Genomic DNA, 115,343 nt, shown 5'->3' on the forward strand with positions numbered 1-115,343 from the left:
TGACTGGTACAGCACCCCGTTTAGAAAATACGACCCGAGCCTGGGCAGATTCCATGGGGTGGATGCGCTGGCGGAGTTGAACATCACCGTAGGGCCGAGTTCCTTTGCACATAACAACCCAATTAGTTTCAACGACCCTACTGGACTCGACGACAACGACGGCGACGAAGAGAATGGCGGCGGTGGTGGCGGGGTGCCTCCTATTCCAATGCAAGGTCCATGGTATGGATATGATATGCGAGGGTATGATAATATTGCCAAAGCTACGCAAGGCCATGGTGGTAATAATGGTTGGGCTAGTTCAAGAAGTTCAGGATCACTTTATTATAATGCCTTTGGCTCGTATAGTCCTAATGCGATTCAGCATGCGAGCATTGTTGCTGCCAAAGATATGTGGAAAAAGGGGGTACAGGGATTTGCCAATGCAATACTATCAGGGATGGGTGATAATGGATGGTTGACATTAGTAGGTAGTGATTTTCAAACCGTTTATGATGCATGGGCAGCTGGAATGGATTTTGACCTTGAGTCTACCGGTGGTGACGGGGTAAATATGTCGATTTATAATTTAATAGTTGCCAGTAGCAGGTCATCAGGAATAGTAGAAATTAGACTAAGTAACAATAGTAATTCAGATCAAGATTGGATTTTTAAAGATGATCAGGGCAGGCAGCTATTCGATTATTGGAGAAATGGTAATGGAGCTGAATTAATTCTGAATACGAATGAATGGGGTGCATATATGGCTTCAAATTGGTTTTTGACGGATCAAATTGGTAGACATCTTGCAAATACCGATGCTGTTAATCGTACATCAAATGGAGCGATTAGCGGATCTTTTCACGCTGATTTAGATTTAGGAGATAGTTACACTACTGGCTATGGCCTGCTTGGTGGATCAAATTTTAATGTTGGAGATTTGATGTATTCTGGTACAGTGGAAGTTCTTGGTAATGGCTCTTTTCAATATAATATAAAACTTGTTTGGAACGATATTATGGATCCTAACAGACAATATTTAGGAGATAGAATTGGTGCTTGGCTTTATCCAGGCACGAATTATATTGTAAGAATTCATTGGTCAATATCAACAAAAATAACACTCCCAAAATGAGAATCGTAAGATATGTTTTATTTGCATTAGTAACTTTAGTCACTTCGAATTGTAAGAACACCATAGATGAATCAAATAATCGAGCTATAAGCGAACTAGGAATCTACACGTATAAAAATGAAAACTTGAAAATTATAGCTTATGAAGATAAGCACGCATTAAAATACATTATGCTGGATAGCACTTATAATGTTCTATTGCGAGATAATTTTAAAATATCATTATTTCATAACTGGGGATTGTATTTGGATGAAAATAAGAATTTGTGGGTTTTAAGTTCAGATATTGGCCATTCATGTTGGATATATAATGACTCTACAAATACTTATACAAATCAGGTTCTGTATGGTAAGATCGATGAATATTCTCTTCCAAAAGGATTATTGAATGCTTTTGGAAGACTGATAAGAATAGGAAACTAATCCCGCACTGGTCGTAGGTTAAGCGTAGCGGTCCTATGACCAAGTAAGAAGGAAGAAATTGGAATCCCTTTCCCTTGTGGCGAGGGATTTTTTATGATTACAGGGTTTTAAGTTTGCCGGCTTTGATCAGGTTGTCGAGTGTGTAGAAGATATTTTGTTTATCATCATCATGGAGCTTCTCGATATCCTCTAATCGTTGCATGTTTTTTTATCGAGGATTTTAAGCTCACCATCACCGACCAAATAATCGAGAGATACATCTAATGCATCAGCCAGCCTCTTGGCAGTAACTGATCGGGCGCGTTTAGCATTTTAGTTTAACGTGTTCGTGGAATTAAAGAAAGGTAGGAATCCCTGATGCCGCATTGTGTTGGGGATTTTTTTATTGAGAGGATGGCAGATGTGTAGTAATGATTGGACGACATCGCTGTGACCGAACCCGGCTCTTTGTATATTTACAGGGCTGAGTGTTAAGAAAATACTCGGTGGGTATTTTTAGCGAAGAGCCAGCAAGCGCATGAGACAAATTGATGTCACCAGCCCAGTCTACTTTGACGACCTACAAGTCAGTCACACGCACTCACCTGTGGTTCAGAAGGGGGCTGATTGTCTAGAAAATGTCCGGTGGGTATTTTTAACGAAGAGCCAGGTGGCAGGAGGATCCTTCGGCCTCTCTTTTAACTCCTACAGCCGGGTAGTGATCACTGATCAAAACTTCAAGTTTAACGCCGGCTCCGAGCTCGAAGCCATGACCGACTGGTACAGCACGCCATTCCGAAAATACGACCCGAGCCTGGGCAGATTCCATGGGGTGGATGCACTGGCGGAGTGGAACATGACCGTTGGGCCAGGATCGTTCGCTCATAATAATCCGATCATGTACAACGATCCTACAGGGTTAGATGACAATGATGGTGAGGCAGCTGAAGATGATGATGATCCAGGTCAAACTGCTGGAGGTGGGGGTAATCCGTTCGCATGGATGGTATCATCTGAATTTAGTATGCATGGTTACAATAATGTGGCATCAGCAAGCAGAGGACACGGCGGGCAAAATACAGGAGCCAGTGCAATTGCCGGTTCAGGAGATCATTGGAGTGATGGTACTGATTTTAGCGATTGGTCTTTTAGCGGTGGTAGCGATACCTTTAGACAGGGGTTGGCTATGGGTCTAACTTATTTTGGAGGCGATCTCTATCGAATAAATGATGATGGAAGCAGAGACGCGTATGCAGAAATTAATGGAGAATTAGGGTATTGGGTAGATAATGATGTCGCCGAATATGGCGGAGTGGGGCAGGAGAAAATTAATGGAATAATGTATAGTAATGTTTTTTCGAATGATGTTGTTAATGGAATAAAATTTGTTTCAAATAGCTCTCAGCTTGGTTGGTGGGGTCGGTTGATGGCAAGAGTTGATCAGGATATTATGATTATGACTGATGGTTCAGGTGGCCCTGATGCTGCTCTCCGAAAGAGCGATGGATCACAGGCGCGTTTGTTAAATATAAGTGAAGTTTTACCTGCAGGTACAACTAGAAAATCAAAACGCACAGTAGGAAATACTAAAATGAAAAATGTTTATTCCGGCATGAAAAGTTTGACGAATGCAACAGTTGCATGGTTTGGTATTCCACCAAGTGTTGAGCCAGATACAATACAACAGAGTCTTTTTCAGGTGTATATTATTAGTCAAGATTCTATTATAGATGAGTCAATGAAAATAAAATATAAGAAAGGTGATAATCCTTTTATGAAGCATAGAGATATAGATTAGAAATGTATAAAATATTAAATATTGGTATTGGGCTTGCTATTGCACTTTCCCTAAGTGCTTGTGAGAAAAATGTTGAAGTTATTTATCATAAGAATGGGCAAATTGCATCAAAATTTCAACTTAATGGAGGTGTGCGAAATGGAGAAGCCTTGAAATATTACCAAAATGGGAGAATCAAATGGAAGGCAATTTATCATAATGGATCACTAAATGGTAAAGCAATTAAATATGATTCAACGGGTAAAGTTCTTACTAAATTCGAGTATGTGGACAATATAATGCAAGGACCTTTTTTAGCTTATTTTCCTAATGGAAAAATTAAGGAAAAGGGGAACTTACGTCAAGGAAGGAGAGATGGGATGTGTTTTTCATTTTATGAAAATGGGTCAATCTTCAGAAAATCATATTGCGTTCAGGATACTGTTATTTATGGTAAAACATTTTCTGAAGAAGGAAAACTAATTGCGAGTAATTTGCCAATAGAGATAACTCCTTATGATGAAATAAATAGTGTTGAAATTGAATTGACTTACTCTGAATTTGAAGGTGCAAGTATTTTTCTTGGGTTTGGAAATATTGATTCTGAAGGAAATTTACTTGACACATTGGGGTATGCCGATGCAAAAAGCATGAAGTACCTGTATAAGTTGGACTCAAATCAGAGCCGACTATCAGGCGTTCTTTTTGAGGTTAAAAATCCTGAAGGAACGTTTGAAGCAAGATATCATTTTTCTTATGAGAAAGAGACTAAATAGCCTTCAAGCCGCCCTAATCGGGCGCGTTTAGTTTAATTAGCGTAACGCGTTCTTGGAATAAAAGAAAGTAGAAATCCCTGATGCTGTGTAGTGTTGGGGATTTTTTATTGAGAGGATAGCAAGTGTGTAGTAATGTTTAGACGGCATCGCTGTGACCGAACATTCCATTTATTCCATATTAATTTTAAATCATGAAAATTTCATATAAGAATCTTTCGAGAATTTTATTTTTCCTTGTTCTGTTTGTAACAATATATAAAGGTTGTATTATGTTTTCGAACAGAATAAACGCAAATACTCGAACTGATACTAATTTTAGGTATCCACTACTTTCTTCCGAAATGATACTTAATGATAAGGTGGTAGATTCAGTAAGTACTCATAGAGGTTTCACTCGAATTTTATTTAGAGATTTCGAAAAATATTCAATTCGACACTCCAGAAATTATAAATATCCAGAAGTTTATTTGGGAAATTTTTTGATGAAAGGTGATAGATTATCAAAAATGAAATACTCAGATACCTTAAGAATAGTTAGAGATGACAACGAATTTATTTTTGTCATTGGAGAATCTTTAAACAAAAATGACTAATTGAGTAAGCTTACATAATGGAAACAGTATTGGGCTAGAAAAATTGGGACAATATCCAAGCCCTCCTTTTTAAGTTTTAATAACTCACTAAAAAATATGATGAATAAGAAGTTGTTATATCTGATATTTTGTCTTTCATTGAGTGGAGTTTCTCATGCTCAAACGCAAGGCTCTGTGAAACCTTCCTATGAATATTTATACTATAAGATGCAAACACAGGCAATGAGGCTTGAAATTCTGAGTACAGAAGTGTATGAAAATGCAAATAACAACAAGTACCTCATAGAATTGTCAGGTGGAATGCTTCTTCATAGTGAAACAGCCATAAGTATAGCCGGTATAACCAAAAGAATAAATTCAATGATCAATGTTCCAGATAGTATGGTGTTGGTTGGGAATTTAGTTTGGTTAGTAAGTTTGGATGAAAATAGAAGTTTTGAAAAACTTGAGCTAGTTAAAAACAAGAACCTATCCAAGAATTTTGAAGATGAGGTTAGCCAAATATTGATTACATACTTTACAAAAGCTGAATTACCTTTTGCCAGTGAGATTGATGGTTTTTTTCTTCTGCCCTTGAAGATTGTAGGTCAGAAATTTTTACAACCAAGTAAGATCAAGAAATGAGAGGGTATACCCCTGATCGGGCGCATTTAGCTTATTAGCGTAGCGCGTTCGTGGAATTAAAGAAGGTAGAAATCCCTGATGCTGTGTAGTGTTGGGGTTTTTTTTATTGAGAGAATAGCAAAAGTGGAGATTTATTTTATTGAGTGGAAGCTAATCACAATAATAAAATTTAACTATAATTAGTTATGAATAAAAAGAACTATTGGGTATTTATTATGTTATTATTTGCCCTGAACCTTCTATTTCTTAAGAATTTATTAACAGACATGGCAAACACAAATGAAATGAAAAAGTCATATCAGATTTTTGAATATGATGTTAAATTATTGTTGGGGGAAGCTACTCTGCCAATAAATACACTTGAGAACTCTATTAATAAATGTGATTCTATTCAGTTAGAAATTGATAAATGTAAAAAGAAAAACAGTGAATAAAGTAATTGTTATTGGGTTAATTGTCGCCTTTATTGTTTCGGGCTTTTTTTTACTCGTAGGATCAAGGATTGCTGAACGAGAGTATCAAATGTATTTTTCTAAAATTAAATACCCAGATAGTATTGCAGGAACCATTGATCCTGAGAGAAAAGCGTGGCTGGATAGTTTGATTCACTTTGAGAATAGAATGGATTCATTGTCATTGGTGCTTGAAGATTGTATGTCAGAAATCGCCCCAATCGCTCGAGATTAGCCTCTTCGGCGTAAGGTGTGCGATACTTCTTTGAGAGCGAAATTTCTACCTAATCGAGCACGTTTAGCATTTTAGCGTAGCGCGTTCGTGGTATTAAAGAAATTAGGAATCCCTGATGCTATGTAGTTTTGGGGATTTTTTTATTGCGCTAATTTTTGAACTTGCTTTTTAGTGATGAAAGCATCGATAAGTTTTTTGACCATGTTGCGGGCGTCCTCTTCCATCTCTTCTATGGCCTTGAATTGATTAATCAGTTCGGGGTCAGTCAGTCTGTTTTTAGTCTTCTCATCGGAAGCACCAATACATCAGCAATCACTGCCAGCGTTTTGGCAGGTGACTGAGCATCCTTGGCCTCATACCGTCCAATCTGTGCATAGGAGATACCCAGCTTAAATGACCACAATCCGAATTTACTGTTTGCCATATTTCTTTCAATGGGTTGATCATTTTAGTAGTACAAATCACTGGTGAAGCATAAACTTGCTTATCCATGGTAATCCATCTGTAATGATACTCTGGTCGAACAAATATTAAGCAATGTCTCTTCGAAAGACCAAAGAATTATTTACACAATTGAAAAGGGTCGTTAATTTCAAAAACTGCCTCCAAACAAGTAATTGTCCATATAATGCCCATTAATGTCCGATTCATTTCTCTGCATCACATTAAGTTTGCTATACATTAAATCGAAAGAATTACATACGGGGGACAAGGTATGATAGTTCTTTTTAATGAATAGGGCTACAGCTGAATAGCCCTATTTTTTTGCCCTTTTTTGGAGAATATTCAAATCCCATGATGCAAGGGATCGGTCGGTATCTCTGGAGGATTGGAAAATTTATGCATAAATTTTTGCTAGTCTAAACAAGAAGAGCTCCACATTTGTAACACCTCTGAACTGAGATCTAAAAGCCTTGATTTTGACACTATGGGATTTTGCTGAAGCATTGGTACTTCTGTTGTCGAAGAAGGTGAGGACCGAAATGTAGTGGTTTTGAATTGTTCTGTCCACAGTATAAAATGATTTAAATCCAGCTTTCTCTACTTTGTCATACCGCCAGGCTAACCGTGTAAATGGCTCGCCTTTGATCTTGCTGGTTGGATAGATCTAGACAAGTGCTCTTGATAGTGTATAGGCTTGTTCTAAAGCTGGATAACGTATAAAAAGTATTTCACGCGATGTGCCCTGAAGGGCTTGCCACCTCACGGCTCAGTTTGATCTTTTTGTTTTCCTGCTCCTTCAGCTTTTTCGATTACAATGGTAGCTTTATTCTTTTTCAAAGACCTTGCCCCAAAGAGTGTTTCGCCTACTTCACCAGAACCAACTAAGTGGGTGTTGACCAGGACTTGCCATCGCTTATCTTACTTTATGCATAAACAGCCAAGCAATCTTTCTATTTATGTCATACTTTTTAGCCATAGCAAGCGCTGAATAGCTTTTGGCCGTCGCTGACATCTCAAAAATGATAAAGAAGGCTTTTACGCAAATCAAATTTCGCTTTGTGGAATAAGGTATTTGAGGTTACTCAGTCAATGAGGCAACAGCTCTTACATGCTCTATGAAATGAATCCTCTTTCTCTTTTCAGAAAGCATTATGGTTATTTTACTACATATAAAGCTATCTCGCCACTAGATATCAACTAGACAATAGTTGCACTTTTCCTCATTGGAAAACTTATTAAAGAAATCAAAGAGACTCTCACCTTTGAATTGTTTTATCATAATACTGATTTAGACTTCAAAATCAGTCCAACTATTAAAGCGGTTAGAAACATAAATAGTAATTCTAATAAGTTTAATGTTCATTTAGAAATTCAATTACTCGCTCAATTTTTTTGAGGTAATACCAAAAATCGAGCCCTCATCAAATCAAAAATTTTGTACATTTTATTTCTTACAGATTTGACATTTTCATACCCAATGATTAGTCTAATTTGCTCATAAGTTAAGTCCTCATAGAAATAAAAGTATATTATTTCTCTCTCCTTATCATTAAGGGCACTAACCGCTAATTTTACTTTGCTCTCTTTTTCATTTTTTATTTCTTCTTCTATGAGCAAGTGTTCTTTTGACAATTCAATTTCAAAAAATTGTTCTTGCGTTCTGCAAATTTTTTTAAGTTCACGATCTCTGGTTTTGATAATTTTTCTTCTAAAAGCGGTGTATAAATAGGGCATTATAGCAGTTGTATCAGATAATCTTTTTCTGCTATTTTCCAGGTCCACAAATAAATCCTGGATTACGTCTTCAATCAATGTTTGATTATTTGTAAACTGATATCCGTAATTACGCAATTTTTTGTACGTATTCCGATATATTTCATCAAATGCTTTCCGATCACCATTCAGAAATAAGCGCCAGAGAACGCTGTCCTTACTTTTTACTTTTTCAACAAATAGTTCTTCCATTACTATTTCAAAATAATTGTATCATGGATTTTCATGAAGTCTGACAAGTGGGTTAATCTTTTAAACACGTCTCGTTCTATTAATAATTAGATGATGGTTCTTAATACTCAGCGGATATATAATGCTGAGTTAAGAAATTTTGAATTTGCTCAAATTCTGGAAGAGAGGTATAATAATACCGTTTTGAATCGAAAAAGAAGGTTCTTGATACAAGAAGCATTAGCGTTAATTTAATGCGTGATTACATCCTGATTTTTATCTTAAATTCAAAATTATCTACCATAAGTAGTTGGGAAACTTGAGGTTCAATCAAGTTGAATTATTTCGAAGCAGCCTACACATATAGCATGCGTATTGATAGCTAGAATCAAATAAAATCTGATTACTCTGATTGGGATATATCCAATCCTAATTTAACAAGCACTGCATCGTTGATTACAGTTGACTCAAGACTATAGAGCAGTATAGGGTTTTGTTGGTTATTACTATTGATCACATGTGTGAATCCCATTTCCTTTGCTACATTGTTAATAGTCAGCTGAAGATTATTCCATATTGGTGTGAGCGATTCGGATTCCTTCTTGCTAAATTCGTCATTTGCGGCCTTTTGGAACTCTTGAATTGATTTCTGCATTTGTTGCAGTTCGGCCTGTTTATCTTTTAGTATCAAATCAGCCAGCTTATCCTTATTGGATGCTAGTTCTTCTTGCTTGAGACTATAGGCATCTAACTTGGATTGCAGTTGAGCTGCAAGCTGAGCTTTTAGTGTGTCGAGTGCCTGGCTTGCTTGATTCACCTCTGGTAGTTTGTTCAAAATAAGTGAAGTATCAACAACTGCCAACCTGGTTTGGGGAGCATTGTCGGTTAACTTCCATGCAGTAATATTCAGTAACACAATCATTCCTGCTATCCACCATAGATATTTTGGGTATTTTTCTCTGACTTGATTAATCAACATGCTAACTTTTGGTTATAAATAATTTACGATTAAATTTCTTACTCTACTTTATAAGTATGAAAGCGATGAACCAAATGTAGTTGTCAACATGTCATTAAATCGGACATATTAATAGCACAATAGAGACGCTTTTTTCCTTCAGTTATCCAGTCCGGCCTCTTATTAAAAAGAGTCATGGGTCAATCAGAGTGACATTAGATAGTTTCAATAGGATATTGATTATTTGATCCCTTCGGTGTGGTCTGATGGGGCATTGTCCGTGTTCATATGTTCCAGGAATTTCTTATGTACCATTCCTTGGCGCGAATGACCTATTTTTCTTACCCAAAATTTATTTTTGGAATGACGGCCAAGTATAACGGCTTCAACTTTATTCCCATTCTTCATTCTTACCCAAACGTGTTCATGGATGCGAAAATCAGATGTGCTTATATTTTTTGGGATGCTTAAATCTGGTAAAGGTGCACTTTTGGCAATTCCGCAAAACAACGTCGGATAAATTAGGGCAATTATTAGTATTTTTCTCATAACCAGTGTTCTAGATAAATAAAATGCTGAAGTAAAAGTACTTGCCGATTTGGGTATAATTCGGTCAACTTACTCATCTAAAGGGTCGGAGATAGGATTAGGGGTCTGTCTGGAAAGTTGTAGGAATAAAAAAAGCCCAGCAAAATGCTGAGCTTTTCGAAGTCGGGATAACAGGTGCACGGCTAGTGGATTCGAATGGCATCGGCCACCTGGCTGGGACCCCCTGGTCCCAAACCAGACGCACGGTCAGTGGTGAGCTACCGGACTGCGCTGCGCGACGTTCGCTACATCCCGAATATTAAAATTGTCACAGGTATATTTGACAATTTTTGTGATCCCTTCAGGATCAGAATATGACTTTATATCTAATTGATTGCCAGTAGTTTATGTGCTTTTAGATTTTTAGTACAAATATGGTATAATATGTTTAGGTCGTATTCGAAACTCACCTAATGTTTGAGTCTTGTCAGAATTCAAACATAAAATCATTTATCCTATTGATAGTCAGCTAATTGCAAGCGAAGATCGGTTCATGGGTATAACCAAGGTACAACGTGAATACAGTGATCTGTCTTAAGATGCTTTGAAGTGAATTGTTAATATTTTTAATTAAACCTGACTCTTTAAAATAGATGACAAAATAAGTAGAGAGTACCTTTAGGACTAATCCCGTAGTTTTTGTTGTTTAAGTTGACCTAAGTTGTTGAGACAGCATAAATGTTTGAGGATATTCGGTGCTCATAACTCTTTTAATGTTTTTACCGGATTTACGAAAGAGGCCATATAACTGATGCTACCAACTGTAGCCATGGTGATCAGTAATAATACAACCATTGGGAATAAAAACAGCTCAAAGCTAATATCTATACGATAAGCAAAGTCATCCAGCCACATATTGATAAAATAGAACGAAATAGGAGCGGAGATTGCAAAAGACAGAGCGATGAGCCAGAAATACTCTCCGATAAACAACCTAACAATGTTCATTTCACTTGATCCCAAAACTTTTCTTATTCCAATCTCATGTCTACGTTTGACGACGCTATAGCGAGCTAAGCCCAGCATGCCCACGCAAGCTAATACGATTGCGAGTGCGCTAAATATTGAGAATATCTTATTATAAGCCATTTCAGAGGTGTATAAATTTTGAAACTCTTCATCTAGAAAACTATACACAAGGGGATTGCCCGGAAAAGCACTTTCATAAGTCTTTTTTATGGGATCGATGATGTTTGGCAACTGCTTTGGGTCAATTTTCAGTAGAAAATAATCATTGGCTGATTGAGGGCGATACAAATGATCTACAATAAAAACCCGTGGATCTATTTCACGTTGAAAACCAAGACTATTAAAATTATCTACTACTGCTACTATAGTGGACCCAGAGCCATACCCTATGATTTTTCCTATGGCCTCTTCGGGAGATTTCCAACCCCAGCCTTCTAGGGCTTTCTGGTTTACGACGACCCTGGTCTCGTTATGAGGACTGTTTTGTAGTGGGATTATACCGGCTAAAACTTTGGTTTCAAAGATATCAAAATAGTCGTTAGTAATGTTAGACAAATAGACTGTTTGAAAGCGTAGTTCTGTCCCATCGACTATTGGAACATATCCCTGCCATCCTTGATTGACACCAGGAGAAGCCCCTCCCCAAGTGGCCAATTCAACTCCAGAGAGATTCAGCGCCTGCCGTTTTACATACTCTGCCCGCTGTCGATTAGTCTCCAAGCTCGTCATTGGCCCTTCGATCATTAGTACCTTGGCTGTATCAAACCCAGGATTTTGGCTGGTCATATGATTCACTTGCTTGTACACGGTCAGCGTGTAAGTGATCATGAAAAGTGAAACCACGAACTGTACTGTGACCAACCCTTTTTTGAATAGATTGCGGGAACCTAAATGCGAACGCTTGATGTGGGACCCGTTACCAACAGTAACGATGGCTGGATAAACTGATGAAACAACTAATCCTATTAATAGAACGGGAACGATAAAGGGGTGTGCTTGGATCGGAAATATGGAAGGGATCATTTTTACATGGGTCCAATCTGATAAGTAAGGACTCATCAGCCAGAGAAATAAAGTGGCCACAGCAAATGATAGTAGATTGAGCAAGCCAAACTCCAGAACGAACATTAAATGAAGATTTTTGGATTCCGCACCAAAGACTCTCCTCACACCTATCTCTTTCATCCGCTGAGGAGCCTTAATAGCCTGAAGGTTAATGAAATTGATCCATGCGATCATCAAAATGATGAAAGAAAGATATTCGAGCATCTGTATTTTTGACTCACTGCCTGACTGTTTTTGCTCTCGTGTAGTGTCAGATTTCAAATGAATATCACTTACTGAGATTAATTCAAAATCATAAACCTCGCCTTGTAAAGCTTCATCATTCAGCTCAAAACGTTCGTAATAGTGCTGATTCAACCTATTTGCAAGACCAACCTTATCAGTACCCTCAACCAATTGATAATAGGTGTGAAATGCATAACCACCCCAGTTTTGACCTTCCCTATAATAATCAGGTCTAAGTGTTTGTAAAAAGTCCATAGCACCTACCAGGTGAAATTCCACGCTTGAGCTGGCAGAAAGATCAGCAAACACTCCTTTAACTACAAAATCATGAACACCCAAATAGCTAATACTTTTGTTTAACGGACTCTCATTGCCAAACAAATGTTTTGCGAGAGAGGCCGAAATAACTACACTCTTAAGATCATGATTATTAATATTACTTCCCTGAAGTAGTTCAATCCCGAAAAAATCTAAAAGACTTTGATCAGCAAAACTGATTCCTCCTGTTTTCAAGCTGACCCGGTCATCATGAGACAATATTCCTTCACCTGCATCGTAAAATCTTGTAAAAGTTGTGATTTCTGGCTCCTTTGATACAAACAAGTCAGTAAAGGGATAGGGAGCCGTAGCAGAATGCACCATCTCAGTGCCTTCATTGACAATCTTGAAATTAAGCCTTACTTTGTTTTTGTAATCTGGAATCAGTCGATCAAAACTCCTCTCAAATGCTGTGAACTTAAAAATCACAAAGGCGAAGAGTATCCCAATAGCCAGACTTCCAAAAGAGATGAAAGAAGAGACTTTGTACTTGGCTAAGTTTCTAAAAGAAACAATAATGAAACTTTTGAGCATAAGTGTTCTGTTTTGTCCTTGTTCTAAGGTACTCAACAACTCTCTCGGTCGGTTTTTTTTCAGACAAACAACCAGTTTGGTTAGACCAAGCGCATGTTTTAGCAAAAATGGATTTGCTCAGCAGGGTGTTAATGAGATGATGTTGAATCTCGGATGTGGTAGGTAGATGCCAAGTGTTGCAAGTTTTAAATACCTAGGAGGTACTTCTGGAACAAAGCATTCAAATGAATAGTCTCGCAAAACGAAAGATAAGAAAGGCTGATCCCATTGTTTTGATTCGAGCCTGACTCCAGTAGAGAAGAACACACTTTTCCTTTGTTTGTGATTGTATGCGCTAGGTTGGACCAAAGTCTTTTCATCTTTAGAGAGTATTTTCTCTCGGTTGAAGGTCAAGCTATACCTAATCATAAAATCTTTTTTTTGATCTCTTCAAACCGGTCAATTGTTGCTATTAAACTGGTATAGTGAAATTTGCAGAGGTGACGTATAGGACGTAATAATTGCTTTGAAATAAAAAAAGCCCAGCAAAATGCTGAGCTTTTAGAAGTCGGGATACCAGGTGCACGGCTAGTGGATTCGAATGGCACCAGCCACCTGGCTGGGACCCCCTGGTCCCAAACCAGACGCACGGTCAGTGGTGCGCTACCGGACTGCGCCTCGCGACGTTCGCTACATCCCTAATATTAAAATTGTCACCGGTATATTTGACAACTTGAGTGATCCGCTCAAGGCTTGATAGCATCGGCTACTGATCGCAATGGCGAATCGTCGAATTGCTTCTATCTACTGATTGGAACGTGACTCTTATATTTTTATGGAATGGATTAAATAAAAAAAGCCCAGCAAAATGCTGAGCTTTTCGAAGTCGGGATACCAGGATTCGAACCTGGGACCCCCTGGTCCCAAACCAGGTGCGCTACCGGACTGCGCTACATCCCGATCAATAAATTGTCACCGGTATTATTGACAATTTTCGTGATCCGTTCAGGACTCGAATCGAATCGTCGAACCGCTGAAACCTACTGTTTAGAAGGCTTTGCAATTCAAGATATTCATCTCGTCAATCACGTCTCATTGTGATCCGTTCAGGACTCGAACCTGAAACCTACTGCTTAGAAGGCAGTTGCTCTATCCAGTTGAGCTAACGGACCAACAATTATTTATAAAAGACATCTTCTTTTATCATTCAAGCGGAGAGAGGGGGATTCGAACCCCCGGTACGATTTCTCGCACGCATGTTTAGCAAACATGTGGTTTCAGCCACTCACCCACCTCTCCAGTGGATACCAAACTAGTTGAAAATTGATTCAAATCTCATCTCAGCCGGACGTTTTACCCATCGTTTTTCAAGTACTCCTGAAAAACGAGATGCAAATATAGCATAACAATAATCAGAAGTCCAACGTGTGTTTGAAAAAAGGAGAATAATTTTACCAAATTCTTTCACAACTATTAATTGTTGTTAAAAGGTATTTCAGTTTTTATCTTATTAGTTCAATAATATTCTCAATTGGCCTGCCGATTACGGCTTTGTTATTCTTGATAACGATGGGTCGCTCTATTAGAATCGGGTTTGCAATCATAGCCTCAATCCATTCGGAGTCAGATAATTCTTTTCCTTTGTATTGCTCCTTGAAAATGGATTCGCCTTTTCGAACTAGCTCCAATGGCGCTATGCCTAACATCGCAACAATGTCAATTAAATCTTGTTTAGTTGGATGATCTTTGAGATATTCAATTATCTCAGGGTTTTCCTTATTGTCATTAAGGAGGGTCAGCGCCTGACGACTCTTGCTACATCTTGGGTTGTGATAGATTTTGGTCATGACTTCTTCATAGTCTGTTCAAATATATTTTTCTCGCTTCATCGAGTTCATCAAAAATAGAAATTTTCAAACTTTCAAGTTCTTTTCTAAGATCCTTTTTAGGAGTAATGATTCCATGAATTTTTAAAAATGCAATTCCCGCCTGAAAAAAATTCAGGTAGTGTAAAACAAAGTAACCGGAAACGGGAAGTGAGACTAAATAAATGGTAATGAGAATTGGGTCGGGAGCTACCTTTACTCCTAATAAAAGATATGATGCCAAGTAGTAAGCCGGAAAAACAATAATGCCAAGACTCATCATGATGGGCGCATAGTACTCGGTTTCTTTTGTGAATTTTTTAGCCAGCCAATAGGGCAGCCTAAAAGGAAGTAAGTTTTGCAGAAGTCCATATAGGTATAATGGAAATCCCAAGATAATATATAATGATCCTGAGACAAGAATACCATATTGCTTTAGCCTGTTTTTCATTGGCGTGATATACTTGGCAGAGGTTTGAAACTCGTCAAGTAGCAAGTTACATCTTTCGATTTTTGATTTGATGTATTCGTATCTGTTGGGCAGGGTCAGCTTGAAATATTGAATGGCATTAGCTATCTCTTGAGTGAGTTCGAATTCTTTTTGTTTTTTGCGATCTTGTTTGCTTATGAGATGCTCCTTATAGATGCGCTTAACTTTGAAAAATAAATTTTCCTGCTCCTTGTCAATGGTTGTGATGGTTAGTTTTTCCAAAGCTTTCTTAATTGACTTGGTCAACTCTTGCACGCCAGTGATTTCATCTTGCAGATACTTTTCCTGAAAATCTTTGACAGATATTAACTCACCAACATTAACATAAATCTTACTTCTGAATTTCGAAGGATTACTGTAATAGAGGCCAATTGGTATAATTCTAAGTCCGAGATTGAAATCATTTCTTTTTTCAACACTGAGCGCAATACGCGCTCCTCCGGTCTTGATCTTTCGCAACTTCAACTCGTGATAACTTGTGCCTTCAGGAAACAGCATCAGCGTGTTTTTATCTTCCAAAAACTTATAACATGCGCGGAAAGATTTTTCGTTGTCAATTCTAGCCCCAGGCTCCACATCTTTATCTCTATAGACAGGAATCACACTAAAATAAGAGAAGATGGCATTTACTGCTGAGTTTATAAAAATGGATGCATTCCCTAAAAAGCCAACTCTTTGTTTGAATAGTGTAGCTAGAATTAGCGGATCCATGAAGGTATTCGGGTGGTTGCCGACTATTATTAGTGGTCCATGCGACGGCAAGGGTTCCGATTTATGAATAACGACCTTTCGAAAAAATATTCGAAGGGCAATCTTCACTACTATTTTTAGAAAACCATAAATCAAGCTTCTTTCTTATTTAAGTTAGACCTTGACAAGATGATGATTCCAACTACAAAGAATATGCCCATGAATAGCATTGAATTTCTCATGCTACCGGTAAGCTGAAGAATATACCCAAATCCCATAGTGCCTAGTACTATACCAAATTTCTCGGTTACATCATAGAAACTGAAGTAAGAGGCAGTGTCCTTAGTGTTTTCCGGAATAAGCTTCGAATAAGTCGATCTTGAAATAGATTGGATACCTCCCATTACAAGTCCCAACAGACCGGCTAATCCAAAGAAAATAGTTTTATCACCAATGAAGTAGGCCAGTACGCAGATCGAAAACCAAATTACAATCGCAATAGATATTGCCATCTTATTGCCATTCTTCTTTGAAATAAAGGCAAACAGATAAGCTCCACCAACTGCAACGAGCTGGATAATCAAAATTACAATGATCATCTCATTAGATTCCATGCCAATTTCTTCGGCAGCAAATAGTGGTGCCAACAGCATAACGGTTTGTACACCCATGCTGTAGAAGAAAAATGAATACAAAAACCTGATAGAATTGATATTTTCTTTTAGACTGAAGAAGACCTTTTTCAATTCGTTGAATCCTGATCTGAGCACTTCGTTGGTGATCTTTCCCTTGGTATTATCATCTTTTAGAGCGGCGAAGGCTATATGAGCAAATCCAAACCACCAAATGCCAACCAATAGAAATACAAATCGGGTGGCACTTCCTGCATCTTCAAAACCGAAAGTTTCCGGGATTGATACCAGGATTAGGCTGAAGATTAGGAGTAGGACACTTCCGATATATCCCATCGAAAAACCTTTTGCACTTACGTTGTCCATTTGATCTTCAGTTGCGATTTCAGGCAAGAATGCATTGTAGAATACCACTGAAGAGGCATAGCCTAAACTAGCTGTAATTGCCAATATGATTCCATATTCAATATTACTTCCTACAAAAAAGTACAACCCGATACACGCCAAGGATCCTAAATAAGTGAAAAATCTCATGAATGCCTTTTTAGTACCGCGGTAGTCTGCAATTCCAGATAGGATCGGGTAAAGCAATACCGCGATCAGAAATGAAAACGAAATTGCGTAAGAATAGAGTACTGAGCTATTGATATTTATTCCAAAAAATGTCACCAAATCGTCATTGAAAGCACTTTCGGTCACGCTATTATAGTAGATCGGAAATATGGCGGTAGTTACGATTAGGTTATAAACTGAATTGGCCCAATCATAGGAGCACCATGCATTGATGGTTTTTTTATCGTTTAGAATCATGGCTTGAATATAAAAAGATTCAGGCGTTCTTGGCCATCATTTCTTCAATACTCCTGTTAAATCTTTTGTGAAACTGCTTTTTGAAGTTGGTCACGTTTTTCATTCCAATGGCCTTAGCTGCTTCAGTTGGATTTTTCAGACTTCTGCTCTTGATCAAATTTTCCAGATAGTGCCATCGGATTTCTTTGATGTACTCATGTGGTGTCAAGTTGGTCAGTTTTTTTATCATCCTATAGACCTTTCGTTCACTTGCAGCCATTTCATCGGCCAATACTAATACAGTAAGGTCCGGATTGTCTATTTGTTCGGTTATCAACTTTTTCACCTTCTCAAGTAGCTCTTTTTCAATCTCACTTATGAGCGGTTTGTCATTGACGAGAATCGTATTACTGCTATCATTAGTCCATTTTTCTTTTTGAGCGAGTAGGTTTCGAATTCGAAGTAAAATTTCTTCTTTGCTAAATGGTTTTTGGAGAATATTATTGATGCCTCTAGTCAAAACTTGCAACTGATCGTCTGACGAGTTTCGGGCTGATACTACCAGTACAGGTATGGATTTCCATTCTTCATTTTCCTGCATCTTTTCTAGCAGTTCGAACCCATCCATCCACGGCATCATCAAATCCGTAATGACCAAATCAATTTTTTTATTCTTCAAAACTTTAAGTGCCATAAGGCCATTTTCGGCTTCGGTTACATAGTATTCTTGACCAATCAATTTGGCCACAAACTCTCTCACCTCAGGATGGTCATCTACAAGCAATATGTGAGACTTTCCAGTGTCCGAACCTTCTGTCAAATTCGTGAGCGGGTCACTTTTGTATGTTTTTTCCCAGAGTTCGCTCCATAACTTGTTTTTAGAGATAATATAATCGGACTGCTGAGGAATATCCTTCACATCTGATTCTAATATCATATATGGCATCCTCAACGTGAATATTGTACCCTCATCGATCTTTGAGTCTACAGAGATGTCGCCGCTATGTGCCTCCACAAGCTCTTTTACGAGAGAAAGTCCAATGCCCAACCCTTCATACACATGATATTTGTTCTTCGGCGACTGATAGTATCTGTCAAACAAATAAGGCAGACTACTTTCAGGGATACCTTCGCCGGTATCCCTGATAGATATCAAAAGTTCCGTGTCTTCTAATCTACATGTAATGATGATGGAGTCTCCCTGGTGCGTGTGCTTCAGTGCGTTAGTGATCAGGTTGAAAATAATCTTTTCAAACTGATGAGGGTCTATAGATATAGCAGCATGGTTGTCTAATTCTGAGCTAAATGACAAATCGATTGACTTAAACTCGGCTGCCGAGGCAAACATCGAAACCAATGAATTGACATAAGCGTTCACCGGAACATCTTGCAATTTGAGGCTTATCTTGCCTTCTTCTAATTTTGTCAGCTCGTTGATTTCGTCTGTGAGAAACAGCAAACGTTGAGCATTTTTATTAGCAACATCTAAATTGTCTTGTGCCTCTTGCGTCAGATAGGACTCATCATCTTGTTTTATTTGTTCATAGTTACCCAAGATTAAACTTAGCGGGCTTCTGAGGTCGTGCGAAATATTTGCAAAGAAGCGGGATTTGGCAAAATCCAACTCCTTTAGTTTTTGAGCTTGAGCTGAAATCTGAAGATTGAGCCTTCGCCTTTCGGTGGCTCGGGTATATATGATCAAGGCTATAATCAGAAGCATAACTGAGACGGCTGCCGCCAAAATAATAATGATTTGTTGGCGCTCGACTATTTCCTTTAGAAAAAGCGTCTCCACTTCTTTCTTTTCAGCTTCATACTGAGACTTTAAGCTCTCAATAGTCCTGGTTGTCCTCTCATTGAAAATGGAATCTTCGTTTTGTTGTGTTAGTTTGAAATAATACAAGGCCTCTTCATAGTTATTGCGCTTTTCGGCGATGATTGAAAGATTCTCATGGATTTTTCTAATGTCATTCTTAAGCCCATTGTCCTTGGCTATTTTCAGGCTCTCGGCCGCATAGTACTCAGCAGAGTCGAGATTATTCTTTTCTCTATGAATGACGGATATATTGTGCAAACTAAAAGCGAGGGCGCCTTTATTTTTTATCTTATTGACTTGCTCTATAGATTCATGAAAATAGGCCAGTGACCGGTCTAGCTCTCCCTGGCGCATTGTTAATTCTGCAAGATCTACGGCAATGGTCACCAGACCATCAGTATCGTCAATGTTACGCCTTATATCTCTGGTTTTCAGGTAATTGCGTTCAGCTTCCTCGAAGGAGTCCATTCGAGAATACATACGACCAAGGTTTAAGTAGACATAGGCAAGCATGCTTTGGTCATTGAGCTCCTGGGCTGAAATCAACGCTTTTTCAAAATACTCTCTTGCCCCTTCATAGTTAGTTTGATAGATATATACATTGCCAATATTGATATTGGAATAACCAATCTGTTCGATGTTTTGAACTTCTTCAGCTGCTTTTAGTGCTTGCACAAAATAGTTAAAGGCATTGGAATAGTCACTTTTGTTTCTATAGGCTATTCCCTGGAAGTTGAGACTCTTTATTATACCACTTTCATAGTTAATTTCTTTTGAAAGCTTGTAAGCTTTCTCGCCGAAGTATAGGGAGGAATCAGAATTGATATTTCGATACTGCCAGCTAAGTTGAGAGAGGATTTCTGCGCGCTCTATACCCGAGGCGATACCAAGTGAGTCCTTTAGACTGTCTATGGTCCGGACAAACTGAACGTGTCCCGTTTGCAGTGCATTTGTAAAACTGCACAACACTAAAATCCAGAATGATAAAACCAGAGATCTTTTCATAGCAACCTAAAACTCTCCTCAAATGCAACCTCGAATTTAATATATTTTGATCAAACCAATTATGGGTGTGATGAGACTTGTGAATTAAGGATTTTATTATTCTCAAAAAGTCGTTAACATTGACTTTCAATTTCAAAATTTCAATCAGGATGAGTTCAAGTACTAAATCAACATTAAAGTTAATCGCCATCGTCATCGTGCTGCTCATGGTGGCTATGCAACTCAATTTTATCATCATTCCATTTCTTGCTGGTTATAAGTTTTGGCTGATGGTTTTGGCAGCTATACTGTTACTCCTTGCAGGATAATTAGAATCTATTCAATATTGATAAGAGATATATCAATTCGGAATCCAGTGCGGATAACCATTTAAGAAATCAAACATTTATCTAATCACTAAATCAAACAAAAATGCCGGAAAACGAACAAGTAATAGATCAACCGATGGGTGGAGGGTCTGATGGTAAAGATTATGTAATCAGAAATAAAGCCTCTTCCGGGAAGCGATTTGCAAACTTAATTATTGACACCATCATTTTTTATATTTTGGTTTTTATGGTTGGAGTTTTTTCTGAACTATTACTTCCTGGATCTTTTTCAGAAGGTGAATCTGATCCGTTCAATATACTGTTTCCATACCTAATTATGATATTGTACTACTGGTTTATGGAGGCTTCCACAGGCAAAACGGTGGGAAAATATATCACTCGAACTAAAGTGGTAAAAGAAGATGGAAGTGAACCTACAACTATTAACATACTAGGTCGGACCATGTGTAGATTCATACCTTTCGACGTATTTACTTACTTGGGCAGCAGTGTGCGAGGATGGCACGATTCGATTCCCAATCTCTATGTAATAGAGGAATAAAATTTACCTTGTCAGAGCTATATAATCTCTTACAGTAGTTCTTAAAAACTCCTTTTTGTCACCAACGTCGAGTTGGAAGTCAAGATGGAGTTTTTGCTTGACCTTGCCTACCAATTCATCCAAAATTTCTTCGTGGGATTGATTGTTATATTTTTTGTTTCTTCTAAGTACTTCTTGAATCAAGAGAATTTCTTTGTCTGAGAGGTTTTTTGCCCACTGATAAGTGACCTCAATCTGTGCTTTTTCCTGATTGCGTAGAATGTCATTGTAGGTAATGTGGCCTCCGGGCTTGATTCTAATCAAAGTAGTATCTGAAATCAAATCACCGAGTCGTTGTCCATTCTTGCTAGTAGCAATGAATATGATTGCAATCGAGCCGAGAGATAAGTATATATCGATCATCCGAAACACCCATCGCAGGAAGTAATCACTGTTTTTAGGTTCTTTGCCATTTGTCTTGACCACTTTTAGACTCATGGACCGTTTTCCAATAGTACGGCCATTGAGGATTATTTCTGACGCCAGATTGTAGAAAATAAAAATCGGCATAGCCACAAGGAAAAAGAGCATATCTCCGCCAACTGATGAGAAAATGGCCGCTAATATTGAAGTCAATATGAAAGCCGCAAGTATGATCAGAAAGTCGATAATGAAGGCCAGAATTCTGTCTCCTAGCTGTGCTACTTCATAGTTAATTCGAACGTTTTGGGTTGTATTTATTTCAATACTTTGCATCTAATAAAATTATAATACTAATTTGGCACGTAAATGCGAGAAGGCCAATTTATAAATCAAAATAAGGATAAGTGGATAAAGTTTGAACAACTTTTAAAACTTGACATCAAAGATGCGGATAATTTGAGTGAAAGCTTCATTCAAATTACAGATGATCTTTCCTACTCGAAAACATTCTTTAATAACCGGTACATTCGAGTATATCTAAACAATCTCTGTCAGCAGCTTTTTTTTAGCATTTACAAGATTCGGAAAAAAAGTAGAAAAAAGAGCCTTTTTCATTTTTGGAAAGAAGAGCTACCTATAATCTCCTATCAGTGCCGACGGGAGCTTCTGATCGCTTTTAGTGTTTTCATTTTATCGATGCTAATAGGGGTGATCTCTTCCATTAATGATGCTGAATTCAACGAATTGATCCTTGGGCCTGACTATATCGCTATGTCTTTAGAAAACATCGAGAAAGGTGATCCTATGGGCGTGTACAAGAGTTCGGGTGAAATGGATATGTTTTTAGGCATTACTTTCAACAATGTCATGGTTGCGTTTCGCACTTTTCTGATGGGAATATTCTTTGCTCTGGGTGCACTTGGTATTTTGATCTATAATGGTATCATGGTAGGTACGTTTCAATATTTTTTTATTGAGCGTGACTTATTTTTTGAATCCTTTTTCGCCATTTGGCTACATGGTACACTTGAGATCTCTTCAATTATTATAGCTGGAGCATCCGGAATTGTACTAGGCAAAGGATTGATTTCTCCTGGTACCCACAGTCGATTGCAGTCCTTTCAGCTATCGGCCAAGAGAGGTGTGAAATTGCTTATGGGCATAATTCCGATTTTAGTGTTTGCTGCACTCATCGAATCCTTTCTCACCAGATATACTGAGGTGCCAGATTGGTGTAGAGGATTGCTAATCCTGACTTCTCTCATCTTTATGGTGTTCTATTTTGTATGGTATCCAAGACACAAAGCAAGGAATCAGACCATAAAATCCAACGAACGCGATGAGCTTCAAGAGTCGAGACAATTCAGCATTCAATATAAAGGACTAGTCAAGAGTGCCAATGATCTAATGAAAGACACTTTTGTGTTTTACCGAATGTATGGTAATCGTATTATGAGACTTAATTTCCTGGGGAGTTTATGTTACCTGCCGATAGTGATTTTTATCCTATTTCCCTTCTTGTCCATAGGAGAGTTTAGCTACGCTGATTGGTACCTCGAAAAACTATCCAATTTCGTCAATTACAAGGACAGTCCTGTACTGTACATTTTCAATACCTTGTTTTTTACCACTTATTTCACCCTGCTTTTGAGGCCTATCAGAAAGGAGGCCGAGAAAGGTGATTTGACCGACAAAGGACTGATTTATGACATGTTCAATGTATTTATTGTTGTGTTGATTTGGCAAGGTTTATTGCTACTTCCTGCCGGCTGGTCAGCGCTTAGTTTTATTCTGCTTACACCCCTTATCATCATATGGATATTTGCGATCTTGATCAAGGAAGATAATTTTTTGGCAGCAGCCCAGCGGACTAGCGCACTTATACGAAACAATCTTGGCTATATCTATGCCGTTTATGGTATTATTTTTCTGGTGGGCACGATAGGACTAGTCTTTCTCAATTCGCCTTTTCCGGTATTTTATGTCGACTTTGTGACTTGGAATATCCCAGTAGAAGAAAATGCACTGAATAATACCCTGATATTGGCTAACTCCTTTATTTCCATATTTAGTATTCTGATTATCTGCCCCATTTTTATGATTGGCTTATCCCTGTGTTATTTTTCACTTGAAGAAATCTTAGAAGCTAAGGGTCTCAAAGAAAAACTTGTAATCTTCGGCTAAGGTATGCTCAGAAAAACACTTCTCATATTGATGTTGGTTTTAGGGCATTATTCATGGTCTCAGACCAGCGAAGAAGATATTTCAGACCTACCCTGGACAACTGCTGACGACGACAAAAATTCTGTGCTTGATGAAGACCGCTGGCGCGAATTGAAGGCCAGTGAAGATCTCTTGTATACTAAGGAAATAAAGGGCCGCAAGAAATCAGAAAAAGAAAGTAGCGGTGACGCCAATGCAAAAAAAGAAAAACAGCAACAGCAGGAGGCTGGAGAACCCATCATAATAAATATTGGTCGAGTAGGCCAGATTATAGTAGTGGTCTTGTTTGTGGTCTTGCTTGGAGCTTTACTTTATTTGCTTGTCGGGAATGAACTCTTTGGACGAAAAAATAAGAAGCTAACTGCTGATGAAATCAATGCCTTGGACATTGAAACTGAGATGGACCCGGAGTCCGACCTTCAACGAATGTTGAAAGAGGCCATCAGGCAAAACAACCTTAGACTAGTCATAAGAATTTATTTCATTATGATTATCAAGCACATGGATGAGGTAAGGCTCATCCGATGGAAAAAGGAAAAGACCAACAGAGATTATATGTATGAGTTGGATGGAAGCCCCTATCATGATGGATTTGTAAGATTGAGCCGATGGTATGATCTGATATGGTACGGAGAAAAATTGTTTTCCGAAGAGGACCTGAAGACCTTGTCTGAAGACTTTAGTTCATTTCAGAACGAATTAAAGCGAAATAACTGATGCAAAAAGGGCAACTGATCAAAGGGACACTAGGGGCATTGGTATTGCTACTGTTGATATATGCCTATTTCAATACCGAACGCTACAATCAGTATGATTGGAATGAAAAGTATGAAAAGGAGTCCAAATCTCCTTATGGCAACTATATGATTTATGAGCTGCTAAAATCCTATAGCGGAAAAGAAAATTTCACTGTCCTTGATGAGCCTTTGGGAGCCACCTTGTTAGATTCAAGTTTGGTCGGAACCAACTATGTATTCAAAGGGCTGAATAGCTACTACAACTACGGTGACTTGAAAGTGCTGAGTGAATATGTGAATCGTGGAAACAATGTCTTTATTTTGTCTAATGATGATAACTTCGGGTTGATTTATCATATGACAGAATCTATAGACGGCAGCTTGTTCAGTTTTGAAGATTCTGTGGCTTATCTGGGGATACTCGATCCCGATACCGTTCTTATGGATGTGACAAAGGTCAATTTTATAGTAAATTGGCGACCGACGCTTTATGACTGGAACTACATAGAATTTTGGTCTGAATACGAAGATGTTGGCACTGAGGAATTGACCGTTCTGGGTAAGTATACCAACGGGGATATCAATTTTATAAAGGTATCTCATGGAGAAGGTCATTTTTACTATCACACGACTCCTATTGCCTTCTCAAACTACTATCTCAAGGAAGAAGAAGGCTTTGAATACGCAAAAAATGTGTTCAATTTCATGGAAGGGCAAAAGATTTTTTGGGACGATTTCAATCACACGCCCAACCAGCAAGAATCAGGGCCTAAATCAAATCCTCTGCAATATATTATGAGTCAGCCGCCCTTGCGATGGGCGTGGTATCTGCTCCTGGCCATAGGATTGATTTATCTGTTGTTTTATACCCGCCGAAAGGAGCGAGTCATCCCCGTATTGGCTACTAATCATAATACATCCATAGAATTTATAGAGACCATCTCGTCATTATATATGCAGCCGAATGGCAACTTTAAAATTGTAAGACACAAGAAGAATTTATTTCTGGACTACATTAGAAATCACTACTTCGTTTCGACCAAAGAGATAGATGAAGACTTCTTTAAAACGGTGAGTTTGAAATCAGGAATAGGCAAAGACAAAATTGAAAGAATAATTAAAGAAGGTGACCGGTTGGAATTCATTTCTGAAGTGTCAGATGAAAATCTGATTTCTTATCATAGACTGACCGAATACTTTTATCAAAACTGTAAATAAATAAACATGGAAGAAATCGAAGATAACGCAGCTCAGGAAAACACTCCTTTGGATAACTCGACTCCGGAAGGCACTGCGTCTGAAAACACTTCGCCAAATCCTGCAGCCGCAGAATCAGCCAATGAAGAATCATCAGCTGAGCCAGTTCCAGTTCAGGAAACTGTGTCTCCGGTAAGTAAGGAACTTCAGAAGTTTAATGACAAAATCAATCAGGTCAGACAGGAATGTAGTAAGGTAATCGTAGGGCAGAAGAAAGCCATAGATATGATTCTGATTGGCCTGTTTACCAATGGTCATGTGCTTCTGGAAGGAGTCCCGGGTATTGCTAAAACCATGATTGCCAAAATATTGTCACGTACCCTTTCTGCAGATTTTTCGAGGATTCAATTTACTCCGGATTTAATGCCCACAGATGTAATAGGCACCAATGTCTTCAACCTGAAATCCTCAGAGTTTACATTTAAGCAAGGCCCCATATTTTCAAATATTGTACTGATAGATGAAATCAATAGAGCTCCGGCAAAGACGCAAGCGGCACTTTTTGAAGTGATGGAGGAGCAGCAAGTGACGGTCGACGGTATCACCAACAAAATGGGAGCCCCATTTATGGTACTGGCTACCCAAAACCCAATAGAGCAAGAAGGAACCTATAAGCTTCCCGAAGCACAGCTTGACCGCTTCTTGTTTAAGATTAAAATGGAGTATCCTTCGCAAGATCATGAAGAGGAAATCCTGAGGAGATTCCAACTGGACTTTGGTGCCGCAGTGGCTGACGATGTCAAGGCTGTACTCAAACCAAAGGACATTGAAGACTTTAAGAATGTCGTAGAAAAAATACACATCAAAGACGAACTTGTTCGATATATAGCTGCCATTGTGATCAATACCCGAAACAATGGAGATTTGTTCCTAGGGGCTTCGCCAAGGGCATCCCTAGCACTTATGAAAGCGGCCAAGGCGCAGGCAGCACTTAGTGCCAGAGACTTTGTGATACCAGAAGACATTCAGGTCGTGCTCACCCCGATTCTCAATCACAGAATGATATTGAGTGCAGAACGTGAGATGGAAGGTGTAGAAATAGAAGACGTCATTCAGGAGATTATCAAAACTGTGGAAGTCCCAAGGTGATTAGAGCCGCTAGAAATATATTCATCCACTCACGACTATTTGTAGTCTTGGCTGGCCTGGTAATGGCCTTTATCTTAGGATTTCCATATCCGATCATGTTTCCTGTGGCCAAAATTCTGCTGATTACTTTTGTAGGTATGATTGCATGGGATATTCGATTATTATTCAATTCGAAAGTACGACTTGAGGTAAATCGTGATCTCCCCAACGTGATGTCTCTGGGTAATATCAATGTAATCAAAACCACCATTCTGAATGACTCCAACATCCCTCTGGGAATAAGCTTCTACAACCAACTGCCCTATCAGTTTCAACTCCGTGAGAGTGCCAAGGAACTCCATTTGCAACCTGGCTCTTCGCAAACGGTCAAACATGAGCTTCGCCCGATTGTGAGAGGTGAGTACGAGTTTGGTCATACCATCTTGTATGTCAGATCTTGGATGTCCCTGTTGGAGAGGAGAATAGTGATCGACAACGAAATGAGGGTACCGGTCTATCCTTCTGTTATGGATGTCAAAAAATTTGATTTGATGGCCATGCGCAACATGTCGCAATATTATGGAGTGAAACAAATCAGACGACTTGGGCAGAGCTATGAGTTCGAACAGATAAGTGAATATAGCATAGGGGATGATTATCAAAGCATCAACTGGAAGGCAACAGGGAGATCAAACCGATTGATGGTGAACAAGTTTACTGACGAAAAAGCTCAACCCGTCTATTGCTTTATAGATAAGAGCCGATCCATGAAAATGCCCTTCAATGGACTGAGCCTTCTGGATTATGCTATTAATACCAGTTTGATCATAGCGAATACTGCCTTGACGAAAGATGACAAAGCTGGCTTGCTGACCTTTTCGGATAGGATAGAAACTTTTGTAAATGCTGATAGGAGAAAGACCCAGTTTAGAAAGATCCTTCATTCGTTATACAATGAGAAAGAAACTAAGATAGAGGCGAATTATGAGTTATTATACGCAAAGGTCAGACAGATGATTAATGGACGAAGTCTCATTTTTCTCTATTCAAATTTTGACAGCATTTATGCTCTGGAAAGAGTATTGCCGGTACTTAGAAAACTCAATAAGATGCACCTTCTAGTAGTTGTAGTTTTTCAAAATACTGAACTGGAAGAGTACTGGGCAAACAGTGCTAAAGATGTGCTGGATATCTACAACCATACCATTGCACAGAAATACATAACAGAGAAAAAGAAGGTGATTATGAGTCTGCAACAATATGGATTGCAAGTCATTTATTCCAGACCAGAGGACCTTTCTATCAATTCGATCAACAAGTACCTGGAGCTAAAGTCCAGAGGGATGATCTAGCCAGCACAATGGCTACGCATCAATTTTCACAAACTTTTAATTAGGTGTAAATAATAGCTTTATTGACCTGATTACCCATTTCTCTCCTGATTCATCAATTACAGCGGGAGGTATTCCTTTTTTCTTTTCAAGAATTGCAACTAAATTATAGGGAGGGACATCTTATAAGAAGAATATTTAATCAAAAACTCAAAAAAACCATAACTCATGTTCAAAAATTATCTAAAGGTTACCATTCGTAACCTCTTGAAAAACAAGGTTTTTGTCTCCATTAACATTGTAGGACTAGGGCTTGCTCTCGCCTGTTGCATAGTGGCATATATCAACTCTGAATACAATTCTGATTTTGATAAAAATCACACTCAAATTGATCAGATTTACAAAATTCACAATATTCGAGACAATAACGGAGATCTACGCGAATACGGAAGAGTGCCTATGCCGTTGACCGACGTGCTCAAAAATGATGTAGTAGGGATTGACAAAGTCTTCAGATTTGAAAGTCATGCCTTCACAGCAAGAGATGTGAATCTCGACAAAGTGTTCAATACTAGCGTTTGTTATGCGGATTCAGGTTTTCTTGAATCCTTTACCTTTCCTCTGATCCAAGGGGATATATCTGCCTACCATGATATAGACAAGGCTATCGTGACTCAGGAGTATGCCAGAAAATTCTATGGCGACGAAGATCCAATGGGCAAGGTGTTGACTGTGTTCGACGACACGGGCATGAGCTTCAACTTTACCATCGGCGGTGTGGTGAAAAAAGCCCCGCAAAACTCTTCGGTACACTTCGAATTTTTGGTCGGCTTCGAGAATAGATATCGCATGTATGATGACAACGTGAAAGGCAACTGGAGCAAGTTTGCTCAGGCTACTTTCGTCTACATCAATGATCCCGCTCGTGCCAAAGAAGTAGAAACTGTACTCAACGACTACGTGGCTATTCAGAACAAGGCAAGGCCTGATTTTATCATCAAAAATTACTTGCTAAGTCCAATGAACAATCATGCGCACATTTCTCAGGAAATCAGATGGGACAATTTGCGTAATGCGATGCCAACTGCCGCCACACTGACTCCCAAGCTCATGGCATTGCTGATCTTGCTGGTGGCTTGTTTCAATTTTACCAATACAGCAATCGCGACTTCCAATAGACGATTGAAAGAAATCGGTGTCAGGAAAGTACTGGGAGGAAGTAGACGACAACTGATTATGCAGTTCATGGCAGAAAATCTTACGGTCTGTTTCCTTGGTGTATTGATGTCTTTAGGGATCGCCTACTTTTTGGTGCCCGCCTATGGAGCTATGTGGCAGGGTATGGAATTAGAAATGAATCTTGCCAAAGATTTTGAGCTCTATCTGTTTTTAGTGGTATTGCTCATATTCACCACATTGCTTGCAGGGTTCTATCCATCATTGTATGTCAGCAAGTACGAGCCAGTGAGTATCCTACGCGGGAGTCTTAGTATCGGCGGAGCTGGAAAGCTGACTAAAGGGCTTTTGTTCTTACAGTATACTTTCACCGTGATCGCCATTTTCGCAAGTGTAGCCTTTGTGCAAAATGCGAGGTATCAGGATACGCTCGATATGGGATTTGACAGAGAGCAGCTGATTGTGGTAAGTGTTCTAAATGACAACGAGTACCAAAAAACGATTAGCTCAATGCAGGCTAACCCGGACATTGAGGCTATAGCCAGTGCAAAAAACCACATCGGACGTGGTAATTATGGTCTCAGAGTAGAAAGTGAAGGCGTCGAGGTCGAGTCAGACATGCTGGATGTAGGCATTGGTTACTTGGAAACAATGGGACTTGATATCGTAGAAGGAAGGTATTTTTCAAAAGAGCTTGAAGCTTCTGATAGCGAAGGATCCATCATTATCAATGAGAAAATGGTGGAGGCCTTTGATTGGACGGAGCCTCTCGGCAAGCGTATTGCGGTCAATGATACAACGACACTCACTGTTGTAGGAGTTGTCAAGAATTTCTATATGTATGGCTTCTGGGCACCTATCGACCCGGTAGGAATTACGCTAAAGAGCTTAAGATTTGAAGACGATGGTACCAATAGTTTTGTGGTCGCCAGAACAGATGTGAGCAAGGTACGGGAGGTATATGATTATTTGGAAACAGATTGGAATAGCAAGGTGCCAACCAAGGTATTCAATGGTTTTTTCCAGGATGATTTACTTAGACAGGCCAAGGAGGTGAACAACAACATCACCACCATTTTCGCCTTTTTGGGTATCGTAGCTTTTATACTTTCTTCTTTGGGACTCTTTACCTTGGTATCGATTAACTTGATTAAGAGAATAAAAGAAATAGGAGTGAGAAAGGTACTAGGAGGAGATATCGGGCATATTGTTTATCTCATTAATAAAGGGTATTTCCTATTGCTGTTGATCGCCTCATGTATTGGGGTTACCCTTGGGTACTTCATGATCGATGGTATGATTGCTTCTATTTTTACTCACTATAAAGCCATGGATGCGATCACTTTTACCTTGCCGGTACTGACGATTGTGATAGTTTCTCTTACGATTGCAAGTCTAAGAACTCTAAACTTCGCACAAGTAAATCCTGTAAAGGCATTGAGATACGAATAATATAATATCAAATAGAATGAGAGGCTCGTAACTTTAAGGTTGCGAGCCTTTTTTGTGCAAGAATTAGGAGTATAGAATTTGGGTCAAACCTGGATTATGCATTAGGAATCGTGATGAAAGCTATAAAGCGCAAAGAAAGAGGCACTTATATTGAAGAGGCATAGCACCGCTATGGTGATTCAATAAATATATGTTAAGCGTCTATTCCAAAGTGCTTTATGATTGGAATAGATTATCTAATGCATATTTCAGGTTAAACAACTTTTTTATTAATTGTATAGGTCCGTAAGACTACAAAAAGTGGTTATCCATGTACTGCTGAAAGGATTCTTTGTATTGGTCGCTTATTGGGATGTATACCTTTCCATCGAATATAATTCTCATTTTCTCGACAGTCGATACCTGGGCCAGGTTGACAATATAGGAGCGATGTACGCGCATAAATCTATTACCAGGCAGGTGTTCTTCGATTTTTTTCATGCTCATCAGCGACATCAGTGGTTTGCCATTGATCAGATGAATGCGAACGTATTCTCGCATGCCCTCGATGTATTTGATATCTGAGAAGTTGACCCGGATGACCTTGTATTCTGATTTGATAAAAAGAAAGTCATCAGTGCTTTTGGTTTCCACAGATGAAGCAGGTTGGTTTTCAAAGTAAAGATTGGCCTTATTGGCGGCTTTCAGAAAATCCGTATATCCAATGGGTTTGAGCAAATAGTCCAACGCATCCACTTTATAACCTTCTATTGCATATTCTTCATAGGCAGTTGTGAATATCACCTTTGGCGGATGCTGGAGTAATTTCACAAAATCCATTCCATTGAGGTCCGGCATATTGATGTCTGTGAATATCAAATCTACGGGTTCTGTTCCAAGGAACTCCAAAGCCTCGAGGGCATTGTCAAACGATCCGGACAAAACAAGAAATGGCGTCTTATTGATGTAACTTTCTATTTGACCGAGAGCTAGTGGTTCGTCTTCTATGGCGATACATCTGATCATAGTGGTATGGTAAGTTGTACAGTAAATTTATTCTCCTCCTCTTTGACTACCATTTCATAGTCGGATTGATAGAGCAATTGGAGTCGATCTCTAACATTTGTTAGGCCAATACCTCCAGTAGGTTCATTTCCTTTTTTGTGATTGCTATTAGCTATTTCAAACTTTAGCTTTTCTCCTTTGATTTCCATAGAGATATGAATAAAAGAATCAGCCTTGTAACTTACTCCATATTTAAAAGCATTTTCTATTAGCGATGTAAAAAGCAGCGGCGGTATTTTCTGCTCTGCAATATCATCCGGATAGTTAGTCTGCAAGTCCAGTTTATGGTTGTATCTGATACCCATAAGCTCAACATAGTTTTTTTGAATGGAGATTTCATCTTTCAATCTAATGCTCTCAGAATCAGGTTCTTGAAGCATGGCTCTCATGAGCTTAGAGAGTTTGATTATGGCATGCTGTGCCTCTTCAGGATTGACCTCGATCAAAGCGTGCACATTGTTGAGAGTATTCATAAAGAAATGTGGACTTACCTGGTTTTTTAGAATAGAAAGTCGGTTTCTTATGTTTTCTTTCTCCAGTTGATTATGATCATATTCGGTTTTTACCAACCGGAAGGAAGATCGAAATCCTGTGTCAATTAACAGAAGTAGTATCGAAATCACTATTGCATTGATGAAGGGAGGAAATGGACTTATTCCAGATCGAAAAGGCTTGAATTTTGGTCGTCTGTGTTCATCAATATCCTCATGAGGAGGGCGTTCGCCGGATTCGAAGCGAGGATTAGGACCCCAACGTTCTGTATGTGGAGGAGGAGTTCTAAAAGCCTTTTCATCAGGTGGTTGAGATAAAAATTTCAGCATCCCTGTCAGACTCACCAGGATCAGACCTACCACTATAAATCTGGCTCTTTTTTTTCTAAAGAACAGAACAGGTACCAGTAGGAAATGATTGATGCCGAGAAGTAGAAGGTAGGGTAAAATGTCAATCCATCTATTGATCGCTTTATCCCATTCGATATCACCCTCAGGGCGCAAAATCAGAGGGCTTGCGAGGACGAAAAGCACAACTCCCAGCAAAATAGATATTTCCATTCGCTGCATCCTGCGGACTTCGCCATTATTTGTTTTTTGTTCGGTCATTAAAGTAGGAGTGACAATCAAACATAAATCATATCGGTCGATGTCGATAGAGGATTCACAATATTATTAAAAAAGCTTTTCTTGGCTAAGCTAAAAAGGCGGACACTTCAATTATAAGTGCCCACCAAAACCTAACCTAATCTAAATAATCATATACCTCTGCTGATCGCTCTTCGACATGAGATTTTAGGGTACTTACCGAATTTGAGAAGCTGGAAGCCTCTTGGGTGGCGTAGTCCGAAATCATGGATTCGTAGGTACTATAGAGACTCTGAATTGCTATCGGCTCAAACGCTCCTTCTACAAATTCTTGAAGATAACTGTCATACATAGACTTGTATTCCTCTACATCAATGATGTATCTTATGATAGGCCAGCTACTGCTCACCTCGTTCATAGAAAGGCTTAGAGCTCCGCTCATTTTCCCATCTTGCATGCTTTCATTATGGTCCCAGGGAATCCATGTCAGACGTCCTCCTTTATTGTACAGGAAATAATTGTGTGTCATATTGCCATAAGTGTCCCAATTTTGAATCACGTTGTTGGCAGCCAAATATTTTAGGTACTGGTCTACGTCAAATATGCCCTCCAGGTCTTCCTTCCACTGATCCTCACTCGTAGTTCTGGTGTCGCTATGCAGGATGTCGTATAGTCCGCTTACATCAGAAAAATCAGCTTCGTCTTCATTACTCTTTTTATCCATCTCTTCATCGTTGTAGGTACCAAAGGCAAAAGAAGCTGCTGTTCCATCTGGCTTATACAGATTGCCATCCCCATCAGAAAACTGGGAGTCCGGCACTGTGTCATCTACTTCCTCAACTAGCGCATAGAGACCCAGGTATTCTGACCCATTACCTCGATCCAGGTAGACAGCGCAAAAGGCTGTGCGTGCTGCTGGCACACCAAAAGACCTGAAAATATCAGCTGCTACTTTTTCTCTCATGAATGAATTATCGTTGTAATTGTTACTCAAATTGAGCTGTTTAAAACCATAGAACCTTTGATTGTCAATGGCAGGATAAATGTCTTCAAATTCGTCAAAATCCAGTTTAAAAGGATATTTATCCGTATTCGTTTGATAAGCGTTGAGCAGGGTGGAATTACCTTTGTATCGGATACCGACCTTGTACCACTCCTTACCCTCAAACTCTAGCTGGCAAGGCACCCATATGGGAGTAAAGTCTATATCAGCACCACCGCCACCTGGTCCTCGCGATATGGTAATGTTGTCATCCAGATCGTCTTGCATCAAGGTCCAGTTCGCTGCGTCTATACTAATATCTATGCGCAGTACCTCATCATTGGGGAATACAACTGAGTAGTCAGCAGAACCATTTTTGCTATGCGTACTTTCGGTCCAGTCTGGCGTATCTATCTCTGTATCCCCAAAGTCGATATCTGCATATTCAGAATCGCCAGAGCTGTCGTCATCCAATTCGCTGTCTCTGCATGAGGTCATGCCTGACATGAGATAGAGACAAAAGATGTATTGTAGGAGTTTCATGATCTTAAAATTTTAGTTTGTAATTGATGCCAATAATGTGTCTGTTTTTGTACTCATCCAGGAAGTAGTCTAGTTTATAGCTCAGGCCTATGTAGTTGTTTTTCTTGAGCTTGTAATCACCTCCTATGCTGTACCTCATTTTGGTCAGGTCGTTTTCAGATAGCTCTTGAAATGCCTCCAGCGACACATATGGAGTGAGCTTGTTTTTAGGGATATTATATCCCAATTGGGCTTTGTACCTCAGGTATTTATTATTGGGATCTTCGTCAAAATCAGTAATGGTGGTATATCGTAATCTCACCTCAGGTTCGAAGTTTCCAAGTTTGGTCTGACCCTTTAGGTCAAATGCTATTCTGTGAGAGTATTCGGTCCTATCGCTTTTCTGATCTGCCGTAAATCGGTAAGTCGCTTTGGTGCTCAGATACTTATTGATTTTGTATTTGACACCAGATTCGACCAAAAACTTGTCTACTTCTAGTCCATCCAGTCTTACCTCTGGATTGATAAACAAGTGCCAGCCAGAGCCAAGTTTTTTCTGAAGCTTGAAAGAGTACCAGGAGGAGAATTCATTTTCCACCTGGTTTGAGTCCTGGGCTTGGGATGCTGTAGAGGCTAAAATCGCAGTTAGCATTACAATAAGCCCTATTATTTTTTTTATTTTAGTCATGATTTCTTGATTTTAGAATTGGAACCCCGACCATGATAGACGGTGAGTTGAGCGACGTCGCGGAGATAGTCTACCTCCAGGATGTCTACAGAAGTAATTTGCAAGCCGGTCCTTTCTCTTAAGTCCTCAAGCAATACTTCACTTTTATCAGGGTGAATGTTTTCAATCTTTTCGTAAAGCAGCGGGAGTGACTGCTGATTGTTAAGTACCAGGGTCTTATCTATTCCCCAGAGGCCTAAAACGATTATGGCATTGATCAGTACTAAACCTAGCACACCGATATTAGCATCTACCAGTGCGTTGACTACAGACATGCCGATCACCACAAATAGGAAGGACATTTCTTTGATAGGTATCGCATCGGTTCTATATCGAATGATACCGAAGATGGCAAATAGACCCAAAGCGAATCCAAGCTCTAATTTGACATTGGAGAGTAGAAAGCAGAGGAGAAAAACGGTCATCCCGATGGCAAAGTAGCTGAAGTAAAAATCGGTGGTATTTCTATTCCTCTTGTGGATCAGCCAAATCAATAAAAGTACGGCACTCAAGTTGATCAAAAGCCTAATGAGTAGCAAGCCAAAGTCATAATCGACTGATGATGTACTCTGTATTTGCGCGATCAGACCATCCCATGTATCCATACTGATTTCAGTGTTCTTATTCATAATTATATGAGTGAATCGTTAGTTTGTAGTTTTTTCATTGAAAGCATTCTGCTTTTAAATTTATTGGCCTTCAAAGCAGGATCCAGCATCACCCTCCCCATGCAGTATTTACTGAAATTCACTCGTTTGATACCCATACTGTCCAGTATCAGCTTCATTTTTGAGTCCTTATTTGATTTGTCATTTTTGAGCTCGATGATGACAGTATCATCCAAGTTCCGATCCGCATTCTGATCCTCATAGGAGATGTTTGTATCTATTGTGCACCTTTCGGTCATTTCATTATTAATGAGCGTGATGCGTGTAAACTGATTAGATAGTTTGTGGACCAGATGTTGTGGATCAAAACCTGTATGCTCACTGATATAGGCGTTTTCAAGATTTGAAAACTGGCTGTTGGGGTCGAGCGATCTTACCCGTATTTTTTGAGTTCTTCCCTTGTTAGTCTTTGTTTTGATCTCCAGAAATGATGTTCCGGTGTGATACGTTCTGCGACGAATTTTTTGTCTGTTTAGCCTCCCGTTGTGATGCGATAGATACATGACGTCATCATCGGTGTCGAAGTACATATTGTCATAGACCACCTTGCTGACTCCGTCTACTTCTAGTGCTTTGTAGTAGGGCTGAATACTGGTAAGTATATTCTTCAATTGCCTTTTGTGGATTAGATATTTGGTATCTACCCTGTTCATCAAGCTTACTGCATTTAGAGCATCAAGATTGATTTTATTAAACCGAGCGATGGCCGATCCTAGTATGTCTTGATTTATTTGATATTTCACTTGTTCCATTAGCATGATGAAACAAGGTTAGCGCTGATCGCATGATCATGAAAATATGATCTACGAATCGGGGTATTTCATCAACGAAATAAAAAATCGTTAATCCAAATGGGTGTAAAAAAGAAGAACCTCAGCTACCAACTGAGGTTCTAACAAACTCAAAACTCACCATCAATCTCATTTTTCTCGCCCAGGTGGCCTCTCACCATTTTTCTTATCAGGTTTTTTACTATCCATGAAGGTTTTGATATCCTCCTTCTTATCCTCACCGATTTCGGCTGTTAATTGATCTAAGAAACCTTCTTTTATACTCTCCATGTTTTCCCTGTTCATCTGTTTCATACCTTTAACCTCCTCAAAATGGGTGTTGAATATCGAAGAAACGTTCTGTTTCTGTTTCGTGGTTAATTCGAACTGCTCAGCTAGTTCATCGACCATCTTTTCTATTTGCTCTGCACTTGGCAATTTGGGCCGCTTGTTTCTCTGTTGAGATTGTGTACAACCGATCGTAGCCATCAGCATGGTGACAAGCACTATACTTATTTGTTTCATAATGTTTTCATTTTTCGTTTAGTAACCATTTTTATTTAGTCTTCCAAACTTAGATGAGCGTGAAATGCATAGAAAATCAAATCAATGAATTTGGGTATTTCCTCTACCAAGACAAGGAATTCAATAATTTGAATCATTAGTTGAAGTATTTTGAATCTTGCCCTTGAATAAACCGGAAGTACAGGTATGGCTCCAAAGAAGTGAAAAACCGACTGCTTCATGGCATCTGCCAGATGCCTCACTATACCGGCTGGCCAACGAATCCGTCCGCTTTACCAAAAAAACTAAACAATAGGAGAGGTGAAAAGGTCTTTTAAGTCAATTACTTCACATAAAATTCAAAAACCATGAAACGAATACTACTCTTCTTGTGCTTGATTACAATTGCTCAGCAAACCTGGGCTCAAAAAAATTTCGGCAAGGATATCAAAGAAGCATTGTATATCCATGATACCTCATCTACTCTTGAAAGTGAATTAGTAGCGCTCAAAGCGTTTCGAGATCTCACCAAAAAATACCCAAAGGAGTGGCGGGGGTTCTATTGGTTGGCTTATCTCAATACACAAGTCGGAAGACTTGATGGTATGGTGGAGTCCTACCCCAAGGATTTAGATTCAAAGCAGCTGTTTAGAGAAGCGATGGATCTGTATCGCAAGTCCTATGACCTAAAGAAAGAAAAGACAGACGCAGAAGAATCTGATTTCTTAGTGCTTGAAGGCTTTATTTATGGCTGGTTCTCATACAAGTTGGCCGAAACCCCGGAGCAAAAAGCCAAGTATGATCAAGAAAAGAAAGCGAAATATAGGGAGGCTTTGAAATTGAATCCACGGAATCCGCTCATGTACGTCATGATAGCTACGGTGATGGCTCGGAGCGAAGATTACAATGATCTGGTGTCTGCTATAGGATTGTTTGACTCAGCCGATAGAACCTTTAATGAGGTAGAAAATCGGGGACTGACCACGTATTGGAACAAGGATTTTATCGGGTACTGGAAGTCTGTAGCCGAGAAGAATCTGAAAAAGGCGCTGGATGCGAAAGGAGACAAAGATTCATAATAGAGTTGTTACAGGTATTTGACAACTGTTCAAGTGGTGCGGTAGGGCTTCGGCAATACCTGCATCACTCTTTTTACTACTTACAACAAAATATCAACTCCAGAGTATAATTTAGAGCATGTTTGCAGGTCTCAAGAAAAAACCGATCCTCATTTCAATTCCGTTTTGGCTACTTTTTACGGCCATTGACTTATTGAAGAAGACCAACCTCGATTTTGGAGGAGGTTTTTTTCTATTCTATTATTTGCCGGGATTGATGCTATGGGTGCTATTCACAGATCCATTGTATCGTCTATTCAGGCTCTTTAAAAAGCACCAAATCGGAGTAAGACTGGTAGCAATAGGCGTTTTGGGACCACTTATTGGTTTTACCAAGGCCTGGATGAACGTTTTGCTTAGCGCAATTCTGGGTCGTCTACTCACTGATCAAGCCTTTCAATTTGGGTTTCCAAAGCAGTTTTATGTCATGGAGGCTACGATCATAGCCTGGATTCTATTGATCGTTTTCTTATTTATTGATTTATATGGGGACTATCAGAAGAGACTTTTGGCCATTACCAGACTCGAAACGGACCTGAAGAATGCAGAGCTCAATGCGCTCAAAATGCAGATTCAGCCACACTTTCTCTTCAATACCCACAATGCTATTGCCACTCTGCTGCGGACAAACAAATCATCGCAAGCTTTGGATATGTTGATGAAGTTGAGTGATTTACTTAGAGTATCTCTCAATAGCTTCGAGCATCAGTTTGTGCCACTTCATCAAGAAATTGCTTTTATCAAAAACTATCTTGACATTGAGAAAGTAAGATTTGAAGACAGACTGAAAATCATTGTTGATCTGGATGAAAAAATGCTGGCGTATGAAATTCCGGTTTTTTGCTTTCAACCGATTATAGAAAATGGCATCAAGCATGGTGTGAGTAAGAACTTGGGAAATTCAATGATTCGAATCAGTGGCCATCTAGAGGATAACGCCTTGATTTTTACATTTTACAATACTGGGGAATGGCAATCAGAGAAACCGAAAACAGGTGGAATAGGACTTGAGAATGTTCGCCGCAGACTTGAAAATGTATATGACGGAGCGGCCTCTCTCGAACTGCTGGAGGTGGAAGATGGTGTAGAGGCCAGGCTTGTCATTCCAATTCTAAAGGACAATTCACAAAGCCGATGAGAGTACTTATAATCGATGATGAAAAACAGGCAAGGGAAGGAGTTCAGATTCTGCTCCAGCCGATTGATGATATCGAGGTAGTCGGAGAGGCCAAAGATGGCGAAGAAGCGATTTCGCAAATCACCAAACATAAACCTGACCTAATTTTCCTGGATGTACAAATGCCGGGGATCAATGGATTCGATGTGCTTGGAAGTATTCAAGAGTCCGATATTCCAATTGTGATATTTACTACCGCCTATGATCAGTACGCGCTGAAAGCCTTTGAAGTGCAAGCCTTGGATTATCTACTGAAGCCACTCAGTGAGGAGCGATTTATTGCGGCCATCGCCAGGGCCAAAAAGCATTATGCAGATCGACAAGAATCAGATCGGGATACAAAAATCAAAAGATTGATTCATGAATATCAGCAAGAACAGAAAGAATCCAGCCTGGTCTACAATCGTCAAAATAAACAAATGGTGATCAAAGCATCAGGCAAGATTTATTTTATCCAAACAGATGATGTGATATGGGTGGAGGCTATGGACTCCTATGTCAAAATTCATCTTGCTGGGAAAACGCACATAGTTAAAGCCTCATTACAATCCCTGGAGCAGCGCTACAAGCATAGTCTGACGAGAATCCATAGATCGTATTTGGTCAACCTTAGGCATGTCAAGTATATAGAACCAGATTTTCATGGTGATTTTTTTGTGATGGTCCATGGAGAACTAAGGCTGAAGGGAAGTCGAAATTTTAGAAAAAACCTACCAGAAATTTTATAGCATGAGATATTTTAAACCATTGATAACACTTCTTATTTTCTCATCATTTAATGCAGCTCATTCTCAAGACATAGAGAAAGCCGTATCGATGAAAGCAGCCGGGATCTCCTATCTTCTGAGTACCCCCGTGGACTACACGTCTGAGCAGTCTTATCCAACAATTATTTTTTTGCATGGTGGAGATCGCTCCAATACTAAGCATCATCCGAGCAAATATGCAAAGAAGGCCGGTTTGGAGTTCCCTTTTATAGTCATAGCTCCGTCGTGTACCAGTGGATGCTCGTGGTCAAATGTCGATCTTAAAGAAATCCTCATTCATGCCTCAGCGGAAGTGTCCATAGACCGCGATAGGGTGTATTTGATTGGATATAGCATGGGCGGTGCGGGAGCTTGGGCTAATCTTAAGAAGATGCATGAGTTACTCGCGGCAGCCTCACCGATTGCGCCGGCTGGCGGCAATATATCCAATCTGTGTAAAGCTAAAGATCTCCCCATTCGCGTCTATCATGGTACATCAGATTATGGTTATCAAAATTCTCAAAAGATGGTTGATGCACTAATGAAATGCGGATCGAGTCAGGCTGAACTCATATCACTCGATGGGCAAGGACACGGTATTTGGCCAGGGATATTTTCGGACGGTAGTTTTTACAGTTGGCTTCTTCAGCAGAGTAGATGATTACCTATCGAATGGCTACCAACTAGGCTTTTTCCAGTACATGATCATTTTTGAAACTTAGCTTAAAGCTGAATTTGGATCCTTTTCCTTCTTTACTCTTCACAGATATTTCACTTCCAAATAACTTGAGTATTTGTTTAGTAATGGCTAGGCCAAGCCCCGACCCACCATATTTACGAGTTGTATTAGAGTTGGCTTGTGTAAAATTATTAAATATAGAATCTTGCTTCTCTTCCGGGATTCCGATGCCAGTGTCTTCTACAACAAATTTCAATTTCACTTTTTTATGGCTCTTTCCGACCACCTTGATACTGAAGGATACGCTACCTTCTTCGGTAAATTTAATGCCATTGCTGATCAGGTTGTTGAGTATTTGAGAAAGTCGCCCTGGGTCACCAATCAATTGACTTGGTATTTGCTCATCGATATCCAGCAGAAATTTTATGCCTTTTTTGTCAGCCTCAGCACTGTAGCCAGTACTTATTCCCTTGATCAAAAGATTAAAATCAAAAGGTATTGATTCCAATTCCAACTTGCCCGATTCCAATTTGTTCAAATCCAGGATGTCGTTGAGTAGTGTCAGCAGGTTTTCGGCTGAGAACTTCAGCATATTCAAATTTTCCAATTGGGCCGGTTTGGGATTGTCTTCCATCAGTAAATAGATGGATCCGATGACCACATTCATAGGCGTCCTGATCTCGTGACTCATCACGGAGAGAAAATCTGTTTTGGCCTGAGCCGCCGCAAGTGCATTTTGTTTTTCTATGGCTATGATCGAGTTCTTCTTCTCAATCTCCTTGTTCTTAGTTTTAAGGACCTCCATAGTTCGTGCCTTGGACAAATAGGCCCAATAGAGCATCACCAGCAGACATGAGATAGTTATAGCTACGACTATAAAAATATTCCTAAGCCTGGTTTGGAAGTTGTTTTCCTTATTGAGTAGGGCAATTTGTTGTTGTTGTTTTTCAAAATTGTATTTTGATTCGATTTCCTTGATGTTGGCCGTCATCTCACTTTTAAGTACAGTATCTTTCAGTGCTGTATACTGTTCATAGTAAGCTAAAGCTTCATCGAATTTGCTCTGTTGTTTATACATTTCAGATAGACTCAGCAAACATTCGAGCATCACGTTTTTTGCTTCAAGCTCTTTACACAGGCCAAGTGCAAATAGCAGTTGTTCTTCAGCTTTGGCATAGTCTTTTTGCTTTAGGTATGTTCTACCCATAATAATTGAAGTCTCGGACATTCCTTTTCTATTCTCATCCTGCACGAATAGTTCATATGCCTGCCTGGAGTGCTCCAAAGCTTTTTCAGTATTGTTGGTATACATATACAATTCACCCATCCCCCAATGTACATAAGACAGCCCCTGTACGTCTCCAATCTCTTCCAGCAGCTCGAGGGCAGATCTGTAGTAGACCAAAGCACTATCATAATGCTCCATCTGAAGGTGGATTGATGCTATCTGAGTCATGGAATATCCAATACCGGTAGGGTCTCCTAATTCTTTCTCAAGTGCCAATGATTGATTGTGAAATTCTAGCGAACGCAGTGTATCTCCAAGGCTTTGATATACCATCCCACAATTGTTGTAGATTCTGGCCAGTCCCTCCCGATTATCAATCTTATTGTACAAATCCAGGGCCGTCAGAAAATAGGTAATCGAAACTTCATGGTTGCCCTCAATGTCATAAGATATCGCCAGACTGTTGTACGCATCTGCGCTACCTCTGGTAAAGTCAATGTCTTCTGCCAGATCTATGGCCTGATGACAAAATAGTCTTGAAGAATCAGGATCGATGAAAGCGTACTCAAAGCCAAGCTTAGCAAGTAGTTTTACTTTGGTAGTATCCGCGTCAGATTTTAGGAGTCTTTGTTTGAGCGAGTCTGTATGCTTAGAGACACTATATCCATAGCACAGAAAGGTGAGCAGGATGTAAAAAAATAGTCTCTTCATTTTTACTTTTTGGAAGTATCTTACTAACGCAAATTCCAAAAGAATTATTTGGTAAGAAAACAAAAAGATGATTTTTCCTTACCAGACTGTGAATTGTACCAATGAGTCCTCTTCTCGTCCAATTATTGATCCGCATAGTTGCTGTTTTGTAACTGTATTTTTACGATAACTAAGCCTAGATCCACTTCATCACTGTCTTTTCATTTATTCTAATTTTATTCCGCAGCGTTTGAGGATATATCAAAACCTAATCTATGTTATATTCTTCAACAAATCTTGATATCAAACTCAATTTGGAGTTGGGGGAGCATGTCATTGAATTCGTGTTCAAAGAACATTTCACCCGTGAAGCCAGTCAAAAAGGCGCCGAAATCTGGAAATCAATTTTTGATAGGAACCCGACCATCCAATATATTTTGGTGTGGAATTGCGAAGCGATGAGCGGTTTTGATCCCGGGGCAAGAAAAGAGTGGTACCAATGCATCAAACTATACAAAAATCGGATTGATCTGATTCATGTTGTGGCTCGCCATCTCATTATCAGAGGTGCAGCCAAGGTCATGCTGGAAGTATTTGGGATCAAATCTAATATGGTCAGAAGCTACGATGAGTTATTAGAATTAGCATAGAGTCATGCATCTAAATAATATTGTCTAAGAAAATTAATAAAAAGTTAAACAAAATTATATAATTCCACGTTTATCCTCAAAATTTAGGATAGATGAAAAACTTTTTGATTGTCGGAGGTTCGTCAGGTATAGGGTTCGCCTTATGCAAAATGCTACTGGATGAAGGCCATCAGGTCTATTGTACCTATCTGACCAAAATACCAGAGATAAATCACCAGCATTTGATAAGTTTCCAATTGGACGTAAGGGCCAGTGATCAAAACCTGGAACTTCTTCCAGATCAGTTGGATGGGATAGTTTATTGCCCCGGCGCAATCAATCTAAAACCATTCAACAGATTAAAACCGGAGGAATTTGCGCAAGATTATGATTTACAAGTCATCGGCGCAGTACGACTTATTCAGCATAACCTGGATCGCCTGAAGCAGTCAGGTCTATCTAGCGTCGTACTTTTTTCCAGTGTAGCAGCATCTTTGGGATTCAATTTTCACAGCGTAGTCTCAGCATCCAAGGCTGCCGTCGAAGGCCTGGCTCGTTCGTTGGCAGCTGAGCTGGCACCTACTATCAGGGTCAACGTCATAGCACCGTCTATTACTAATACACCGCTGGCCAGCAAATATTTGAATACCGAAGAAAAAATTCAAAACAATGAAAATCGACATCCGATGAAAAGAATCGGACAAGCCGAGGATTTGGCCAATACTGCCAAATTTCTACTCTCAAAGGAATCTTCCTGGATGACTGGTCAGGTTCTCTCAGTCGACGGAGGAATATCATCCATTGTTAACTAAAAACCCATTTGATATGTTAGGATTATTTAAAAGTAAAAAGCAAAAATTAGAAGACAGATACAGACAATTGCTGAACGAATCACACCGGTGGTCTATCCTGGATAGAGAAAAAAGCGCCATTAAACAGGCTGAAGCTCAACGGGTAAAACTCAGTATCCTACGCATAGATCAAGAGTAGAGGATAGTCTAAACTATACTGTCATATGAAAAGAGCACTGGTTATTTTCACCAATGATCTTCGCCTCAATGATCAATCGGTTATCGACCATTTGAGAGCGAATCAGATCGATTATGTTCCTGTATATCTTGACTATTTCGAGATGATTCCTTCGCAGGAGTTTTTCCCAATCAATGTGACTAAGCGAAAATTTATACTCAACGCGATAGAGCATCTCAAAAAAGCGCTTTATCTCGCAGATCGAGAGCTGATTGTGATTGATAATAACTACATGGAGGCATTAACCGGTTTGATTGAAAGATATGGGGTCAATCAAATTTTTCTGTCTAGGAATAGCAATATCCTCCTAAAAGAATGTCTGGATTCACTTGAGCTGAAATTGCTGAAGAACAATATTTTTATTCATTATTTTGATTCCAACTATCTGATAGATCTAGAGGATTTGTCTTTTCCAATGGCACGAATGCCGTCTGATTTCAGGACATTTCGGACCAAAATAAAGGGGGTTAAACTCAATGCTGTTAATGATCAGGTGGTCGTGCCAGATCCGGTGCTTAGTATTCTTGAAGAAATTCAGCAGGAAGAAATTCCTGTATTGTTGCCCTATAAAACCAGGCTCAATAATCATTTTTCTAAGTTCCTGCCATATCTCAGCTGTGGGATGATTTCTCCAGCGGAGCTACTGGAAGTTATCAAACAGCGGATGGGTGTAAGCCTGCCATTCGACAAGAAAGCACTCAAGGTGCTGACTAATCAGCTGATAAAACTCGATTTTGTCAGAGCCAGCATGCGCAATCAATCTCAAACCCCGTTTTTTGAAGAGTCGCTGACCAGCGACGAGATACAGCGAGTGGACCAATGGATCGAAGGGAAGACGGATAGCGATTTGATCAATGCGATTATGCACAAACTACGGGATACCTCCATGATTTCATTGACCTCCAAGCGGTTGGCTATACTGTACTATTTAAAGGTGCTAAACTTGCCCAAATTTTTTGGATATCATTACTTCGAAAATCAATTGTTGGAGTATGACAGCAGCCTAAATCTCTTTCTGTGGTTGGAGTATGATAAGATGGAGTATACACATCATGACTTCAGGCATCATATCATCGATCAGCAACAATACCTGGATCCCAAGCACTCGTTTGTGGCATTTTGGAATTGAGTTCAACTCAGGGAAACCCTATATTCAGAATGGTGAGCACTCTTCTATTTTGCTTTGTCTTTGCTATTTAGTTCAGAGTTGGCGGCATAGACAAACAGGCTAAAAACTACCACTCCTACAATAAAAATAAATTCCTGGGTGATGGTCATGAGTCTTCTTTTAGGTCCTTGCTGATCAGCTTCAGATAGGCAGCGCAACTGATGATAGTTGGTACCCAAATACCAACAAATAGTCCTGCTTGCTGTTGCCCGTTAAACCATAGCGAAACGGATAGCAGAAAAGAAATAAAGGCTGCTATAAGAAAGATTTTATCAGAATTTTTCATGCTTCAAAATACATTTTTTTTTATTCAGATGAGAACAAAAAAGATAATTCTAAATTCAATTCATCCATAATTCTGGTCAATACGACCTGTTTGGACCCTCTGAAGCACCGAGATAGTCAGACTTCATTTTCAATAATTTGAATACAAAGGCCCTGTCTGGTCGCAATTGGTGAGCCACTTTCATTTTGATTCGCCATGAACCGGCATGAAAAGAAAGTCCTTCAGAAGTATTGAACACACTAAGCTGGTCATACGGAAGTGCCAGCACATAACTGTCAAGTTTCACTCTGAACCACAACATCACACCACCGGGCCGCAGTTCTATGTTGGTATAGGGTGGGGTGTTTTGCTGATTAATTAGAGATTCGAGCTCCGCACTTGCGTCAATTATGAGCATGCGTTGTGACCCTATACCGCGCAACTTAATTCGTTTTAGCAAACCAAATGGTTTTCCTACGAGATTGTTGATTTCCTCTTTGGTAGCTTTTGAGTAGTACGAAGTTTCAAACAACATGGCTGTTCTCTTTGAAGGCATTGATTTGCAACTGATCAGATTCTTGCCCAAATATCATTGAATAATGTCATTTATCAATTGATCGAGGTTTTTATGTACGGCTACAGTACCCTCTTTTACACCCATGGCTACGAGCTGCTCCATAGCCTCTTTGGAGGCGAAGGTATTCATTGCGCTCACCAAGGTGCCGTCGTCGACTTTACTGAATTCTACTCTCCATTGTGAGCTGGGAATTTCAGCATTGATTTGGCCGTTTTCGTCACAGAAGGCGTCTTTTGCCTCAAAAGAATTTTGCGGCAAAATTTTAGAATATTCTGTGATTCCCCAATGTGCTTCGCCATTTGGTCCCTGCATACAGTACAGCCTACTTCCTCCTTCTTTAAAAATCATTGATTTTGTAATGGATTTCCATGGTTCAGGTGCCCACCATCGATCGAGAAGCTCTGCCTCAGTCCATGCTCGCCAAACTAATGGTAAAGGACCGTCAAATTTTCGCGTAATAAGAAGTTTGTTGCCTTCAGGGTATTCGGTAAAAATGGTCTCATTCATATGATATACTATTTAGGTTTTGATTGTAATTCGTCCAAAAGACTATCAAGCTGATTGTATCGCATCTCCCATGCCTGCTTAAAAGGTTCAAGCCAGTCAGAGACCTCCTTCATTTTTTTTGTCTGTAGGTAGCAGAATCTTTCTCGCCCTTGCTGATCGATCCTCAACAATCCACAGTCGGTCAGAATTTTAATCTGCTGCGAAATGGCTGGCCTGCTCAGTTTAAAATGGCTTGCAATAGTTTTGAGATTGAGTTCTTTTTTGACAAGCAAGTTTAAAATATCCCTACGGGTAGGGTCGGCTATGGCTTGGAATACATCTCTTCGTGCCGGTGGTGACATATATAATTATATAAGTAAATACTTATGTAATATATATGTAAGCAATTGCTTACACAAATTTTTCTGATGTAAACATTATCTTGCGTTCTTGATCAGGAGGTTAGCGTCGAATGCGAGAGTTTGGAAATATTAAAAGAAGAAGATGGTACATGGTAGTGATAGACTGCGTTGCTCCATTCTTATATTTTATACTTTTAGGTTGGCTTTATTACTTGTTAGTTTTGGGCAGACATGACGAGCGGATGCAGGATAGAAAGAGAAAGACAATATTTGATAGAAGATAATAAACATCGATGCGATGCCCACTGTTGAACTTATCAACCATATCAATGCACCGGTACATCGCTGCTTCGATTTGTCACGGAGCATAGATTTGCATACCTTATCAACAGCTCAGACCGGAGAAAGGGCCATTGCTGGTGTGACCTCCGGACTAATAGGGATGGGTCAGACTGTCACTTGGAGAGCAAGGCATCTTGGAGTCTGGCAGACGCTGACTACGTCTATTACGGAATATGATCAACCAAGGAGATTTGTAGACGTGATGACAAGCGGTGTTTTCAAGAGTTTCAGGCACGAACATATTTTTGAAGAATCAGGTAACGGAACTCAAATAATCGACCGATTCGAATATGAGTCTCCATTGGGTATTATCGGTCGGGCTGCAGATTGGATATTTCTGAAATCCTATATGACCAAATTTCTAATCGAGCGCAATCAGCATCTAAAACTCTACGCAGAAACCGATCTCTGGAAGCAAGTGCTTAACGTGGATTAACTTTATGTAAAAGGTACTTCTATCCCATCATTCAAATTTTGAAAAGAGCAGATCATCAGATGATGGTTTGCTTACACGACACAGAATTTGTACCTTGACAAGGACAACTATGAAAATCTGGACTTCCATATCTGACCTTAAGAATCATCTAAGCGGTTCATTAGACATCGATCAGCAGTTATCTGATCTACAAAACTCAGCGGAACAATCTAGCAGAAAATTCAAGTTGACTAGCTACGGAGTTTTAGTAGCACTTTTGGTTCTTTTGTTTGCCTTTGGTTTTTATTCCTGGCCTCTAAATGATACGGGAAGTAAGGCCAAAATTGAAATTGTCACTGGGCTTATTGCCTTTCTACTTGCTTTTTGGAATTTTATGAACTCAAGCAACTGGGTAAAGGTGAATATTGATAGCTTGGAAAAAATGCTAGAAAAGAAAATCGTTGGCGATTCCAGAAGTCGGCTTATTCAGAGAATAAAAAAGGGAGCACCAGATATTTCAAAATGGGTTCCTCTTATTATGGGCATTGGATTATTACTTATTACAATTGGTAAGAACATAAATCAATAAAAATATGGCTGCTTTACATGATTGTCCTCATATGACCGCCAAGTGCCCTCATTATTTAAAACATGATTGTGACGATCCTGCAAGTATTGATTGCATTCATGTATCATCAGCAGTATCTAGCGCTAAAATGATGATATCGACATTTACGTCAGTAGAGATGAATCAGATATCATCATCAACTCAAAAAATGTTAGACAAGGCACGATCTTTAGTCAGGGACTTTGAAAGTCGTGATTAGATGGTTTGGAAAACCTAACGCAGATTGAAAAACGATGTCCCAGATCAGATTCTTAATGAAATTAACTGGAAATCAAGAAATCAATCCACGGTCAGATAATAGGTAGCCTGCGTGCAGAAAAACGCAATCTTATGATATTTTGTATCTTCCAAAGTGAGATTTTCTTCCTTGAAGAGCCTCTTCCATCCATGGTCGTTTAAGTTGTTGTGCGGGTGGTCCATAAATTCCAGATTGACCAACGAGTCAAAAAAGTAGATAAGATATTTATTGAACCTGCTGTGATAAACGTCTTCTATGATGATAATCTTTTTTGACACTCTTTTGGCCTCCCTTATGGTGGCTCTGACGTCTCTGATATGATGTAGGACCGTCAGCAACAGTGCCACATCATAGGAGTCCTTTTCAAAAGGCAAATCTCTTCCGTTGTAGATAATCGGTTTGATTTGTTGATAGGCAGATAGATTTTGCACATCTATAGGTGTCACCTCAAACCCTTTATTAAGCAGAGCAGAAACTAAAAAACAGGGACCACAACCAATATCAAGTATTCTATCCCGTCTTGATAAGTACTGATTTATCCAAGACAGCTTTCTAGAAGTGTCCTTTTCCCAAAGTCTCATCACTAGTTTTTTGAGATTCATGTTTGGAGCGAGAATAGTTAGATTAGACTAGCAAGGATTGGCTTGATCAATCATTATTTTATACATTTATAGCTAATCCCTACCTAAGTTAATTCGATTATGACCAAACATAGAATCTATACTACATCATTTGCAAGTGTCTACCCTCATTATATAACCAAGGCAGAGAAAAAAGGACGTACGCAGGCAGAAGTGGATGAAATTATTCGCTGGCTGACTGGATTTAGCCAAGCGGAGTTTGACAGGCATTTAGAAAAACGAACTGACTTTGAGACTTTTTTTGATGAAGCGCCAAAGCTCAATCCATCTCGGACTTTGATCAAAGGAGTGATTTGTGGTATACGGGTAGAGGATATTCAAGAACCTCTCATGCAGGAAATTCGCTATCTGGATAAGCTGATAGATGAATTGGCAAGGGGAAAGTCGATGGAAAAGATTTTACGCACAGGATAAATTCTTCGAAACTCCCGATGATTAATTATAGATGCTTAAAAAATCCCTTAAATCATCTTCTGGTTCCATGTGCAGTTTTTCCTTTATTTCAGAAATACTGGATTCTACAGATTCTAATATCAGATCTATGTTGGCCGCAATATTTTTTAATGGAAATCCGATTTTTGCGTAGGCACAAATCCTAAGCTGGCTAGGGGTTAAACTTTTAAAATCTTGATTTAGTTTTTCAAAGAAGCTGGGATGTTTTTTTTCAAACTTGACAATAAAATCTGCCCAGGATTCACTGGGTTCAAATTGCACTTCTGAAGCACTCGATCTAAACAAGTCAGGCAATACCTCTTGATTAGAGTCAAGCTTGATCTCAGGTTTTTTAGCCTTTCTCTGAGCATTTGAGTTGAATGCCAGGGCTTTTTCCACAGCCTCATCAATTTGATCAGGCCCTTTGAGTGGTTTGGTCAAAAAACAAGAAGCGCCGGCGTCGATCAGGTCACTTTCGGTTTCCCAATGTGAGGACACGATGATGATGATAGGCTTGTGATCCAATGCTTCTATGGTAGCGAAAGCGTCAATTTCTTTCATTTGGACATCCAGGAACAGGATATCTGGTTTTAGATCATCTATCGCAATTATCCCTTCGATTGGACTTAGATAGCACTCTATTAAATCGACATATTTAGTGTGCTGAGCATAGGCAGTCATTACTTTTAGTAAGATTTTGTCATCGTCGATATAGACTGCCCGGTATTTTTTCTCGATCTCCATTTCGCCGCAAAATACAAATTCGATTTTTTTTCATGTCAATTTTTCGATGAGTGCCTATAATTAGGCGATTATTTTATAGTTAAATCACTGTGTAAATCTTGATTTAGACAGAATTACATTTGATTTCTAATAAGCCGATTTTAGCAAATCCACTATGTTCTGTTGATTCTAAACTAGCTGATCTATAAATGGTTTTAGTCCTAAAAAAATATCTGACGACTTACTTGTTGTCCTTTCTGCTGTGTATATTTACTTACCATCGTTTGAGTGGGAGACCTCAAACACTATAAACTTTAATGAAAAATCTATTTTCCATTAAAGAGCCTTTCCTAGTTAAAACATCTTGTCTAACATATTCATTGGGTCATTAATCTATTTAAATGCCAATGTAATTTATTTTTCATAAGCTAGTCATTGAGAATAGTTCGATGCCAGTTTATTACTTTAATACACGCCATATAATGAGAATGACTCAGATGATTAGTCTAATGTTTTGTTCAATCCTTAGTTGGCTAGCGCCACTATACGGTCAGGCAGTGACAGATCAAAATCTTTCCGAAAGTGAATCTTTTTGTGAGGTAAGAATCGATAGCTTGAAAACGCGATATGAGAGATCAGTAGAAAAAGATCAATTAAAGGCTTTGGAAGATTTGATTGAAGCATTGTATGTCTACGACCCTCAAGAAGCTGTTTTTTATGGGAAAAATGTGCAGAGCAAAATTTCAGAAAAAGCCCACCCTGAGTCAGCCGCTCAAATAATGTTTTACACCGGACGTGCTTATGGGTTTATGGGCCATTATGACTCATTGTATTTGCAGGCCAGTTTGTTGTATGAATTTGCTGGGCACAAAAAATCAACCTTGGCAACGGCACATGGAAATTGGCTAGAAGGTGAATATTACATCTATAAGCGCCAGTACCAAGCGGCTATGCTTGCGACTAAAAAAGCACTTGACTTGTATCGGATAACTGAAGAAAAAGCACAAGTTGGCCTTTCATTGAGCAACATAGGATGGTTGCAGACTATACTTAATGGCAATAACAAAGAATTGGCTATCCATTCCAAAATACTATCTGAATGCGAAATTAGCAATAGCCCATTGTGTGTATCAACTTCTCTAAGAAGAATTGGAATGTATTATCTACGCCAACATGATTATGAACAAGCGCTCGAATACTTAAATCAATCATTGATAATCTCGGAGGGTGTCTGTGATAGATTCGGAATGGCAAAACTCATGAAAGATTTAGGATTGACATATTCAAGGCTAGATGATTATTCCACTGCATTAGATTTTTGCCAAAAAGCCTTAGTTGAATTTGAAAATTTAAATAACCTGCGTGAGGTCGGAATGATGAATCTGCGTATAGGAAACAATTATAAAAATTCCGGAAAATATAAAACTGCACTTTTATATTATAATCGAACTCGTGCTATACGAGAGCAGTTGGCTGATAAAACCGCACTTGCCGCTATTTATCTGAATATTGGAGTCATTCATAGGAAATTGGGTGATAATGACAAAGCACTATCGCTGTATATGCTTGCGTTGGAGATTTACGAAGATCTAGGCAATAAAGAAGACAGAAGAATGATGCTTGCCAAAGCATTGGTTCTAAACAATATAGGTGTAATTCTCAGAATGAGCGGCAACCATGAGGAAGCAGTTGTTTTTTTTTATAGAGCTCTTTCCATTAGAGAAAAATTTGGTGACAAATCTGCACGTGCTTATTCATTAAGCGATATAGGGGTCTCCTATGAACGAAACAAAAATTATAAAGAAGCCCTGCTATATTATAATCAGGCTTACGAATTGCGATTAGAGATAGGTCATAAACGGGGGATTGCTCTCTCATTGGCAAACATTGCCAATGCTTTTACTAATTTAAACGAGTATGAGAAGGCAAAAGCATATTACTTTAAGTCACTATCTATTCGCAAAGAAATTGGAGATTTAGAAGGACTAGTAGAAACATGGCTAAACATAGGTAACCTCAATAGACTACAATCTAATTATCAAGAAGCGCAAGATTATGCTGACAGTGCGCTTGTCATGGCTGATTCCGTGGGAGCCCTGTCCCTGATTCGTCTTATCCAACAAGAACGAACGCTGATTTATGAATCTCAGGGTCATTTTGACAGTGCCTTATATGCACATAGAGCCTATAAGAATGCACATGATTCTCTATTTACCAGCGAAGGCGAGGGCGTAATAGCTGAACTTCAGCAGCAATATCAAACCAAGGAACAAAAACAACAAATCACCATTTTGGAGCGCGATCAACAGATTCAGCAACTCTGGGTTTATGGTTTGATTAGCGTAGTAGGCCTACTGATCGTCGTTGCTGTTTTGATCTACTATTTGCTTTCTAATCGGGCTAAAGTGAAGAGCAAACTCATAGCCCAAGAACGTCAATTGGAGCAAGCTAAAAACGATATTTTCCTCAATATAGCTCACGAGCTCAGAACTCCCCTGACACTGATCCGCGGTCCATTGAGCGAATTGGAAGACAGCATTAGCCTGACCGACCTCCAACAACGATCCTTTCGTCGGATCCGAAAAAACAGTGAGAAGCTCGTCAATATTTCCGAAGAGATTCTGCAAGTCTCTAAAATGGAATTGGAAAAAATGGAAGTTAACCCTGTCGCCTTACCATACCAAAGGGCCATTGACAGAATCTACAGTAGCTTCGAGGCTCTCGCTGAAACCAAGAAGATCCATTATGTACTAGACCAGCAAATAGAACCGGATTTTTACCTATACATAGACAAACAGAAATTCGAAAAGATACTTGAAGTGCTGCTTAGCAATGCTTTGAAATACAGTAGAGAAGGGGACACTGTCACCCTGATCAGTCAGGAAGAGAACGGCCAGCTTAGACTCACGGTCCAGGATACAGGTATTGGTATCGATAAGAAAGACCAGCCCCACATTTTCAAACGTTATTACCAAAGCAAAAAAGTGAGCAAACTCAACTTAGGTGGTGTAGGCATCGGCCTGTCACTGGCTCATGAAATGGCCCTAGTCCTTGAAGGAGACATCCGGGTAAAAAGTGACCTGGGTCAAGAAACTCAATTTATTCTGACGCTGCCCAAGACCATGGCAGCGGGTGTACCGATCTATGAAGAACTTTCAGGCGAAGCCCCCCCAGCCAAGAGGACCAAAAAAACAAAGGTTTTGCTCAAAGATCGCTCTGCTTCAAAAAATAGAACAAAAAGCCACAAACAAAAAGTAAAAACGACGACCGTACTGATCGTAGAGGACGATCCTGATATGCTCGAATACATCGAAGAGATTTTGTCCGAAGCCTATGCGGTCTTGACCGTTCCCAATGGCAAACGAGCCCTGGAACTACTTAAAACTAAATCAGACGAGATCGATCTTGTAGTCTCTGATGTGATGATGCCTGAGATGGATGGGCTAGAATTGCTTAAAAGGATCAAATCTGATGCGCAGTTGTCTATCATCCCTGTCATCCTACTTACTGCCATGTCTCAAGATCAACAACGAGTCAAGGCTTTGAGTATAGGGGTAAGCGACTACCTGAGTAAACCATTTAAAAGCAACGTACTACTCCGTCATTGTCAAAGAGTACTCAGCAGCGTCGAAACTCGCAAAGCTCATCGGCGGTCTACCACAGATCCGGGAAAGGACCAAATTCTGCTCGATCGGATTTCTTTAGAATTGAATAAAGATTTGACAAACCCTACCATAGATATAAAAACTTTGGCAGATCAACTCAACGAAGATCACCAGACGCTCATCACACTAATCAAACAGGCCACTGGACACACCCCCGAATCTTACTTTCAGGAATTCAAGATGCAACACGCCCGACGTCAGATCGAGACGCACAATTATGATACGATAAGGGAGCTATCCGCCCAGCTAGGCTATATCAATGTTGATGAATTCATCCAGGCCTTCGAAGCCCGCTATGGAGAAGTGCCAGACAAATTTGTAGTATAAAGGCAGTTTTACCAGGTTCGCTATGATCTATTCACCCGATAGCGTAAGATTAGGATCAATGAGCTCAGAAGCCCGGTTTACCAGTTAATAACCCTTAAAGAAAATTCCCAATAGCACGAAAATACTCAGTTGATCTTATAATGATCTCTGATTAGCCATTCGAAAAGAGGCTGTGGCATTATGTTTTTGATTTTAGCAGCCAATAGATCCATCGACTTGCCTATTGGGTATCGCAGTCCGGGGTTAGCCTGATTAATAATTCGATGGGCCAATTTTGCAATCCTTGTTACGTCAGCCCCTTTACGCTCACCCTGCATGACCACAGATTTCACCTTTTTGTATCGAGAGTTATAGTCCCCCATGCCCAGAGCTGCCGGTCCGGAATACTCTCGATGGTTTGTGATTTCGGTCTTGAAGTCACCGGGTTCGATCAGACTGACATGAATCCCGAAGGGCCTCACCTCCATCCGCAGTGACTCAGTGTAGCCCTCGAGGGCATGTTTGCTCGCAGCGTAAAAGGCCTGAAACGGAAGGGCGAACAATCCTGCCAGGGAACTCATATTAATGATATATCCCATCTTTTGATTACGCATACATGGCAATGCTGCATTGATAACATGGACGGCTCCCCAAAAATTGGTCTCCAACTGCCTTCTCGCATCTTCTGCCGTAGTCTCCTCCGCTGCTCCTAAGACTGATATTCCGGCATTGTTGATCACTACCTCCAAACGGCCCTCTCGATCTATGATGTGCTGCACGGCGACATTGATGGTCGACGGCTCAACTACATCCATTTTCAGCATTTTCGGGTCGGATTCTGATACCTGCCGGCTAGTGCCATATACCGTATGTCCCTTGGATAGGAGGTAGTCATAGCAGGCTTTCCCAATCCCCGATGAAGCACCGGTTATAAGGATGACACGTTTGTTTTTAGAAGTCATGAGCTAGGAATAATTGTCTCCTTAATGATATATAAAAACACTTGATTTATAGTATTTCAGCATATCAATGAAGTGCTACATACCAATATGAATCTGGATTGGATTTAGAAAGCGATACTATCTGTCAGGAATTGCGGTTTAAGATATCTCCTTGAAAACTTAGAATTAAGTAAATTGGTATTAAATATGGCCCGATTCGCAAATGGGATATTGGCAGTAGAAGGTGTTGAACTCATGTCTACAAAACGAAAATTATGAAAACATTGAAGAAAAACTTCCTCTGGGTATTTTACTTTGGATTTGTAGTGTTGGCTGTCGTGTATCGGGGAGACGAACATCTATTTATCAGCAATGGAGCCTATCCATTAGGTAAGCCCTTCACCTGGCTCATGTATTTTGCCTTCCTCGGTTATTCACTTTATTGCAGCTCAAAAGAAAGCTTCTTCAAAAGCTTGAAGCGAATCTACCCCTATCTCTGGGCAAGGCAGATCGGGACAGATCTTTATATTGGTCTGGTGTTTAGCTCGTTTCTTATTTATTTGAATGAAGGGTCTGTGCTCGTTCTTCTGCTGTGGCTGGTTCCGATCCTTGTGTACGCCAACCTGGCCATTCTCCTCTATATCGCCATGAACTATGATTCTATAGTGGCTCATTTTGTAGGTTAGAATCGCCGAAGGAGACTATTATTACACCAGACAGCGGGTCAGATTTTACACGGATCAATCGGCTAAATTTTCTATTTCAAGTAAGGTTGACTGAGATAGTTTTTACAAGAGAAGGCGGGTCACTATGGAAGCTGGGCTTCGTTTTGCTCCAATTCCTCACGTCGTCTTCACTGCAGATTACGAGAAAAACGACTATTTGAAGTCTAGTATTACGACCGTTTTAAGGAGGTTTAAATAATGATGATACAACGTGCTTTTTTGTCGAGGTCTGATGCAGTTTGTAGAAAGCACGTAAGCACATGCCTTATACAGTCTGTTAGCGACCTGTTATTCTTCCTTGTGTTTCTGTTTGACGAGTCTAATCATTTCCTTGTTTCCGCTTTCTTTGGCAGAAGTTAGCACAGAATTCCCTTGTCCGTCATTGTCGTTAATGTTCGCTCCGTTGGCAAGCAGGAGTTCAAGAAGTTCGGTTTTGCCAGTGTTCGCAGCATAGATAATTGCCGAAGTTTTAAACCCATCCCTCCAGTTCACATCCACATCGTTTTCAAGAAGTAGTTGAGTCATTTCTATGTTTTTGTTGTTAATGGCTGTTATCAAAAGGCTCATCTTCATCCAAGGTCCAGATGCTTTTATGAAGTTAGGGTCTGCACCAGCCTCGATAAGAGTACGGGCTTGTTCAATGTCGTTCTTAACTACGGCTTGATAGAGTTGTTCGTCGTTCGTTTGCGAAAACGTCTGTTGACAAGTTGCTAAAAGAAATATTGTTAAAAGTGTTCTCATAAATTTTTGAAGTGCGGATGGTCGCTAACGCCTTGATAAAAAACGTAGGGATTAAATAACACAATGCTTTCCTTAACCTACGAGTCAAGACCGATTTCTAAATTTAAATTATACTTGGCTGACTTTCTAGAATCCAATGAACTTTCGGATTGCAGTAAAGCCCTATGTTTTTTTATCTTTTGTTATCTCTCGTTTTTTTCTTTTTTGCTTTGCCTCTTTCTTCAAGCTTAATAATTGAGTAAGAAGTTCCGTAGTACATATAAGATGAAAATGGATTCTCTTCATCAAAAGCTTTCGCATATTGATCGAAATCACCCAACTCCTCAAGCTCTTCATTGAATTGTGTGATTATCTCTGCTTCCAAAATTCCCTCTTGTGCCGATGGTGTCCAATAGTATTTGAAGGAAATTGCGTTCTTGTCCTTCGTTTCGTAAATGAAGGTTATGCCATCAAATCCGTTTGCCCAATTGTCAATGAAATTACTACTTGGCAGTTGATATGCCTCACTTGTAATCACATAGTCATAAAGCTTTGCAGAGGTTAGCGGTGGGAGTTGGTATGATCTAACGAAAACTCTCTTTTTCTTTCCAGATTCCATGACAAAATAGGAAACAGTTCCTTCAATGTTATCCTCAGTTCGAGTTATCTCTAACAAGCTGGAAGGTCCCCAACTTCTGAACACAAAATCATCTTGTTTGTCCATAATGCTTGTTAGTTCGAAAGTCGTCATGACATCTTCCATGAACTGAAAGTAGAATGTTGTATCACTATCATCAGTAATGGAATAGTTGTCAAAGTTGCCTTGGGAAAAAGCAAGAGTTGGAGCTAGAAGCAGTATGGCAGTGAGGTTGTGCATATGAGAGATAACGGTTAGTATATGAAGCGTAGCCTGCCGATAGGCGGCTATGATATCATATACAGTGTTATGCATTTTTTTCTTTTATTTTTCCAAATATTTCCATATCATAATCATACCCTACCTCACCTGGGAATAATCCATTTAAGTCAGGATAAATTATTTGAACAGAATCAAAGTCATTTCCATCATAAAGTCTTAAGGAAGCTAATACTTTCTCCTCTAGCAATGAGGATTCAACAGGGATTAAATAAACTAAAAATCGGTCAATTAGATTATCCAGTTTTTCATTGTATGGAATTGATTTATCCTTAAAAATTTCAGTGTAATTCGTGATTAGCGTATTAGTCAAACCATTTGGTAATCCCGAAATAAAAACTTCTGGAATTTCAAAATTTTTGTACAAACCAGTTGAATATCCAAAAGGAGTGAAGTCTTTTTCTTCCATCACATAAGTCACGTGATAACCATATTTTTTTATGTCATCGTCAATTCGCTTTAAGAATAAGCGTTTTTTCTCATCATTAATGTTGTCCATTATTTAAAGTATGTGCGCTTGGTTTAATTATGCATAACGCCTTGATAAAAAACGTAGGGAGTGAATAGCACTTTGCTTTCCATGACCTACGAGCCAAGACCGATTTCTAAATTTAAATTATACTTGGCTGACTTTCTAGAATCCAATGAACTTTCGGATTGCAGTAAAGCCCTATGTTTTTTTATCTTTTGTTGTAGGACGTTTTTCACCTTTTAGTAATACTCCTATTCGATTGAATTGGATCGCGCGTTCCAGTGAGACGTTCCATAGTTCAAAGTTGCTCTTTCCTAATAGTTCCTTAATCGCAGGGAGAATTTGGATTGTCTCAAAAGTTCCAGAATTTGTCCGTTTAAAGCTCTGTTTTACCCGAGCATTGTTTTGGCCAATTCATAGATATTAGTTCCGACTTGAGGAATGGTATCCCAATCTTTGGTGACAATCGCAGTTATTTCATCGTGATTAAGCCCCGCTTTTGTAAGAAAGGCTGCGACTTTCAACCAGGTACCAAGGACCTGACGCTCGGCTTGGCCTTTTGTCAGTCGCTCCAAGTCAATTCGTAGACTGGCTATTTCATTGATTGCTTCTTGTTGGTATTCATTGATCTCACGCTCTAAAGATTCGATTCGTGTGGTTAGTCCGTCTAGGTAGCTGTTGTAGGCCAACAACTCATTTTGGGTTAATTCATCCTCATAACGGGTTATTTGATTAATCCGATTTTGGAGGCTAAATAGAAAATCCTCATTGATTTCTTCAATTTGGCAGCCTTCACATTCCTCGAGGTGTTTTCTAACCCCTTTCTCAATGTCACTTTTGATCAGGTTCAGGTAGCAATACTGATCATGACTAGAAGAAATTTCATATAGTTCGGTATCTAAATCATCTAGAGCATCTTTCTTAAGTCCTCTAAGATATCCTTTAATGGCATTATGCCTCATGAATTTCTGTGCTCGACGTTGTATAACTCTGGAAGGATTCATAAGACAAAGGTAGCGATTAGCGCATTATCCTTGATGAAGTAGAATGAGATAAGATTGTGAGCTTCGGAAAAACGATCCTTTGAGTTCCAGAATACGGCGATTTACCGTGGGATTAAACGTCCGTTTAATCTATTAATTATTAGCTTTAATAATGATCTACATTATTGTACTCGTTCTAGTAGGGGGAGGCCTTTTCCTTTTGATGAATAGAGGGAGCACCAACAATGATAGTGAATTTACACAGATAGAGGTTGCTGGAGTTACATATGATAATGAAGATGGATCAAGTAGACAGTCAATCATCAATAGATTAAATGAAGGAGATAATATTTCTTTAAAAAAGGAACCACATAATGAACATGATGAAAATGCGGTAGCTGTGTTGAGTGGAAAAAAAAGAATAGGATATATTCCGAAATCACTTAACAAACAGGTTATCAACCTTATTAATCATCATAGAATAATCTCAATAGTCATTTCAGAAATCTTCGAACTAGGACAAGATTATCTCGGTATTGAAATAGAACTAGAGTTGAAAGAAGGAAGTCTTAATAAATAAAGTATTGTGATACGTCAGTATTCGAAATTGTGGGATGTGAAAATTAGGAGGGTTGCAATGAGGCGACTAGACTATTTGGATTCAGCTCTAAATTTAGAAGATTTAAGAATCCCTCCTTCAAATAGGCTTCACCCATTGAAAGATGATTTAAAAGGCTATCATTCGATTAGTATTAATATGAAGTGGCGTATCATTTTCATTTGGAAAGACGGAAATGCTTACGATGTGAAAATTACAGATTATCACTAAAAACGGAATAATGGAGAAATTAATGAATATTCACCCAGGAGAAATTCTTGAAAAGGATTTTCTTGAACCAATGAATATAACAGCATATAAGCTGTCTAAAGAAATTGGTGTGCAGCAGACTAGGATAAGTCAAATAATCAAAGGAAATACTGCTATCACCGCTGATATGGCCACAAGGTTATCGAAGTTCTTTGGTACATCTGCCGAATTATGGATGAACTTACAAAGCAAGTATGAAATTAGAAAAACACGAGCTGAAAAGCAGGATGTCTTGAATAAGATCAGGCCAATGGTATCAGCTACTGAAAATCTCTAAAAACGTACGATATAGAAAATAACAACTTACGCTAATTATAGCAAACCTACTCAATAGAATAAACACCCCGTTTGCCTACCAGATTCCTTCTTGACCCAAAAAGTAAACAAAACCAGAAAACTGGTACAACAGCTACAAACAAAACTCACCACCCTCAGGGTGGTTTTTTTGTGCCGTTTTTTAGCATCAAAACCCAACTTTTTACATTTTTTTCCATTTTGTGGTAAAAAGTGGAGGAAAGTGGTGCATAATTCCAAAACTTCATTAAGTTTGTATCGGTGGTTTATATTTTTCTATAACTCTATGGCTTTTTTTACAAGCGAATATGAGTGTAAGTTAGATGCTAAGGGGAGATTGGTTTTACCTGCAAAGATTAAAGCCAATCTACCCGAAGTGTCTGGCAATGAGCTCGTTGTCATGAAGGGATTTGATCCCAACCTGGTCTTGTACACCATGTTGGAGTATAAGAAAATACACAACAAATTCGCCTCATTAAGCGATTTTGATGCCGCCCAAAGAAAATTGAAAAGAAACTTTTTTCGTAGTGTCGCACCCGTCGAATTGGACAGTGCAGGACGATTTTTGATACCCAAAGGCTGGATAGACCACGCCAAACTGGAAAAAAACGTCATAGTAGTAGGAGCCGGCAATACGATCGAAATATGGAGCCCAGGCTTGTACGACGATTACCTCATAGAGGATAATGACGAGTACTCGGATTTGGCCAAAAAATTTTTAGATGAATGAGTGAATATCACAACCCCGTCATGCTGAGAGAATGTATTGAAGGGTTGGCGATCAAAAATGACGGCATCTATGTAGATATAACCTTTGGTGGTGGAGGCCATACCAAAGAGATTCTAAAACATTTAGGGGAAAAAGGGAAGCTGTACGCATTTGATCAGGACGACGAAGCCAGATTAAACGCCGAAGCTATAGACAATCGTTCTTTTACATTTATTCAAACCAATTTCAGGAACCTGAAAAAATATTTGCGCCTCCATGGCGTAAAGAAAGTAGACGGGATTCTGGGAGACCTGGGGGTTTCTTCTCATCAGATCAATACCGCCGAACGAGGATTTTCTACCCGATTCGATGGGCCTCTTGATATGAGAATGAATCAGCAGCAGCAGATTTCCGCAGCCGATGTGCTCAACGAGTACGAAGAGCGCGAGCTGCATCGCATCCTTGGTCAGTATGGAGAAGTGCGAAACGCCAAAACATTGGCCGCCGCGCTGTGTGCAGAACGTCATCTGTCACCCTTCCGGACGATTGAGCAACTGCTAACCGTTTTGAGAAAATTTGCCCCGCGTGGCAAGCAAAACAGATACTACGCTCAAGTCTTTCAGGGGATACGAATAGAAGTAAACGAAGAAATGAAAGCCCTGGAGGAAATGCTGGAGCAAAGTGCAGAGGTATTGAATCCAAACGGTCGACTGGTCATCATGTCTTACCACTCGCTGGAAGACAGACCAGTAAAAAATTTTATTAACAAAGGAAAATTCTTTGGTGAAGTAGAAAAGGACTTATATGGCAATGTTGACAAACCTTTTAGGTCTATCACCAGAAAACCAATAACCGCAAGTGACAATGAACTGAATGAAAACAACAGGGCACGCAGTGCAAAATTGAGAATAGCAGAAAAAATCTGACCATGGCTACTAACACCTACAAACGATCCCAAGGCGCCGGCAACAGTCGGAGGAGCTTTTTTTCTCTTCTTGAAAACCTCATTAATGTCGAAAAATTCTTCGACAAAGGACTGCCTGTGCAATTTCTGATGCCCTTCCTTTTTAGTACCGTACTTTGTATCGTCTACATCGGCAACCTTCACTACGCAGAAAAAAACATTAGAAAAGCTACCAAGCTTAGAGTAGCAGTAGAAGACCTACGAGCAGATTATACCACGCTCAAGGCTGATTATATGTATACCAGCAAGCAGTCAGAAGTGGCCAAAAAAGCCATGACGCTCGGACTGAAAGAAAGCATCAAGCCCCCAAACATAATCAAGAGTGATGTCGAGCTTTAAGTCCAACATATTGCTCAGAGTACGAGTAGCCTACCTGGTAGCGCTGCTTTTTTCCGTTGCCATTGTTTACAAAATAGTGGAAATCCAAAATCTGGATGGAGGCAAGTGGAAAAAGAAAGCTGAAAGCATCGGTTTGCAGTATAGAAATGTAAAAGCGACCCGCGGCAACATCTACTCAGACAATGGAAGTTTGCTTGCGACCTCGCTGCCCTTTTATAAGGTGGCCATCGATCCCTCACTACCGGATGATCGCGTATTCAACAATGGCATCAACGAACTCTCCGAAAGACTAGCCAGGCAGTTCAAAGACTACTCAGCGCAGAACTACAAACGCCGAATCATAGACGCAAGACAGTCTGGGCGAAGATACCTCGCCCTCAATCGCAAGGAGATCAACTACCAGACGAAGAAGCAAATGCTCCAATGGCCCATCTTCAAAGAAGGCAGAATGAAAGGCGGTGTAATATTTGAAAAGGTGGACAAAAGGTTTCGACCTTTTTCTTATTTAGGCTACCGTACCATCGGCACCATCAACGAAGACAATCGAGGCGTAGTCGGTCTAGAGTATAGCTTCAACAAAGATCTCATGGGCCGCAACGGCAAAGCCCTCTATCAAAAAATCTCTGGTGGCAGTTGGAAACCTGTCTATGATGGCACTGAAGTGAAACCCAAAAACGGACTGGATATCGTCACCACCATCAATGTAGACCTGCAGGATGTAGCAGAATCGGCATTGCTCAAAGCACTCACGCACAACGATGCAGACTATGGATGTGTCGTCGTGATGGAAGTAGCCACAGGAGAAATCAGAGCTATTTCTAATCTGAGCAAAAGAAATCAAGGTGGCTACTACGAAAACTATAACTATGCCGTAGGCAGCCAGGGGTCACGTGAGCCAGGCTCAACCTTCAAACTCGCAAGTATGATTGCGCTCTTCGAAGAAGCAAATACCAGCTTGTACGACTCGGTAGATACGGGCGATGGCACCATGCAATTTTACGATCAGGTAATGAAGGATCACAAGCCGGGAGGATATGGCATGCTCTCCGTGCAGCAGGTATTTGAGAAATCTTCTAACATCGGTACAGCCAAGCTGATCGAAGACGAGTTCAAAAGCAAGCCGCAGACCTTTATTGACTACATGTCCAAAATGGGACTGACCAAGCCGCTCGGTTTCCAGCTGATAGGAGAGGGCAAACCCTACATCAAAAGCCCGGCTGACTCTACCTGGAGTGGGATTTCTCTGCCCTGGATGTCTCATGGCTACGAGCTCACCATGACTCCGCTACATACACTGTCACTCTACAACGCAGTGGCCAACAATGGCAGAATGATCCAGCCGATCTTGGTGAAAAGTGTGATGTCCGCCGACAAAATCATCAAAACATTTGAAACTCGTGTAATCAATAAGAAAATCTGTTCGCAAATCACCCTCAACAAAGTGCAAGAGATGCTCGAAGGCGTGGTAGAAAGAGGAACCGCTCAAAACATCAACGATTCCTACTACAAAATCGCTGGTAAAACCGGTACTGCCAAGCATAACAAGAATGGCCGCTATATCAATAAGTATTATACCTCGTTTGCAGGCTACTTCCCGGCAGACAATCCCAAGTACAGCTGCATAGTAGTGATTGACAATCCTAAAAAATTTAGAATCTACGGTAGCGACGTTTCCGCTCCGGTATTTAAAGAGATTGCCGACAAAATATATGCGCTTGATGTAGAGCTCAACGACCCCTTCGAAGGTCAGGACATCGTGACTGGAATATTTCCTGTGATTCGCTCGGGCGAATTCGAAGACCTGTCACTGATTTGTAATACCATCGGGATTTCCAACCATCTCAAAGAGGATTCGGAATGGGTCAAAGCCCGAATCAACAACAACTCAATCGATTGGTCCAAGCTCGACACCAAAGAATCTGTAGTCCCGGATGTAAGAGGCATGACCCTTCGGGATGCCCTATATATGCTGGAAAACAAAAAAATGAAAGTGAGCTATAGCGGCTCTGGAAGGGTGACACAACAGTCCGTGCTACCTGGCTCCAATACCAATAACGCCAATGAAATAAATCTAACGCTGGGATGAAAATGTTGCTAAAGGACATATTGTACAAAGTAAATCTTACCTCTGTTGCGGGAGATATGAGCCTGGAAATCAGTGGCGTACAGTTCGATTCCCGAAAGATCAGAAAAGGAAATCTTTTTGTAGCAGTCAAAGGCACACAAGTAGATGGACACCAATACATAGAGCAAGCCATCAAAAAAGGAGCGATCGCAGTAGTCTGTGAAGACATGCCCAGCGAACCCACAGCAGGAATCACCTTTGTAGCTACCAAGAGCTCCAGCCACGCACTCGGGATTATAGCCTCCAACTTTCACGGCAATCCGTCAGAAAAACTCAAACTGGTAGGGATCACCGGCACCAACGGGAAGACCACCACGGTCACCCTTTTGTACAAGCTGTTTAGATCGCTTGGCTACATGGTAGGCATGTTGTCTACCGTAGAAAATGTCATTAATGACAGCATCGTACCATCCACTCATACCACACCAGACGCGCTTAGCCTCAATGAGCTGCTAGCCAAAATGGTAAAAGAGAAATGTCAATTTGCCTTCATGGAAGTCAGCTCGCACGCCATCGAGCAAAATAGAATCGCCGGGCTGTCATTTGTGGGCGCCGCCTTCATGAATATCAGTCACGATCACCTCGATTACCATGAGACCTTCGAGAATTATATCAATACCAAAAAGAAGCTATTCGATGGACTTTCTGCCTCTGCATTTGCACTGGTCAATCTGGATGACAAACGGGGCCAGATCATGTTGCAAAACACAAAGGCAAAACAGTATTCTTTCGGTTTGAAGTTTATGACCGATTACAAAGCCAAGGTCATTACCAATAGCTATCAAGGATTGGAGTTGGATATCAATGGTCAGAGCGTTTGGTTTCGCCTAATCGGCAAATTCAATGCCTACAACCTGCTGGCAGCCTATGGCGTCGCAGAGTTGCTACATGAAGATACCGAAGAAGTGCTCATGATGCTATCAGGCCTGGAGCCTGCACCAGGTAGATTTGAAGTGATCGATGCTGGCTCAGATATCATCGCCCTGGTCGACTATGCACACACACCTGATGCGCTGGAAAATGTACTACAGACTATCGACAGCTTCAGATCTGGCAATGAGCAGGTGATCACCGTCGTCGGTTGTGGAGGCAATAGGGACAAAGACAAAAGACCCGTAATGGCATCCATAGCAGTGAAATGGAGCGATAAAGTCATCTTCACCGATGACAATCCAAGAGATGAAGAATCCAAGGCCATCATCGATGATATGATGAAAGGAGTGGGTAAATCTTTTGTAAAAAAGACACTTATTGTCCAGGATAGAAAAGAAGCGATTAAAACGGCCTGTTCGCTGGCTAATGACCATGATATCATAGTAGTAGCTGGAAAAGGCCACGAAAATTATCAGGAAATAAAAGGTGAAAGAATAGATTTTGATGATCGAAAGATCTTGAAGGAAATGTTAGAATTATTTAGAAGTTAAGTAGATGCTCTATTACCTATTTGAATATTTGGATCAACAATTCGACCTCGCTGGAGCAGGTGTATTTCAATACATCTCGTTTCGTGCTGGAGTAGGTATTGTGCTCTCGCTTCTGATTACTATTTTCTTCGGTAAGCGATTTATCGCCATGCTTCAGCGTCAGCAAATGGGGGAGACCATCAGAGACCTGGGACTCGACGGACAGCTGGAGAAGAAAGGCACGCCTACTATGGGTGGTATCATTATCATCAGTGCCATCGTCATCCCGACCCTTCTCGTAGCCAGAATCGATAATATATATGTCATACTGCTTTTGATTACTACCATTTGGATGGGTATGATCGGGTTTGTAGACGACTATCTCAAAATCAAAAAGAAAAACAAGGAAGGCCTTTCCGGCAAATTCAAAATCGTCGGTCAGGTGGTTATAGGCATGATCGTGGGCATAGTGATGGTCACGCATGACGACATCCTGGTCCGCGATTTTAGCAGCGCAGATCAGCAAATAGTAACTCAAGCGGTAGATTCCGAGGAGTTTGTGGATGTGAAAAGCACGATTACCACGATTCCTTTTGTGAAAAACAATGAATTCCACTACAAGTGGCTCTTGCCTGATTTTCTGCAAGACTACACCGACATACTATATGTGATCGCAGTCATATTTATCGTCACAGCAGTATCCAACGGCGCAAATATCACCGACGGATTGGACGGTTTGGCTGCTGGTACTTCCGCTATCATTGGGATCACGCTGGCGATTCTGGCCTATGTATCGGGCAACCTCATTTTTGCCGACTACCTCAATATCATGTATATCCCAGGCTCAGGAGAACTCGTGATATTCTGTATGGCCTTCGTTGGAGCCTGCATTGGCTTCTTGTGGTACAATTCCTACCCGGCTCAGGTATTTATGGGCGACACTGGCAGTCTGTCCATCGGTGGAGTCATCGCCGTACTCGCGCTGGTAGTTAGAAAAGAATTACTCATACCCGTCTTATGCGGGATTTTTGTCATAGAAAACCTGTCCGTAATCATTCAGGTCAGCTATTTCAAGTATACAAAAAAGAAATATGGAGAAGGTAGACGCATATTCTTAATGTCTCCACTTCATCATCATTATCAGAAGAAGGGTGTTCATGAAACAAAGATTGTGACCCGTTTTTGGACCACAGGCATATTGTTGGCCATACTCACCCTGGCAACCTTAAAACTGAGATAAGTGAAAGATCCTAAAAACCATAGCATAGCCATCCTTGGCAGCGGTGAAAGCGGCATGGGAGCATTGCGCCTGGCTACCAAACATGGTATAAGGGCCTTCCTCTCAGATTCTAAGACCATACCCGTACACAAACAAAGAATCATTGAATCACTGGGTGCACGATTCGAAGAGAACGTACATACCCTTGATGAACTGGTCAAATATGACGAAATCATCAAAAGTCCGGGCATTCCGGATACTGCGACAGTAATTGTAGAACTAAAAAAAGCAGGCAAGGCTATAGTGTCAGAAATAGAGTTCGCCAGCCGCTTTACCAATGCCAAAATCATCGGCATCACCGGATCCAATGGCAAGACAACGACTACACTGCTGACTACGCATATCTTGAAGGGCGCAGGCCTGAAGGTCGCTAGCGCCGGCAATGTAGGCAACAGCTTCTCAGACTTGCTCGTCGATAGCGATCCTGAAGTGGTAGTGCTGGAGCTCAGCAGCTTTCAACTAGATGGGATCGCGGACTTCAGACCGGATATAGCTGTAATGCTAAATATCACTCCTGATCATCTCGATCGGTACAACTACAACATGGACGAATATGCGGACGCCAAATGGAGACTGGTAAAAAATATGTCTGAGGGTAGCCATTTTATATTCAATAAAGACGATCAGATGATCGCCGACCGAGTTGAGAGGGATACAGCCAAATACACAAAATTAGATTTTACGACAAGGACAAAAACTAGCAATGGAGCCTATTTCCTGGAAGGTTATCTGATATTCGACTGCGAAAAAATAATTCAGATTGTGCCGATAGAAGACCTGCCCCTATTAGGCAGACACAACCAGTACAATCAGATGGCAGCCATCCTGGCCGCTATACATCTGGAAGTATCGTTTGGTGATATCATGAAGGCATTGACTAGTTTCAAAAATGCACCACATCGCATGGAATTGGCCGGATATGTAAATGACATTCCGTACATCAATGACTCCAAAGCCACCAACGTCGATGCCGTTTATTATGCGCTGGATGCCATGACAAGGCCTGTCGTCTGGATCGCCGGAGGAGTAAACAAAGGAAACGACTACGATCAGATCAAAAATCTGGTGATAAACAAGGTCAACACGCTTATCTGCATGGGTTTGGATAATGCACATTTGATTGACGAATTCAAAAATGATGTCAATCAATTGATAGAAGTCAGGAGTGCAGAAGAAGCCGTAGCCAGAGCCAATGATTTGGCCCAGCCTGGCGAAGTAGTTCTGCTTTCTCCTGCATGCGCCAGTTTTGATTTGTTCAACAACTATGAGCATCGCGGTGACCAGTTCAAATCAGAAGTCGAAAAGTTGAAACAAAGTAAAGAATCAATAAAAGCATGATCAAGGACTGGACAAATAGAAACCTACATGGAGATCCAGTGATTTGGTTCATCGTCATCGCGTTGTCTGCTTTGAGTATTCTGGTGGTATATAGTGCCACAGGTACCCTGGCCTACAATCAGATGGAGGGCAACACCGAGCACTATCTCTTTAAGCACACCGCACTGGTATTGCTGAGTTGGTTGGCTATGTGGGTAGCTCATAAGATCGATTATAGATACTACGCTAAACTCTCACAGCTCGCCCTTTGGGTTTCTGTGCCGTTGCTATTTATCACCTGGAAATTTGGGGTCAATATCAACGAGGCTTCTCGCTGGATCACAGTCCCGTTTATCAATCAGGCCTTCCAGCCTTCCGATCTGGCCAATTTTGCCCTGATCGTGACATTGGCTTCTATGCTAGCCAAGCGTCAGAATAATATCGACAACATCAAAGAATCACTAATTCCCATGTTGCTTTGGATCGGACTGATCTGCGGATTGATCGCCATGACCAACCTATCCAGTGCTGCGCTCATTTTTGCTACCTGCATGGTAGTGATGTTTATCGGAAGAGTACCAGTAAAATACCTGGCCATGCTCGTGCTGATAGGCGTGATAGCCGGATCAGCTGCCTTGGCTATTGGCCAAAGAGCAGATACTGCCTTCAGTAGAATCGAATCATTCTTTTCAGACGACGACATTCCGTTTCAGGCAGAGCAGTCATTTATAGCCATTGCCAATGGCGGCACTGTGCGATTTGCCCCAGGCAAAAGCCAGCAAAAAAACTTTTTACCACATCCTTATTCAGATTTCATCTATGCCATTATCATAGAAGAATATGGACTGGTAGGTGGAGTGATTGTGCTCTTCTTATACCTGGCACTGCTGTATCGTGGTACCCGTGTCATCGCCCTGAGTGAGCGAACCTATGGTGGACTGCTGTCTGCTGGATTGAGTTTCGCACTGGTGATGCAAGCCATGGTCAATATGGCTGTAGCGGTAGGATTAGTGCCTATCACGGGATTGACCTTGCCGCTGGTAAGTATGGGTGGTACCTCCCAGCTGTTTGTAGGCGTGGCGATCGGCATCATCCTCAGTGTAAGTCGGGGAGAAATAGAAGAAGTGGGTACACCAGGTACTAATGAGTATAGAAAAGACGCAAACGTAGAGTACGCATAAATGAGGGAGAAGAAGACATATCGCCAATCTCCATTGCGGGTAATGATTAGTGGTGGCGGAACCGGAGGACATATCTATCCTGCGATTGCGATTGCGCATGCGCTAAAAGATATCCATAGCGATATAGAGTTGCTTTTTGTAGGAGCTAAAGGCAGAATGGAAATGGAAAAAGTACCAGAGGCTGGTTATGAGATTGTTGGACTGTGGATCAGTGGATTGCAGCGCAGACTGACCCTGGACAATATTTCTTTCCCCTTCAAAGTGATCTCCAGTGTTTGGAAATCCTTTAGCCTGCTGAAAAAATTCAAGCCAGACGTCGTAGTTGGCGTTGGTGGATATGCTAGTGGGCCGCTACTTTATGCCGCCAATAAAAAAGGTATCCCCACCTTGATTCAGGAGCAGAACTCCTATCCGGGCATTACCAATAAGATGCTGGCGAATAAAGCCAACAAAATATGTGTCGCATATCCTGGAATGGAAAGATTTTTCCAGAAGGAAAAAATCATTGAAACTGGCAATCCCGTCCGGACCGATATTATGAATTCAAGTCAGGTTCGATTAGAAGGGCTCTCGCAGTTTGGATTCCGAAGCGACAAAAAAACAGTGCTGATTCTCGGTGGGAGCCTTGGTGCACGTACCATCAATAATACCCTCGCCGATGGTGTCCAACGACTGATCGACGAAGATGTACAAGTACTCTGGCAGTCAGGCAAGTTCTACTTCGAAGAGATGAAAGAGAAAACGGCGCATATAGATTCTGAAAAGCTTAGAATAGTGCCTTTTATCAAGGAAATGGATCGAGCCTATGGTGCTGCAGACGTGGTGATCTCCAGAGCAGGAGCACTCTCTATTTCGGAGCTGTGCCTGGTAGGTAAGCCCGTGTTATTCGTGCCATCGCCAAACGTGGCTGAAGACCATCAGACTAAAAACGCTATGGCCCTGGTAAGTAGGGAGGCAGCAGAGATGATTCGTGATGATGATGCGGCAGAGCACCTCATCACTGAGACATTGAAATTGCTAAAAAACGAAGAGCAGCAAGAATTGATCAGTGCCAACATCAAGGAGCTGGCAAAACCAAATGCAGCGAAAGACATTGCCCACGAGATAATCACCATGATTAAATGAACTTAGAAAATCTACATAGCGTCTATTTTTTAGGGATCGGAGGCATCGGTATGAGCGCCTTGGCACGATGGTTTCATGCCAATGGGTTTGATGTGTCAGGATATGACAAAACATCAACTACACTCACCGACCAGCTCGTGGCCGAAGGAATCAGTATTCATTTTGATGACAACGAGTCGCTCATTTCAGATAAAATCAAAGCAGACCATAAAGGGTCATTGATCGTGTATACTCCTGCTGTGCCCACCAAGCTAGGTGAATATCAATTCTTTGTGAAAGAAGGATTTGAAATATTGAAGAGATCCCAAGTGCTGGGTATGCTCACCGAATCGAAATACACGATTGCCGTGGCAGGCACACATGGTAAAACGACTACCTCTTCTATGGTAGCTCACTTGCTCAAGTCAGCAGGAATAGATTGTTCGGCTTTTGTAGGCGGTATTATGACCAACTACAACTCCAATTTGCTTATTGGAATCAACAATGACGTAATGGTGGTAGAAGCCGACGAATTCGACCGTTCGTTTTTAACGCTGTCTCCCGATGTGGCCATTATTACAGCTACGGATGCTGATCATCTCGATATATATGGCTCCAAGGATTCGCTTAAGGACTCGTTCAACGAGTTTATCAAAAATATCAAAGCCAACGGTAGCCTATTTATCGAAGAGAAGGTAGCCGATGAGCTCGAACTGAATCCTAACAACAATATTAAGGTAAGCACCTATGGGCTAAATGCTGGAGATGTCAAGGCTCAAAATCTGACAATCAACAATGCGAAATTTGAGTTTAGCTATCACGCAGATTCGACAGCAGTGAACGGATTTGAACTCGCCATGCCCGGATTTCACAATGTATCCAATGCGTTGGCAGCCATTGCGTCTGTCAAAGGCCTGATTAGCGATTCTGATCATTGGGTCAAAGGAATAAATAGCTATCAGGGCGTGAAGCGAAGATTTGAATACATCATCAATCGTGAAGATTTGGTGTACATCGATGATTATGCTCACCATCCGGAAGAAATCAAAGCACTGCTGGAATCAGTAAGAGCGCTGTATCCAAACAAATCGGTAACAGCTATTTTTCAACCCCATTTATTCTCCAGAACCAGAGATTTTATGGATGGATTTGCTGAGAGCTTGTCTTTGGCCGACAAAGTAGTTCTGCTCGACATCTATCCTGCTCGGGAGCAGCCCATACCTGGTATTACCTCGGCAGCGATCGAAAAGAAAATGACCAACGGTCAGACCCGCAGTTATGTCAAAGACGATGTGCTACAGTATTTTGATGACCATCAGCCAGAAGTGTTGCTCACTATTGGTGCAGGTAACATAGATACTCTTGTTTCACCCATTAAAAATAAGTTAGAAAGCAAATGAAATGGCTGATACACATATGGAAAACATTTAAAGTAGGACTGATCCTATTTGCTCTGGCGATCATTATTGGATTTACCAATTCACGTCAGAATGAGCGATATATCAACGACGTCCATATTCTTATTGATAATCAGTTTGAAAACTATTTTATCAATCAAAGCGACGTGCTTGATTTGATCAATGACGAAGGCAAGGATTATCTGCTAAGTAGTGATTTTGGTAGCCTAAATCTCAAGGAACTGGAGGATCGGATCGAATCACATCAGTTTGTGAATGATGCCCAGGCCTATATTGACTTAGAAGGAAATATGTCTATCGAGGTCACTCAAAATAGACCTATTGCTCGAGTGATGGTAGCAGATGGACCCGACTACTATATCGGAGTTGAAGGAGATGTACTTCCCGAGTCTGAGCACTATACCGCTCGAGTTGTGCTCTTGCATTTGGCCAATGACAGCTGGATAGATGAGGACAATATCAACAATTCTGAGCAGGGGCAGGAAGTATACGAACTGCTACAGTATATCAGTGAAGATGAATTCTGGAGTGCCCAAATCTCGGCCATCAGAGTAGAAAAAAATCAAGAAGTGGTCCTAGAGCCACAAGTAACCAAGCAGGATATCATTTTTGGTAAGCCTGAGCAAATAGAGAAAAAATTTAAAAAGCTGATGCTTTTCTATAAGCAAATCCTACCCTACAAAGGATGGAATGCTTATGCATCGGTCAATCTAAAATTCAAGAATCAAATCGTCTGTAAATGATAAATGGTATGGAAACAAATGAAATCATTGTAGGTCTCGACATTGGCACAACCAAAATTTGTGTAATCGTCGGGAGAAAAAACGAGTATGGAAAACTCGAAGTATTAGGTATGGGTAAAGCAGTATCCGACGGAGTGATTCGCGGTATTGTGACCAATATCGATAAGACAATAAATGCAATCAAGAAGGCAGTCACTGAAGCTGAAGAGCAATCTGGCATCGACATTCGTGTCGTCAATGTCGGTATAGCCGGACAGCATATCAAGAGCTCCGTACATCACGGATCTATTATCAGACATTCCTCTGATGATGAGATTACGATAGAAGATGTCAATAGGCTGACCAACGATATGTACAAGATCGTAATCCCTCCTGGGAGTGAGATCATTCATGTGATGCCACAGGACTATATTGTAGACTACGAAGAAGGCATCAAAGATCCCGTAGGGATGTCTGGTGTACGATTAGAGGCAGATTTTCATGTGATTACTGCGCAGACCAACGCCATTCAAAACATCAATAAGTGTGTTCGACGAGCGGGGCTCGAAATCGACAATCTGATATTGGAGCCATTGGCATCCAGTCTATCTGTATTGAGCGAAGAAGAAAAAGAAGCCGGCGTATGTCTGGTGGATATTGGAGGCGGTACTACAGACATCGCCATATTCCATGAAAACATCATCCGTCATACCTCGGTGATCCCATTCGGAGGCAACATCATCACTTCAGATATCAAAGATGGCTGTAATGTATTGAATCATCAAGCCGAGATTTTGAAGACCAAATTTGGTCAGGCACTAGCCGAAATGGCTAACGAAAACGAGGTCGTATCCATACCGGGTCTCAAGAATCGTGAGCCAAAAGAGATCTCAGTCAAAAATCTGGCGCGAGTGATCGAGGCCAGAATGGAAGAAATCATCGAAATGGTGCATACCAAAGTGATTACAAGCGGCTATGAAAATAGATTGGCTGGAGGTATAGTCATCACAGGAGGTGGGTCTCAGCTGATTTCCATCAAACAATTATTTGAATATATGACAGGCCTCGATGCACGCGTAGGATTTCCTAACGAACACCTCGGCAAGAGCAAGGTCGACGCTATCAAGAGCCCAATGTTTGCCACCTCGGTAGGACTTGTTCTTTGTGGATTCAAAGCGCTGGATGATCGGGACAATAGACACTTCCTTGAAGACACTGTGGTCAGAGATTATGACAAGAGAAAAAAGACCGTGGGTAGCTCAGACAACATCTTGAAGAAGATATTGGAAAAGACCAAAGGAATACTAATAGACGATTTTGAAGATAATTCAACTCGTTGATTGACTAATAAATTAACAATAATAAACCAGTAGGTAGTCGTAGAATCGGCTATTTCATTTTAAACAAATTAAATAAAACACATCATGACAGAAAGTAGTTTTAAATTTGATTTGCCTACACATCACAAATCGATCATCAAGGTGATCGGTGTAGGCGGAGGTGGCAGCAATGCTGTCAACCACATGTATAATCAAGGCATCACCGGAGTAGAATTCATAGTCTGCAATACGGACGCACAAGCCTTGAATACCAGTCCCATTCCAAACAAACTGCAGATAGGAGTAAATCTGACAGAAGGGCTGGGTGCAGGAGCTAACCCTGAGCAGGGTAAAAATGCAGCTCTGGAAAATAAAGAAGAAATTAGAAACATGCTCAGCGAAGACACCAAGATGGTGTTTGTGACTGCGGGTATGGGTGGCGGTACAGGTACAGGTGCAGCTCCGGTCATTGCTCAAGTGGCCAAAGAGCTTGGAATCCTTACCGTTGGGATCGTTACTGTTCCCTTCAAATTTGAAGGAAAGAAGAAAATGCGCCAGGCCATGGAGGGAGTAGATTCTCTAAAAGCCAACTGCGATACCGTATTGATGATCCTCAATGATAAGCTGACCGAGGCCTTCGGTAGCCTGTCGGTAAACCAAGCCTTTGCACAGGCAGACAACGTTCTGACTACGGCAGCAAAAGGCATTGCAGAAATCATCACCGTACCGGGATATGTCAATGTGGATTTTGAAGATGTCAAAACCGTAATGAAAGATTCAGGCGGAGCAGTAATGGGCTCAGCGGAGACTTCTGGAGAAAGTAGAGCACGCAGAGCAGCCGAAGAGGCGATCAACTCTCCTCTGCTCAACAATCAGAATATAGAAGGTGCTGATAAAATATTGCTCTCTATCATCTCAGGTGATAAAGCTGAATTGCAAATGGACGAACTGACGGAAATCACGGATTTCATGCAGGAGCTAGCCGGAGACGATGCAGAGGTGATCTTTGGCCATGGTGTGGATGCTGAATTAGGAGATAGCATTCGCGTGACTATCATAGCCACAGGTTTTGAAAGCCAGGAAGAAACAGTGGAGCAGCCACAGTCTATATCTACTCCACAGACTGAGTCAGAAGCTCGCAAGGTATTTGATCTTGACAAAGACTTTCAAACCAATTTGTTTACCAGCGAACCTCAGGACGTGAAGGAAGATACCTTCGAAGAAGATTTTCAGCTGAAAATGAGGACCTTCTCATTTGAGAAGCCCGAAAGAGCCCCGGAGCCTGAGCCTAAGGCGATTGAGGAAGAGGATCCATTCGAATTGGAAATGAGACAGCTACTAGAGGAGTCAAAAAATGTAGTGGTGGACGAGCCACTCGAAGAACTAGATGGAATGGCACATCCTCCTTCTAAGAAGATTCTGCTCATGGAACAGTCAGAAGAAAGACGTAGACGCCTCGATGGGATCAACGCTGATGAATCTGTCGATGCGAAGAGCTACAAAGAAAAATTTGATGTTCCGGCGTATGAGCGTAAAAAAGTCAATCTCAAAAGTGTACCAGCGGCCTCAGAAAGCTTGGTGTCCAAGTACAATTTGAATGACGAAAATGAACTAGGCAACAATAAATTTTTGCACGACAGACCGGATTGATACCTGTAGGTGTCAAACCAAACGAAGCGAGAAATATTTAAGATTTCTTGAAAGTATTGACTTTGACAAGATTGCTATGTCACGGCAATACTAGAATGCCAGTAATTTATCTACCTGCTCTTCGAGTAGGCCATGATATAATTCTGAAAGATTATTTTCTGTCAAATTTTCTTCTATGCGGGATAGCTTGGGCTTTTGAGCAAGCACATGCGTCCCGCAATAGTTGAAAATATCTGTTAGGTGGCTCAGGGCCAAACCAGCGCCCTGTACACCTGAAGATATACCCACCAGTGCCGCCTTCTTATCTCTGAAGGTATGCGGAAAATCCAGCCCATCAATAAAAGCTTTGAGCACCCCGGGAAATGAACCATTGTACTCAGGCACAATAAAAACCATTTTTTCGGCTGCCAACATTTTGACTCGAAAAGTATTGAATACTTCATTTTTTCCAGCCTGATCATAGAGCGCTGTCTCCGTGAAGTCACCCGGCAAATCTTCCAGATATATCAGTTCAGTATCTACCTTCTTCTCCAATAGAATATCTCGATAGATGTTTGATAATTTTTTTGAGACAGAATCTTTTCTGTTGGTACTACTGATAATAGTAATCATGAAATAGTGATGACTTAGCGATCCAAATATTTAATTGGCTGCAAGATAAGAAAAGTCCATGGGTTTGTTTTTGGAGAAATAGGAGGGCATAAAAAAATCCGTACACGCAACATGCACGGATTTATTCATCGAAAAAATATTATATATCCAGAACTTGAACAGCTGTTTGGATTTAGACCCTTAAAAAATTGAACCTAAATTAAAAATGAGGCTTTATCGAAAGTTGTAATTCTCTTCTTATCAGCAAAGGAAATTGATCCTAAACCAATACATCTTGATCCATCTTTAGTCTGTAATACTTTTTAATTTTCATATTGGCTTCTTTGCTATCATTCATGATATAGACTATAGGCGCGATATGTATCTTTTGGATTGGTTTATATATGCGCAAAATGTGCATGTTATTTTTATGGAGAATAAAATTTCTATTATCATTGCAGTGAGAAGTGAGGAATAGTGTGAGCTACGTCCTGACAATCCTTTAGCATTTTGCCCTAACCTACATGCGGACTAAGCCTAACCAGTTACAAATCTTCCGGATTTTTATTTTTGCAGCGTTCATTGCGTTGCTAAGTGGGGCTTCAAATCTTCATGCTCAGGAGTCCAGGGTATATGCCATCAATGCCCCGTCCAACACTCAAGAAAACGTAAAAGTTCTTTTAAAGTGGTACTCTCCGGAGTTTTCATACCCAGAAGGGGTGAATATCTATAGAAGACCGCTCAATACCGTTCAATGGACGAAGATCAACACCACACCAGTGGTGCAAAAAGATAGTATTCTGGCGATCCACAAACAGGCGGACGAAAACCTTGAATTCTTCGAACAAGTTGTGATTCAGTCAGCGGACTCACTCAAGGACAATTTCATCTTTATCAATGTATTACTGAAAACTTTTAGCAGCAGTATCCTTTCAGATTTTGTAGGTATCTATTTCGAGGACAACACTGTTGTCTCAGGTATCACCTACGAGTATCGAGTCAATAAAATAATAGACAATACCGAACTGATGATTGCCACATCATTACCCGTTAAAGCAGGCGTCTTTGTGCCTGACGACCCAATCAAAGAAGTCGAAGTCTTTCAAAATGAACACACGGTGGATATCAACTGGCTGCCTGAGGATTACAGGTTTTATGCGGTGAATCTATACAGGACTGGCCCCGATTCTGTAGGTGAAATCAAGCTGAATCAACGACCGATGCTACTATCAAAAATCGACAGCATGGGAGTGATGAAGTACCCAAATCCGTTTTTCAGAGAAGACAGCCTGCAAGAAGGGAGTACCTATTACTATCAAATAGCCGGCATCGGTTTTTTTGGCGAAGAAACACAACGATCGGAACCTATAGAAGTCTTGTTTCAAGATGTAACAGCGCCACCGTTTCCTATCAATGTGACGATCGACTCGGACTCCATGAAAGTATTTTTAGAATGGGAAAATATTGAAAATGAAGACATTGATGGTATTCACATTTACAGAAGCCCAAAAAGTGATGGACCATATGAAAGAGTCAATATCAATTCACTCGATCCTCGGACTCAATCTTATATAGATTCGGTCTACATCCCGGGTCCATATTACTATTATGTGGCATCGCACGACATTTTGGGCAACGAAGGAGATTCCAGGTTGGTATTCGAAGAAGTGGCTGATGTGCTTCCTCCCGTTGTTCCGAAAAATCTGAGCATTGTCGCAGATACCGCCCTGCTTCGACTGGATTGGGAAGCTAATCTAGAGCAAGATCTACAAGGATATATGATATATCGGACAGTAGGCTCAAATCAGAAGGGAAACTATGTACTTCTCAATGCAGACCCGATCAAAGAGAACTATTTCGAGCAGAGCTTACCCAAAAATGTCAAGAGTACTTTTTTCTATAAAATCATAGCCATCGACACTTCTTATAATAGAAGTGACTATTCCAATATTGTAAGCGGAGAGATTCCAGACGTAATAGCCCCGGAGCAACCCGTCATCAAGTTTATAGGATATGATGAATCAAACATCAAAATCCACTGGGTCACCAATGTAGATCAGGATCTTATGGGGTATCACATCTACAGAAATGACACCGCGCAATCCTCAGATTTCACCCGACTCAATGTCAATGTATTGGGCGGATATGTAGAAGCCTACACCGATCGAAACGCTCGACCTAATACCGCTTATCAATACTATTTGGAAGCAGTAGACTCGGTAGGCAATAGGTCTAAGCCCTCCGTAATCGAAACCGGATACCTGGTGGCAGAAACAGAGCTAGTCCAAATCGAGGACTTTAAAATCAAATACAACAAAAGAAAAAAATCAAATACCATACAATGGCATGTGGATGAGACTGCTGAGATATTAGGGTTTGTCGTGTTTCGCGGAGCTACAGAAGACAGCCTCAAACCGATAACCGGAGTGACCAAAGAAATAATCTTTGTCGATAAAGGAGTGAAATCGGAAGATGAATATTTCTATCAGATAAAAGTATTCAGTCAGGACGGTGGGAATCTGGGTTCTGAAATAAAGAAAGGATCACGGAAATAAGAGGGTATGAAACAAGCCGCAAAATATAGAGACCATAGATGGGGGGCATTCCTAAAGTGCCTGCTCACATCACTACTATTTATTGGCTTGTCAACCGCATTAGTATCTGCTCAGCCCACTAATGTGACTAACAAAGGCACCCGAATCTATATACCTAGTGGCGCCAAACTGTATGTTTCAGGAAACTACAAAGATGAGTCTACGCAAGCTGAGAAGGGAATAGTGCTGGGCGGAGAATTAGAACTGCATGGAGACTTTATCAACAATAATGCAAGCCCGGAAGAAGCCATATTCGATGGAGATTTTGTTGCGGGATATCTGACTTTTGCAGGCACTGGAGACCAACTTATTACAGGATCAACAGCGTATTTCAGAAAACTGAAAGTAGACAAACCGGGTGGTACCTTGACCTTCGGTGTAGCATCTGTGATCAAGGATGGACTGGAACTGACCGCCGGAAACGTGGTACTGAACGAAGATATAACGATAGCTGAGGAGAACACCAAACTAACCAGTGCTGCACCCACTACCATGTCGCATACTGGAGCAGTGGTGAGCGGGTCGGGTTCGATTAGGGCCAGTCGGCCAGCACTAAACAATGGAGATGTACACGTAGACAATTTGGATGTGGTAGGCACCGGGTTGGGCTTTACCATGTACGGAGGACAGACCATGAGTACCTTGGCGATTGCGAGAAATCATCAAGAGCTGACCTCTTTGGGAAATGGAGTTAGCGTATTTCGAAACTATACTTTTAGCGTGGATCAAAATGTGGAACTCAGCACCGTTAGATTCAAATACCTTGAAAATGAATTTCGCAGCGCCGGACTTTTGGAAAATGATGTGGCTATCTATCTCTCAGACGACGATGGAGCGAGCTGGGAGCGAATAGGAGGTACTGTTAGTTTAGCCAGCGACCAGATTGAAGTAAATCTCGCTGACCCGGATCGGCTTTTTATTATTCAAAACACAGATTATTTGCTGGCTTTGGGAGCACAAACCTGCAGTGCTGCAAATCAGCCTGACATACAATTTAGCGCCGTTTCGACGCTCCGAACCGAGACCCCGTCGAGTACGGAAGAATTGAATATTTGTGGATCAGAACTGACAACCGTCACTGCGTCAAATACAAAAACTGATGCTTTGTCCTATGCTCACTGGACGATTCCTAATGACCCTGATGTCGAACTTTTGTCGGCAACTCTAGACACTGACAATGACGGGACAATCTATGTGAATGGTCGTACCGTAAAAGGATGCCTGTCCTCAGCTCAATTCGACCTGACCGCAAGACCCTTTCCCGAGAACAGCATTACCTCAATAAAAACTTTCGCTGAGTGCCAATACGAAGAAGTCCAATTTATACACAGCAACGAAGATGAAAATGGAGACCCGCTAACCAACGCTACGTACACCTGGAATTTCAATACCCCTGACAACCAGTCGGGCACTACCTCAGACGGTGCTCCACTTTTGACTGACCCTGTCAGAAACTTCACATATAATACCTATGGTGACAAAACTGTACGGGTCACCGCAGTATCGGAATATGAATGTGCCGTAGATATTGAATTGCCATTTACAGTAAACCCGGTACCAGATTTTGATTTTTCAATCGCCGACCTGTGCCGGGATGAGCTAGGTCAATTCGATATTACGATAAACGATGCCATTACTCAAATAGGAGATCCGTTTTCTAGTCTGCGTAAATATGACTGGGATTTTGGTGATGGAGGTACTGATAATCATGAAGATGTGCTTGGATCTATCAAAGACCAGTTTGAATACACCTATGTTGATATTGGCGATGAGTTGAGCACGCTTGACGTGACACTGGAAATGGAATTTACTGCCACTGAATGTAAGTCTGAGGTGACCAAGCAAATTTTCATCAAACCAAAGCCAGTGGTAGACTTCTCTGCAGAGTTTGAAGGCGCTCCGATCAATGAAATTTGTGTGGGTGAAGTAATAACCTTCGAAAATGCGACCACCTTTTCAGATGCATCCACCAATGTGCTCTACGATTGGGATTTTGGCGACGCGACCACTTCCGCTGATCACACGCCAGAGAAACAGTATTTCGCGCAAGGTGCATATACCACCACTATGATCGCTGAGTCTGAGACATATGGCTGCACAGACATGATGACCTGGGATATCGAAGTACGCCCCGAACCACTAGGAGGGTTTCAAGTGCTTGATAAGGACATTTGCTCCGAAGAGACCGCTCAGTTTCTCAACGAAACGACAATACTGGATGCCACTCCCAATTTGCAGTATGTGTGGGACTTCGGCGATGCCAGCACTTCTACCGAAACCCAAAGCAACGTATTGCATGACTATGCTGATGCCGGACTATACAGCGTATCACTGCAGAGAACCTCAAAATACGGTTGCTCAAATACACTCAGCAAAACAATCGAAATACACCCAGAACCAGAAGCCGATTTTAAGATAGAAAATGCATGTATTGATGACGCGACAGTTTTCACCAGTACATCCACAATAGCATCAGACGCAATCCAAAGCCAAACCTGGACTTTTCATGACGCCAGCGAACAAGAGGGCGCCACGGCCGAATACATTTATGGAGAAGCCATTACCAGACAAGTTCAGCTCGAGGTAGTATCAGATTATGATTGTGTGCACGAGATCATAAAAAATGTGGATCCAGTGCAAAGACCCACTTTCACCTTAGATCCAGCGGTAGCTTGTGAGAACGATTTCGAAATTGTACCGAACGTATTGCTCCCAACAGATATACCGGGAGGAAGCACTTATGAATGGCGAGCGATGAAAGATATGTCCGTGATCTCTACTGACCCGACCGCAGTAGTGACCGAAAGTGGCAATTACCAGCTTGTAATATCGGGGCCAACTCCACTTACCTGCCAGGGAACCAATACAGCGACCATTTATCTGTTTAGTGATGTAGACTTAGGTTCAGATGTTACTTTCTGTGAAAAAGGTGATTTGGAGGCCTCGTTGGATGATATTGATTTCTTGTCCGATGATGATGTCACCTACTCCTGGGACAAGGACGGATTGCCCGTGGCCGGAGATGTTGATAAATTAGAAGTAATTGCAAATGGCACCTATGAAGTCGACGTCAATATCAACGTGACTGGCTTTGGCCAATGTTCAGTTCAGGATGAGGTCAGCGTCACAATAGATCCCAAAATTGAGCTTACAGTAGACGACCAATCAGGATGTGATGGAGATATTTTGACGCTGGATGCAGGTGTGTCTGGTGCAACATACAACTGGACTCAACTGTCGACCGGAAGTTCTGCCGGTACCAGCCAACAAGTCAACGTTACGGAAGAAGGACAATACAAAGTAGATGTTCAAAAGGGTAGCTGTGAGGCCAGCACCCAAGCCGAAGTGACCCTATTTAGTCAACCTGTCGTCAGTTTTGAATACCCGGATCAAGGAGTTTGTGAATCTGCTGCCGCTAGTTTTATCAACAAATCATTTGTCACAGAGCAAGGAGATGCCATCGTAGGTTATCAATGGGACTTTGGCGATGGGTCGGCAATCTCTACCCTGGAAAACCCTTCGAACACCTATGGTGCTTTCGGAACGTACGACGTCTCTCTTACCGTTGAGACCGCTAATGGATGTAGTTATTCACATATAGAGCAGATAGAGATACATGATTTCCCGAATGCAGATTTTACTGTCCCGCTAGTTTGCGTTGGAGAAGTGCTCAACCTCAGCGGCCCAACTGGAGCAGGATATAGCTATAGCTGGAGTTTTGGAAATGGGTCAAGCTCTGCTTTGCAAAACCCAGCAACCACTTATACCCTGGCAGGATCGTATCCAGTAACGCTCAACGTCACCAATTCTAATGGCTGTCTATCAAGCATTGTCAAAAATGTAACTGTCAATCCATTACCTGACTTAAATTTCGGTGGTGTAGTTGCCTCCTGTGCTGCTTCGATCGAATTAGATGCCGCAAATTCTGGATCAACTTATTCTTGGCGCAACAGTGTGGATTTCGAGATTTCGACCGATCAACAATATGAAATCACAGCAGACGGCGACTATTCAGTGATCATTACCAATGCCACTGGATGTGAGTTTGAAGAAGATTTTAGCGTAACCCTCAATGCCCCCATCCAACCCGGTCTAGGCAGTGACAGGCAGGTATGCGGGAGTTTTGAATTGGACGCAGGCTACTTTGACGATGCCACCTACGCCTGGTCCACCGGTCAAAATACGCGAGAAATTATGGTGACCGAATCAGGCACCTACCAGGTATCCGTGATGGATATTAACGGTTGCGAAGGAACGAGTGAAGTGACCATTACCTTCAATGATCTTCCCATTCTTGACTTGGGCAACGACCTGGCTATCTGCGATGGAGAATCGGTGATACTCAACGCTCAAAATACAGGAAGCACCTATACCTGGTCAAACGGATCAGACCAGCAATCCATCGTAGTCAGCACCACCGATACTTATCAAGTAGAAGTAACAAACGCACAGGGTTGTGTCGCTCAAGATCAGATTCAGGTAACAGTCAATCCAAAACCCGTAGTCAATTTTGCGCTGGATGAAAAGTGTCCTTTCGAACCTATTGATTTTACCAATTTGACCAGTATATCAGGCGGAGGATTGCTTAGTTATCAATGGAGTTTTGGAGATGGCTCCTTCTCTACACAATCCAATCCCACGAAAGCATATACTGCCAGCTCCGACTATGATGTCAATTTGATAGCCACAAGTATCCATGGATGTGAGAGTAGCCTGACGAGTAAAATCGATGTACACCCTAATCCAGTGGCCAACTTTATATTGAATTCGGTTTGCCAAAATGAAGAATTTATAATAGACAATAGATCCAGTGCACCAGATGGAAGTGGTCTGACCTACCATTGGTCAGTTGGCGATGGCCGAACATTTACAACAGAAGAACCCGAGCTGAATTATACCAACTCCGGCGACTATCTGGTCAATTTGGAAGTAACCTCTGCCTATGGGTGTGTAACATCTAAAAGTAATACCGTTACGGTGAATGAAACTCCCATGCTGGATTTTGGAGGTACAATCGACCGATGCGATGGTAGTTTTACTCTGGATGCAGAGAACGTAGGAAGCACCTATAAGTGGTCTGATAATTCGAAAAACCAAACACTCGAAGTTACCACTTCAGGAACTTACACTGTAGAAGTGACCAGTGCCGCCGGCTGTGTTTTCAATGAATCGGTAGTGGTAGAATTCAAAGGATCAGATAGTCCAATAGATCTTGGAGATGATTTTGCAGCCTGCGGCGAAGCACTGCTCGATCCTATGGTAAGCGATATTGCTTACTATTGGTCCACCGGAGAAACGACTGAGACCATCCAGGTATTTAGTACCGGCAATTATGAGGTGACCACTGTGAGCAATGATCTTTGCATAGTGGCTGACGATATCAACGTCACCATCAATCCTATCCCCGAAATTGATCTCGGCAATGAGCTAGAGGCCTGTGAAGGAGAAGTCGTCAGTTTGGACGCAGAAAGTACATTGACAGTGGATTATCTATGGTCCACAGGTTCGACCTCATCATCCATTCAAATCGATCAGGCTGGGATCTATAACGTCGAACTGATTACCGATTTGGGCTGTAGTTTTATAGATGAGGTAGAAGTACTCTACCATGCCATTCCAGTACTTGAGTTTGACGCAGTGATTCAAGCCTGTGATGAAATCTTACTAGACGCAGGTAATTTTGGTTCTGTATTTAATTGGTCCACAGGCGAAGAATCGAAGACCATTACTATTAGCGAATCGGATGCCTATGGCGTAGAAGTGACTAATGCCGAAAACTGTGTTGCTAATGCTTCATTTGACGTGATCATCAGCGAAAGCCCAAATTTGGATCTGGGACCAGATAGACAAATCTGTCACGATGAGATTGCTGTTTTGGAATCGGGCCTGACCGATGTCGATCACTTATGGTCAACACTTTCCACAACGAGCAGTTTGGAGGTGGGGTCCACAGGAAACTATTCCCTGGAAGTTACCTCTGATGCAGGATGCAAAAGTTCAGATGAGGTATACATTGAGGTGTCACCTCAGTTTAGTGTAGACCTGGGAGAAGACAGAGTTGATTGTGGAGAGTCCGATTTAATGCTCGATGCAGGTATAGAAGGATACACATATCAGTGGCAATCTGACTCAGGCTTTGTGTCTACAGATCAAAACATAATCGGCAATACCTCCGGACGATATTGGGTGACAGTGTCCGATGACTTAGGATGTATGGAATCTGACACTATTTATATCGCACCTACCGATATGAAAATCAAAGCAGGTTTTCTATCCTCCTCAATTGGAGATCGTGGAGATACCATTCAATTTGCTCAATTGTCGGAACCCACCCCTGAGACTTTCCTCTGGAATTTCGGTGATGGACAATTCAGTAACCTTGAAAACCCGCAGCATAGATATTTAGTAGATGGTGAATTTGATGTAACACTCACAGTCTCTAACGAAGTGTGTACCGATGAGCTGACCAAATCACTGACTATTCGACTGGCAAGATCATCTGAGGATGAAGAAGTCGAGATAGCAAAATTCCTCGAAATACTCGAACTCAAAGCATATCCCAACCCTGTCCGAGATCAATTTAGCCTCTATTTGGAGCTAAGTAAGGAAGAAAGCACGCACATACACGTCTATGACATCACGGGCGTTTTGATGCAATCTCAGGTAGTCAAAGGAGTAGAAGAAGAAGTTCGATTTGATGTATCCAAGTTGGCTGATGGTGTCTATTTCCTACATGCCTCAGTCGGCAAAAGGTCTCAAGTCATAAGAATAGTAAAGCAGTAGCAAGTGGGCATAGCGCAACGATATTATCGCATTACCTACGGGGCAAAATATTTGGCCTTGTGCCTATTTGCCATTTGGTTTATACCAGCATGTTTTTTGTTTTCCCACCCAGCCAGCGGACAAGCCGAAATCAGAAAGTGCCCTGTGGAGTATAGTGAGAATACAGAGCATCCCACCCAGCGCCTGCTCACTTCAAACGAGACCATATTTACCATTCCGGTGGTGGTGCATGTGGTGTACCAAAATAAGACCCAGGATCTAAGTCCATCACAAATCCAATCGCAGATCCATGCTCTGAATCTTGATTTCAGAAAGAAGAATCAGAATGCCTCGAATACCGTTGCCGATTTTTCTTCTTTAGCCGCAGATATAAAAATTGAGTTTGAGCTCGCCGAAATAGACCCTATGGGAGCGTCTAAAGATGGAATTACCAGAACAGCGACCGAGCATGTAGCATTTGCCAATAATGATCTCCATGCGTCCAACACTGGCGGTGCAGATCCATGGGACAGCGATCAATATTTGAATATCTGGGTCGCTAATCTCACTACAGGAATAATTGGCTACGCATCAAGTCCAACCGGAGATGACAATTTCGAAGGAATAGCTATCCACTATGAAAATTTTGGAACAGAGGGGACGGCAAAAGCTCCTTATGATTTGGGTAGAACACTTACGCATGAAGTTGGGCACTGGCTAGGCCTGCAGCATTTGTGGGGAGATGGCGGCTGCTCGTCCGACGATGATATTTCAGACACTCCCAATCAGCAACAAAGCTCATCGAGTTGTAGCACCTCCAAGTCCTCCTGTGGATCACTCGATATGGTTCAAAATTTCATGGACTTCTCTGAAGATGCCTGTATGACACTATTTACCCGTGGGCAAGCAGAAGCGATGCGCACCTCCCTGACCACACATCGACCTGAGATCTTCAGTGAGAAAGCCATCTTGGAAAGTGCCTCTTCTGACCTAAAAAGATCTGAAATTCAATGTTTTTATTCCAATGGAATCTTGAAAATCAATTTGAATGATATGCTCGGAGAAGGAGAGCTGTCCATCTATGACCTTTCCGGTGGAGTTCGATTGCATCAGCAAATCAAGGAAGTAAAACCAGAAATGGAAGTAGTACTTGGAAATCATTTTAGGGGTATGCATGTAGTCCGGTACAAAACGTCCAAAGGGTCATTTTTTGCCAAATTTATTAACAACGGGTGATGAAGCAAATATTAAGTATAATGAAGATGAAAAGCTTGAAGTTGGTAATATTCGGACTTGGGCTGGGTCTATTTAGTTCAATCGGTCTGCTCGCCAGTGCGTCAGATGAAAAGGCCATGTTGGCCACAGCACTTTTTACAGCAGATCCGGTTTGCGAAGGCGAAGAAACCATATTCGTCAACAACTCATCTACCTCAGCCGGCTCTATCGTCACCACAAACTGGGATTTCAAGGATGGATCAGGATCGACACTCAACGAACCAAAGCATGTTTTTGCCTCATCAGGTACCTTTGCAGTATCCTTGACAGTAGTAGATGCCAATGGGGACTTTGATGTGTATGTCACTAATGTAGTTGTCAATCCCAAACCAGATGTAAGTTTCGTCCTGTCCTCTTCTGACCAATGCGAAAGTACGACCTTCGACTTCACTAATGCCTCAGCTATTCCGGCCCCTGGTGTGATAGATTCCTACCTATGGGATTTTGGTGATGGAAGCACAGCCACCACAGAAGACGCCTCTCACAATTATGCCTCTCCCGGCACATACACCGTCTCGTTGACCGTGACACCTGTTGTTGCAGATGGCAATATATGCCCTACTACGATCACTGAAGAAGTAGTGGTTCATCCTGAAGCTGTGGTAGACTTTTCTGTTGAAAATGTGTGTCAGGGTGACGAATCAGTCTTTATTAATAATACCCAAGTGGTCACAGGAAACCTGACCTATGATTGGGATTTTGGAGATGGCAATGTTTCTACAGAAATAAATCCAAAACACACCTATGCCACCGAAGGCAGCTATACCGTGCGATTGGAAGCTACTAGCTCTGCTGGTAGTTGTATCACATTTATAGAACAGACAGTTGACGTTTTTGCAGAACCTACAGCTGGATTCTCAGCTGATGACGAGTGTTTGGGTGATGTTGTGTCCTTTACCAATACCTCAGCCATCAATGTAGGAACGATGACCTATGCATGGGATTTTGGAGACGGCTCGGCTATTGACACAGATACAGACCCCACGCATGACTATGATAATGCAGGTACTTATTTAGTGAGCCTGACGGCCACCTCCAATTTGGGATGTACTGATGTTTATACTGAAAATATCAATGTACGACCCCTTCCAGTCGCAGACTTCTCCGTAAGTGATGTTTGTGATGGATCTGCGATGATTTTTATAAATGAATCATCGATATCTGCAGGCAGTATTACTTTCGATTGGGACTTTGGTGATGGAAATAATTCAACAGACGAAAACCCATCGCACACCTATCTGCTGCCCAATGATTATGATGTTACACTCACAGTCACCTCAGGTTTTGGTTGCGCCGATCAGATCGTCAGAGAAGTCACTGTCTTCTCAGCCTCGGATGGAGGAAGCCTGGCCGGGTCTGCCGTGCGCTGTGAAGACGACACCGATCCTTATGTGCTTACGCTCTCCGGCCATGTTGGAGAGGTAAATCGCTGGGAAAGTTCATTGACCAACGATGAGCCCTGGGCGACCATAGCCAATCAAACGACTACCTTGACTTATTCAGATTTGACTGCTACCACCTACTATCGAGCAGTGGTGAGTAGCGGCCCTTGTGCTGAGGGCTATTCGTCTGTGGCCACCGTACAGATAGATGCACTCAGTGTTGGAGGAAATATTACCGGTACGGCCACGGTTTGTACCAATGCAAACAGCGGCACCCTGACATTGCAAGAGCACACCGGGTCTGTGGTAGAGTGGCAGCATTCCACCACAAGTGCAGTGGCTGGTTTTAGTTCAGTGGCCAACACCACCACCTCATTGAACTACACTGACCTGGCGAACACCACTTATTACAGAGCCGTCTTACAGAATGGTGTATGCGGACAGGTTTTTTCTGAGGTAGCCACCATTACCACATTAGACGAAACCAACGCAGGATTGCTATCGGGTGCTACTACCGTTTGCAATGGATCGAATACAGGCAGTCTGACTCTTGCAGGGCAAGTCGGCGACATTTTGCACTGGGAGTCATCTCCGACAGGCAACGAACCCTGGAGTAGTATAGACAATCAAACCAGTACCTTGGACTATGAGGATTTGATAGCTACGGTCTATTATCGGGTAGTTGTTCAGAACGGAGCTTGTGATGAAGAAATTAGTAATATCGTTCTTATTGAAGTAGATGAGAATACAGTGGTAGGAACCATTTCGGGAAAATCTGATGTGTGTATCGACGCCAGCAGTGGTACTTTGGCGCTCGAAGACCACCTAGGTACTGTTACCAAGTGGGAATTTAGCGATGGTTCCACGCCATGGACAGATATTGTAAATACTACAGCCAATCATAATTTTTCTGGATTGACAGAGACCACCACCTATCGAGCAGTGGTTCAAAACGGAGTCTGCCTCGAACTGACCAGTCCCGAGTTTATAGTCCAGGTAAATCCACTACCAACAATTGTATTTTCGAACGACGAGGTCTGTGAAGGCACTAAAACCACCTTCACTAACTTATCTACCATATCGTCGGGATCGTTGGAAAGCTCCCTTTGGGATTTTGGAAATGGAGGACTATCCGTGGATCTCGCACCAGAATATACCTTTTCGGAAGCCGGCACCTTCGCTGTCAAACTTACCATGACTAGCGACAAAGGCTGTGAGAACGACCTCACTCAATCCGTAGTAGTCAATGCAGTTCCGACGGCTGATTTCATTCACGACGATGTTTGCCTGGATGCCACAACCTTCTTTACCGATCTATCAGAAATCAGTATTGGGACCATAGACACCTATACGTGGGATTTTGGAGATTCAGAATCTTCTACAGATGCCAGCCCAACACACCTATATGCAGCACATGGAGAGTATACGGTTGAACTTCTTATCGAATCCGATCAGGGATGCACAGATGAGCTCAGCACCGAAGTCATTGTATATGAACTACCCGAGGTCGACTTCACATTCGACGACCTGTGTGATGGCGAAGTGGCAGCTTTCACCAACGAAAGCACGATAGGCGATGGAGGCATGTTTTACAGCTGGAATTTTGGTGATGGCAGCAAGTCTACCGATAGCAACCCTCAACATACCTATGCCACTGACGGCTCTTATTCGGTCAATCTGGAAGTCGAATCGACCGTCGGACGATGCCTCGTCGATTTCACCCAAACTATCGAAGTATTTGTAAAGCCTGAAGTAGAATTCACAGTCGATAATGTATGTTTTGGTGAGGAAGTGACGCTGGTCAATTCTTCCAATATTTTTGGTGAGACTGTTGATTATAGCTGGGATTTTGGAGATGGATCCAGTGCTACTGATGAGGCACCTACCCACCTCTATGGAGCAGTCAATTCATATGAAATATTGCTGGAAGTCAATACCTCCAATGGCTGCTCGGACAGCTATACTCGGTCGGTCTATATCAGCCCATTGCCAAGTGTCAACTTTTCAGCCGATGATGTTTGCGAAACCGAGCATGTTCAGTTCAACAACCTAACCTCCATATCTACTGGCACTGTCAGCTACACCTGGGATTTTGGAGATACCAATACCTCGACTGAAACCAATCCGGAACACTTATATGATGAAAAAGGAGAATACACCATCACATTGACTGCTTCTACCACCGCTGGCTGTACAGAGGTCATCGACAGACCGGTAACGGTGTACCCAAGTCCCCGGGCAGATTTTGAATTTGATAATGTCTGTGACGGCAACGAAAGTCAATTCGTAAATATATCTACTATTGATTTTGGAACTATCACCTCCTACGAATGGGATTTTGGTGACGGTGGAAATTCGATTTTACAAAATCCGAGCAAACTCTATCTCAACGCTGGCACCTACGACGTCTTGCTAAAGGTCATATCCGATGGAGGATGCCAATCAGAATCTACTCAGGAGGTCAGTGTATATAATGTCCCGCTTGCAGATTTCTCTGTAGAAGATGTTTGCTTTGGAGAGACCGTTCAGATCGACAACAGCTCATCTATCGCCCAGGGGTCTGTCACCTATCTATGGCAGCTGGGAGATAATACCACATCAGTATCCAGCAACCCTGCCCATGAATATGAATTGCCAGGCACCTATGAAATTGGCCTCACAGTGACGTCAGGTAATGGTTGCGAAGACAGTTATGATCAAGAAGTAATAGTTCATGCCATCCCGGAGGCATATGCTGGTCTGGATACGGTGGTCAGCAAAGGATATACCATTCAATTGATTGGGTCTGGAGGGTACACCTACAGTTGGAGCCCGCATCAAACCTTGGACAACTCGCTGATCTACAACCCTCTGGCTACCCCGCTCGAGACCACCACCTATGAATTGCTAGTGACAGACCTCTATGGATGCCAGGATACCGATGAGGTAGTCGTCGAAGTCACTGATGATTATAAGATAGTACCTACCAATGTGATGACCCCGGATGGCAACGGTCAAAATGATGCCTGGACGATAGCGAATATCGAAACTTTTGGATCCGCCAATGTGGTGGTATTCGACCGGTGGGGAACCGTAGTTTATGAAAAGAAAGGCTACCAAAACGATTGGTACGGCACCGCCGGAAACGACATTCTGCCAGATGGCACCTATTATTATGTGATCACATTCGATGACTCACAACAGGGTTATAAAGGGGCAATTACAATCATTAGAAACAGATAAGGAGATGAGGAAGATATTGTTATCCATAATAGTAGGGTTAGTAGGCCATTCACAGCTCATGGGACAGCAGACCCCGTTGTTTAGCCAGTACTATCTCAATCCCTTCTTACTCAATCCTGCCTTCGCAGGGAAAGAAGCTGAAGCCCGGGCATTTTTCACCTATCGAAAGCAATGGACAGGCATCGAAGGAGCACCCGAAACCCAGGCCTTCACCATTGACGGTGCGTTGAACAATGAAAGAATGGGTATAGGACTCACCCTCTTCAATGATATCACCAATGTATTGGGACGAGCCAATCTAATGGGCACTTATTCCTATGGAGTAGACCTGAGCAAAGATCAACATCTGAATATGGGGATATCCATTGGAGTGTTGCAAAACAAGATCTATTTCGACAGAATCAATGCGTCTGATCTCAGTGACCCAAATTTGCTCAACGATGTAGATAACAGGACTGTCCTTGACGGAAACATTGGAATGAGCTATAGATATAAGGATTTTCTACTTGGAGTAGCCGTCACTCAAATATTTCAAAACGAAATAAATCATTCAAATGATGCTGATTTCAAAGCGTTGAATTTTAGTTTAATTCGTCACTATACAACCACTTTGCAGTATGATTTTATGCTGAATCCGAAGCTCAAGTTAGTGCCTATGGTATTGATGAGAGCTGCACAAGGATTGTCTCCTCAGTTTGACCTATCCGTTTTTGCTGAGTATCACGACATATTATGGTTGGGTACCTCCTATAGGACAGGCATCGGTACCAATTTTTCTATGGGTTTTCACATAGACAGCAAGTTTATCATAGGCTACTCATATGAAGTACCCAAAAAAGCGATCCGGGGACTAGCACACGGGTCTCATGAATTCAGTGTTGGGATCCGACTCAACAATCTAGTGAAAGGTGGCAGGGCTAATACCAGCACTTCCTCTGTTCCAAACCATTCGAATTATCAAGGCGCGCCTTTGGATGCAGCACACCAAGAAAAAATGGATGCCCTGGAACAAAGAAATCAGCAGCTGGAGCGAAAAATCGAACGGCAAAACAAGGAGCTCTCCGCGATTCGGGATATGATGGAAAAGAACAAAGAAGAACTCAGTCAGCTGATTGCGACCAGCGCAGTAGACCTGTCAGATGCAGACGCTTTCGACGCCGATGGAGAATACTACTTGGTGGTGGGAGCTACACGAGATATTGAGAGTGCAAAAAACTTTCAGAAGATGTTTACCCGCGAAACAGGCCGATCTACAAGGGTCACTCAAAACAGCAAAAAAACATGGTACCTGGTTTTCTCTAGTCAGCCCGCCACCTGGAAAGAAGCAAAAAGTGAAATCAAAAACCTGAAAAAGAGTGGGGACAACCAATTTATTATTGGAAACCCCTGGATCTATAAAGCCGGCGAGTAACTCCAGATAGTTAATATTTAATTGAAATTTTTCACTCACATACCAACCTATACCTATAGCCGACCTCTGCTGATGATCGGGCTGTGCCTTGCATTGAGCATGGGGCAGCACGCCACCGCGCAGGATCTGGAGCAAATAGGCGATCAGAAATTAGTGAGAGTTTCAGGAGGTATTTCGACCAACACCACCTTCTATCATGCTACTGGAATTGAAAGTAGGAGAGACCCCTTCTATTGGATGATCAACGCCAATATCAATTTTGATTTCCTCGGCGTGGTACAAGTGCCCTTTTCGATGACCATAAGTCAGCAAAACAAGAATTTCTCACAACCTCAGCCTTTTAATAGGTTTGGCTTAAGCCCAAAATACAAATCAGTGACAGCCCACCTAGGACACCGGAGTATGACCTTCTCCAATTATACCCTGGCGGGAAATTTGTTTTTCGGGGTCGGAGTAGAAGTAGAACCAGAGGATAGCTTTTGGCGCGTGAGTGCTATGTATGGTCGGTTTGCTAAAGCAGTTTCTAAATCTGCACAATCAGGATTGGTGTTCGCCGAGCCTACGTTCAAGCGATTAGGGTATGGTGTGAAAGTAGGACTGGGGAAAGAAAAACACAATATAGATTTGATTCTATTCAAGGCAAAAGACGACGTACACTCGATTGAAATCACCGACGAGGTAGACGTACTGCCAGAAGAGAACCTTGTCCTTGGGTTCAACACCTCGCATAAAATCAACAAAAGAATCTCGTTTGAGCTGGAATATGCCTACAGCATGTTTACCAGAGACACCAGAATACCACCCACTACTATCAATGACTACACCTTTGTCAATAATCTGGGATCGCTTTTCACTCCCAATATATCCTCTGACTACAATGGAGCCCTACAGAGTAAAATAAAGTATACTGCCTCGTGGTATCAACTCAACCTATCCTATCGAAATATTGACCCCGGATATCAGACCATGGGGTCTTCCTTTCTAAACAATGATTTGAGAGATATATCAGGAGGGATCGCCTGGAGAATGTTCAAACAAAAAGTGAATGTCGCCATGAATGCCGGGCTCCAACACAACAATCTTGACAACCAGCTGACCGCACAAGTAAGACGGGGTATATTTTCGTCAAATGTCAGCTATGCACCGAATGAAAAACTGAATTTTAATGTCAGTTACTCGAATTTCAATTCCAGCACGCAGCAGTCACAGTTGAGACCAGATATATTAACTGATACATTGGAATTCTTTCAAGTCACCAGAAATGGTTCTATCAATGTCAACTATCAGACTAACAAGGAAGTAGGCCTCAACCATACCTTATTTCTATCCAGCAGTATTCAGGATGCCACAGATAGTGAAAGCAACTCCTCCACCTTTTATAACGCTACCCTTGGTCATCAGGTCAGAATTGGTAATGCCTGGTCCCTGGGGCTGACCTACACTTACAATAGAAATCAGAGTGTAGGGTTGGTGAGCGTCACTACAGGCCCGATTTTGACCGTTGGTAGGTCGTTTTTTGAGAACAAAATGCGAACAAGCATTTCGGGAAGCCTTCTCAATTCATATGTTCAAAACAGTTTGGAAAGCACGGTGAACAATGTACGCTGGATGAACTCTCTGCGAGTTGGGAAAAAGCACAGCTTTTCAGTCAGCGTCTACTATCTCAACAAACACCTGAAGGAAGAGGACGCTGAGGTCATCAATGAAATTAGAGGAGGGGTAAACTACAGCTATAGATTATGATTGATTTAAATAGGATAAAAAATCTGGTCAATTTGATGCAGAAATCTTGTGAAGCTGCGCCAGTCCTCCAACGCAAAGGAGAGGCGATAGACCGGACTCCGCATCAGAAAGCTACGCCTCTAAGTTTTGGAAAACTCGCTGTATCCCTTGTCCTGGTAGCTGTTCTGGGTCTTTTTCCTCATATAGTCGAGGCCCAAACGCTTAGGTATCCGGCCAATGCAACACCCGTATTGACCACACCATATTCCTCGTTTTTGAGTGATTATTCAGAGCCAGGTGGCAACAAGCTGTCTGCTACTGTAGTCTTCAACGATTTCAATGAGCCGCAATGGAATTTTAGGTTTAGGCTCACCATAGAAAGCAATGATCTTAGGCTGACCACTTCACCCAATTTTATTCCTTCAGCCCCTATTACAGTTACGCCAGGAGTGCCTGAAATCGTGTCAGGAGAAGATTGGCTGCCCTATTTCGAATACCAAAACTTGGTAATAGAAGGGCTCTCAAGGAAAGAGCTGGAAAGATCCGGACGTTTGCCAGAAGGCTTCTATTCTTTCTGTATTGAAGTATTGGACTACAATACGGGCGAAACGTTGTCGAGGAAAACATGTGCCTCCGCTTGGATCCAATTGAATGATCCAGCACGAATCATCAGTCCAATCTGCGGAAAGTTTATCGATCCCAATAGCATTCAGATTCCATTCCAATGGCAAATGTTCAATACCCAGTCGCCAAATGCGACCATGGGTACCGCACATCAACTGACCATGTGGGAGATTACCGACAATTCGGCCAACCCAATGTCCGCCGTAGCCAATGGACAAGCCTTGCAGGTTTTTCAAACCGATCTACTTTCTGGAACCAATTACGTCTACGGGCCATCCGATCCGGCACTAGAACTTGGTAAGCACTATATCTATCAGATCCAATCATTCGATCCAGAGGGAAGAGATACCTTCAAAAACAATGGCTATAGCGAATTCTGTGATTTTTACTATGGCTGGCCCTCAGATGGCAAGGTTTCGCTACTAGAGCCAGGTAATAATGACGGATTTAGGAGAAGGCAGCTCCCCGTGATGAAATGGTCCAGTGTGGACAATATGATCCCGGGACAATGGGTGAGCTACGAAGTCCAAATAGGAGAAATAGAGGAGGATGAGATCCCCGATGAAAACATTCATTTTGACAACCTCTGGTACAGTCGCACGCTGCAGCCTACCTCCATGAGCTATGACATGAAGGTAGAGCTAGGCAAGCTACCTGCAGTTACCAAAAAATACATCTGGCGCGTGGTCGCCAGGACAGGAGAGCAGGAAGTAGGCAGAAGTAAGCCGTCTCTATTTTACGGACCCAGTCTTGTAGAAAGATTCTACGCAGAAGGCCATAAAATATGGGTGGACGCTATCACAAATGCGGATATTAAAAATCTTGCCGGTGAGGGTAGAATTAGACTGACGGCCAATAAAAACGATTGGACAAAAATCAAATTTAAAGGGCTCAAGCTCAAGGAAAACGGCGGATACTACATTCTGGAGGATGGAGAGATTATTCACGAACTTGATGAGCACAAGTTAGATACCCTCAATGCCGAATTTGCCAGAAACGGTTATAGCCTTTTCGGAATAGAGAAATACAGAATCAACAAAGAGGGACTTTCCGTCTACGGCGACATAGATTGGGATTTGCCATTTGCCACTACAGCAAGTGAAAAGGCGGTCGTAAGGACAGATAAAGGCTGGATGGTTTACGATGATTTCACCGTCAACGGCGCACTCAAACTACACGAAGAAAACACCTACGACCTTTTAGATCCATTCAAATTTACACTCGATCTTCATACCTCCTCATATATCTATGTCAATACTGACAAATATTGGTTTGAATTCGATGGAAACGTCAATCTGCCTGGTAACGTCAAAGGCATTTTTGAGGATCAACTCGTATCAGTCCCGTTTTTTGATGCAGAGCACGTATTCTACATAGAGCTGGATCAGCCAGAAATCACCAATCATGTATCAGTACTAAACAATACTCGTATTGAATTAAGAGCCTCCACACTTACGATTGATTTTTCAGAAAAAGAATCGCCCGTTAGTTTCAGTGGACAGCCTGATTGGAAAGGGGTCTATTTCAATTCATTTCAATTAAGATATAACAAGAATGTAGATGCATCGGGTCAGGTCACTCTGGATAAGGTTTTCAATAAGCCTTACGAACTCACGTCAGATGGCCCGGAAGAGGCCTGGGTGACCACAAAAGGATTCGACTTCAAAATTGATAAAACATTTGCTGATGGTGACTTCGGCAAGTTCAACACCTTCCCGGCCAAGCTCAATAGAATCCAGCTAGAGCTCAAGGCCAGCAAAGTAGTAGGCGAGAGCAAACTGGAGGGCGAAATGCTCATACCGGTGGTAAGTACCGAAGAGCCCTTTGATTTTACGATCCCACTCTCCAACATGGGATTCAGAACAGGTTATCTGCATGACCTCGATGAAACTGCTTTTACTTTCAACAAGGACGGTGGAGAACAGCTCATCAATATTTTGATCAAGAGAGCCGTATTTGCCGACAACAATCGGCTAAACATGACCATCGATGTGGAATGGCCAGCACTGGAAATTACCATGAAATCGGTGGTCGGATTCAAAGCCTGGGGAGACTATACGATCGGCTTCAACACCAAAAACGGTGCCCTGCCACTGAGTCAGCGACTCAACGGAAAAATGAGTGGATATCCAGTTGTCATTCACACGATAGGCGCTGGTAGTAGTGAAGGTAATTATTCATTCGCCACCACCATAGACTCACAATTGGGTGACGATGTGTCCGGCGGAGAAGGAGCGCCACAGGTAAACGTCTACAGTATTGTAGCTAATGAATATGTGCCTAAAGATGCAGAGGCATTTACGGATGCCACCTCCGATCAGCCAGAAGAGACACAGGAAGAAAAAACCAGCCAAATAACGCAACAGTATCAAGAGTCTGAAACTGCGCTCCTTAGCAAACTAGTCAATAGTCAGGAGGGGATACTCAATACAGGTAATAGTTTGAAAGCCAGCCTCGCTGGCTCACCTGCAGAAGCCTTCGCTCCAACTCAGATTTATACCGGACCTGGATTTGATCCTGGCACCGGCCATCTGGAGCGTGGGGGAGCCTTCTTTGACAAACTCAGTCCCGAACAAAAGGAGCAGTTTGATCTATTGATCACCGGTCTGGTATCCAAACTTGCTGAGCCCGTTACCAGCAAAATCAATAAGAAGACAAAAGAGATAACTGATCAAATCAACGGCAGTATAGATGATTTGACCCTGTCAGCTACTATTGAAATTGAAAACAAGGTCGATGCACTGGTTCAAAGCATAGCCGATGAGCTGATCAATACGCTACAAAACGACTTAGTAGATGTCTCTGGCCCGATCGCTGAAATAGCGACGGCCACCGCCACATCCATAAAAGGTGAAGTATCGGGCGCTCTGAATCAGTCCGTTGATACCAATGTAAGAACTCCAGTGATCTCCTTACTCCAGGACGGAATCGCTGGTAGAGTCAATGGGCTCATCATTGATCAGGGTGCAGAAATAGTCTATGGTGTATTCGAAGGCAAACCCCTTGCAGGCGGTGATGCACTGGAAGGTGTGGTCACCGGCATACCTACTATCATAGAAGATGCCGCAAAAGATGCGCTGAATATGGTGAAGCCAGACAAACTGGCTTCAACGATTCAAGCATTAGGGCAGGACTTTATTACGAATATTAGTGTTGGAGATATCGCGCATGATATCTCATCTCACATCGATGATATCATCAAACAGGCGCTCAAAGACGCCGCGAATGACAAGATAAACGACATCGCCTCACAATATGCAAATGAGGTATTGAATTTCGGAGAAGGAGACGCTCAAATTCCAATTGACTTTGTAGGAGTAGCCACCAGGCTGGCCAAAGGTGATGTAAAAGGAATATTCGCGGCCGATCCGGTAAGAGTAAAACTCAACACGCCAGTGATCGCGCTGGACGGATTCATCAAGTATACGCCTGACGATGCCGTCTTCGGGGATGTATGGTCTGGGGACGTGATCATGAGCGTCAAAGTGCCAAGACCGTTTCAGCTGAATGCACTTTATTTCAACGGAAAGAAAGGGGATACCCACTATTGGTTTTGTCAGATTGACCCCGCATTTGGTGATAAGAGCCAAGGCCGACAACCGGGAGATGTTCTGAGCAAAGAGCCAAGGGAAATGCCCAAGCCCGTAAGCATGGGAATAGTCGATCTGGTAGGGATATCGGGACGATTGTACCATCATATGAGTGAGCAGCCTTCTGGTATCATTGTACCTGATGAGGCCATGAAATATGGAGCCTATCTCAACATGGTGCTATTTGACAAATCCACCAACGGCGAAGTCATGCGACTGCAACTCGCCGGCGAGATCAACTCAAAGGAGAATGGAGATTACACGGTTGCCCTTGAGGGAAATGCCCACCTGTTGGGTCAAAACACCGTCAAGGATGGAGACAAGCGTGCTGTCATCCAGGGTACGGTTAAAATCAGCTACAACTCTGCCGAAAAGCATTTTATAGGTTATGCCAGCGTAGATCTAAAACATGAGGCCCTTTGCGCGCACGGAAGTCTTCTGGTCGATGTGAAACCCGGAAAATGGCGAGTGGCTATTGGTACCCGGGAGGATCGTTTGTCTTTCATCCCAGCTTGTGCAGGCTGGGCACCTACCGGTTGGCTAGATGTCAATCAGAATGTAGCAGAATTGGGACTGGGCGTATCATTTTCGTTGTCTGCACAGAGTCCAACGATCAATCTATTTATTGTAAAATTCAATGTAGCCGTAGATGCTGGAGTGGCTTTTGGTGTGCAGGCAGCCGTGCAATACAGGCCGAGTTTTGCCTTAGTTAAGGCAGGGGTTTGGTTGGATGTATGGGTAACCTTGGATGTAAACTATCAGACAAGAAAGATCACCTGGAGAGGATTTTCATGGAGTAGCTGGAAATCGATCACTCTCGTGGACATTTTCATTCGCGGCGATTTAGTGATGATTTTCAAGCCATCACCGACTACGCTAGAAGGCAGTGTCAGGGGGCATGTTTCGGTCCTCTGTTTCAGTAAAAACTTCAATGCTCATATGAGTAAGACATTATAGCGCAAATATGAGAAAGAGTAGAAAACATAACGAATTGTATAATCAAGGTAAGAGATACTTGTTTCTTTTGATCTGGATCATGTTTGGTCTGGCTTCACAGCTGCAGGCACAAGATGGAGGAGGGGATACCTCAGATGATCAATCCAAGATTGGTGAGGAACTGGATCAGTTTGCCAATCGCTTTCTCGACTGGATCGTATTGTCCTACGCCACCTACACTGGCCAGCACGAAGCCGAATTGGAGAGCATTTTTGCGAAAGCCAAAGAAGCCCTGGATAATCAATCTGAGGTCAGAGAGTTGCTCAGAGATCTAATGGGCTCATCTGACGAAAATAGCCTCGAACAAGTCGTGCGAGATTTCACCAACCAAACAGGTATAGGCGTCTATTTTGTGCCGCAGATAGCCAATGAAAATGACGGATTCTACGTGCCGATATTCAATAATTTTCTGGCCGAGGGAGCCAAGAACCCAATAGCACCTTTTGTGATAGTCAAACCACTGATCAGTGGCAATCATAGGTCGGGATATCAGGTCTCGTACACGCTAGAGACCTCTCCAGACCTCAACGCCAAAAAGTATAATCTAGATCAAGCGGATACTAACAACCCGTTTCATCCGATATCAGGCAGTGTAGCACAGAGAAAAGGACTGGCCGAAAGATTGAAGCCAAATCTGGCGGCCGGTGTAAAAATACTCACCGAAAATGTCGACGAAAATTTCTTACCCAAGCTGGTCATTACCTACGATGGCAATGTCTATCGTCCGGGAGAGGAGATAGAAATGGGCATGGAAGCAGCAGCGGAAATTAGGCTCATTGCCATGAATCGAGACGGGTCCGAACCCAAACGAAATGTAGTTTGGAGTTTTGCCCCCGAGACTGTAGAGCGAAAAGTCCGGGGAAGCGATTTGGTTTTTCCTCTCAGCACAGCCGGCCGGTGGGCGATCCTCGCAGAGTCTGGATCCTTGAAAGCTACCGTCGGAGTCAAAGTCGTCGACTTTAATTTGGATTGGAGAGAAGTGCTCAAGGCCATCCTAAAGGAGGTCGTGAACGAAAGCATAGCCACGGCCAGATTTAAAATTGATTCGCTCGCGAATGACACGCTATCATACACTACCGAAATACAGCAACAGCGAAATGTGCTATTGGAACGGGAAGGATATACCGTCAACTCATCGACGGCGACAGTCAGCAGTGACATCTACTTTGAAGAAGTTGATGACAGTCAGAATATGACTCAGAGCGAGTTGGATGCATTTATGCAGGATGAGCAGGCCAAGGCTTATGTTGAACTTCATCGCAAGTGGTATATTGTTACTGCTCAGATTCTTCTACAACTTAATATAGAAGTGTTCCTTAATGCACTTATAGACGATCCAAAGCGCCTTGATGATTTCGTGAGTGAAGTCAAAAACTCCAGTCCTGAGCTTATCATAAGTCTAATTACCAATTTGTCTAGTCGCCCAGACGGACGATTGGATATCAAAAATCTAATAATTAATCACCTCAATAAACAAATCCAGGATGCAGCATTCAACGAATAGAGCTCATTGGTGTCTCGCCCTCCTACTTCTATTAACAAATTTGTTAATAAGTACGATCAGTGCATATGCAGCTGAAAACGACCCATATGTTGCGGAAGTAGTAAAGCGTTTGAACCAGCAGATTGCTGACAACGAAAAAAATGATCAGGCCGGACTGAGTCATTTGAATAATTATTTGATTGATATTGCTGATTTACAACCAGGCACACAGCACTTAGCGGAAAGGAAGCAGAATTTTGTTGATGATAATGTATTATCAGAAATTAATCAGAGCTTGATTTCCCTTACACAACTAGAAAATCAAGAACCGATATTCCTTTATACGCTTCTGAATGGAGGATTGATCGCAGTTGAACAAAAAGGGACTACGTTAAAAGATTATGGAGGTGCTATAAAGGCCACTGAAAGTAGTTTCAGAGAAATAGAAAATGACATTAACGGCAGTTTTCAAGAAATTCAGTCTGCACTTACAGGACACCTCAATGATAGGGCCTCAATATTAGTAGTAACCCCAGTTAATACAATAGTTGTTGGTACTAGTTCAGAAGGAGACGAAGGCTACCGGACTTATCTCAGGCATGCTATGCCTGGAAAGGAATTCGTAGGTTTAGTAGATAAGATTAAATCTCAGATTTCTAATATAAAATATTCATCAGGAACCAATCAAGCCTTCAAAGATCATATTGAAGTTTATGTGGATGTATTGAAGAATTTTAAGGACATAGATCCTGATGAATGTCAGCAAGCTATAGAAGCATATATAGTAGCACATAGTACTAATTACAATAATATTCCTAGAGAAACTCTGGAAAGAGTAGGTGAGATTAGGTGTCTTTATGGTCTAAGTCCAACTAAAGATTATGATCAAGCAGCTATAGATGCACTGTATCAATGGGAGCGAGATTTTTACTTTGAAGGTTACAATGCTACAGAAACTGCTTATCTAAAATACGCTGAAGTTCTGGAGTTGAAATATGAAATTTTTAAGAATATTGAAAATGAATCTCTGCCTATCGCAAGTCATCAAGGCATGTTCAACATTGCACGCTATTTAAGTGGAGGCGAAATAGAAGTGCTTACCACTGATCAAAAGGTACAGATGTTAAAAGTTATGTTGACAGGCAACGTAACAGACTTGTATAACAACAATGATTATTTTTTTCCTGATGCAAAAGAAGCCCTTCTTGTAAAATTACTCGAAAACATTCCTGACAGTCAGGCTGCAGAAGTATTGGATCGATTGATCTCTGAAAAAGTTGCATTTAATTATGTTCACCCCAAGCATGGAACTGTAAGGTATGATCAACGGACCTTGTACGAGTCACTCTCACGTGTATTAGAGGACTGGGGTGGAGATGATCATTATACTGCATTTGCTACGCAATTGAATAAAATGGTTCTCTCAGCTGCCAACATTACTTCTGCCACAGATGTGGAAGGAAACAAGAGTTTAGTCAAAGAAGAATTTATTTGGAATAGCAGCGGTGACATATTTGAACGACCCTTCAATGGGATGTACATATATGAAATTGTAGAAAGGGGGAGCGCTTCCCTTAAATATAAGGAGACTTATTGTGAATCGGCAAGTTCAAAGTTGGTTCCCAATTTGGCAGGAGGCCCAGCCATGGCGCATTTTAGTTGTGATGATACACCCAAGACAACGGAAACAGAATCCTTGGGATATTTTGACATTGTTGCGCTATCATTTTACAATAACAATTGCAATTTTCTTGACGAGAATCCTTTTGGAGATTCGAGAGCACATTTGGTATATGCAGGGTATTTGGATTACCTCCTAACCAAGCAGAATACACAAAATGTTGAAGATATCGTCACCACAACAATTGATGTAGCTACGCTTGTAATCGGAGTTGGTGAATTAGGTTTGGCCATCAAAACAGCGAGTAAAATTAGAATGATTTGGGCGGCATGGGCTCTTTCCTCAGAAGTGGCTAGTCATGTAGCAGACAGCGATGGTTTTCAAAATTGGATTATTTCTAAATACGGAGCGGAAAAGGGCGGTGAATATATTGAATCACTCAAGATTATTACGCTAATAAGCGAGGTTATGTCTTCTGGTGGAACTATTCTCTATGAGATAGGTAATATTAAGAAAACTGCTCAGTCTTGTGCGATCCTAGAACAAGCCAAGAAAGAGGGCAAACTCGATGAAATATTTGGAGCTGAAGCTGAAGATGTCAGCAAAATCACTGCTGAATTGGAAACGCAACTGATTCGAGCGAACAAAACAGACGAATTGTCTTTAGCAAGAAAAGGAGTGGTCGCTAAAGGGGTGGATGATTTGATAGCAGGCTTAACAGGCTCTATTAAATCAACTTATAATGATTTAATAAGTGCAGGCTTAAAGTCAGAAGTAAAGGCTAATTCGATTCTGATGAAGAATACATCTGGTGAGACTGTTGCTATTATCAATAATGGGAAGCTTACTCCAACAAAATGGGAATGGCAAATCAATGCCTCGGCTTCAGCTATGACTCCAACCTCTGAAGGCTATATCTTAATTAAGCAGGGAGATGAAATCAAATTCGACCTAGGCTTTAAAGATGGAAGAATACTTGAGGCTAAGGAGGTTAACGACTATTTAGTCAATGGACAGGGAAAAGACCTAGACGGTCAGCCCTATTGGGCGGGTACACAGATAGATGAAGTAACTCTTGGGAAGAAAAATGAGATTATTTATTTTGTTGAAGATTTTAATAATGGTATTGCTAGCCCAGGACAATATGCTTCTAAAGATGCTATTTCTACTATCAAAGAATTAAGAGAAAAATTGGCAGTGAAAGAGGCTTGGAAAGAAACCGTAAAAGAACCCACCTTACGAACCTATCGGGTAAAAGCAGATCTGAAATCTAGAAGTGGAATAATAGGAAGACAGTTGGATAATGGAGTTGAGTTATCTGGTGGTGGGCATCAATATGAAATTATTGATTATTTGGGATCGAATTGGCAAAATTACTTAGAAGAGATTGGACCAAAAGGAGGAGTTAAATTAAAATAGTATGATCTCAAAATTTCGACTCATCACAGGTAAAAATATTAGAATTAAACCAAATCTATCATCAAAGAAAAACTCTTCGTTATTTGAGTATTGCAGCGATAAAGAATACAAACAATATATCAATAGTAATACTTCTGGTATCAGTTGGGAATTTGATAATTCCGAGGTGATATTTTTTGAAGAGAAAACTAGAATTTCTGGCTACCCAACCTCTGATATGGAAAAAATGGTAATCATCTATCCCATGGAACATGAACGTTATATAGCTCCTGGTAATGCTATTATTTACAATGCAGATGGGAGTGAACACATGCAGTTAAAAGCTCCCGAGCCAATCTCAGAGCTAGCCAAAACAAGGGCTAGAAATATGGCTAAGACCAAAGACTTTAATCCCCCTCACAGATTGTATTTTGATAGAGTGAGTTGGGGAAAGACAGTTGACGGTAAAATAGTTACTGTGATAAAAATAGGTTTTGATCGTGATTGGTATGAGGAGCGAGTATTAGATCCGAATACAGGAGAGTTTGGAGAATGTTTGAGTTCTGGGATGAGATAACATTTAAGCTATCGCTTGAATCTTCCTTTTAGTTGCGAGAGCATTGAGAAAAAATTTGATCGTATTTTTATCTTCCTGACCTCCACGTATTGCACTAAGTACTTCATAACCAGTGCAGGCACTTGTTAGTTTTGTGTATGGTAATTTGCTGAAATGCCATAAATAGGGCAATTTTACTGGACAACCTAACTTGAATAGCCATGAATCAGATTAGCAGCAAACTGTTTCTATTGCCACTCTCCATTTTCTTTTCGATTCTTACTATAGACCTGGCATTAGCTCAAGAGGGTATCGGTATTGGTACGGACAATGTAGACCCTTCGGCCATTTTGCAAATAGATGCTCAGAGCAACAACAAGGGAGTACTCTTCCCAAGGTCAGGGCCTGTCATGATGTACGGGATTAGAAACTCAACCCTCAATGGACTTTTCCTCTACGATACCATTGCCAATAAATATGCCTACTCTAAAAACCAAGTTTGGATGTATCTCAACCCCTGGGACACTGAGGAAATCATGAACAATACAAATGTCAGCTATATCACAACAAATTATAATGTTGGTATAGGGACCTCTGCTGCACCCACAACGGAACTCGAGGTGTCAGGCGATGTAAAGGCAGATAAATTTGAAGGACTTGGGGTGGTTCCACTCGGTGGGATCATCATGTGGTCCGGTACTACCGTGCCGTCAGATTACCAACTATGCGATGGAAGTACCAGAAATGGCTACACTACACCTAATCTGGTAGGTAGATTCATAGTAGGAGGAGCCACTGGAGCAACAGGCGCAGGTTCTAATGCGCTCGGGACAACTCAAATTAGCTATCAGGAAACGCCAGCTTATATGATCAATGGCTCAACCTGTCAATCCCAACAGTTTCGTTATAGCTTCTCTTATACCGAGACTTGTGACCCACCAGGAGATCCACTGACGATCGCAACCATAAATGTGAATAATGTGGTTGCCAATAGTTGTGCGGCTGCTCAGTCGCCATATACCACCTCAGATCCTGATTGTTCACATACCAATTTTTCGTCATGTACCACTTCCAACAACCCCAACTATTATCTGACTAACCCTGCCTGTTTTGACGCATCTGTGAGCGTAGTAAATGTGGTAACAGGTACAGACAATAGACCATTATTTTATCAATTGGCATACATCATGCGAGTCGAATAATAAAAGTGCTTTTTGTACACTTATTTGCCAACAAGGTCTTGTTGATATCATCGAAAAAGGCCAATTTTACACCCAGTCCCAAACCAACCGCATATGACCTTCTCAGCTAGGAAACCATTCCTACCATTATCTATTTATCTTCTTCTGAATTTTTTCTCACCCGTCTCTTACGCTCAGGAAGGGGTAGGTATTGGAACAGAATCGGTGAACACCGATGCTGTATTGGAAATTGAGTCTACCACGAAAGGCTTGTTGATTCCGAGGATGACTACGGCGCAGAGAAATGCCTTAGGAGCCTCTTCTACTGGCCTCATCGTATACGACACCACCAGAGATGCCCTCTATTATTACGATGGGTCAAGTTGGCTCAGATTGGTGGTACAACCAGCTCAGGTCAATTTGGATCTAAATAGCCACAAAATCATCAACCTTTCCAACGGTACTAATTCAGGTGATGCTGTCAATAAAGGACAGCTGGATACAAAATTAAATCTCTCCGGAGGCACAATGTCTGGAGCGATTAACATGAGTAGTAATAAGGTGACGAACGTATCCAACGGTACGAATGCCGGAGATGCCATCAACAAAAGTCAATATGACTTGAAGGCCAATAAAACTCAAGCCACCTGGACAAATTTCACCAGTTTTGCCAATGGATGGAGAAGCGACAACAATTTTCCTGTGCAATACTATAAGGATGATTTTGGTACGGTGCATTGGCGCGGGCATCTAAGAGTGGCTGATGCCACCAGCTCAGTGATTAGTACCAACGGCAGTATATCTGATAATTTGGCACCACCACCTGACCTCAGTGGGGTTGGGAGTAGCTCATATCGATATGTGGTGGCTGGCTATGACAGCGGAATTATAGCTGTTCAAATCACTGTGCAGGTGACCACTTCAACCGGTGTTGGCAGGCTAACCATGCTCGTGGATGAATACGATGCGCTAGTCAAATCAGCTTCAGGATATATAGATTTAATAGGGATATCTTATGGTACACGAGACTACTGAATTCAACGTCATATGTATCAAGCCGTGTCAGGAGTAGTCACCCTTTTATGAAATCCAACAATCAAAACCTTGATTCAAATTGACAGGCATTGTCAATCAAATGAGCAAAAGTTAACCTGAGACACTCAATCAAGGATTTTTACTAGTTGATAAAATAATTAAAACGCTTACTTAATCAAATTTTTAAACATGATGAATAATAAAATGCTTTCTTGGATTTTTGTAGTTACCCTATTTTTTGGTTCCTGTTCTGATGATTCGGACGATAATACAAATACGGCCACCTTTAATGGCGAATCTTTTTCCTTAGATAAAGGCTTTCTCGAACCTGCAGGTTTGAATTATGATTCTGATGGTGAACCTATTGAGACTTATGCAATCGATGTTTATTTAATGTCTGCGACTGTAGAGTATAATTCTTCGGTAGATGAATTCAGTGGAGAAGGCAACCTGATTGCTCTGGACTTGAATACCTCAGAAGAAAACGAGCTGGCCAGTGGTACCTATACCTACTCTGACGAGAAAGGATTACGCGATGAGTTTGTGCTAAGCGGAGGCGAAGTGTACATCAATTACGATGTATCCGTAGAAGCTCCTAAAGGTGAGGAGGAAAGTATCACCGGTGGAACAATCGAGGTGTCTATTAATGGTGATGAGATTACCTTTCTTATTGATCTGACTACAGAAAGCTCCACCTTCACGGGTACTTACACCGGAACCCTCCAGTCGATATAAGTTTGGCGCCGGAGGCCAGGAAATAAACTAATAAAATCTGGGGGATTGAATGAACTGCAAGCAACCCAGATTTTATTTTTCGATCCAATGATATGACCATGTGATAGAAGGTTGTCCATTACTGATTTTGGTTTGAGTGGAACGATTAGATCAATCAGACATCCTATTCGACGTTTAAGCTGGTCAAAAGAACCCCTATTCATTTAACCATGCGACTGGAATTGCCCTTCTATTTAAAGCCAGCTACCAAATCTTCTTGCCAATTCCGCAATAATTAAGTGCTGATATTCAAATGATTGTAAAAATGAGGTGTGTAGCTTGAAACGCACTTCTACTGTCAATCAATTGGTGCATTTTTGGCGTCCACTTAATCAATTATTAAAATTATGATAAATAATAAAATGCTTTCCTGGATTTTTGTAGCGGCCTTGTTTTTTAGTGCCTGCTCAGATGATTCAGAAGACAACACGAATGCCTCTTATGATGGCGAGTCATTTACTTTGGATAAGGGTTTTACTGCATCTAGTGGACCCAAATTTACAGCTGGAACTCACGGAATTTATATTTACCTAGTGTCAAATTTAGTTAGCTATGATGCAACTGAAGACGATTTTACAGGCTCAGGTAATGTAATTAAATTGGATGTCTTTACCGCCGAAGAAAATGTGCTGACAGCTGGCACCTACTCCCGTACCAAGGATCAGCCGTCTGAGGATGAATTTAGACTATTTGGCTTAGATGCCAAGGTTTTTATCAATTATGACGAGGCTCTACAAATGGACGATGAAGAACGTGGTGAACGTATCATATTTGGAACTGTGATTGTTTCAAAAGACGGAGATAACTTTACCTTTGACCTTGACATTACTACTGAAACCTCCACTTTTATAGGTACATATACAGGATCTCTTCTGTCAATTTAGATGGGATCATGTTCCTATTAAAAATAAGTAAAATCTGGGTTGTCTGAATGATCAGCAACATGCAATCCAGATCAATTCTCCCATAATGTCTTTGTTGTCAATTTGAGTGTTCTTATACATGCAGGACCGCACCTAGATATTAATTTCTCCCCCATCAAACTAACTCTTTACTCTAATTAAATACGCGTAAACCATGCTCGTAACAAGGAAAGATATATACCTGATCATAATAGGCCTAGTCGGTTTTACTCTCAAAATCAGTGCTCAAGAAGGAATCGGTATTGGTACAGAAAGCGTCAATACTGATGCGATATTGGAAATTGACTCTAAAACTGATGGATTGTTAATCCCTAGAATGACTACTAAGCAACGCAAAGCTATTGATGTCTCTTCAGGTGGGTTGATGGTGTATGACACGAACTTTGACGCACTATTTTATTGGGATTCCAGCCCGGGTATTTGGCGCAAGATGGTCGCCACTGAATCTAACCTGAATGTTGACTTAGGGTCTTATTCAATCGATGCTGGAAGTATACATGCCGAGAATTATGAACTCAATGCGAGCGGCAATGGCCCTGTACCTAAAGGTGGAATCATCATGTGGTCAGGCTCCATAAATGAGATACCGTATGGTTGGGTACTTTGCAATGGATCGAATGGTACTCCAGATTTGACAGACAGATTTATTGTAGGAGCTGGTGACAACTACTCAATAGGAAATACGGGTGGAGACGCATTAATTACCAACCAAGAGATGGTAAAGCATAATCATGGCTTTGGAACCCTGAAAACCGCAACGGATGGCAGCCATAGACATGAAATAAGGATGGGACGGTACGACTCTTCTTATGAAGATGCCAGCGAAGAAGATCTGGCGCCATTTCAAACCGGAGGATACATTTTATTTAAGACCAACAATGATGGGATTCATTCTCATGACATCCTAGGTAGTACCGCAGACACTGGAGGAACATCAATCCAAGAAAATCGACCACCTTATTTTGCCTTAGCTTTTATTATGAAACTTTAAGTTGAGCTTCATTGGTCGACGAAATTCAACTTACACTTATTTGATTTGTGTAGTTACTTTTGATTAGTCTTCAAGATGTTAATTTCTTAAATATTTGGCATTGATTTCTTGTGGTAGGTTGTTAGTTGTTAAGAAATGATTCATTTTTGTGGTCAATTGACTTAACTAATGAATATCCTCATGTTTCTTATCAAAAAGATGGCACTACTCACTGCCATTCTCATCCTTTTTATATCACGAATATCAGCACAAGAAGGAATCGGTATTGGCACCGAAAGCGTAAATCCTGATGCGATATTTGAAATTGATTCGCAAACCGACGGATTATTGATTCCCAGAATGAATACTGGACAGCGCAATGCTATCGATGTATCATCTGATGGATTGATGGTTTATGATACTGATTTCAACGCACTCTTTTACTGGGACTCAAATCAAAGTATCTGGCGAAAATTGGTGGCCACTGAATCTAATTTGGATGTTGATTTAGGTGCAAATTCACTCGATGCTGGAAGTATTCATGCTGACAATTATGAGCTCAATGTCAGCGGAAATGGTCCCGTGCCACAAGGCGGAATTATTATGTGGTATGGCTCTATTGCAAGCGTGCCGACCGGTTGGGCTTTGTGCAACGGGTCTAACGGTACACCAGATTTAAGAGATAGATTTATTGTAGGTGCAGGTAGTTCCTATTCACCTCAAAGCACGGGCGGGAGTAATAGTGTTACCTTGAGTCTGGCTCAAATTCCATCTCACAATCATGGCAAAGGTTCACTTTATACTTCTTCTGCGGGGAGTCACCGACACAGTACTAAAATCAATAATCTGGGACTAGACCACAAGGGTTCGGCTACCGAGCTAGGAAGAGGGCAGGACCAGACAAATGCTCAGGTTTATTATTCGGATTATGCAGGTACGCATTCACACGTGGTTAATGGATCTACCGCATCAAGTGGTAGCGGTACTTCACACGAAAACCGGCCGCCGTACTTTGCGTTGGCCTTTATTATGAAGTTGTGAGTAGACTTTTAAGGACTTGTAGAAATACGAGTTGCTTTCTGATCGTGTTTTTGTTCACGTTTGAATTGTCAGCCAGATGTTAATTACTTAAATACCTGGCCTCGTTTTCTCCTACTTCGTTGTGAGAGAAAAAGAAATAATTCATTTTTGCTGTCAATAGATTTTACTAACAATTGCCCCTATGTTTTTTATAAAAAAGTTGGCATTACTAACAGCCATCCTACCACTTTTTATTTCACAAGTATCAGCACAAGAAGGAATCGGTATTGGCACCGAAAGTGTCAACTCCGACGCTGTTTTAGAAATCGAGTCTAAGACCAAGGGGTTGCTCATCCCACGGATGAATGCCGCACAACGAGTAGCAACCGGAGCCACTTCGGCAGGACTCATTGTCTATGATACCAGCAATAAAGCATTTTATTATTATGATGGGAGTGACTGGTTGAGACTAGTCGCACAGCCTGGTCAAATCAATTTGAATATGAACAGTCACAAGATCGTGAATGTAACCAATGGAACAGCTTCAAAAGACGCAGTCAATAAAGGTCAACTAGATACCAAACTCAATTTGTCTGGCGGTACCATGTCCGGTAACATTACCATGGGTAGTAATAGGGTAAGAGGATTGGCAAATGGTAGTTCGAGTGGAGATGCCGTAAATAAAGGACAGTTAGATACTGAAATGGCAAAACGCCCGTTGACAACCGATGTAATAAATATTGGCTCTTGGAATATGGATCAGACCTCTATTGTTTATGTTGATTTTAATTCCAAACCCTATGACGCCGAGGATATCAGAATGATACAAGTGCTGATTAGAACTGACAGTGATGTGTCATGGGAGAGAGTCGAAGAATTAGCTTCTTATGGAGTAAGTGCAAATGTACCCCAGGGAGGTATAGAAAGAATTTATGGTAAAAACGCCGGTAATTCGAATCCCGGAACAATACTTTTGAGTAGGCGACCATCAGGTGCCTGGGACGGAGCCAATTACGATCAGACCTCTTACAATAGAGGATGGATTACCATACAATACCAGCCATAATTGAGTCTATATCGTTTATTCAGATTTGAATTTATATCCGAATTAGGTTAGGCAAAGACGATAGACCAACCTATTTTAGAACGGGTCATTAAAAATAAAAATGCCCCAAACCTGATTAAGGCATGGGGCTTTTTAGTTAATCTTTTTTGACAACTACAACTTAAGCGATCGCTTTTGCTATAGTGTCTCCGATATCAGCCGGAGAGTTCACCACATGCAATCCGCATTCCGCCATGATTTTCATTTTAGCTTCAGCGGTATCATCAGCACCACCTATGATTGCACCGGCATGTCCCATTCGTTTTCCTTTTGGAGCAGTTTGCCCGGCAATGAATCCAACAACTGGCTTAGGATTGCCCTGTGCTTTGATCCATCTGGCAGCTTCCGCCTCATAATTACCACCGATTTCTCCGATCATAACAATTGCATCAGTTTCAGGATCATTCATTAATAGTTCCACGGCAGCTTTAGTAGAAGTACCGATGATTGGATCTCCTCCAATGCCGATAGCCGTAGAAATACCTAGTCCTGCTTTTACTACCTGATCAGCAGCTTCATAAGTAAGAGTACCTGATTTGGATACAATTCCAATTCTTCCTTTTTTGAAAACAAAACCAGGCATGATACCCACTTTGGCCTCTTCTGGAGTGATTACCCCAGGACAGTTAGGACCGATAAGTGTCACAGCCTTGTTCTCAAGATATTTTTTAGCAGCCACCATATCCTTTACAGGAATGCCTTCTGTAATTGTGATAATCACAGATATGCCAGCATCAGCAGCCTCCATGATCGCATCAGCGGCAAAAGCCGGAGGTACAAAAATTATAGATACGTTAGCGCCAGCTTTCTCAACAGCCTCTTTCACTGTATTGAACACAGGTTTGTCCAAATGCTTCTGACCGCCTTTTCCCGGAGTGACACCACCTACAACATTGCTACCGTACTCAATCATCTGGGTTGCGTGAAAGGTACCTTCAGTGCCTGTAAAGCCCTGGACTATTATTTTCGAATCTTTGTTTACTAATACGCTCATGCAGTTTCAATTTTGGTGCAAAAATAGGATAATAAATGTCATAACCAAAGGACAGAGAGTAGAGTTGATAGTACTTATAAATAGGTCTCAATCCCAACATGGTGATAGAAGATTCACTTATGATAGACACTCACTGGTCAATCGTTAATTTTGGACGATAAATTACCGGATCTAAGCACTGAAATCACCTCATGGAGGTATAACTCACACTCATATGCTTGTCGATAAATTCACGAACACATCCTTCTCCTCCGTCCAAAGATAGGACAAGATCCACATGGGAGAGTACCTCGCTCGCCGCATTTGCCGGACAAGCGGATAACCCCACCTTCTCCATGGCAGGAATATCATTGAGATCATCACCGATAAAGGCAATCTCATTCATCGCCAAACCCAGCTCTTCGCACCATTTTTTCAGGATGATATCTTTCTCTTCCTGACCCGTATACACGTGCGAAACACCCAGCATTTGACCTCTCGCTTCTATGGCTCCTGCCGAAAAACTGTGGCTCACTATTCCTACACGGATGCCAGCTTTGATAAGCATGCGTATACCCAACCCATCTCGGGCATGAAACTGTTTGAACTGCTGACCTTCCTCAGTTACATTGATGCGACCGTCAGTCATGGTGCCATCAACGTCTAATACGAGCATTTTTATGTTTTCAGTATTGATCATGAATGGAATAAGAATAGTAGTGCTTGGTGATTTCGACCATCAATATTAATAATTAAAAATAGAAGCAGGGTTGCATTTCAGAGACTAACCACTGCGCTTTAGCGAAAATATAATTCGACAAGGCATAGAAAAGGTCATGAGGTAGGAATAATTACTATATTGGCAAACTCATAAGAGTGAACAGTCCTAAATATTATCATGTAGGCTGTCATGGTCCAAGTGAATAATTTACAGTATATGTCAAGCATCAATACAGCCAATCAAAACAATCAAAGCCAACTGGTACCAATGATGATCATCGGTGGACTCTTTGCCACCTTTGGATTTATTACCTGGGTAAATGGGCCTTTAATCCCTGCCATGCAGGCGATTTGTCAACTCTCAGATGCCGCCGCTTTTCTTGTAGCTTCGGCCTCATATATATCCTTCTGTGTAATGGCTCTACCGGCAGCATATGTCCTGCAAAAGATCGGATACAAAAAAGGAATGTCGCTTGGACTTCTGTTAATGTCGCTTGGAGCTTTAGTGTTTATTCCGGCCGCTATGACAAGAATTTATCCAATTTTCCTAGCCGGTATTTTCATTCAAGGCACAGGAATGACGCTACTTCAGACGGCAGTCAATCCATACATCACCATCTTAGGGCCCATGGAAAGCGGAGCTAAGCGAATTGCAATTATGGGCATATGCAACAAAGCAGCCGGGGCACTTGGGTCAGTGATATTCGGAACTTTGCTACTCGCCGGAATGAAAGAAAAAAATGAGTTGCTCAATTCTGTTACCGGAGCCGAACAAGAAGCACTGCTCGATAGTATGGCCAATGGCGTGATTGCCCCTTATATAGGGATGGCGATTGTTCTGGCCATTATAGCCCTGCTCATCAGAAGAGCACCATTGGCAGATTTAGAGGCACAAGAAGATGACACCAGTGAAGGAAGTGTGGCCAAGACCAGCATCTTCCAGTTTCCACATCTTTGGTTGGGCGTACTTACCCTATTTACATATGTAGGTGCAGAAGTAATCGCTGGAGACTCCATTATTAAATATGGATTGGCACTAGGACTTGAAAACTCCGAATTCTTTGGTTCATTCACTCTCATAGCTATGATCATAACCTATTTTCTGGGAGTAGTACTGATACCAAAATATATCGCCCAGGAGACAGCGCTGATTATAAGTGCCTGTTTGGGAATGGTATTGTCAGGAGCCATACTTATCACAACTGGATTTACTTCAGTACTCTTTGTGGCCTCATTAGGGATAGCCAATGCTTTAGTTTGGCCGGCCGTTTGGCCGTTGGCACTCAATGGGCTCGGCAGATTTACCAAAACAGCCTCGGCACTTTTG

General features: G+C 41.4%; 92 protein-coding genes, 3 tRNA genes and 1 pseudogene (1 of these 96 running past the window's edge). 61 read left to right on the plus strand and 35 right to left on the minus strand.

All coding sequences use genetic code 11. From position 1 onward, the window contains the following. The 7 genes and pseudogenes from ABJF11_RS03305 to ABJF11_RS03335 form a co-directional block, all read left to right on the plus strand. Window positions 1–1,114: pseudogene (locus ABJF11_RS03305) on the plus strand (hypothetical protein); the annotation flags it as partial. Then, window positions 1,111–1,536 (plus strand): hypothetical protein, encoded by a 426-nt coding sequence (locus ABJF11_RS03310; protein WP_348118041.1) that lies wholly within the window; start codon window positions 1,111–1,113, stop codon window positions 1,534–1,536. The pseudogene ABJF11_RS03305 and the gene ABJF11_RS03310, both read left to right, overlap by 4 nt. Before the next feature lie 517 nt (window positions 1,537–2,053). Continuing rightward, on the plus strand, window positions 2,054–3,313 hold the full coding sequence (locus tag ABJF11_RS03315) for an RHS repeat-associated core domain-containing protein (protein WP_348118043.1): 1,260 nt from the start codon (window positions 2,054–2,056) through the stop codon (window positions 3,311–3,313). A gap of 2 nt (window positions 3,314–3,315) precedes the next feature. Then, on the plus strand, window positions 3,316–4,068 hold the full coding sequence (locus tag ABJF11_RS03320; RefSeq protein WP_348118044.1) for a hypothetical protein: 753 nt from the start codon (window positions 3,316–3,318) through the stop codon (window positions 4,066–4,068). Between the two features lie 689 nt (window positions 4,069–4,757). Further along, window positions 4,758–5,285 (plus strand): hypothetical protein, encoded by a 528-nt coding sequence (locus ABJF11_RS03325; RefSeq protein ID WP_348118045.1) that lies wholly within the window; start codon window positions 4,758–4,760, stop codon window positions 5,283–5,285. A 185-nt stretch (window positions 5,286–5,470) separates the two neighbouring features. Then, window positions 5,471–5,719, plus strand: a complete 249-nt coding sequence (locus tag ABJF11_RS03330) for a hypothetical protein (RefSeq protein WP_348118046.1) — start codon at window positions 5,471–5,473, stop codon at window positions 5,717–5,719. Further along, window positions 5,712–5,972, plus strand: coding sequence for a hypothetical protein (locus ABJF11_RS03335; RefSeq protein ID WP_348118047.1), 261 nt, complete (start codon window positions 5,712–5,714; stop codon window positions 5,970–5,972). Before ABJF11_RS03330 ends, ABJF11_RS03335 begins: the two co-directional genes overlap by 8 nt. A 265-nt stretch (window positions 5,973–6,237) precedes the next feature. On the opposite strand, the gene ABJF11_RS03340 is transcribed toward ABJF11_RS03335, so the two are convergent. The 12 genes from ABJF11_RS03340 to ABJF11_RS03395 form a co-directional block, all read right to left on the minus strand. Further along, complete coding sequence (locus ABJF11_RS03340) at window positions 6,238–6,396, minus strand: hypothetical protein (protein ID WP_348118049.1); 159 nt, start codon at window positions 6,394–6,396, stop codon at window positions 6,238–6,240. A gap of 1,403 nt (window positions 6,397–7,799) precedes the next feature. Continuing rightward, complete coding sequence (locus tag ABJF11_RS03345) at window positions 7,800–8,381, minus strand: sigma-70 family RNA polymerase sigma factor (RefSeq protein WP_348118050.1); 582 nt, start codon at window positions 8,379–8,381, stop codon at window positions 7,800–7,802. Between the two features lie 382 nt (window positions 8,382–8,763). Further along, complete coding sequence (locus ABJF11_RS03350) at window positions 8,764–9,339, minus strand: OmpH family outer membrane protein (RefSeq protein ID WP_348118052.1); 576 nt, start codon at window positions 9,337–9,339, stop codon at window positions 8,764–8,766. 219 nt (window positions 9,340–9,558) lie between these two features. Continuing rightward, window positions 9,559–9,867 carry a hypothetical protein gene (locus ABJF11_RS03355; protein ID WP_348118053.1) on the minus strand — a complete coding sequence of 103 codons (309 nt, stop codon included), beginning with the start codon at window positions 9,865–9,867 and terminating at the stop codon, window positions 9,559–9,561. Between the two features lie 738 nt (window positions 9,868–10,605). Beyond that, window positions 10,606–13,017 (minus strand): FtsX-like permease family protein, encoded by a 2,412-nt coding sequence (locus ABJF11_RS03360; RefSeq protein WP_348118054.1) that lies wholly within the window; start codon window positions 13,015–13,017, stop codon window positions 10,606–10,608. Between the two features lie 865 nt (window positions 13,018–13,882). Continuing rightward, window positions 13,883–13,956 (minus strand) — tRNA-Pro (locus ABJF11_RS03365). 138 nt (window positions 13,957–14,094) lie between these two features. Next, a tRNA-Arg gene (locus ABJF11_RS03370) sits at window positions 14,095–14,168 on the minus strand. Window positions 14,169–14,208: 40 nt separating this feature from the next. Next, window positions 14,209–14,295, minus strand: a tRNA-Ser gene (locus ABJF11_RS03375). 203 nt (window positions 14,296–14,498) lie between these two features. Beyond that, on the minus strand, window positions 14,499–14,843 hold the full coding sequence (gene arsC / locus ABJF11_RS03380; RefSeq protein WP_348118055.1) for an arsenate reductase (glutaredoxin): 345 nt from the start codon (window positions 14,841–14,843) through the stop codon (window positions 14,499–14,501). Between the two features lie 7 nt (window positions 14,844–14,850). Beyond that, window positions 14,851–16,170, minus strand: a complete 1,320-nt coding sequence (locus ABJF11_RS03385; RefSeq protein WP_348118056.1) for a 1-acyl-sn-glycerol-3-phosphate acyltransferase — start codon at window positions 16,168–16,170, stop codon at window positions 14,851–14,853. A gap of 23 nt (window positions 16,171–16,193) precedes the next feature. Next, the gene (locus ABJF11_RS03390; protein WP_348118057.1) at window positions 16,194–17,483 is read right to left on the minus strand and encodes an MFS transporter; all 1,290 of its coding nucleotides are present in this window, start codon (window positions 17,481–17,483) and stop codon (window positions 16,194–16,196) included. Window positions 17,484–17,502: 19 nt separating this feature from the next. Then, a complete protein-coding gene (locus ABJF11_RS03395; protein ID WP_348118058.1) occupies window positions 17,503–20,283 on the minus strand; it encodes a tetratricopeptide repeat protein in 2,781 nt (926 codons plus the stop codon). A 149-nt stretch (window positions 20,284–20,432) separates the two neighbouring features. Between ABJF11_RS03395 and ABJF11_RS03400 the strand changes: the two genes are divergently transcribed. Further along, window positions 20,433–20,591: a hypothetical protein gene (locus tag ABJF11_RS03400; protein ID WP_348118059.1), complete on the plus strand. Its 159-nt coding sequence runs from the start codon at window positions 20,433–20,435 to the stop codon at window positions 20,589–20,591. 103 nt (window positions 20,592–20,694) lie between these two features. Continuing rightward, window positions 20,695–21,153, plus strand: a complete 459-nt coding sequence (locus tag ABJF11_RS03405; protein ID WP_348118060.1) for an RDD family protein — start codon at window positions 20,695–20,697, stop codon at window positions 21,151–21,153. 3 nt (window positions 21,154–21,156) lie between these two features. Here the strand turns inward: ABJF11_RS03405 and ABJF11_RS03410 are convergent, their stop codons facing one another. Then, on the minus strand, window positions 21,157–21,888 hold the full coding sequence (locus ABJF11_RS03410) for an RDD family protein (protein WP_348118061.1): 732 nt from the start codon (window positions 21,886–21,888) through the stop codon (window positions 21,157–21,159). A 33-nt stretch (window positions 21,889–21,921) separates the two neighbouring features. On the opposite strand from ABJF11_RS03410, the gene ABJF11_RS03415 reads away from it, so the two are divergent. The 6 genes from ABJF11_RS03415 (at window position 21,922) to ABJF11_RS03440 (ending at window position 30,799) form a co-directional block, all read left to right on the plus strand. After that, window positions 21,922–23,739 carry a stage II sporulation protein M gene (locus ABJF11_RS03415; RefSeq protein ID WP_348118062.1) on the plus strand — a complete coding sequence of 606 codons (1,818 nt, stop codon included), beginning with the start codon at window positions 21,922–21,924 and terminating at the stop codon, window positions 23,737–23,739. A 3-nt stretch (window positions 23,740–23,742) separates the two neighbouring features. Further along, window positions 23,743–24,495, plus strand: coding sequence for a hypothetical protein (locus ABJF11_RS03420; protein ID WP_348118063.1), 753 nt, complete (start codon window positions 23,743–23,745; stop codon window positions 24,493–24,495). Continuing rightward, window positions 24,495–25,733, plus strand: coding sequence for a hypothetical protein (locus ABJF11_RS03425; RefSeq protein ID WP_348118065.1), 1,239 nt, complete (start codon window positions 24,495–24,497; stop codon window positions 25,731–25,733). Before ABJF11_RS03420 ends, ABJF11_RS03425 begins: the two co-directional genes overlap by 1 nt. 6 nt (window positions 25,734–25,739) lie before the next feature. Next, window positions 25,740–26,861 (plus strand): MoxR family ATPase, encoded by a 1,122-nt coding sequence (locus tag ABJF11_RS03430; protein ID WP_348118067.1) that lies wholly within the window; start codon window positions 25,740–25,742, stop codon window positions 26,859–26,861. A 62-nt stretch (window positions 26,862–26,923) separates the two neighbouring features. After that, complete coding sequence (locus ABJF11_RS03435) at window positions 26,924–28,192, plus strand: DUF58 domain-containing protein (RefSeq protein WP_348118068.1); 1,269 nt, start codon at window positions 26,924–26,926, stop codon at window positions 28,190–28,192. A gap of 207 nt (window positions 28,193–28,399) precedes the next feature. After that, the gene (locus tag ABJF11_RS03440; RefSeq protein WP_348118069.1) at window positions 28,400–30,799 is read left to right on the plus strand and encodes an FtsX-like permease family protein; all 2,400 of its coding nucleotides are present in this window, start codon (window positions 28,400–28,402) and stop codon (window positions 30,797–30,799) included. 291 nt (window positions 30,800–31,090) lie between these two features. Here the strand turns inward: ABJF11_RS03440 and ABJF11_RS03445 are convergent, their stop codons facing one another. From ABJF11_RS03445 to ABJF11_RS03475, 7 genes are all read right to left on the minus strand, one after another. Beyond that, window positions 31,091–31,804, minus strand: coding sequence for a LytTR family DNA-binding domain-containing protein (locus tag ABJF11_RS03445; RefSeq protein WP_348118070.1), 714 nt, complete (start codon window positions 31,802–31,804; stop codon window positions 31,091–31,093). Then, the gene (locus ABJF11_RS03450; RefSeq protein WP_348118072.1) at window positions 31,801–32,943 is read right to left on the minus strand and encodes a histidine kinase; all 1,143 of its coding nucleotides are present in this window, start codon (window positions 32,941–32,943) and stop codon (window positions 31,801–31,803) included. The genes ABJF11_RS03445 and ABJF11_RS03450 overlap by 4 nt, the downstream gene beginning before the upstream one ends. Window positions 32,944–33,079: 136 nt before the next feature. Continuing rightward, window positions 33,080–34,447, minus strand: a complete 1,368-nt coding sequence (locus ABJF11_RS03455; protein WP_348118073.1) for a CotH kinase family protein — start codon at window positions 34,445–34,447, stop codon at window positions 33,080–33,082. Window positions 34,448–34,451: 4 nt separating this feature from the next. After that, the gene (locus ABJF11_RS03460; protein ID WP_348118074.1) at window positions 34,452–35,114 is read right to left on the minus strand and encodes a DUF2490 domain-containing protein; all 663 of its coding nucleotides are present in this window, start codon (window positions 35,112–35,114) and stop codon (window positions 34,452–34,454) included. Further along, window positions 35,111–35,782: a DUF4956 domain-containing protein gene (locus tag ABJF11_RS03465; protein WP_348118075.1), complete on the minus strand. Its 672-nt coding sequence runs from the start codon at window positions 35,780–35,782 to the stop codon at window positions 35,111–35,113. Before ABJF11_RS03465 ends, ABJF11_RS03460 begins: the two co-directional genes overlap by 4 nt. A gap of 2 nt (window positions 35,783–35,784) precedes the next feature. Next, window positions 35,785–36,579: a polyphosphate polymerase domain-containing protein gene (locus ABJF11_RS03470; RefSeq protein ID WP_348118076.1), complete on the minus strand. Its 795-nt coding sequence runs from the start codon at window positions 36,577–36,579 to the stop codon at window positions 35,785–35,787. A 162-nt stretch (window positions 36,580–36,741) separates the two neighbouring features. Continuing rightward, window positions 36,742–37,116 carry a hypothetical protein gene (locus ABJF11_RS03475; protein WP_348118077.1) on the minus strand — a complete coding sequence of 125 codons (375 nt, stop codon included), beginning with the start codon at window positions 37,114–37,116 and terminating at the stop codon, window positions 36,742–36,744. Between the two features lie 347 nt (window positions 37,117–37,463). Between ABJF11_RS03475 and ABJF11_RS03480 the strand changes: the two genes are divergently transcribed. The 4 genes from ABJF11_RS03480 (at window position 37,464) to ABJF11_RS03495 (ending at window position 40,797) form a co-directional block, all read left to right on the plus strand. Continuing rightward, entirely contained in the window at window positions 37,464–38,174 is a 711-nt protein-coding gene (locus ABJF11_RS03480) for a hypothetical protein (protein ID WP_348118079.1), read from the plus strand. A gap of 118 nt (window positions 38,175–38,292) precedes the next feature. Then, complete coding sequence (locus ABJF11_RS03485) at window positions 38,293–39,351, plus strand: histidine kinase (RefSeq protein ID WP_348118081.1); 1,059 nt, start codon at window positions 38,293–38,295, stop codon at window positions 39,349–39,351. Continuing rightward, on the plus strand, window positions 39,348–40,118 hold the full coding sequence (locus tag ABJF11_RS03490) for a LytTR family DNA-binding domain-containing protein (protein WP_348118082.1): 771 nt from the start codon (window positions 39,348–39,350) through the stop codon (window positions 40,116–40,118). Before ABJF11_RS03485 ends, ABJF11_RS03490 begins: the two co-directional genes overlap by 4 nt. Window position 40,119: 1 nt before the next feature. Then, window positions 40,120–40,797: a hypothetical protein gene (locus tag ABJF11_RS03495; RefSeq protein ID WP_348118083.1), complete on the plus strand. Its 678-nt coding sequence runs from the start codon at window positions 40,120–40,122 to the stop codon at window positions 40,795–40,797. 22 nt (window positions 40,798–40,819) lie between these two features. On the opposite strand, the gene ABJF11_RS03500 is transcribed toward ABJF11_RS03495, so the two are convergent. Beyond that, on the minus strand, window positions 40,820–42,754 hold the full coding sequence (locus ABJF11_RS03500) for a tetratricopeptide repeat protein (protein WP_348118084.1): 1,935 nt from the start codon (window positions 42,752–42,754) through the stop codon (window positions 40,820–40,822). A gap of 254 nt (window positions 42,755–43,008) precedes the next feature. On the opposite strand from ABJF11_RS03500, the gene ABJF11_RS03505 reads away from it, so the two are divergent. From ABJF11_RS03505 to ABJF11_RS03520, 4 genes are all read left to right on the plus strand, one after another. Continuing rightward, window positions 43,009–43,383: a hypothetical protein gene (locus tag ABJF11_RS03505; protein WP_348118085.1), complete on the plus strand. Its 375-nt coding sequence runs from the start codon at window positions 43,009–43,011 to the stop codon at window positions 43,381–43,383. A 92-nt stretch (window positions 43,384–43,475) separates the two neighbouring features. Beyond that, window positions 43,476–44,174, plus strand: a complete 699-nt coding sequence (locus tag ABJF11_RS03510; RefSeq protein ID WP_348118087.1) for an SDR family oxidoreductase — start codon at window positions 43,476–43,478, stop codon at window positions 44,172–44,174. A 13-nt stretch (window positions 44,175–44,187) separates the two neighbouring features. Next, the gene (locus ABJF11_RS03515) at window positions 44,188–44,352 is read left to right on the plus strand and encodes a Lacal_2735 family protein (RefSeq protein ID WP_348118088.1); all 165 of its coding nucleotides are present in this window, start codon (window positions 44,188–44,190) and stop codon (window positions 44,350–44,352) included. Between the two features lie 25 nt (window positions 44,353–44,377). After that, a complete protein-coding gene (locus ABJF11_RS03520) occupies window positions 44,378–45,520 on the plus strand; it encodes a deoxyribodipyrimidine photo-lyase (protein ID WP_348118089.1) in 1,143 nt (380 codons plus the stop codon). A 145-nt stretch (window positions 45,521–45,665) separates the two neighbouring features. Here the strand turns inward: ABJF11_RS03520 and ABJF11_RS03525 are convergent, their stop codons facing one another. The 4 genes from ABJF11_RS03525 to ABJF11_RS03540 form a co-directional block, all read right to left on the minus strand. Next, on the minus strand, window positions 45,666–45,845 hold the full coding sequence (locus ABJF11_RS03525) for a hypothetical protein (protein WP_348118090.1): 180 nt from the start codon (window positions 45,843–45,845) through the stop codon (window positions 45,666–45,668). Window positions 45,846–45,921: 76 nt separating this feature from the next. Continuing rightward, window positions 45,922–46,380, minus strand: coding sequence for a hypothetical protein (locus ABJF11_RS03530; RefSeq protein WP_348118091.1), 459 nt, complete (start codon window positions 46,378–46,380; stop codon window positions 45,922–45,924). A gap of 33 nt (window positions 46,381–46,413) precedes the next feature. Continuing rightward, on the minus strand, window positions 46,414–46,908 hold the full coding sequence (locus tag ABJF11_RS03535; RefSeq protein WP_348118092.1) for an SRPBCC domain-containing protein: 495 nt from the start codon (window positions 46,906–46,908) through the stop codon (window positions 46,414–46,416). An 8-nt stretch (window positions 46,909–46,916) separates the two neighbouring features. Then, complete coding sequence (locus ABJF11_RS03540; protein ID WP_348118093.1) at window positions 46,917–47,249, minus strand: metalloregulator ArsR/SmtB family transcription factor; 333 nt, start codon at window positions 47,247–47,249, stop codon at window positions 46,917–46,919. A 298-nt stretch (window positions 47,250–47,547) separates the two neighbouring features. On the opposite strand from ABJF11_RS03540, the gene ABJF11_RS03545 reads away from it, so the two are divergent. Continuing rightward, complete coding sequence (locus ABJF11_RS03545; RefSeq protein ID WP_348118094.1) at window positions 47,548–48,027, plus strand: SRPBCC family protein; 480 nt, start codon at window positions 47,548–47,550, stop codon at window positions 48,025–48,027. 109 nt (window positions 48,028–48,136) lie between these two features. Continuing rightward, window positions 48,137–48,595, plus strand: a complete 459-nt coding sequence (locus tag ABJF11_RS03550; RefSeq protein ID WP_348118095.1) for a hypothetical protein — start codon at window positions 48,137–48,139, stop codon at window positions 48,593–48,595. 318 nt (window positions 48,596–48,913) lie between these two features. On the opposite strand, the gene ABJF11_RS03555 is transcribed toward ABJF11_RS03550, so the two are convergent. Next, a complete protein-coding gene (locus ABJF11_RS03555) occupies window positions 48,914–49,474 on the minus strand; it encodes a class I SAM-dependent methyltransferase (protein ID WP_348118096.1) in 561 nt (186 codons plus the stop codon). A gap of 99 nt (window positions 49,475–49,573) precedes the next feature. Here ABJF11_RS03555 and ABJF11_RS03560 point away from each other — a divergent pair, with 99 nt between their 5' ends. Then, entirely contained in the window at window positions 49,574–49,927 is a 354-nt protein-coding gene (locus ABJF11_RS03560) for a DUF2200 domain-containing protein (protein WP_348118097.1), read from the plus strand. Between the two features lie 21 nt (window positions 49,928–49,948). On the opposite strand, the gene ABJF11_RS03565 is transcribed toward ABJF11_RS03560, so the two are convergent. Beyond that, on the minus strand, window positions 49,949–50,689 hold the full coding sequence (locus ABJF11_RS03565; RefSeq protein WP_348118099.1) for a response regulator: 741 nt from the start codon (window positions 50,687–50,689) through the stop codon (window positions 49,949–49,951). 488 nt (window positions 50,690–51,177) lie between these two features. On the opposite strand from ABJF11_RS03565, the gene ABJF11_RS03570 reads away from it, so the two are divergent. Continuing rightward, complete coding sequence (locus ABJF11_RS03570) at window positions 51,178–54,660, plus strand: tetratricopeptide repeat protein (protein WP_348118101.1); 3,483 nt, start codon at window positions 51,178–51,180, stop codon at window positions 54,658–54,660. A 125-nt stretch (window positions 54,661–54,785) separates the two neighbouring features. Here the strand turns inward: ABJF11_RS03570 and ABJF11_RS03575 are convergent, their stop codons facing one another. Further along, the gene (locus ABJF11_RS03575; RefSeq protein WP_348118103.1) at window positions 54,786–55,601 is read right to left on the minus strand and encodes an SDR family oxidoreductase; all 816 of its coding nucleotides are present in this window, start codon (window positions 55,599–55,601) and stop codon (window positions 54,786–54,788) included. Between the two features lie 254 nt (window positions 55,602–55,855). On the opposite strand from ABJF11_RS03575, the gene ABJF11_RS03580 reads away from it, so the two are divergent. Continuing rightward, complete coding sequence (locus ABJF11_RS03580; protein WP_348118104.1) at window positions 55,856–56,266, plus strand: hypothetical protein; 411 nt, start codon at window positions 55,856–55,858, stop codon at window positions 56,264–56,266. 327 nt (window positions 56,267–56,593) lie between these two features. Here the strand turns inward: ABJF11_RS03580 and ABJF11_RS03585 are convergent, their stop codons facing one another. The 4 genes from ABJF11_RS03585 to ABJF11_RS03600 all read right to left on the minus strand — a co-directional run bounded on the left by ABJF11_RS03585 (window position 56,594) and on the right by ABJF11_RS03600 (window position 59,375). Then, a complete protein-coding gene (locus ABJF11_RS03585) occupies window positions 56,594–57,046 on the minus strand; it encodes an ankyrin repeat domain-containing protein (RefSeq protein WP_348118106.1) in 453 nt (150 codons plus the stop codon). Between the two features lie 172 nt (window positions 57,047–57,218). Further along, window positions 57,219–57,977, minus strand: a complete 759-nt coding sequence (locus ABJF11_RS03590; protein WP_348118107.1) for a hypothetical protein — start codon at window positions 57,975–57,977, stop codon at window positions 57,219–57,221. Beyond that, window positions 57,970–58,440, minus strand: a complete 471-nt coding sequence (locus ABJF11_RS03595) for a DUF4262 domain-containing protein (RefSeq protein ID WP_348118108.1) — start codon at window positions 58,438–58,440, stop codon at window positions 57,970–57,972. Before ABJF11_RS03595 ends, ABJF11_RS03590 begins: the two co-directional genes overlap by 8 nt. 362 nt (window positions 58,441–58,802) lie before the next feature. Continuing rightward, window positions 58,803–59,375: a hypothetical protein gene (locus ABJF11_RS03600; protein ID WP_348118109.1), complete on the minus strand. Its 573-nt coding sequence runs from the start codon at window positions 59,373–59,375 to the stop codon at window positions 58,803–58,805. 193 nt (window positions 59,376–59,568) lie between these two features. On the opposite strand from ABJF11_RS03600, the gene ABJF11_RS03605 reads away from it, so the two are divergent. From ABJF11_RS03605 to ftsZ, 15 genes are all read left to right on the plus strand, one after another. Continuing rightward, window positions 59,569–59,976, plus strand: coding sequence for an HIRAN domain-containing protein (locus ABJF11_RS03605; RefSeq protein WP_348118111.1), 408 nt, complete (start codon window positions 59,569–59,571; stop codon window positions 59,974–59,976). 259 nt (window positions 59,977–60,235) lie between these two features. Further along, window positions 60,236–60,541, plus strand: coding sequence for a HigA family addiction module antitoxin (locus ABJF11_RS03610; protein ID WP_348118112.1), 306 nt, complete (start codon window positions 60,236–60,238; stop codon window positions 60,539–60,541). Between the two features lie 303 nt (window positions 60,542–60,844). Beyond that, window positions 60,845–61,288, plus strand: a complete 444-nt coding sequence (gene mraZ / locus ABJF11_RS03615; RefSeq protein WP_348118113.1) for a division/cell wall cluster transcriptional repressor MraZ — start codon at window positions 60,845–60,847, stop codon at window positions 61,286–61,288. Continuing rightward, window positions 61,285–62,193 (plus strand): 16S rRNA (cytosine(1402)-N(4))-methyltransferase RsmH, encoded by a 909-nt coding sequence (gene rsmH, locus ABJF11_RS03620; RefSeq protein ID WP_348118114.1) that lies wholly within the window; start codon window positions 61,285–61,287, stop codon window positions 62,191–62,193. Before mraZ ends, rsmH begins: the two co-directional genes overlap by 4 nt. A 2-nt stretch (window positions 62,194–62,195) precedes the next feature. Next, window positions 62,196–62,570, plus strand: a complete 375-nt coding sequence (locus ABJF11_RS03625) for an FtsL-like putative cell division protein (RefSeq protein WP_348118115.1) — start codon at window positions 62,196–62,198, stop codon at window positions 62,568–62,570. After that, complete coding sequence (locus ABJF11_RS03630; RefSeq protein WP_348118116.1) at window positions 62,557–64,656, plus strand: penicillin-binding protein; 2,100 nt, start codon at window positions 62,557–62,559, stop codon at window positions 64,654–64,656. The genes ABJF11_RS03625 and ABJF11_RS03630 overlap by 14 nt, the downstream gene beginning before the upstream one ends. Further along, entirely contained in the window at window positions 64,653–66,119 is a 1,467-nt protein-coding gene (locus tag ABJF11_RS03635) for a UDP-N-acetylmuramoyl-L-alanyl-D-glutamate--2,6-diaminopimelate ligase (RefSeq protein WP_348118117.1), read from the plus strand. The genes ABJF11_RS03630 and ABJF11_RS03635 overlap by 4 nt, the downstream gene beginning before the upstream one ends. 4 nt (window positions 66,120–66,123) lie before the next feature. Further along, the gene (gene mraY / locus ABJF11_RS03640) at window positions 66,124–67,338 is read left to right on the plus strand and encodes a phospho-N-acetylmuramoyl-pentapeptide-transferase (RefSeq protein ID WP_348118118.1); all 1,215 of its coding nucleotides are present in this window, start codon (window positions 66,124–66,126) and stop codon (window positions 67,336–67,338) included. Next, on the plus strand, window positions 67,339–68,715 hold the full coding sequence (murD, locus tag ABJF11_RS03645; protein ID WP_348118119.1) for a UDP-N-acetylmuramoyl-L-alanine--D-glutamate ligase: 1,377 nt from the start codon (window positions 67,339–67,341) through the stop codon (window positions 68,713–68,715). Beyond that, window positions 68,712–69,875 (plus strand): FtsW/RodA/SpoVE family cell cycle protein, encoded by a 1,164-nt coding sequence (locus ABJF11_RS03650; protein ID WP_348118120.1) that lies wholly within the window; start codon window positions 68,712–68,714, stop codon window positions 69,873–69,875. The genes murD and ABJF11_RS03650 overlap by 4 nt, the downstream gene beginning before the upstream one ends. After that, complete coding sequence (murG, locus tag ABJF11_RS03655) at window positions 69,876–71,000, plus strand: undecaprenyldiphospho-muramoylpentapeptide beta-N-acetylglucosaminyltransferase (protein WP_348118121.1); 1,125 nt, start codon at window positions 69,876–69,878, stop codon at window positions 70,998–71,000. Further along, a complete protein-coding gene (gene murC, locus ABJF11_RS03660) occupies window positions 70,997–72,379 on the plus strand; it encodes a UDP-N-acetylmuramate--L-alanine ligase (RefSeq protein WP_348118122.1) in 1,383 nt (460 codons plus the stop codon). The genes murG and murC overlap by 4 nt, the downstream gene beginning before the upstream one ends. Further along, window positions 72,376–73,140: a cell division protein FtsQ gene (locus tag ABJF11_RS03665; protein WP_348118123.1), complete on the plus strand. Its 765-nt coding sequence runs from the start codon at window positions 72,376–72,378 to the stop codon at window positions 73,138–73,140. Before murC ends, ABJF11_RS03665 begins: the two co-directional genes overlap by 4 nt. A gap of 8 nt (window positions 73,141–73,148) precedes the next feature. Beyond that, window positions 73,149–74,459, plus strand: a complete 1,311-nt coding sequence (gene ftsA, locus ABJF11_RS03670; RefSeq protein WP_348118124.1) for a cell division protein FtsA — start codon at window positions 73,149–73,151, stop codon at window positions 74,457–74,459. 84 nt (window positions 74,460–74,543) lie between these two features. Further along, a complete protein-coding gene (ftsZ, locus tag ABJF11_RS03675) occupies window positions 74,544–76,088 on the plus strand; it encodes a cell division protein FtsZ (protein ID WP_348118126.1) in 1,545 nt (514 codons plus the stop codon). A gap of 90 nt (window positions 76,089–76,178) precedes the next feature. Here the strand turns inward: ftsZ and ABJF11_RS03680 are convergent, their stop codons facing one another. Then, entirely contained in the window at window positions 76,179–76,700 is a 522-nt protein-coding gene (locus ABJF11_RS03680) for an NAD(P)H-dependent oxidoreductase (RefSeq protein WP_348118127.1), read from the minus strand. Window positions 76,701–77,203: 503 nt separating this feature from the next. Between ABJF11_RS03680 and ABJF11_RS03685 the strand changes: the two genes are divergently transcribed. From ABJF11_RS03685 to ABJF11_RS03765, 17 genes are all read left to right on the plus strand, one after another. After that, entirely contained in the window at window positions 77,204–79,234 is a 2,031-nt protein-coding gene (locus tag ABJF11_RS03685; RefSeq protein ID WP_348118128.1) for a hypothetical protein, read from the plus strand. A gap of 6 nt (window positions 79,235–79,240) precedes the next feature. Further along, entirely contained in the window at window positions 79,241–86,056 is a 6,816-nt protein-coding gene (locus ABJF11_RS03690; protein ID WP_348118129.1) for a PKD domain-containing protein, read from the plus strand. Window positions 86,057–86,059: 3 nt separating this feature from the next. After that, entirely contained in the window at window positions 86,060–87,271 is a 1,212-nt protein-coding gene (locus tag ABJF11_RS03695; protein WP_348118130.1) for a zinc metalloprotease, read from the plus strand. 26 nt (window positions 87,272–87,297) lie between these two features. Then, on the plus strand, window positions 87,298–91,914 hold the full coding sequence (locus ABJF11_RS03700) for a PKD domain-containing protein (RefSeq protein ID WP_348118131.1): 4,617 nt from the start codon (window positions 87,298–87,300) through the stop codon (window positions 91,912–91,914). A 4-nt stretch (window positions 91,915–91,918) separates the two neighbouring features. Continuing rightward, on the plus strand, window positions 91,919–93,325 hold the full coding sequence (locus tag ABJF11_RS03705) for a PorP/SprF family type IX secretion system membrane protein (protein WP_348118132.1): 1,407 nt from the start codon (window positions 91,919–91,921) through the stop codon (window positions 93,323–93,325). Between the two features lie 21 nt (window positions 93,326–93,346). Beyond that, window positions 93,347–95,068: a hypothetical protein gene (locus ABJF11_RS03710; protein ID WP_348118133.1), complete on the plus strand. Its 1,722-nt coding sequence runs from the start codon at window positions 93,347–93,349 to the stop codon at window positions 95,066–95,068. Between the two features lie 35 nt (window positions 95,069–95,103). Further along, on the plus strand, window positions 95,104–100,218 hold the full coding sequence (locus tag ABJF11_RS03715; RefSeq protein WP_348118134.1) for a hypothetical protein: 5,115 nt from the start codon (window positions 95,104–95,106) through the stop codon (window positions 100,216–100,218). 7 nt (window positions 100,219–100,225) lie between these two features. Beyond that, window positions 100,226–101,761, plus strand: a complete 1,536-nt coding sequence (locus ABJF11_RS03720) for a hypothetical protein (protein ID WP_348118136.1) — start codon at window positions 100,226–100,228, stop codon at window positions 101,759–101,761. 40 nt (window positions 101,762–101,801) lie between these two features. Continuing rightward, window positions 101,802–104,780 (plus strand): hypothetical protein, encoded by a 2,979-nt coding sequence (locus ABJF11_RS03725; RefSeq protein ID WP_348118137.1) that lies wholly within the window; start codon window positions 101,802–101,804, stop codon window positions 104,778–104,780. Window position 104,781: 1 nt separating this feature from the next. Further along, on the plus strand, window positions 104,782–105,336 hold the full coding sequence (locus ABJF11_RS03730; RefSeq protein ID WP_348118139.1) for a hypothetical protein: 555 nt from the start codon (window positions 104,782–104,784) through the stop codon (window positions 105,334–105,336). Window positions 105,337–105,536: 200 nt separating this feature from the next. Next, a complete protein-coding gene (locus tag ABJF11_RS03735; protein ID WP_348118141.1) occupies window positions 105,537–106,517 on the plus strand; it encodes a hypothetical protein in 981 nt (326 codons plus the stop codon). A gap of 93 nt (window positions 106,518–106,610) precedes the next feature. Beyond that, complete coding sequence (locus ABJF11_RS03740; RefSeq protein ID WP_348118142.1) at window positions 106,611–107,531, plus strand: hypothetical protein; 921 nt, start codon at window positions 106,611–106,613, stop codon at window positions 107,529–107,531. 189 nt (window positions 107,532–107,720) lie between these two features. Further along, window positions 107,721–108,266, plus strand: coding sequence for a hypothetical protein (locus tag ABJF11_RS03745; protein WP_348118144.1), 546 nt, complete (start codon window positions 107,721–107,723; stop codon window positions 108,264–108,266). Window positions 108,267–108,652: 386 nt separating this feature from the next. Beyond that, window positions 108,653–109,189, plus strand: coding sequence for a hypothetical protein (locus ABJF11_RS03750; RefSeq protein ID WP_348118145.1), 537 nt, complete (start codon window positions 108,653–108,655; stop codon window positions 109,187–109,189). Between the two features lie 193 nt (window positions 109,190–109,382). Next, window positions 109,383–110,219, plus strand: a complete 837-nt coding sequence (locus ABJF11_RS03755) for a hypothetical protein (RefSeq protein ID WP_348118146.1) — start codon at window positions 109,383–109,385, stop codon at window positions 110,217–110,219. 168 nt (window positions 110,220–110,387) lie between these two features. Then, window positions 110,388–111,239 (plus strand): hypothetical protein, encoded by an 852-nt coding sequence (locus ABJF11_RS03760; protein ID WP_348118147.1) that lies wholly within the window; start codon window positions 110,388–110,390, stop codon window positions 111,237–111,239. 181 nt (window positions 111,240–111,420) lie between these two features. After that, window positions 111,421–112,284, plus strand: a complete 864-nt coding sequence (locus tag ABJF11_RS03765; protein WP_348118148.1) for a hypothetical protein — start codon at window positions 111,421–111,423, stop codon at window positions 112,282–112,284. A gap of 160 nt (window positions 112,285–112,444) precedes the next feature. Here ABJF11_RS03765 and sucD read toward each other — a convergent pair whose 3' ends face one another. Both sucD and ABJF11_RS03775 read right to left on the minus strand, forming a co-directional pair. After that, on the minus strand, window positions 112,445–113,317 hold the full coding sequence (gene sucD / locus ABJF11_RS03770; RefSeq protein ID WP_348118149.1) for a succinate--CoA ligase subunit alpha: 873 nt from the start codon (window positions 113,315–113,317) through the stop codon (window positions 112,445–112,447). A 184-nt stretch (window positions 113,318–113,501) separates the two neighbouring features. Continuing rightward, complete coding sequence (locus ABJF11_RS03775) at window positions 113,502–113,996, minus strand: HAD-IIIA family hydrolase (RefSeq protein WP_348118150.1); 495 nt, start codon at window positions 113,994–113,996, stop codon at window positions 113,502–113,504. 237 nt (window positions 113,997–114,233) lie between these two features. Between ABJF11_RS03775 and ABJF11_RS03780 the strand changes: the two genes are divergently transcribed. Beyond that, window positions 114,234–115,343 carry the 5' portion of a sugar MFS transporter gene (locus ABJF11_RS03780; RefSeq protein ID WP_348118151.1) on the plus strand. Its footprint extends 210 nt past the window's final position, so only the first 1,110 of its 1,320 coding nucleotides appear in the window; it begins with the start codon at window positions 114,234–114,236; its stop codon lies beyond the right edge, outside the window.

Origin of the sequence: Reichenbachiella sp., assembly GCF_039941815.1 — a bacterium.
GTDB lineage: Bacteria > Bacteroidota > Bacteroidia > Cytophagales > Cyclobacteriaceae > Reichenbachiella.

What these genes read in the sequence shown, in the direction of transcription:
- ABJF11_RS03310 (WP_348118041.1), top strand. Translation starts at nt 1,111, where the DNA reads ATGAGAATCGTAAGATATGTTTTATTTGCATTAGTAACTTTAGTCACT.
- ABJF11_RS03315 (WP_348118043.1), top strand. Translation starts at nt 2,054, where the DNA reads ATGAGACAAATTGATGTCACCAGCCCAGTCTACTTTGACGACCTACAA.
- ABJF11_RS03320 (WP_348118044.1), top strand. Translation starts at nt 3,316, where the DNA reads ATGTATAAAATATTAAATATTGGTATTGGGCTTGCTATTGCACTTTCC.
- ABJF11_RS03325 (WP_348118045.1), top strand. Translation starts at nt 4,758, where the DNA reads ATGATGAATAAGAAGTTGTTATATCTGATATTTTGTCTTTCATTGAGT.
- ABJF11_RS03330 (WP_348118046.1), top strand. Translation starts at nt 5,471, where the DNA reads ATGAATAAAAAGAACTATTGGGTATTTATTATGTTATTATTTGCCCTG.
- ABJF11_RS03340 (WP_348118049.1), bottom strand. Translation starts at nt 6,396, where the DNA reads ATGGCAAACAGTAAATTCGGATTGTGGTCATTTAAGCTGGGTATCTCC.
- ABJF11_RS03345 (WP_348118050.1), bottom strand. Translation starts at nt 8,381, where the DNA reads ATGGAAGAACTATTTGTTGAAAAAGTAAAAAGTAAGGACAGCGTTCTC.
- ABJF11_RS03350 (WP_348118052.1), bottom strand. Translation starts at nt 9,339, where the DNA reads ATGTTGATTAATCAAGTCAGAGAAAAATACCCAAAATATCTATGGTGG.
- ABJF11_RS03355 (WP_348118053.1), bottom strand. Translation starts at nt 9,867, where the DNA reads ATGAGAAAAATACTAATAATTGCCCTAATTTATCCGACGTTGTTTTGC.
- ABJF11_RS03360 (WP_348118054.1), bottom strand. Translation starts at nt 13,017, where the DNA reads ATGCTCAAAAGTTTCATTATTGTTTCTTTTAGAAACTTAGCCAAGTAC.
- arsC (WP_348118055.1), bottom strand. Translation starts at nt 14,843, where the DNA reads ATGACCAAAATCTATCACAACCCAAGATGTAGCAAGAGTCGTCAGGCG.
- ABJF11_RS03390 (WP_348118057.1), bottom strand. Translation starts at nt 17,483, where the DNA reads ATGATTCTAAACGATAAAAAAACCATCAATGCATGGTGCTCCTATGAT.
- ABJF11_RS03395 (WP_348118058.1), bottom strand. Translation starts at nt 20,283, where the DNA reads ATGAAAAGATCTCTGGTTTTATCATTCTGGATTTTAGTGTTGTGCAGT.
- ABJF11_RS03400 (WP_348118059.1), top strand. Translation starts at nt 20,433, where the DNA reads ATGAGTTCAAGTACTAAATCAACATTAAAGTTAATCGCCATCGTCATC.
- ABJF11_RS03405 (WP_348118060.1), top strand. Translation starts at nt 20,695, where the DNA reads ATGCCGGAAAACGAACAAGTAATAGATCAACCGATGGGTGGAGGGTCT.
- ABJF11_RS03410 (WP_348118061.1), bottom strand. Translation starts at nt 21,888, where the DNA reads ATGCAAAGTATTGAAATAAATACAACCCAAAACGTTCGAATTAACTAT.
- ABJF11_RS03415 (WP_348118062.1), top strand. Translation starts at nt 21,922, where the DNA reads ATGCGAGAAGGCCAATTTATAAATCAAAATAAGGATAAGTGGATAAAG.
- ABJF11_RS03420 (WP_348118063.1), top strand. Translation starts at nt 23,743, where the DNA reads ATGCTCAGAAAAACACTTCTCATATTGATGTTGGTTTTAGGGCATTAT.
- ABJF11_RS03425 (WP_348118065.1), top strand. Translation starts at nt 24,495, where the DNA reads ATGCAAAAAGGGCAACTGATCAAAGGGACACTAGGGGCATTGGTATTG.
- ABJF11_RS03430 (WP_348118067.1), top strand. Translation starts at nt 25,740, where the DNA reads ATGGAAGAAATCGAAGATAACGCAGCTCAGGAAAACACTCCTTTGGAT.
- ABJF11_RS03435 (WP_348118068.1), top strand. Translation starts at nt 26,924, where the DNA reads ATGGCCTTTATCTTAGGATTTCCATATCCGATCATGTTTCCTGTGGCC.
- ABJF11_RS03440 (WP_348118069.1), top strand. Translation starts at nt 28,400, where the DNA reads ATGTTCAAAAATTATCTAAAGGTTACCATTCGTAACCTCTTGAAAAAC.
- ABJF11_RS03445 (WP_348118070.1), bottom strand. Translation starts at nt 31,804, where the DNA reads ATGATCAGATGTATCGCCATAGAAGACGAACCACTAGCTCTCGGTCAA.
- ABJF11_RS03450 (WP_348118072.1), bottom strand. Translation starts at nt 32,943, where the DNA reads ATGACCGAACAAAAAACAAATAATGGCGAAGTCCGCAGGATGCAGCGA.
- ABJF11_RS03455 (WP_348118073.1), bottom strand. Translation starts at nt 34,447, where the DNA reads ATGAAACTCCTACAATACATCTTTTGTCTCTATCTCATGTCAGGCATG.
- ABJF11_RS03460 (WP_348118074.1), bottom strand. Translation starts at nt 35,114, where the DNA reads ATGACTAAAATAAAAAAAATAATAGGGCTTATTGTAATGCTAACTGCG.
- ABJF11_RS03465 (WP_348118075.1), bottom strand. Translation starts at nt 35,782, where the DNA reads ATGAATAAGAACACTGAAATCAGTATGGATACATGGGATGGTCTGATC.
- ABJF11_RS03470 (WP_348118076.1), bottom strand. Translation starts at nt 36,579, where the DNA reads ATGCTAATGGAACAAGTGAAATATCAAATAAATCAAGACATACTAGGA.
- ABJF11_RS03475 (WP_348118077.1), bottom strand. Translation starts at nt 37,116, where the DNA reads ATGAAACAAATAAGTATAGTGCTTGTCACCATGCTGATGGCTACGATC.
- ABJF11_RS03480 (WP_348118079.1), top strand. Translation starts at nt 37,464, where the DNA reads ATGAAACGAATACTACTCTTCTTGTGCTTGATTACAATTGCTCAGCAA.
- ABJF11_RS03485 (WP_348118081.1), top strand. Translation starts at nt 38,293, where the DNA reads ATGTTTGCAGGTCTCAAGAAAAAACCGATCCTCATTTCAATTCCGTTT.
- ABJF11_RS03490 (WP_348118082.1), top strand. Translation starts at nt 39,348, where the DNA reads ATGAGAGTACTTATAATCGATGATGAAAAACAGGCAAGGGAAGGAGTT.
- ABJF11_RS03495 (WP_348118083.1), top strand. Translation starts at nt 40,120, where the DNA reads ATGAGATATTTTAAACCATTGATAACACTTCTTATTTTCTCATCATTT.
- ABJF11_RS03500 (WP_348118084.1), bottom strand. Translation starts at nt 42,754, where the DNA reads ATGAAGAGACTATTTTTTTACATCCTGCTCACCTTTCTGTGCTATGGA.
- ABJF11_RS03505 (WP_348118085.1), top strand. Translation starts at nt 43,009, where the DNA reads ATGTTATATTCTTCAACAAATCTTGATATCAAACTCAATTTGGAGTTG.
- ABJF11_RS03510 (WP_348118087.1), top strand. Translation starts at nt 43,476, where the DNA reads ATGAAAAACTTTTTGATTGTCGGAGGTTCGTCAGGTATAGGGTTCGCC.
- ABJF11_RS03515 (WP_348118088.1), top strand. Translation starts at nt 44,188, where the DNA reads ATGTTAGGATTATTTAAAAGTAAAAAGCAAAAATTAGAAGACAGATAC.
- ABJF11_RS03520 (WP_348118089.1), top strand. Translation starts at nt 44,378, where the DNA reads ATGAAAAGAGCACTGGTTATTTTCACCAATGATCTTCGCCTCAATGAT.
- ABJF11_RS03525 (WP_348118090.1), bottom strand. Translation starts at nt 45,845, where the DNA reads ATGAAAAATTCTGATAAAATCTTTCTTATAGCAGCCTTTATTTCTTTT.
- ABJF11_RS03530 (WP_348118091.1), bottom strand. Translation starts at nt 46,380, where the DNA reads ATGCCTTCAAAGAGAACAGCCATGTTGTTTGAAACTTCGTACTACTCA.
- ABJF11_RS03535 (WP_348118092.1), bottom strand. Translation starts at nt 46,908, where the DNA reads ATGAATGAGACCATTTTTACCGAATACCCTGAAGGCAACAAACTTCTT.
- ABJF11_RS03540 (WP_348118093.1), bottom strand. Translation starts at nt 47,249, where the DNA reads ATGTCACCACCGGCACGAAGAGATGTATTCCAAGCCATAGCCGACCCT.
- ABJF11_RS03545 (WP_348118094.1), top strand. Translation starts at nt 47,548, where the DNA reads ATGCCCACTGTTGAACTTATCAACCATATCAATGCACCGGTACATCGC.
- ABJF11_RS03550 (WP_348118095.1), top strand. Translation starts at nt 48,137, where the DNA reads ATGAAAATCTGGACTTCCATATCTGACCTTAAGAATCATCTAAGCGGT.
- ABJF11_RS03555 (WP_348118096.1), bottom strand. Translation starts at nt 49,474, where the DNA reads ATGAATCTCAAAAAACTAGTGATGAGACTTTGGGAAAAGGACACTTCT.
- ABJF11_RS03560 (WP_348118097.1), top strand. Translation starts at nt 49,574, where the DNA reads ATGACCAAACATAGAATCTATACTACATCATTTGCAAGTGTCTACCCT.
- ABJF11_RS03565 (WP_348118099.1), bottom strand. Translation starts at nt 50,689, where the DNA reads ATGGAGATCGAGAAAAAATACCGGGCAGTCTATATCGACGATGACAAA.
- ABJF11_RS03570 (WP_348118101.1), top strand. Translation starts at nt 51,178, where the DNA reads ATGTTTTGTTCAATCCTTAGTTGGCTAGCGCCACTATACGGTCAGGCA.
- ABJF11_RS03575 (WP_348118103.1), bottom strand. Translation starts at nt 55,601, where the DNA reads ATGACTTCTAAAAACAAACGTGTCATCCTTATAACCGGTGCTTCATCG.
- ABJF11_RS03580 (WP_348118104.1), top strand. Translation starts at nt 55,856, where the DNA reads ATGAAAACATTGAAGAAAAACTTCCTCTGGGTATTTTACTTTGGATTT.
- ABJF11_RS03585 (WP_348118106.1), bottom strand. Translation starts at nt 57,046, where the DNA reads ATGAGAACACTTTTAACAATATTTCTTTTAGCAACTTGTCAACAGACG.
- ABJF11_RS03590 (WP_348118107.1), bottom strand. Translation starts at nt 57,977, where the DNA reads ATGCATAACACTGTATATGATATCATAGCCGCCTATCGGCAGGCTACG.
- ABJF11_RS03595 (WP_348118108.1), bottom strand. Translation starts at nt 58,440, where the DNA reads ATGGACAACATTAATGATGAGAAAAAACGCTTATTCTTAAAGCGAATT.
- ABJF11_RS03600 (WP_348118109.1), bottom strand. Translation starts at nt 59,375, where the DNA reads ATGAGGCATAATGCCATTAAAGGATATCTTAGAGGACTTAAGAAAGAT.
- ABJF11_RS03605 (WP_348118111.1), top strand. Translation starts at nt 59,569, where the DNA reads ATGATCTACATTATTGTACTCGTTCTAGTAGGGGGAGGCCTTTTCCTT.
- ABJF11_RS03610 (WP_348118112.1), top strand. Translation starts at nt 60,236, where the DNA reads ATGGAGAAATTAATGAATATTCACCCAGGAGAAATTCTTGAAAAGGAT.
- mraZ (WP_348118113.1), top strand. Translation starts at nt 60,845, where the DNA reads ATGGCTTTTTTTACAAGCGAATATGAGTGTAAGTTAGATGCTAAGGGG.
- rsmH (WP_348118114.1), top strand. Translation starts at nt 61,285, where the DNA reads ATGAGTGAATATCACAACCCCGTCATGCTGAGAGAATGTATTGAAGGG.
- ABJF11_RS03625 (WP_348118115.1), top strand. Translation starts at nt 62,196, where the DNA reads ATGGCTACTAACACCTACAAACGATCCCAAGGCGCCGGCAACAGTCGG.
- ABJF11_RS03630 (WP_348118116.1), top strand. Translation starts at nt 62,557, where the DNA reads ATGTCGAGCTTTAAGTCCAACATATTGCTCAGAGTACGAGTAGCCTAC.
- ABJF11_RS03635 (WP_348118117.1), top strand. Translation starts at nt 64,653, where the DNA reads ATGAAAATGTTGCTAAAGGACATATTGTACAAAGTAAATCTTACCTCT.
- mraY (WP_348118118.1), top strand. Translation starts at nt 66,124, where the DNA reads ATGCTCTATTACCTATTTGAATATTTGGATCAACAATTCGACCTCGCT.
- ABJF11_RS03650 (WP_348118120.1), top strand. Translation starts at nt 68,712, where the DNA reads ATGATCAAGGACTGGACAAATAGAAACCTACATGGAGATCCAGTGATT.
- murG (WP_348118121.1), top strand. Translation starts at nt 69,876, where the DNA reads ATGAGGGAGAAGAAGACATATCGCCAATCTCCATTGCGGGTAATGATT.
- murC (WP_348118122.1), top strand. Translation starts at nt 70,997, where the DNA reads ATGAACTTAGAAAATCTACATAGCGTCTATTTTTTAGGGATCGGAGGC.
- ABJF11_RS03665 (WP_348118123.1), top strand. Translation starts at nt 72,376, where the DNA reads ATGAAATGGCTGATACACATATGGAAAACATTTAAAGTAGGACTGATC.
- ftsA (WP_348118124.1), top strand. Translation starts at nt 73,149, where the DNA reads ATGGAAACAAATGAAATCATTGTAGGTCTCGACATTGGCACAACCAAA.
- ftsZ (WP_348118126.1), top strand. Translation starts at nt 74,544, where the DNA reads ATGACAGAAAGTAGTTTTAAATTTGATTTGCCTACACATCACAAATCG.
- ABJF11_RS03680 (WP_348118127.1), bottom strand. Translation starts at nt 76,700, where the DNA reads ATGATTACTATTATCAGTAGTACCAACAGAAAAGATTCTGTCTCAAAA.
- ABJF11_RS03685 (WP_348118128.1), top strand. Translation starts at nt 77,204, where the DNA reads ATGCGGACTAAGCCTAACCAGTTACAAATCTTCCGGATTTTTATTTTT.
- ABJF11_RS03690 (WP_348118129.1), top strand. Translation starts at nt 79,241, where the DNA reads ATGAAACAAGCCGCAAAATATAGAGACCATAGATGGGGGGCATTCCTA.
- ABJF11_RS03700 (WP_348118131.1), top strand. Translation starts at nt 87,298, where the DNA reads ATGAAAAGCTTGAAGTTGGTAATATTCGGACTTGGGCTGGGTCTATTT.
- ABJF11_RS03705 (WP_348118132.1), top strand. Translation starts at nt 91,919, where the DNA reads ATGAGGAAGATATTGTTATCCATAATAGTAGGGTTAGTAGGCCATTCA.
- ABJF11_RS03715 (WP_348118134.1), top strand. Translation starts at nt 95,104, where the DNA reads ATGCAGAAATCTTGTGAAGCTGCGCCAGTCCTCCAACGCAAAGGAGAG.
- ABJF11_RS03720 (WP_348118136.1), top strand. Translation starts at nt 100,226, where the DNA reads ATGAGAAAGAGTAGAAAACATAACGAATTGTATAATCAAGGTAAGAGA.
- ABJF11_RS03730 (WP_348118139.1), top strand. Translation starts at nt 104,782, where the DNA reads ATGATCTCAAAATTTCGACTCATCACAGGTAAAAATATTAGAATTAAA.
- ABJF11_RS03735 (WP_348118141.1), top strand. Translation starts at nt 105,537, where the DNA reads ATGAATCAGATTAGCAGCAAACTGTTTCTATTGCCACTCTCCATTTTC.
- ABJF11_RS03740 (WP_348118142.1), top strand. Translation starts at nt 106,611, where the DNA reads ATGACCTTCTCAGCTAGGAAACCATTCCTACCATTATCTATTTATCTT.
- ABJF11_RS03745 (WP_348118144.1), top strand. Translation starts at nt 107,721, where the DNA reads ATGATGAATAATAAAATGCTTTCTTGGATTTTTGTAGTTACCCTATTT.
- ABJF11_RS03750 (WP_348118145.1), top strand. Translation starts at nt 108,653, where the DNA reads ATGATAAATAATAAAATGCTTTCCTGGATTTTTGTAGCGGCCTTGTTT.
- ABJF11_RS03755 (WP_348118146.1), top strand. Translation starts at nt 109,383, where the DNA reads ATGCTCGTAACAAGGAAAGATATATACCTGATCATAATAGGCCTAGTC.
- ABJF11_RS03760 (WP_348118147.1), top strand. Translation starts at nt 110,388, where the DNA reads ATGAATATCCTCATGTTTCTTATCAAAAAGATGGCACTACTCACTGCC.
- ABJF11_RS03765 (WP_348118148.1), top strand. Translation starts at nt 111,421, where the DNA reads ATGTTTTTTATAAAAAAGTTGGCATTACTAACAGCCATCCTACCACTT.
- sucD (WP_348118149.1), bottom strand. Translation starts at nt 113,317, where the DNA reads ATGAGCGTATTAGTAAACAAAGATTCGAAAATAATAGTCCAGGGCTTT.
- ABJF11_RS03775 (WP_348118150.1), bottom strand. Translation starts at nt 113,996, where the DNA reads ATGATCAATACTGAAAACATAAAAATGCTCGTATTAGACGTTGATGGC.